Origin of the sequence: Bradyrhizobium sp. CCBAU 11357, from assembly GCF_028128865.1 — a bacterium.
Classification (GTDB): domain Bacteria; phylum Pseudomonadota; class Alphaproteobacteria; order Rhizobiales; family Xanthobacteraceae; genus Bradyrhizobium.
On record NZ_LBJW01000093.1, the window covers coordinates 1 to 113,212 of the forward strand.

Genomic DNA, 113,212 nt, shown 5'->3' on the forward strand with positions numbered 1-113,212 from the left:
GGCGGAGTGCACCAACTACTTCAAAAACTCAGGCTATGTTTCCGTGTAAATACATCATGCTCTAGATCAACCGCACATGCTTGATCTGCCCGATCTGAAATCCAGCCCCGAGGCTTCGCACCGTCTGCTCGCAGCGCCAGCCGGCATTGTCCTTCTCGATGGTGAACAGATTGTACGCCGCCGCAGGATAGCGTCCGTGCGCGAGCGCGGAGGCCGAGGGCACGCCGAGCGCGGGAATGTTGCCGTTCGGACCCTCGAACCACATCGTCGAATGAATGTGATCGTGCCCGTGCAGGACCAGCTCGACGCCGTGGCGCTTCAACAGCGCCAGCAGCTCCGGCGCGTCCGTCATCCGCTTCGCCCGCGCGCTGGATTTCAGCGGATGATGCACCAGCAGCACGCGGAAGACGTCTTCCGCCGCGAGCTGCTCGAGCACCTCCGCAAGGGCGGCGAGCTGATCGCGCCCGAGCGTGCCGGTCGCCATCAGCGGCAGGGTCGGCACCGCCGTGGACAGGCTGATCAGCGCCAGCGGCCCGCGCCGGCGCACCGCGGGGAAGGCTGCACCGCCGGGTGTGTCCGCGGCGATGTAGTGCAGGAACGTCTCGCCGAAGCGATGCCGCGTCGCGCTGACATAGGCGTCGTGATTGCCGGGAATCGCGGTCACGCGGTCGGGTGGGCCGACGCTTTCGAGCCAGGCCAGCGCCGGCGCGAACTCCGCCTCCAGCGCCAGGTTGACGAGATCGCCCGTCACTGCGATGTGGTCGGGCGCCTGCGCCTTCATGTCGGCAACGAGCGCATCGAGCACCTCGCGGCGCTGGTACTTGTGGCGGTTGCGGGTCCAGTTGACATAGCCGAGCGCGCGCTTGCCCGCGAGCTCGATCAGCCGCGGCTTCGGCATAGGCGCCAGATGCGGATCGGACAGATGGGCGAGCGTGAAGGGAGTCATGGCGCGCGAATGCCTCGCTATTGCTCTGCTGTAATGGCAAGGTCGCGCGCGTCGCGCAAGCAGGGCCCGAACAGGGGCGTCGAGGAAGCCTGATGGGAGAACGTCTGAACCGAGCCCGACGGAAAGCCGAGCCGCTGCTGCGGCGGGTCTTCCACGTCTATTTCCTGCTCGTCCGCGGCATGACGCTGGGCGTCCGCGCCGTGGTGCTGGATGCCGACAATCGCGTCTTCCTGGTCAGGCACAGCTACGTCAGCGGCTGGTATTTGCCTGGCGGCGGCGTCGATTTCGGCGAGACCATGGAAGAGGCGCTGCGGCGCGAACTCAAGGAGGAGGGCGACATCGATCTGACCGGCGAGGCGATCCTGCACGGCGTCTTCCTCAACAGCCACGTCTCCCGCCGCGACCATGTCGTGGTCTACGTGGTCAGGCAGTTCAGGCAGGACCGCGTCCCTGAGCCCAACCGCGAGATCGTCGAATGCGGGTTCTTCGACAATGCCGCGTTGCCCGAGGGCACCACGCCCGGCACGCGGCTGCGAATCGCCGAGGTGCTCGGTGGCAAGCCGTTGATTGCGACGTGGCGCTGAGGGCGGCCTGTGCTAGTAACCCGCTTGACGCGCGCCACGGAAGACCGGATGAAAATTGCCAAGCTCGCCTTCGGCCTGATCTGTCTTGCGATCCTCGCCAGCAACATCGTCACGATGTCACGCTGGAGCGAGGCGCGCGGGGTCTATGACGACATCTGCTATCTCCGCCAGGCGCATCTGTTCCAGCGTCTCGGCCTCGGTGGGCTCAACACCAATGCCCACCTGGACTACGACCATTATTTCGAAGGCAAGCTGAAGCAGATCGCGTTCGCCGAATGGCAGGACCCGCTGCGCTGGCCGTGCCACAACCCGATGCCGAGCGGCAAGGTCGTGATGCAATATCCGCCGGGCACCGGCTTCCTGCTGGCGCTGTTTCCGGAAGGCAACCAGGTGGTGCCGCTGTACATCGCCGCCAGCCTGATCGTCTGCGGCCTTGCGCTGACGGGCATTGCCATGGCACGCACGCTGCCTGCGATCGTCGGCGCCGGCCTGTTCGGCGCGCTTGCCGTCTATCTCATGATCAACCCGGCCAAGGCGAGCTATTCGATCGCGCCGACCATGGCGCTCTGCGCGGCCGCGGGATTCCTGACCGCGTTGTGGCTGACCAGGGAGAAATGCAGCGTGCTGCTGATTGCGCTGGTCGGCCTCCTGCTCGGTGCCTCCGTCAATTTCAGATTGCCGAATGCGCTGCTCGCGGCCGGCTATGCCTTCTATCTGGCCCTTGCGTTCCTGCGGACGCGGACGCTGTCAGGCTTCGCGCAGGGGCTCGGCTTCGGCGTCGCTGTCCTCGTCGGCATGGCCCCGACCCTGGTTGCGCAGGCCATCAATGCCGGCAGCCCGTTGGCCACGACCTATGGCAGTGCCGACGTGGTCGCGCCGGCCTTCGACCTTGCCGTGCTCGGCCGTTATCTGCGCGACATGCAATTCGTGCTGATCGTGCTGGCGATCGGCACCACGGCCTTTCTGTTGCGGGTGGGCGAGGGCAGCGTGCGGCAGGTGGCCCTCGTCGCCGCCGGCAATCTCGTCGTCAATCTCGGCTTCTTCCTGAGCCATCCGATCTTCACGCCCTACTACATCGTGCCGATTGCGATGCTCTCGCTGTGGAGCGTCGCGTTCGCCTGGCTGATGCAGCCGGAGCAGGCACGGCAGGCCACGCCGCTCGGGCGCGAGCCGACAAGCCTCGGAGTGCCGTCGCGATGACCGCAGCGCAGCTTCGCATCGCCGTGCTGGTGCCCTGCTACAACGAGGAGGCCGCGATCACGACCGTCGTGGCCGATTTCCGCAAGGCGCTGCCCTCGGCGCAGATCTACGTCTACGACAACAATTCGCGCGACCGGACCGCCGAGGTCGCGCGCGAAGCCGGTGCGATCGTGCGCAGCGAGCGCCGGCAGGGCAAGGGCCACGTCGTTCGCCGCATGTTCGCGGACGTCGAGGCCGACGTCTATGTGCTGGTCGACGGCGATGCGACCTACGATGCGCCGAGCGCGCCGCGCATGATCGACAGGCTGCTCGACGATCGTCTCGACATGGTGGTCGGCCTTCGCGTCGATCAGGTCCAGGCCGCCTATCGGCTCGGCCACCGCACCGGCAACCGCATGCTGACCGGCTTTTTGTCCTCGACCTTCGGCCACGCTTTCAAGGACATCCTGTCCGGCTACCGGGTGTTCTCGCGCCGCTTTGTCAAATCTTTCCCCGTCCTCTCCGACGGTTTCGAGATCGAGACCGAGCTTGCGGTCTATGCGCTGGAATTGTCGCTGCCGGTCGCGGAGGTCGAGACGCCCTATTACGCGCGCCCCGAAGGCTCGTTCTCCAAGCTCAACACCTGGCGCGACGGCTTTCGCATCCTCGGCACCATGCTGAAGCTCTACCGGTCCGAACGGCCGTTGCGCTTCTTCACGGTGATCGGAATCCTGCTGGCGCTGGCCTCGATCATCCTCGCGATCCCGATCGTGATCACCTTCATCGAAACCGGTCTCGTGCCGCGCCTGCCCACGGCCGTGCTGTCGATGGGCCTGATGATCATGGCCCTGCTGTCGGTGTCATCAGGGCTCGTGCTCGACACGGTGACGCGAGGCCGGCGGGAGATGAAGATGCTGGCCTATTTGTCCCAGCCGGCGTCGAATCGGGACGCAGGCTGAGCCAGGCCTGCAGTTCACGCCGCTGGGAAGAGGCGAGGCCCGGCACCGACACCGCCCATGGACCTTCGCAGGCGCAAGTGCTACTCCGCGAATTGACATGAACGATCTCTCACTGACCATCCTTCCCGAAGCCGCCGGCGACGCCCAGGCCATCGAGCGGCTGCACGAACGCACCTTCGGCCCCGGCCGCTTCGTGCTGAGCGCCTACCGGATCCGCGAGCACGTCGACCATCTGCTCGATCTGTCCTTCACGGCCCGCATCGGCACGCTCCTGGTTGGCTCCGTCCGGCAATTGCCGATCCTGATCGGCGACACGCCGGCGCTGCTGCTCGGGCCGCTCACCGTCGAGCCGCCGTTCCGCGACCGCGGCATCGGCCGTCAGTTGATGGAGCGCGCGGTGAAGGACGCCAAGGCGAAAGGTCACCGCCTGGTGCTGCTGGTCGGCGACGAGCCCTATTACAGCCGCGTCGGCTTCAAGCAGGTCCCCAAGGGCCGCGTCACCATGCCGGGTCCCGTCGATGCCGCCCGCATCCTGGTGTTCGAGCTCGTCGACGGCGCCTTCGAGGGCGTGTCGGGCGCGGTCGGCCCTGACTGGAGCAAGGCGCGGAAGTAGGAGCGGCACGTAGCCCGGATGGAGCGCAGCGCAAATCGCTTTAGGTTGAATCGATTGCCACGGGCTCGGTGCAACCTCTCCCGCTTGCGGGAGAGGTCGCGCCGAAGGCGCGGGTGAGGGCTTTCTCCTCTAGGGGATTGTCCCATCGCGGAAACACCCTCTCCCCAGCCCTCTCCCGCAAGCGGGAGAGGGAGTGCACCGCCCTTGTAGCGATCGAACTGATCTCACGCTCTACCTCTCGATCAGAACTTGAAATTCGCGAATGCCCGCACGCCGATGCCCGGCATCAAAACCTCGTCCTTGGTGTAGGACACATGGTTGCGGATGTTCTCGTTGAGGAGATTGTTGCCGACGATGCCGGCCATCATCTCGCGCGCGCCGAACCAGTTGCGGTCGAGCTTGGTCTTGTAGCTGACCTCGGCCTTCAAGAGATTGTAGCCCGCCGTCGGCGTCTCCGCGATCACGGCGACGTTGTTCTGCGCGAAGGCGTGCAACAGGTTGACGCGCATCAGCCAATTGTCGTCGCGCCAGAACACGCCGCCGCCCATGCGCACCGGCGGAATCCGCGGCACGTTGGTGCCGTCGGAGAAGGTGGCACGGACCACGTCGAGCTGGTTCTCGATGCCCCAGATGCCGCCCTGGAACGCGCCGATGTCGAGCTGCGACTGGAATTCGCCGCCGCGGAAATTGGCATTGCGCTGCGAGTAGACCGCCTGGTTCAGCTCGCCATCCGGAGCGCCGCAGGACGCGAAGTCGTCGTCGCACATCACGCCGGTGAGGCGGCGATAGATGAAATTGTCGAAATGCGTGTAGTAGACCGTCGCCTCGAACCGGAACGGCCCCGTCGCCTTGCGCACGCCGAGCTCGACGGATTTCGCGGTCTCGATCGTGAGGTTCGGATTGCCGATGTCGAAAGTCGCAGTCGCATCATGGCCACCGCGGGAGAACAGCTCGGCTGCCTTCGGCGCGCGCTCGACATATTGCGCGGTGATGCTGCCGACCATTCCGCCCGGCAAATCCTGCAGCAGGCCGATGCTGCCGCTCTTCGGCGTGAAGGACGGGTTGCGCGCGATCGCCGCCTGCGGCGTGCCGTCTGGCAGGTAATCCGCCGGGAAGTTCGGCGTCGTGCCGTGCAGCTCGACATGCTCGATCCGGCCGGCGATCTGCGCCCGCGTCGCTTCCGAGAACTTGAACTCGTTGAAGGCGTAAGCCGCGACACGCGTGTTGGTGTTGGGATCCCACAGCCCGTTGAACAGCGTGCCGGGATTGTCGGGGCTCGGCGCGCTCAATTCCTGGTGCCCGACCTGGACGCCCAGCGCCGTCGTCACCTCGGCGAAGCGCGCGTTGAACGGCATCAGCTGCACCTCGGTGCGGACCTCCTGCTCCTTGTTGGTGAAAGTCTGCCGGATGCCGTCGCTGTTGAGGTCGGCGGGATCGGCAAGGCCAATCTCGTTGTGCCGGTAGTCGGTCGCGCCGGCCCAGAACCGGATCGTATCGATCGCAGCCGCGTCGGGGCGGTACTCGCCCTTGACGTTGATCTTGGTCTGGTGAGCGTCGATCCTCGTCTTGTGGTCGGCGCCGTCGATGCCGGGGATGTGGTAGAGCGAATCGTTCTGCGTGATCGATGCGCCGATGTAACCGCCCTGGAAGAAGTACGAGCCGCCGATCGATGCGCCGTCCGAGCGCGTCGCCGAGTTCGGCTGGCGGCCGTTCACGGGGCGCGACTGGTCGGTGAGATAGGGATAGCTCGGGATGTAATAGTCCGAGGTGGTGCGGCCATAGGCGTCGGCATGGAAGGCAAAATTGCCGCCGCCGGCGTCGAGCAGCACGCCGCTCTCGATGCCGCGGTCGACCGAGCTAAACGCGGTGCGCATCTCCGCGGTGACGCAGGGCGACGTCGCAGCGTTCGCGAGCGGGGCCTTGGTCGGCAGGCCGTAGGCCTGGAACGACGGCGCGCAGGCAGGCATCGCATCCGGAATCCGGTTATTGGTGGCGCTGACCACGCCGCCGATCGAGGTCGAGCCGTAGCGCAGCGCCGCCGGCCCGCGCACCACCTCGACCTGGTTGGTCGCGAGCGGGTCGATCGGGACGAAATGATCCTCGCCGAGGTCGGATGCGCCGCCGCCATTGGTGCCGTTCTCGACGATGCCGACGCGGTTGACGTCGAGACCCCTGATGATCGGCCGGCTGGAGGCGCCGGGCGCGAAGCTCGATCCGGTGATGCCGGGCTTGGAGAACAGGAGATCGCCGAGCTGGCCGCCGCCCTCGCGGCGGATCTCCTCGTTCGGCACCACGGTGACGGTGGCGAACTGGTTGGTCACGACAGGTAGCACGCCCTGCTGAGGCGCGGCGGGCACGGGCGCTGCCGGCGCCGCTTCCGCCGTCTGCTGGCGGCTGCGCACCCGCGCGGTCCGCGTGCCGCGGCCTGCGTTGCGCGACGGCACCACCGCTCGACGCACGATCGGGCTCGGCGCGGTCACGGTGACGGCGGGAAGCTCGGTCGACGATTTGTCCTGTGCCGGCTGTTGCGCCGAGTCTTGGGCGAACGCGGATGTAGCGGCGGCGCCGAGCAGGAGCAGGCTTGCTCCGCCAAGGCGCTGCGCGCGTCGCAATTGAAATGACATTGTCCTGATTCCACTCAGGCGCCGTCCGGATGATGCTCTGCTGATCGGAGGCGGCCTGCCGTCGCGGCGCGACGGAATTCGACTTCAACTTCTCCCAGGCACTTGCCGATGCACGGCGAGGCTGGGCGTGATCAAGCGTTGGAGATCAGGACGCAGGAGGGGCGCGCGGCTGGAACGCCGTGCCGGCCGATGTCAGATGAGCGAACTCGGCGTCGAGGGTGCGCTGGAGCAGCTCGATCGCCTGCGGCAGCAGCAGCACAGGCGGCGTCGCCGACACGATTGTGCCCGCCATCGCGATGATGGCGCAGATGGCACAATTGTCGTCGCCCGAATGCTCGCGGTCAGGGCCGGGCGGCGACTGCTTCTGCACCGCGGCGCGGTCGATCGCAGCAACGCTCTTGGTGCTGTCGGTCTGCTCGGCTGAGGATTGAGCAAGCGGCGCGGCCTGCGCGAACCAATGGCTGTGGCCGAATGTCAGCGCGAGCTGCACCAGCATCGCGAACAACGCGAGCCGGGCGCCGTGCCTGCTATTCGACCGGAACCACTTCATCTGGAAACGCCACCCCCACACCGGGGCGTCAATCCCAGGACGCCGCGATGTTATAGTATAACATCGCCCGATCGGGCGGTGGATGTCAACGGCAGCGGGATTGGCGCATGCAGTCCGCCCAGCCGATGTGTCGTTCGGGCAACTAGCGGCCCTCGCGCACCCAGGTCGCCGCAAACGCGCCGAGCAGCAGCAGAAGACCGATCAGGCCGGAGAAGATCGGCAGCACGCCGACGCCCTTGACCACGCTGGCATCGCGCATCCGCACGCCCATCCAGCCGTCGCCGTGGAACATGCCGACCGAGCGCACCGGCAGGATGCGCGGCAGCTCGACGCTCAAGCCAGCGGCCACCCGCACGGCATCGCCGCCCGTCGCCTGTGTCAGCGGCTTCAACGTATCGACCGTGGAGGTGACTTCCGAAAACTCCTTCGGATTGGTCGGGCCGACATTGATCAGCGCCTTCAGCGTGCCGTCGGTGGCCTGCCACAGGCCGAGCTCGTTGGCCGGCAGGCGCGCGCGCCACTCGCCGGGATCGCCGGCGGAGAGCGTCAGATCCTGCGACACGCCCGACGGCGAGGTCACGCTGACGGGCTGGACGCTGTCCGCCATGGTCTGACGCACCACGACGAGGTCCTTGCCCTGCACCTGGAGGCGCAGCGCTTCTTCGTCGAGATCAGGCTGCTTCATCAGCCAGTGCGACATCCGCCGGAGCAGGTCGAGATGCGGGCCGCCGCCCTCATAGCCGCGCGCCCACAGCCAGATGTGATCGGACAACAGGAGCGCGACGCGGCCCTCGCCGAAGCGCGACAGGAACAGCAGCGGCTTGCCGTCGACGCCGGTCATGACGGGCGGGTTGACCGCATTGCGGGTATCGACGGTGCGGAAGAACCGGCTCCAGCGCGGCGGCTCGCTGGCGGAGCCTTCCAGCCCGCGCGTGACGGGATGACGTTTGCCGATGTCGGACAGATGCGCATAGAACGGCTTCTCGGTGACGCCGACGGGTTCGGCCGGCAGCACCGAATCGAGCGGCGTGCGCCAGATGCTGCTGTTCGAGGCGTAGTCGGGGCCGGCCGAGACCAGCACAGCGCCGCCTGCGCGCACATAGCGCGCCATGTTCTCGAAATAAGGGATCGGCAGCACGCCCTGGCGGGCATAGCGGTCGAAGATGATCAGCTGGAATTCGTTGATCTTCTGCTGGAACAGCTCGCGGGTCGGAAACGCGATCAGCGACAATTCGTTGATCGGCGTGCCGTCCTGCTTCTCCGGCGGGCGCAGAATGGTGAAATGGACGAGGTCGACGCTGGCGTCGGACTTGAGCAGATTGCGCCAGGTGCGCTCGCCCGAATGCGGCTCGCCCGACACCAGCAGCACGCGCAGCTTGTCGCGCACGCCGTCGATGGCCACCACGGCGCGGTTGTTCACCGGCGTCAATTCGCGCTCGAGCGGCGAAGCCTCGATCTCGACGATGTTCGGCCCGGCATGCTTGATGTCGACGTCGACGCTCGCGGCCTGGCCGCTCGACAGCGTGCGCTCGTTGATGACCTCGCCGTCGCGGCGGACCGTGACCCTGGCACGCTCGCCGGTGACACCCTGGTCGTCGAGGCGGTAGGAGATGGTCTGGGCCTGCCCGACGATGCCGAAGCGCGGTGCGGCGGTGATCGCGATGCGGCGGTCGCGCTCGTCCTTCTGGCCGGTGACCAGCGCGTGCACCGGCGCCTGGAAGCCGAGCGCTGTGGCGTTCGCCGGAATATCGTGGACGCGGCCGTCGGTGATCAGGAACGCGCCGGCGACGCGGTCGACCGGGACGTCCGCCAAGGCCGAAGCCAGTGCGCCGAACAGTTTCGTGCCGTCGGTCTCGCCGTCGGCCTGTCCGGCATCGACGACGCGGACCTCGAGGCCCTTGATCTTCTTCAGGCTGTCGACCAGCGCCTCCTGCGCTTGCGCAGCTTCACGATTGCGGCTGCCGAAGTTCTGGCTCGGGCTCTTGTCGACGACGATGGCGGCGACCGAGGTGAGCGGATCGCGGTCCTCGCGTGTAAAGGAGGGATTGGCGAGCGCCAGCAGGAACAGCGCCAGCGCGGCCACGCGCACTGCGGCGCCGCGCGCACGCGCCAGCAGCAACACAAGCGCAATGACGACGATCGCGGCAAGCGCGAGCCACAGCACGATCGAGGGGACAAGCGGCGTGAACGCGATGCCGTAGTTCATGAGATGAGCCTATCAACGTCATTCCGGGGCGATGCGCAGCATCGAACCCGGAATCTCGAGATTCCGGGTTCGGCTCTTCGAGCCGCCCCGGAATGACGGAGTGTGTGAATCAAGCGCAACACCCGCATCATTGCCCCAGCCGTTCGATCAGCGCCGGAGCGTGCACCTGGTCGGCCTTGTAGTTGCCGGTCAGCGTGTACATCACGATGTTGGCGCCGGCGCGGTAGGCGAATTCGCGCTGGCGGGGGTCGCCGCCGGTCACCGGCAGCATGGCCTGTCCGTCGGGCCGCACCGCCCAGGCGCCGGCCAGGTCGTTCGAGGTGATGATGATCGGCGAGACGCCGTCGCCGCCGCGCGCCGGCCGCTGCGCGCTCTCATCGTCCTCTTCGCGCGGCAAGGTCTCGACCCAGGTCTGGCCGGCGGTGAAGCGGCCCGGGAAGTCGCGCAGCAGGTAGAAGGTCTTGGTCAGCACGTGCTCGCGCGGCACGGGCTCGAGCTCGGGCACGTCGAGCGAGGACAGGATCTCGCGCAGCGTCTGCATGGCCGGGGTCTGCGCCGCGCCGTTCGCGCCGGGCGGTGCCTCGATCGCATCGCGGGTGTCGAACAGCACGGTGCCGCCCTGCTTCATGTAGGCGTCGATCTTGTTGATGGCGTCCTGTGGCGGCTTCGGCGCGCCCGGCACGATCGGCCAGTAGATCAGCGGGAAGAAGGCGAGCTCGTCGCGCGCGGGATCGACGCCGACGGGATCGCCGGCCTCGAGCGCAGTGCGCTGGGCCAGGAACAGCGTCAGCCCGTTCATCCCGGCCTTGACGATGGAATCGACGTCGGCATTGCCTGTCACGACATAGGCGAGGCGGGTCTGCGATACCGACTTCATCGCGAACTCGTCCGTGACGCCGTCGGCGCGCGACGGCGCCGGCGAGAGCGCCGCGAATCCCGCGAGCAGGGCGAGCACGATCGTCGCGGGCGCAGCGCGACGGCGCAGCAGCGCGGCAATCCCGCCGCCGAGCACCGCGACGATGATGGCGTCGATCAGGAACAGCGCGAGCGCCGTCGACAGCAGCCAGCCGCGCAGGTCGCGCGGCTCGGCATTGGTGTAGGTGGCGTGCCGGGCGCGCAGGCTCGCGGTGTTCAGTGCGGCGATGCGGTCGGCGCTGGCAAGCGTGTTCACGGCGAGCGGTCCTTCTGCCGGACCGTAGAAGCCGGGCGGATGATCTGATGTGGCGCGGTCGCGATAGTCCGCGGGCAGCGGCTTGGCAGTCGCGGGCGGCGGACCGAACGCGCCAAATCCGTCGAGGATGTGCAGCGGCGCCACCGTCTCAGTGGTCGCTTCGCTGGCAACGCCGGCGCCGGGCTTCGCCGTATAGCCGGACATGTCGACGACCCGCCGCAGCATTTCGACGAAGGTGCCCGACATCGGCAGATCCGACCAGCGCATGTCGGCGCTGACGTGGAACAGGCTGACGAGGCCCTTGCCGCGATGCTCGCCGGTGACGAGCGGCGTGCCGTCTTCCAGCGAGGCCCAGCTCTTGGTGGCGAGCACGGCGTCGGGCTCGGCCAGCACCTGGCGGCTCACGGTGACGTCCTTGGGGACCGCGACGCCGGCAAACGGGCCGTCGCCCGCGAAAGAGGCGAGATGCTGCGGCTTCTCCCAGGTCAGGCTGCCGCCGAGCGTGCGGCCGCCCTTGCGCAGCTTGACCGGCACGAGGTCGTCCTCCGCCTGTGCCAGCCGGGGCCCAGCGAACCGCACCAGCACGCCGCCCTGGTCGACCCAGGCATTGAGGCGTTCGCGCAGCTCGGGGGCGATGGTGCCGACATCGGCGAGGATGATCATCGGCAGCTTCTGGTCCAGAAACTGCGTGATGCCCTGCTGCGGCGAGCCCTTGTCGGCGAGCCTGACGTCGGCGAACGGCGCCAGCGCGCGGGTGAGATAGAAGGTCGGCGCCAGCAGCGGCTGCGCGGTCTCGCTGGTCGCGCCCGAGACGATGCCGATGGCGCGGCGGCGCCAGCGCTTGTCGAGCAGCTGCACCGCGCCGGCCGAGCGTTCGCCGGAGATCTCGAGCCGCGTGATGTCGTTGCGCAGCTCGACCGGCAGGTCGAACGCCGCTTCGGTTTCCTTGTCCTGCGGACCGAACGAATAGCGCGCTTCGCCGATCGGGGATGCCTTCTGGTCCAGCGCGCGCACCGTGCCGACCGCAATCCCGCCATCGGTGCGCAGCACCTTCACCGTCATCTTCGCCGCGGCGTTCTCCGCGGCGACCAGGGCCAGCGGCGAGGAGGCGCCGCCTTCGAACACGGTCAGGCTGCGATCGCCGATGGTCTTGCCGAGGCCGGCCACGAAGTCCTCGCCGCGGCCGGTGTCGACGCCGTCGGAGAGCCAGGCGATCTCGCAGTCGCCGGTGACCTTGAGGAAACGGTCGACCGCGGCCAGCGTCTCGACGCGGTCGATCGAATAGGGCTTTGGCGCGAGCTGGCGCAGCGCGACGCGCGCCGCCCCCGCCGGCATCAGGGTGATGTCGCGGTTCGGCTCGGACAGCGGCACCAGCGCGATGCCGCGGCCGTCATTGTCGGCATTGGCGATCAGCTCGTCCGCGGTTCTGATCCTGACGTCCCAGTGCGATGCGGCGCTCCAGCCGTCGTCGAACATGATCATCAGCGGCGCCTTGCTGCCGGCGAGGCCCGTTTGCGGATTCCAGATCGGGCCGGCGGCGGCGAAGATCACCAGCGCGGCGGCGAGCAGGCGGAGGGCGGTCAGCCACCACGGCGTCCGCGAGGGCGTCTCTTCCCGCGGCGTGATGTCGAACAACAGCCGCGTCGGTGGAAACTCGATGCGGCGCGGCCGCGGCGGCATCACGCGCAGCAGCCACCACAGCACGGGCAGGCTGATCAGGCCGATCAGGAGCAGCGGTTGCGTGAAGGCGAGCGGCAATCCCATCATGCGGCCGGCCCCGCCTTGATCGTCGTGGTGCGCACGCCCGACTTGCTCACCTGCATGCCGGCATGCAGGAACAGCAAGAGCTCGGCGGCGGAACGGTCGGTGGCGTGCGTCGTGAACAGCCAGTCGAGCTTGCCCGTCTCGGCGCGGATCTGGTCGCGGTGCAGCGCGAGGCGCGCGGTGTAGTCCTGCGCCCAGCTCTCGGCGCGGCCGGCGGTGATCACGCCAAAACCTTCCGGCTCGACGAACTCGACGCGGCCGGAATAGGGAAACGATTCCTCGGCGGGATCGACGACCTGCACCATCGTGCCATGGGCGCCCGAGCCGGAGAGGCCGGCGAGCGTCGTCCTGATCTCGGAGATCGGCGACCAGAAATCCGACAGCACGATGATCTCGGCCAGCGCGGCCGGAACGAAGGACGGCGGCAGGCTGAGGCGGTCGGCATCGTCATGCAGCATCGCCTGCGCCATCTTGTCGATGACGCTGCGGCTTGCGGTCGGTGCCATCAGTCCGGGAATGCCGACGCGCTCGCCGCCGGCGACGAGCAGCTCGGCCAGCGCGAAGGCGACGATCAGCGTCCGCTCGAGCTTGGACTCGCGCGCGGTCTTGGAGGCGAACGCCATCGAGGGCGAGCGGTCCGGCCAGATCCAGACCGTGTGCGAGGCTTCCCATTCCAGCTCGCGCACGTAGAGATGGTCGTCGCGCGCCGAGCGGCGCCAGTCGACGTTCTGTGCCGGTTCGCCCGAGACGAAGCGGCGGTACTGCCAGAAATTTTCGCCGGAGCCGGCGCGGCGCCGTCCATGCAGGCCGTGGATGACGTTGGCGGCGATGCGGCGGGCCTCGAGCACCAGGCGCGGCAACGAAGCGGCGAGCGTGCGGCTTTCGCCATCGGCACGTCGGATCGCCAGTATCTCCTTCGCTGCCCGCCCGTTCTCTGCTGCCATCAACCGATCCGTGTCTTCAATTGCCGGATAACGTCCGGAATCGTGCGGCCTTCGGCGCGCGCCTGGAAGGTCAGCGCCATGCGGTGCTTCAGCACGGGCTCGGCAAGGTCGAGCACGTCGTCGATCGAGGGCGCCAGGCGCCCGTCGATCAGCGCACGCGCGCGCACCGCCAGCATCAGCGATTGGCTGGCGCGCGGGCCGGGGCCCCAGGCAATGAACTTGCCGGCTTCGCCGGCGTCCGGACCCGGGCGGGCCGAGCGCACCAGCGACAGGATCGCCTCCACCACGGAATCGCCGACCGGCAGGCGCCGGATCAGCCGCTGCGCGGTGATCAGCGCATCGGGCGTCATCGCGCCCTTGGCCAGCGTCTCCTCCGCGCCCGTGGTCTCGAACAGGATGCGGCGCTCGGCATCGCGGTCGGGATAGTCGACGTCGATCTCCATCAGGAAGCGGTCGAGCTGCGCCTCGGGCAGCGGATAGGTGCCTTCCTGCTCCAGCGGGTTTTGCGTCGCGAGCACGTGGAAAGGCTTCGGCAGATCATGGCGCGCACCGGCAACGGTGATGTGCTGCTCCTGCATCGCCTGCAACAGCGCCGATTGCGTGCGCGGTGAGGCGCGGTTGATCTCGTCGGCCATCAGGAGCTGCGCGAACACCGGACCGGCAATGAAGCGGAAGGCGCGCCTTCCCGCGGTGCTCTCGTCCAGCACTTCGGCGCCGAGAATGTCCGAGGGCATCAGATCGGGCGTGAACTGGATGCGCTTGGCGTCGAGACCGAGCGTGACGCCGAGCGTCTCGACCAGCTTGGTCTTGGCAAGGCCCGGCACGCCGATCAGGAGCGCATGGCCGCCGGAGAGGATGGTGACCAGCGTGTTCTCGATCACGCGATCCTGACCGAAGATGACGGAGGCGATCGCGTCCTTGGCCGCGCGAACCTGGCTCGACACCTGCTCGGCCGAACGGACGATCCCGTCCTCGAGTTTCTCGACACTCTCCGCCATTCGCTTGCTCCTTCAGCCTGCCACGCGGCTTGCTTGCATCGTGAGCCTGTCGCGTCAGGTCATCACGCCAGATCATCACGCCAGATCATGGGCCCCATGCTAGACTTGCAGGAAGGCCATGTATTCGTTGAATTAACCTATCCCCACCTTATCGGCTTCGGGGTATGTACGGCATCACGAAGTGGCGACCTCCACACCGGACTAATCCGGGTGGAACCGAGCGCCAATCGACAACGTAGACCTGCACCAATCGTGCCAAATGACAAAGTCAGGGCAAACCATGGCGAACCAAGGGCAGAGCGCCGATCGCGGTCTTGAAGGGCTGACTGCCGCCGCCAAAGGCGCTGCCAATGCCGAAGGCGCCAAGAAGGGCCTCCCTCCGGTCCATCTGTGGAATCCGCCGTTTTGCGGCGATCTCGACATCCGAATCGCCTCCGATGGTACTTGGTTCTATCTGGGCACGCCAATCGGGCGTCTTGCCTTGGTGCGGCTGTTCTCGACCATTCTCAAGCGCGAGGGCGACAAGCATTTCCTGGTCACGCCAGTGGAGAAGGTCGGCATCCGCGTCGATGATGCGCCGTTCATGGCGGTCGAGATGCAGAAGGACGGCGAGGACAGCCATCGCGTGCTGCGCTTCCGCACCAATGTCGACGACTGGGTCACCTGCGATGCCGCGCACCGGCTGCGCTTCGAGCAGGCGGCGGACGGCGGACTGACGCCCTATCTGCATGTTCGCGCCGACCTCTGGGCCAAGGTCACGCGCGCGCTCTATTACGATCTGGTTGACATGGGCGAGGAGCGGATGGTCGATGGCCAGCCGATGTTCGGTGTCGAGTCGGCCGGCGAATTCTTCGCCATGGCCGATGCGGAGCAGGTGAGGGCGGCGCTTTGAACTTGAACAACCCTATCCTGACGAACGAGCCCGTCGCGCTTGGCGCTGCGGATTTCTTCGCCCGCTCCCGGGCGAGGCTCGGATTCGACGTGCCGCCCGGCCTCTACGATCCCAACATCATCCCCGCCTCGGGCGATCCCGGCACCGACAAGATGCTCGAGATCATCGCGCGCGAGCAGCCGGTGCGCCCGGCAGCGGTCCTGATCGCGGTGGTCGATCATCCCGAGCCCACCATCCTCCTGACGCAGCGCTCGGCGCATCTCAACGACCATGCCGGCCAGATCGCCTTTCCCGGCGGCAAGATCGACGCCACCGATGCCTCGCCGCTGGATGCGGCGCTGCGCGAGGCCGAGGAGGAGGTCGGGCTGTCGCGCGACTTCGTCGAGCCGCTCGGCTATCTCGATCTCTACGGCACCGCCTTCGGCTTCCGCATCCTGCCGACGGTCGCGAAGGTCAGGCCGGGCTTTTCGCTCAGCATCAACCATTCCGAGGTTGATGATGCGTTCGAGGTGCCGCTATCCTTCCTGATGAATCCGGTGAACCACCAGGTGCACAGCAAGGAATTCCGCGGCACGCCGCGGTCCTATTACGCGATGCCGTTTGCGGAACGCTACATCTGGGGTGCGACGGCCGGAATGCTGCGTGTGCTGTATGAGCGGATCTATTCATCATGATCCGGACGGTTCTGACCGAGATCGGAATCTTCCTCATCCCGTTTGCCGTCTATGCGCTGTTCCTCGCCGCCACGCGCTCCGGCCTGTTCGCGCGCTCGTCCTGGCCGGTCGCGATCGTCGCGCGCCTTGCGCTGGCGGCGATCGTGCTGGTCATCGCCGGCCTGATCGGGCTTGCGCATTTCTCCGGCGCGCCGCCGGATTCGACCTACGTCCCCGCCCATATCGAGAACGGCAAGCTCGTGCCGGGTGTGGAAAAATAGGGGCCGGCCCATGAGCGCGGAGCCTTTACTCGCCGATGCGCCCTGGCTGACCGCAGGCGGGACCGCGCGTGTCCTGGCGCTGCTCGGCACCGATGGCGAGGAGGCGCGGGTGGTCGGCGGCGCCGTGCGCAACGCGCTGCTCGGTCTTGCGCCGGGCGACATCGACATCGCGACCACGGCGTTGCCGGACGAGGTGATGCGGCGTGCCAAGGCTGCCGGCATCAAGAGCGTGCCGACCGGCATCGACCACGGCACCGTCACGCTGGTGATCGATGCCCACCCCTATGAAGTCACGACGCTGCGCGAGGACACCGAGACCTTCGGCCGCAAGGCCAAGGTCGCGTTCGGCCGCGACTGGGTGAAGGATGCCGAGCGGCGCGACTTCACCATGAATGGCCTGTCGGTCGATGCGCGCGGCGTCGTCTACGATTATGTCGGCGGCATCGCTGATGCCAAAGCGCGGCGCGTGCGCTTCATCGGCAATCCCGACCAGCGCATCGCCGAGGATTATCTGCGCATCCTGCGCTTCTTCCGCATCCACGCCGCCTTCGGCGCCGGCGAGCCCGACCGCGACGGCTATCTCGCCTGCATCCGGGGACGCGCGGGCCTGGCGAACCTGTCGGCCGAGCGCGTGCGCATGGAGATGCTCAAGCTGCTGGTGGCCGGCGGCGCCTCCGCGGCAGCGCTCGGCATGGCCGAGGGCGGATTGCTGCAAACGCTGATCGGCGGCGTCGTCTATACGGGCCCCCTGGAGGCGATGATCGCGATCGAGCGCGAGCTCGGCCTTTCCGCCAGCAGCACGCGGCGCCTCGCCGCGCTCTCGGTCGCCGTCACCGAAGACGCCAAGCGCCTCGCCTTGCGCCTGCGGCTCTCCAATGCCGAGGCCAAGGCGCTGGATTCGATGGGGCACCGCTGGTGGCGCTTCGCCACCAAGGACGAAGCCAATGCACGGCGCTTGCTGTACCGGCTCGGGCCCGAGCGCTATCACGATCGCGTATTGCTGGGCTGGGCCCGCGCTGCCGCTGACGTGCAGTCGCCGCGCTGGCGCGCGCTCGCCGAGTTGCCGCAGCGCTGGACTGCGCCGAAATTTCCGCTGAAGGCCGCCGACTTCATTGCGCGCGGCCTCGCCGAAGGACCCGCGCTCGGACATGTGTTGACGCTCGCCGAGGACGCTTGGCTCGCGGCGGATTTCCCATTAGAGGAAGCCGCACTCGCTGCCATCGCCGATCAAGCCGTCGCCCGCGTCAAGCGCGACCAGAAGGATTGACCATCTTCTCAGGCTTCGCCGATATCTCGCTTCTGCAGCTTCTGCTGGTCGCAGCGATGGCGTTGTTTGCTTCCATCATCGGCGGTCTCGCCGGCTACGGCACCGGCGCGCTGATGCCCTTGGTGCTGGTGCCGATGGTCGGTGCCGAGCCCGTCGTGCCGATCATCGCGATCTCCGCGATGCTGACCAATGCGAGCCGCGCGCTTGCCTATGTCCGCTATGCCGACCGCCGCCGGGTGCTGATCGTGCTGGCCTGCGCAGCGCTCACCACCGCGCTCGGCGCCTATGGCTACACCCGCCTCACCAATGCCGGCGCCGCGCTGGTGATCGGCACCATGCTGATCGTGAGCGTGCCGCTGCGCCGCGTGCTCCGCCGCCGCGCAGTGAAGATCGGCGACACCGGCCTTGCCGCCGGCTCGGTAGGCTACGGTGTCCTGGTCGGCGGCACCTCGGGCTCCGGCGTGATCTTGCTCTCGCTGTTGATGGCCGCAGGGCTCGAAGGCGCCGCCGTGATCGCGACCGATGCGATGATCTCGCTCGGCACCGGCCTCATCAAGATCTCGGTGTTCGGCCTCGCCGGCGCCGTCACCGCGCAAGTGCTCGCCTTGGCGCTGCTGATCGGCGGCATGGCCGTGCCCGGCGCGTTCCTCGCAAAGGCCTTCGTCGAACGGATGCCGGTGCATATTCACACCGCGATCCTCGATGCCGCCGTGATCACCGGGGGACTGGTGATGATCGCGGCGGCGGCGAGGCAGCTCATGGCGTAGACGACGCCGGCTGAAATGGCGTTCTTGGCGTCTTAGGAGCAATTGACGTCGCGACAATCTGAGCTGCGTCGCGTCAGGCGAACTTCGCGCGCTACGCTGTGTTCCCGATGCTACAGCCGCAATGCAAGATCACCTCTATAACTCGGCTCAAGCGGACGGCCGGTCATCGGCGGTTTGACGAGTGCTCACGCGGCAAGGCGCCGCCTTGTCACGCGCACAACGTTGAGGGAAGTTATGAAGTCCATCGTCTCTGCTGCCCTTCTGGCCTCGGCTCTGTGTCTGTCCCAGGGCGCCGTCGCGGCCGACCTCGGCAGGGCTTACACCAAGGCGCCGCCCGCGCCGGTCGCATTCAGCTGGACCGGATTTTATGCCGGCGTGCATGGCGGTTATGGCTGGAGCGATCCGACCGCGACCTTCGATCCGGGCGCGCTCGCAACCGGGACGGTCCCCGGCTATGTCGTCACGGGTGGCACCGGGCCGTTCTCCCTGGATGTGAGTCCCAAGGGTGGATTCGGCGGCGGCCAAATCGGCTATAACTGGCAGTCCGGCACGTTTGTGTACGGTCTGGAGGCGGATGTCAGCGGCGCAGCCATCAAGGAGACGGCGAGCCGCCCCTTCAGCGTCACTGGAACGATCGGCGGCGACAATGGCGCCTTCACCGGCGTATTCTATCTCAGGCAGGAAATCGATGTCTTCGGCACGGTCCGCGGACGTCTCGGATACGCGGCGAACAATCTCTTGATCTACGGTACCGGTGGCTTCGCCTGGGGCCACGTCAAGAACAGCATCTTCACCTCCAATCTCGCCACGCCGAATATTGCCAATTTCAACGGCTTCTTCCCGGCCCTGACGCGAAGCGCGTCCTCGTCGGAGGTCCAGGTGGGTTTCTCCGCGGGTGGCGGCCTTGAATGGGCTTTCGACCCGCGCTGGACGCTCAAGGCCGAGTACATCTACATCAATCTCGGAAAGTCGAACGGCAATGCTCTTGCGTTCCCCGGGGCGTCCTTCACGGACACCGAGGTTGAGCTTCATACCGCCAAGGCCGGCATCAACTATCGGTTCTGATCCGACCGACATCAGCTCGTAGCAAGGATGGTTTTGCTTGCGAAACTCATCGCTTGAGTTGCTGTGACATCCAGCGATGATGTCCGCTATCGCTCCGTCTTGGCAGGGAAGCGGACATCGAGCGAGCCGGAGCCGAGCGCTCGGCTCTCAGGAGAATGCAGCTCGTAAGGATGGGCAGAGGTCGTAGGATGGGTAGAGCGCCAGCGAAACCCATCGACTTCGCCGCCTGAGGCGGGGCCCGATGGGTTTCGCAGGGGCTCTAACCATCCTACCCGCGGGTCGCCTAGATCCACATTCTACCGCGACGCAGTCGCGTGCTCCCAGACTGGGGCGTGCTATCCCTTCCAGGAGGGTAGCCGGTCACCATATTCGGCTGGAAGTCGTCACCTGAGGAAACGCGATGAAAGCACCCGCAAATCTCGCCGAGAAGCTCGCAACGTTCACCGATCGCTTCTCTCCGCGCACGGTCGCGACCTATAACGACAACGACATCATGGTGGCCAAGCTCGAAGGGCCATTTCATTGGCACAAGCACGAGGACACGGACGACTTCTTTCTCGTGCTCAGCGGGACGCTCGACATCGAGTTGCGGGACCGCACGGTCACCCTCAACCCCGGCGAGGTTTTTGTCGTGCCGAAGGGCGTTGAGCACCGGCCGGTGGCGCATGGGGAAGTGCACATCCTCTTGATCGAACCGACGGGGACACCGAATTCGGGAGACAAAGCCACGGCGGCGCCTCGTATCCTCGTCTGATCAACCCGCGCCCGTCATCAGGGCAAGAGCGCGGCTCTCACGAGAATGCGGTCCGAGAAGTGCCTACTCCTCGTCATCATCTTCGTCTTCGTCGTCCTCGTCGTCCTCTTCCACCTGCACGAGCACGGCGAGCGGCAGCGTCTCGCGGAACAGGTCGCCTTCCATGCCCATCCACAGGCACAGCACCTCGTTGTCCTTCACCTCCGCGACGGTCAGCGGCTGACCGCCGGATTTCAGCATCACGACATCGCCGGCCTTCAGATCCATGGATTGTCCTTTCGGGTTGATCGACAGGGCCGACGCTAACAGGCCGTCATGACAGGCCGATCACGCCGGCTGCCGGTGCCGAAAAGTATCCGCCGGTGTCCTCGCGGTACGCCTCAGCTGCGCTCGCTCGTAGCCGGCTGGTTCGGCAGGCACTGGTTGCTGAAATAGCCTATGGCATCGCGCGCGAAAGGAACATGGCAGAAGAAGCCGGTGGGACGGTATCGCACCCTGATGCGGTCCAGCTGCGCCATGGTCAGCGTCATGAACGCGTCCAGCCGGCGGGCCTGAAGCTGCAGCCTGTGCTCGTTGCTGTCGCGCGGCTTATCGAGCTTGCGATCATTGGGGCCGTCGTTGCCGGAGGCCGGAGCTTGCAACGCATTCGGCCCACCGCGGAGCACCTCGAAGCAATGGTGCATCACCAGGACGTGGTGCTTGGCGCTCCACCAGTTGATGGTCACGACCTTCTGCAACGCATCGATCTCGCCATCTGGCCGCCTGGCACAGAGGTTGACGTAGGACTTCAGCCCATTGGCCGTCGGGTCGTTGCACAATTCGTCGCTGGGGCGTCCGGGATCGGCGCCATTGTAGATCGCGCCTCGGAACTGAGGGAGATTGGCTTCTGAATCGCAATCGAAATTATACTTGGTGAGCAGCGTTGCCGTCAGGGGATCCTGGTCCAGCGTGTGCTCCGCGGCCGGATCGCGCCCGAGGTCGCTCGGCCAGTCGATGTAGATCTCCGCCTTGCGCGCGAAGATGGCGCCGTTCCGCCGCAGCGACGTGCGCGCCTTCCAATAGTCCGAGAGCGAGTCGAATGTCTTGGCGTCCACCGGGATGAAAGCGGGGGTTGCCTGCGCCTTCAGCGAGCCGAACTGCTCGCGCAGCATGGTCTCCTGCTGGATCTGCACGTCGGCGAAGGCATTGGAGATCTCGAGGAAGGTGTCTGTCGCCTTCTGCATGTCCGCCTTGGCCTGCTCGCCGACCTTCTGCTCATAGGAATTCAGATACTGGAAATATCCGCCCAGGAAGCCGGTCAGCAGGGTCACGGCCGTCAGTCCCTTGGTGACCGAGAGGCGGCTGTCCCAGGATTGAATTCTCTGCCAAAAGCCCGGCTCGCTTTCGGCCTGCGTGCGCGCTGCTTGGTCCGGAAGGTCCTGCTTCATTGTCGCCTCCAACTCACCACGCCCCGTGGCACGAGGCTACCGCAATCCCGGATTGCGGCTTGTGAAGCATTTCACTTCAAGTGAGGCAGGCGGGCTGCCGGATGTCGGGCGTCGGCAGCTCGTCGAGCGAGCGAGGAGGGTGTCTGGACCACCTCCCACGCGATGCGTCCGCGCGGAACGTCGCCTTGAATTCGCGGTTGGCATGACCTAGTTTTTCGACGTGCTGCACGGTGTCCTCCACCATCTTCGTCAACTCGCCAGAACGGCCATGTTCGTGGCGATATCTGCGTTCGTGCTTCAGGTCTCCCTGATTTCGGTCTCGCAGGTGAAGGCGGCTGTCGGCGACATGCCGATGCCGTCCGTCATGCTCAGCGGTTCCCTGCATTTCCACGATCAGCTGGCAGGCCACGTGCATTCCCATGCCGGTGACGACGCCGAAGGCCACGTCCATGACGGGCCGGATCACGACGACGACGGCGCTCCAGGCGTGGCCTGGGACATGTTTGGCACCTCGATCGCCTCAGCGCAGGTCATTCACCTGCTCAGTTCCTTCGAAGTGCTCGGCGCCATGGACCTGCCGCTCGCGCGGGCCATTGTCGGGGTGCGCCCCGAGGGACTCGTCCGGCCACCAAGTACCTTCAGCATCGCGTAGTCCCGGCGGCGTTTCGGCCGCCGCCTTTTCGCATGTCTGAAGGATCTTTCGATGTTCATGAATCAGCGCTGCCCGAAAGGGCGGCTCACAAGTCTTGGGCTGGCCGGCGCTGTCTGGTTGGCGAGCCTGTTCTTGGGTGTCTCGGGGGCCTTTGCCCATGAAGGGCACGATCACGGCGACGCCGAGAAGACGGCGGTCGTGTCCTCGGCATATCCAAGACTTGCCGCGCGCTCCGAGCTCTACGAAGTCGTCGGCATCCTGAAAGACGGCAAGCTGTCGATCTTCGTTGATGATGCAGTGACGAACGAGCCGGTTTCGGACGCCGCCTTGCAAGTCACGATCGGCGATTCCGCCCCGATCGACGCATCAAGCCGGGAGGATGGCGTCTACACCGCTCCAATTCCGAACGGCATACCGCCCGGATCGGTCGAGGTGAACTTCTCGATCAGCGCCGGCAGGGGAAATGATCTGCTGGTCGATTCGTTCACACCGCGTGCAGAGGTTCGGCCCGCGGCGCAGAAGCACGAGCACGGCTGGCTGCTCTCGAACCGAGCGGCCATCGCGGCCTCCATGCTCGCCGCCTTGGGGTTCGGCCTTCTCTTCGCCTATTGGAAGCGGCGTGGCCGCGGCATGGCGGCCTCCATGTCCGCCGTGGTGGCAGGGGCCTTCGTCATTCTCGCGGCCATCATGTTCGGCGAGGGCCGGACGAATGCAACGCAACCAAATCCGCCGGATGCTCCCGCATTGAGCGATGCCCCGCGGCGCCTGCAAGACGGCACCGTCTTCGCGGCCAAGCCGACGCAGCGTCTGCTCGAGGTACGCTCTGCTGCAGCCGAGCCGCAGACGATTCATCCCGCCGTCACCCTGATCGGCCGTGTCATGGCCGACCCCAACCGCAGCAGCATCGTGCAGAGCATCTACGGGGGCCGCGTGGTTCCGGTCGATGACGGCATCCCTCGCATTGGGCAAACCGTCCGCAAGGGCGATCTGCTCATTCGGATCGAGCCGCATCTGCCGATCGCTGATCGCACGACGATCCTCGAGAAGGTCGGCGAGATCGAGCAACTGGTGGCGGTCACGGAGAACAAGCTGCGGCGTCTCCGGCCGCTGGCCGAACGCGGCGCGGTGCCGCAAGGCCAGGTGAATGACCTCGAAAGCGAATTAGAGGGCCTGCGGGCGCGCCGCGAAACCGTTCGCAATTCCCGCACCGGGTTCGAGGAGCTGCGGGCATCGACCGACGGCATCATCACGTCATCCAGGGTCGCGCCGGGCCAGGTCATACAGCCGCAAGACGTGCTGTTTCAGATCGCGGACCCCCGCAGCCTTTGGGTCGAGGCGCTCGCCTATGACGAAATAGGCTTGAAGCAACCCGAAGCCGCAACGGCAATGGCCCCGAACGGGCAGCAGATTGCGCTGAGCTTCGTCGGAACGAGCCGGGCGCTGCGCCAGCATGCGTCCGTCGTTCAGTTCGCCATTCCCGAGCCACCGGCAGGTCTCAACATCGGTCAGCCGTTGAATGTGATGGTCCAGACCGGAGCGCCCGTGTCCGGCCTGGTCGTGCCGCGCAATGCCGTCGTTCGAAGCGGCAACGGCGAGGATATCGTCTGGCTGCACACCGGGCCCGAGCGCTTCGAGCCCCGGCCGGTTCGCGTGGTGCCGGTGGACGCAGCCCGCGTCATCGTGGCCGCCGGTGTCAACGAAGGCGAACACATCGTCGTTCGCGGCACCGACCTCATCAACCAGATCCGGTAGCCGACCATGTTCAAGCTCATTGTCCAGACAAGCTTGCGCAATCGCCTGTTCGTGCTGGCGGTCGCCGCCGTTCTGGTCGGCTACGGCCTGTTCGTCCTGCCGAGCGTTTCGGTCGACGTCCTGCCGGACATCAACCGTCCGACCGTCAACATCTTGACCGAGGCAGAGGGATTGGCGCCCCAGGAGGTCGAGCAGCTGGTGACGTTCCCGATCGAGACGTCGATGAACGGCATGCCCGGTGTCATCCGCGTGCGCTCGGTCTCGGGCGTTGGTCTCTCGGTCGTCTATGTCGAGTTCGACTGGGGCGTCGAAATCTACCGCGCCCGGCAATTCGTCTCGGAGCGGCTGGCGCTGATCCGCGAGCAATTGCCGGCTTCGGCCAATCCCCAGATGGGCCCGGTGACCTCGATCATGGGCGAGATCATGCTGATCGCGCTGACGAGCGATGACACGGCTTCACCCATGGATGTGCGCGGGATCGCTGACTTCGTCGTCCGGCCGCAACTCCTCGCCATTCCCGGCGTCGCCCAGGTGATACCCATCGGCGGCGAGGTCCGCCAATACCGCGTGACGCCGAACGTCGCCACCATGCAGGCGCTCGGCGTCACCCACGATCAGATCGAGCAGGCGGTCGCAAGGTTCGGCACCAATAGCGGCGGCGGCTTCGTCGACCAGCATGGCCGCGAATATCTGATCCGCAATGTCGGTCTCACCAGGCGTATCGAGGACCTCCGCAACACCGTCGTCATCACCCGCGGAGAGCAGCCGATCCTGCTGAAACAGGTTGCCTCGGTGGACTTTGCCGCGCGGACCAAGCGCGGTGACGCCGGATATAACGGCAAGCCCGCCGTCATCGTCAGCGTCATGAAGCAGCCGGCTGCGGATACTGTGGCGTTGACGCGCAATGTCGAGTCCACGCTGAAGGACCTGCAACGCACCATGCGCGGCGGGATCAACGTCACCAACGTGCAGTTCCGGCAGGCCACCTTCATCGAGACGTCGATCGGCAATGTCGAGCGCGTCCTCGCCGAGGCCGCAATCGTCGTCGCAATGGTCCTGTTCGTCTTCCTGATGAACGGTCGCGCCGCGTTCGTTTCGCTGACCGCCATTCCAATATCGATCCTGGTGACGGTCCTGGTGTTTCGCGCCTTCGGCCTCACGATCAACACCATGACGCTGGGCGGCCTTGCCATCGCGATCGGCGAGCTGGTCGACGATGCCGTGGTGGACGTCGAAAACATCCTGCGGCGCTTGCGCGAGAACGCTGCGTCGGGCACGCCGCGTCCTGTCCTCGACGTGATCTCCGGCGCGAGCCAGGAGGTTCGTTCCAGTATCGTCTATGCAACGATGATCATCGTTCTCGTCTTCGTGCCGCTGTTCGCCCTTCCGGGAATCGAAGGGCGGCTGTTCACGCCGCTTGGCGTGGCCTATGTGGTCTCGATCCTCGCTTCGCTCTTGACCTCGATCACGGTGACGCCGGTGCTGTCCTACTATCTGCTTTCGGGACGAGCTCATTCAGGTGACCGCGAGAGCTTTGTCGTCACCAAGCTGAAGCAGGCCAATCGGCGGGTGCTCGGCTGGGCCTTCGAGCGGCAGGGCCTGGTGCTGGTCTTCGTCGCCGCTGCGGTCGCGGTGGCGGGCTATGCGGCGAGCCAGATGCCGCGCAGCTTTCTTCCTCCCTTCAACGAGGGGACGCTGGTCCTGTCGCTGCAGTACAATCCAGGCATTTCGCTCGCGGAATCGAACCGTCTTGGCCTATTGGCGGAGCAGTTGCTCGCAAAGGTGCCCGAGGTGAAGTCGGTCGGGCGCCGCACCGGCCGTGCCGAGCTCGATGAGCACGCCGAAGGTGTGCACTTCAGCGAGATCGATGTCGATCTCACACCGTCCAAGCGCCTGAAGGCGGACATCTATGCGAGCATCCGGGAAGCGCTGTCCGCGCTGCCGGCGTCGGTGGCCATCGGACAGCCGATCAGCCATCGCCTCGATCATCTCCAGTCGGGTATTCGTGCCCAGATCGTGCTCAAGATCTTCGGGCAGGATATCGAGATGTTGCGGCGGCTGTCCGAAACGGTGCGCCAGCGTCTGTCGACGATCCCGGGTCTGGTCGATCTCCAGGTCGAGAAGCAGGTGCTGATTCCGCAAGTGCGGGTTCAAATCGATCATGCCCGCGCCGCTCTTCACGGCCTGACGCCGGCTGCGGTCACCCAGGCACTCGACGCGCTGTCCAATGGCCGGAAGGTCTCCCAGATCGTCGACGGCAATCGCCGTTTCGATGTCGTGATGCGCCTGTCGGAGCAAGACCGTTCGACAACGGGACTGCACAATTTGCTCATCCCGACCGGCTCGGAGTTCGTCCCGCTGAGTGCTTTGGCCGACATCGTCGAGACAGACGGGCCGAACCAGATTCAGCGTGAGGGGACCCAGCGCAGGATCGTCGTCTACGGCAACGGGGACGGACGCCGCGACATCGCCGATATCGCTGCCGACATACAAAAGTCGGTTAGCGAGCTCGATTTTCCGCCAGGCTACACGACCAGCCTCGAAGGCGCGTTCCAGGCCCAGCAGGAGGCGTCCTGGCGCATCGGCATTCTGTCGCTGGCGTCGCTGGCGATGATCTTCGTCGTCCTCTACAGCCGCTACCGGTCGATCGCACTGGCGCTGATCATCATGGGAGGTATTCCGCTCGCCCTGATCGGCAGCGTCGCCGCGCTAGAGATCTCCGGGCAGCCCTTGTCGGTGGCCTCGATGATCGGCTTCATCACCCTGGCCGGCATCTCGGCGCGCAACGGGATCTTGAAGATCTCGCACTACATCAATCTCGCCATCCACGAAGGCGAGCGTTTGGGGGCCGGGCTGGTCATTCGAGGCAGCATGGAGCGCCTCAGTCCGGTTCTGATGACGGCGCTTTGCGCCGGATTGGCGCTCACGCCGCTCTTGATCGGCGCGGACGAGCCGGGCCGGGAAATCCTGCACCCCGTGGCCGCGACGATCTTCGGCGGCCTGCTCAGCGCCACGGTCCTCGACACAATCGTGACCCCGATTCTGTTTCTGATGTTCGGCAAGCAGCCGCTGCAGCGGCTGGTGGCCGGACACGCTGCAACGTTCACCCCCGCGGAAGCCTATTGATGCGCGCGGAAAACCAAAGAGGAGCCTGCAATGAGAACATATATCGGCCTCGCCATGACCGCTGTGATGGTCGCGACGCTGGATGTTGCCGCGGCGCAGACCAAGGGCAGCAACGGCGGCCCCGTCGTCAAATCGCAAGGGCATCCGATCGAATTCGTCAGCAAGGGGACGGACATCGTCTTTTACGTCGGCGACGACGATGGATCGCCGCTTTCGACGAAGGATATGCGCGGACGCGCAACGATTCAGGATGGCGGCAAGACGGTCACCGTTTCGCTTGCGCCGGCCAATCCCAACATGATGACGGGAAAGCTGCAGGCCGAGTTGTCGCCAAAGGCGATCGTGGTGTTCTCCGGCAGCTTGCACGGTCATTCGCTGACCGCGAGATACGCTGCGCAATGATGGGCGTGTGAAGGGCGAGCCGGGCGGCGGCGGAACGGATCGTCTGCCATGCCCATCGAGAGGCAGAGCGGCGCCTCCGCCTCTGCCCGCGGAAACCGTGAGCGGTCGAAGGCCGCTTACAAGCGCACCGCCGGAGATCGCAACGATGACATTATGCCCCTGTTTTGCCCGACGGATCAAACAGATTTCGTAAAATCCGTAAGCCCTTGATTTTGCAGCAGCCGGCTACTGTGCATGGGGTTGTTTTCGCAGTTCTTGTTTTGGGCCCTCGATCATGCCCGGTCGGGCAGCAGCTCACCGAGCGAGCGGATGATGCGGTCGGGCTTGACCGTCGAGCCCTCCGGCAGGCCCTCGCCATGCACGTCCATCCAGATCGCATAGATGCCGAGGCGCTGCGGCGTCACGACCTCCCATTCCAGATTGTCGCCGATCATCCAGGTATCTCCGGCGGTGACGCCGAGCGCCTGCATCGCGTGCAGATAGGCGCGCTCCTCGGGCTTGCCGAAGCCGTGCTCGCCTTCGATCTGGATGTGGTCGAAGCGATGCGCCAGCTCGAAGCGCTCGACCTTGGCGCGCTGCATGTCGGCGGCGCCGTTGGTGACCAGCGCGAGCTTGATGCCGAGCGCCTTGAACTGGTCGATCGCCTCGTGCGCGCCGGGAAAGATGAACATCTCCTCCTCGCGGTAGGCGGTGAAGCGGTCGGCGAGGCGAATGGCGAGGTCGTCGGGCAGGGCGCGGTGGCCTGCGGCCGCGAGCGCGGCGAAGCCGCCCTTCACCGTCAGGTGCCGCGCCTCGGCGAGCTTCATCCGCCACGCTGCTTCCGCATTGGCCCAGAAGTTTCGCGCGAATGCCAGCACCGCGGTTGCGACCATCGGCGGCGGCAGCGGGGCGAGTTCTTCGGCGAATTCGGCGGTGATCGTGTTCCAGGCGATCTCGGGCCGGCCATAGGCCGACAGGATGGTGTCGTCCATGTCGATCAGCATGGCGCGGGGCAGCGGCGGCAGCACGGCGTTCATGGCCACTTCACCTCCGGCGGCAGCGACGACAGGATCGAGTCCACATTGCCGCCGGTCTTCAGTCCGAAGATGGTGCCGCGGTCGTAGAGCAGGTTGAACTCGACATAGCGGCCGCGGCGGATCAGTTGCTCCTCGCGGTCCGCAGCCGTCCAGGCGCTTGCGAAGTTGCGCCGCACGATCTCGGGATAGACCTTCAGGAAGGCGCGGCCGACGTCCTGGGTGAAGGCGAGGTCGGCGTCCCAGTCGCCGCTGTCGTGCCAGTCGTAGAAGATGCCGCCGATGCCGCGCGCCTCTTTGCGGTGCGGCAGGTAGAAATACTCGTCGCACCACTTCTTGTACTTGTCGTAGTCGGCAACGCCGCTCGGCTGCGTGCAGGCCTCTCTCATCGCGGCGTGGAAGGCGATGCTGTCGGGATCGTCCTGCGTCCGCCTTCGCTCCAGCACCGGGGTCAGGTCGGCGCCGCCGCCGAACCAGGCCTTCGTGGTGACGACGAAGCGCGTGTTCATGTGCACGGCGGGGACGTTCGGATTGCGCATGTGCGCGATCAGCGAGATGCCGGAAGCCCAGAATTTTGGATCCTCCGCAGCGCCGGGGATCTGGGCCCGGAATTCGGGTGCGAACTCGCCGTGCACCGTCGAGCAATGCACGCCGACCTTCTCGAACAGCCGGCCGTGCATCATCGACATCACGCCGCCGCCGCCGGCCGCGCCAGAGTGGTCGGTGCGCTGCCAGGGCGTGCGCTTGAAGCGGCCGGCTTCGCCCGGATGGAGGCTTTGCGGTGCGTCGTCCTCGAGCCGCTCGAAGCTCGCGCAGATGTCGTCGCGCAGGGCTTCGAACCAGCCGCGGGCGCGGGCCTTGCGGTCTTCGATCGTCGTGTCGTCCATCTGCATTCCCGGTCGCTTACCACGTGGAGTGTGCCGTAGGGTGGGCAAAGGCGCCCTTGCGCCGTGCCCACGTCTCTTACCGTCATCTTGAATCGTGGGCACGCTCCGCTTTGCCCACCCTACAAAATCTGTTCCTATCTGATGCCGAGCGATTTGTGGGTCTGCACGCTGAGCCGCCATTGCGGATGGTGCAGGCAATAGTCGATCGCGCGCGCGGTGTTCTCGATGACTTCTGGCCCGTCCATCGGCTGCAGCGAGAAGCGTTCGAAGGCGAGATCCTCGAATGCGTCGGGCATCGCCAACGCCTGGGGATAGACCAGCTTCAGTTCGTGGCCGCGCCGCAGCACAAGCTCGCTGCCGCCCTTGGGGCTGACACAGATCCAGTCGAGCCCATCAGGAGCTGCGATCGTGCCGTTGGTCTCCACGCCGATCTCGAAGTCTCGTTCGTGCAGCGCGTCGATCAGCGCAGCGTCGACCTGGAGCAGCGGCTCGCCGCCGGTCAGCACCACGTAGCGGTTGGCGGCAGCCGCTGTCCATTGCGCGGCGATGGTGTCGGCGAGTTCCGCGGCCGAGCCGTAGCGGCCGCCGAGCGTGCCGTCGGTGCCGACGAAATCGGTGTCGCAGAATTTGCAGGTCGCATCCCCGCGATCGGCCTCGCGGCCGCTCCAGAGGTTGCAGCCGGCAAAGCGGCAGAACACCGACGCGCGCCCGGCGTGGGCGCCTTCGCCTTGCAGGGTCAGGAAGATTTCCTTGACCGCGTAACTCAAGCCTCTCTCCTCAATCTTTCAAACTTGCGGGTTCCGGGTCTGCCGCAGCGCCTCGCCGGCGGCCATGGCCACGCTCATGGCCACATTGAGCGACCGCAGCCCCGCGTTGATCGGGATCACCAGGCGCGCATCGGCGGCCTCGACGACCGCGTCGGTGACGCCGGCGCTCTCGCGCCCGAATAGCAGGATGTCCGAGCTCTGGTAATGAAAATCGCGGTAATCGGTGGCAGCCTTGGTGGTGAACAGCAGCAGCCGCTGGCCCTGACCTGCGCGCCAGTCCTCGAATGTCGCCCAGGAGACGTGGCGGGTCAGCCTGACATGGTCGAGGTAGTCCATTCCCGCCCGGCGGAACAGACGGTCGGACACGGGGAAGCCCGCGGGTTCGATGATATGGGCATCGAGCCCCAAGCAGGCACAGAGGCGAAGAATCGTGCCGGTGTTCTGGGGGATGTCAGGCTGGAAAAGCGCGATCTGCATGGGCGGCGGCGAGTTGGCTTGCGGGCGCAAAATGTCTCAATAAAACATCGCCCGCCCGGGAATTCGTGCATTGCACGCTCCCACGCCGTTAGCGGGCTTGCGCTCGCCCGGCAAGGGTGCCAATAGAACGATTCTGGACTGCTGTTTCACCCGTTTAGAGGTGAACAAGCCAAGTTCTGCCGCCGCGGGGGGCCGCGGGCGCCGGCAGCCTTTCCGGGGAGCTCGTGGGCGCCTCCTGGAGCGGTTCCACCGGTCGCATAAGAAGAAAGGGTTGGAATCGTGACGACAGCGTCTTCGGCGGACCATCCGACACGCCGTGATTTCTTATTCGTTGCAACGGGGGCAGCTGCAGCAGTAGGGGGCGCGGCCGCGCTCTGGCCCTTCATCTCCCAAATGAATCCGGATGCCTCGACCATCGCCGCCGGTGCGCCGATCGAGGTCGATCTCAGCCCGATCGCGGAAGGCCAGGACATCAAGGTGTTCTGGCGCGGCAAGCCGATCTACATCAGCCACCGCACCAAGAAGCAGATCGACGAAGCGCGCGCCGTCAACGTGGCGAGCCTGCCCGATCCGCAGTCCGACGAGGCCCGCGTCAAGTCTGGTCACGAGCAGTGGCTGGTCGTGATCGGCATCTGCACCCATCTCGGCTGTATCCCGATCGCTCATGAAGGCAGCTACGACGGGTTCTTCTGCCCCTGCCATGGTTCGCAGTACGATTCGTCCGGCCGCATCCGCCAGGGGCCTGCGCCCTCGAATCTGCCGGTGCCGCCGTACCAGTTCGTTTCCGACACCAAAATCCAGATCGGCTGAGCTTCGGATCTTCGTCCGAAGCTTCGCGCCGTCTCGTCGTACTATTTCCTCAGGATCGCATCATGAGCGGACCATCCGACTACCAGCCGAGCAATCCGGCCCTGCAATGGATCGAGCGGCGTCTGCCGATCTTTGGTCTCATCCACTCCTCCTTCGTCGCCTATCCCACCCCGCGCAACCTGAACTATTGGTGGACCTTCGGCGCCATCCTCTCCTTCATGCTCGGGATGCAGATCCTGACCGGCGTGATCCTGGCGATGCACTACACGCCGAACGCCGATCTCGCCTTCAAGTCGGTCGAGCTGATCGTCCGTGACGTGAACTACGGCTGGCTGCTGCGCAACATGCACGCGGTCGGCGCCTCGATGTTCTTCGTCGCCGTCTACGTCCACATGTTCCGCGGCCTGTACTACGGGTCGTACAAGGAGCCGCGCGAGGTGCTGTGGATCCTCGGCGTCATCATCTACCTCCTGATGATGGCGACCGGCTTCATGGGCTACGTGCTGCCGTGGGGCCAGATGAGCTTCTGGGGCGCTACCGTCATCACCAACCTGTTCTCCGCCATTCCCTATGTCGGCGAGAGCATCGTGACGCTGCTGTGGGGCGGCTATGCGGTCGGCAACCCGACGCTGAACCGCTTCTTCTCGCTGCACTATCTCTTGCCGTTCGTGATCGCGGGCGTCGTCGTGCTGCACGTCTGGGCGCTGCACGTGGCCGGCCAGAACAACCCTGATGGCGTCGAGCCGAAGACGGAAAAGGACACGGTGCCGTTCACGCCGCATGCCACCATCAAGGACATGTTCGGCGTCACCTGCTTCATGCTGCTGTACGCCTGGTTCATCTTCTACATGCCGAACTATCTCGGCGACGCCGACAACTACATTCCGGCGAACCCGGGCGTGACGCCGCCGCACATCGTGCCGGAATGGTATTACCTGCCGTTCTACGCGATCCTGCGCTCGATCCCGAACAAGCTCGCGGGCGTCATCGCGATGTTCGGAGCGATCATCATCCTGTGCTTCCTGCCCTGGCTCGATGCCGCCAAGACGAAGTCGTCGAAGTACCGTCCGCTCGCCAAGCAGTTCTTCTGGATCTTCGTCGTGGTCTGCATTCTGCTCGGCTATCTCGGTGCGCAACCGCCGGAGGGCATCTACGTGGTCGCCGGCCGCGTTCTGACGGTCTGCTACTTCGCCTACTTCCTGATCGTGCTGCCGCTGCTCTCGCGCATCGAGAAGCCGCGGCCGGTGCCGAACTCGATCTCGGATGCCGTGCTGGCCAAGACCGGCAGCCGATCGACGCCGATGGTCTCGACCGCGATCGTGCTGGCGCTCGCCGGTTCGCTGTTCGCGGGCTCGATCGACAGTGCGAAGGCGTCCGAAGGCAGCGACACGCCCCCCGGCAACAAATGGTCGTTCTCGGGCCCTTTCGGTAAGTTCGATCGCGGCGCGCTGCAGCGCGGCCTGAAGGTCTACAAGGAGGTCTGCGCCAGCTGCCACGGCCTGTCCTACATCGCCTTCCGCAACCTCGCCGAGCCCGGCGGGCCGAGCTATTCCGTGGCGCAGGCGGCGGCCTTCGCCTCCGAGTACAAGGTCAAGGACGGTCCGAACGATGCCGGCGACATGTTCGAGCGGCCGGGCCGGCCGGCGGACTATTTCCCCTCGCCGTTCCCGAACGAGCAGGCCGCGCGTGCGGCGAACGGCGGCGCGGCGCCGCCCGACCTGTCCCTGATTACCAAGGCGCGCTCCTATAAGCGCGGCTTCCCCTGGTTCATCTTCGACGTCTTCACCCAGTACCAGGAGCAGGGGCCCGACTATGTCGCCGCGGTGCTCCAGGGCTATGAGGAGAAGGTGCCGGAGGGCGTCACCATCCCGGAGGGCTCGTACTACAACAAGTACTTCCCCGGCCACGCCATCAAGATGCCGAAGCCGCTCAGCGACGGCCAGGTGACCTTTGACGACGGCGCGCCGACCACGGTCGCGCAGTACGCCAAGGACGTCACCACCTTCCTGATGTGGACCGCCGAGCCGCACATGGAAGCGCGCAAGCGCCTCGGCTTCCAGGTCTTCGTGTTCCTGATCATCTTCGCGGGCCTGATGTACTTCACCAAGAAGAAGGTCTGGGCCGACTCGCACTGAGCGGCTTGGCGCGAAACGAGAATGAAGAAGCCCCCGCAAGGGGGCTTTTTTGTTGAGCCGTCATTCCGGGGCGATGCGTAGCATCGAACCCGGAATCCATTCATCCACCAGCTCCGCGGCCCAATGGATTCCGGGCTCGCGCTATCGCGCGCCCCGGAATGACGAGAGTGTGGATTGCGTCACACCCCCGCACCCGCCAAAATACCCCCAACCGATCCCCCAGAAACTCACCGGAGGACACCATGGGAACCAGCATCGCCTTCAAGCGCCCGGACGGCAAGGACGCCTCGGGCTATCTCGCCAACGCCGCGCGCGGCAATGCGCCGGGCGTGGTCGTGATCCAGGAATGGTGGGGCCTGTCCGACCAGATCAAGGGGCTGTGCGACCGCTTCGCGCTGGCCGGCTTCGACGCGCTGGCGCCCGATCTCTACAAGGGCAAGGTGGTGCCGTATCACGACACGGACAGCGCCAACAAGGAGATGAACTCGCTCGACTTCATGGACGCCACCACGCAGACCGTGCGCGGCGCCGCGCAATATCTGTCGCGCAACGGCGCCAAGGTCGGGCTGACCGGCTTCTGCCTCGGCGGCGCCGTGACCATCATCGGCGCGACCAAGATCCCGGAGCTCGCGGCCGGCGTCGTGTTCTACGGCATCCCGCCCGAGCAGGCCGCCAAGCCCGCCGACGTCAAGATCCCGCTCCAGGCCCATTTCGCCAACAAGGACGATTGGTGCACGCCGGAGCTGGTCAATGGTTTTGAGAAGGCCATGAAGGCCGCCGGCAAGTTGCTGGAGCTGTTCCGCTATGACGCCGAGCACGCCTTCGTCAACGAGCAGCGCCAGGCCGTGCACGACCGCGAAGCCGCCGAGCTCGCCTGGGGCCGGGCGACGGAGTTTTTCAGGAAGCATCTGGGGTAGGGGCACCGACCCAACGCCGCCCCGCTGCGTCACGATTGCGATTGCTTTGTGCAATCGCAGCGTGTAGCTGCATGCCGTTTCGCATAAGGAGCGGAGGTGCACGATGATTGAAGGTGGCCGGCTGGCAACGGTTGTCGTGAAGCGCGATGCACTAGATGCGGCTCGGGATTCCAAGAACGCCGAGTATCTGACCGGCGCGGTGGTCGAATTCGTCAACGAAATCCAACGCGTCGGCGTCTATTCGGGACGTGAATTGCCCGCGGTGGCCATGCAGGCGTATCATGCGGACTATTATCTCGCTCAGGTCTACAACGGCGGTCACAGTCAATTCATCAGGAATACGGGCATCAAGATGCTGCCCACGACATCCGGTGATGCGCTCGCTGGACTGAAGGCCATGGGCGCGAGCGCCCAACATCAGATCTTGCAAGAGATGATCGCCTGGGTGGAGGCACACCCCGGCGAAGCCGCACTGCAGAACATAATCGAGAATCGCCCGCGGCTCTCAAGGCGCTTGATAATCGCTTCTATGAGGCGGAACGACAGCAGCCAATGACACGACTCGCGGCGCAATGGATTGCAGGCTGGCCCGAGCTTAACCCTGTGGCGAAGGAGCAATACGCTTCCGAAATCGAGCGGGTTGCGCAAATGAATCCATATTTGTCGCAGCGCCGGATTTGGCGAAGCGTTCATGGAATCCGTTTCCAGATGATCGACAGCGTGCAGATTACCGTTGCCGCGGCATGCGGGGCCACGACGCCTGATCCGGAGCTCAAGGTCATGGTTCTCTCAGGATTCGACATTGATGTGGAGGGGGAGGAATGCAAGGCATTCGGCGTCAAAACCGACAAGGGCTCGCGGCTATGCGTCGTTGAAGAAGCGGGTGGACGACTATATGAAGTGGCCGCAGTTAGTCCGATAGTGGGCGCGCGGCTATCGGTTGTGGGAGCAGACACAATCGCGAACTTCGCGAGAGTTGCCCAGCAAAACCTGGCTGCCGAAGCGATCGATCTGCTGTTGCGAAAGTTGAATCTGGATCCGGCCGCGATGATCACGGCGCTGCGCGTGAGCGACGATCGTGCCACATGGTGTGCGGTTACAGGAAGGACCGGTGTTTTGGTTGAAACCTTGGCGGACCGTGGCAACGTCATCGGATCCGACGGTGAACTCCTGCTCACGGTAACACGAGCCGAAATCGAGCATCATGCCGCGGACGCGGCCGCGGGGCAGGACAGTCTGCAGATCCCGGCCTAAGCGCAACCGGGCCGTCGCCATTTGGGTGATCGGGGCCGCCGGGCCGCCCTTGACGCCGCCCCCGGGCCATGGTGAGTATCCGCCCCATGAGCACCGCAGCCCGCCCAGCCCGTCTTTGGTGGCGCACCTCCTGACGAGGTGGCCGGTGCGATTTCTTTCCCCAAAATCGCTAGAGGTCGCCACGCAGTGCGGCGGCCTGATCGTTTGTCCTGTGTGGCGTTCCCTCGGCAAGTTTCGTAAGAGGACGACATGAACAGGACAGTCTTTGCCCTCCCGGCTCGAAGCGACTATTTGACCCGCGCGGGTCTTGCGATCACGCGCGTGGCCGAGCAATTCACCGGCGGCGCCAGCCGGCTCGACGACCTCGTCAGCCTGCTCGACCGCCGCCGCGGCGTGGTGCTGTCCTCGGGCACGACCGTGCCCGGCCGCTACGAGAGCTTCGACCTCGGCTTCTCCGATCCGCCGCTCGAGCTCGAGACATCAGGCGTCGATTTCAAGCTGGAAGCGCTGAACGCACGCGGAGAGGTGCTGATCGCCTTCCTCGGCGACGTCCTGCGCGAACCCTGCGTCGTCATCTCCGAGAAGAGCGCGACGCGGCTTGCCGGCCACATCATCCGCGGCGATGCCCCGGTCGAGGAGGACCAGCGCACGCGGCGCGCCAGCGTGATGTCGCTGGTGCGCGATCTCGTCGCTGCCTTCTCCGCTGGCGATGACGGCCTGCTCGGCCTGTTCGGCGCCTTCGCCTACGACCTCGTGTTCCAGATCGAGGACCTCGTGCAGAAGCGCCCGCGCGAGGCCGACCAGCGCGACATCGTGCTCTACGTGCCTGATCGTCTGCTCGCCTATGACCGCGCTACCGGCCGCGGCGTGGTGCTCACTTACGATTTTGCCTGGAAGGGGAAATCGACGGAGGGGTTGCCGCGCGAGACCGCCGACAGCCCATACCTGAAGACGCCGCGCCAGGGCTTTGCCGATCACGCGCCCGGTGAATATCAGGCCACCGTCGAGACGGCGCGCGCCGCCTTCGCCCGCGGCGATCTGTTCGAGGCGGTGCCGGGCCAGCTGTTCGCCGAGCCCTGCGACCGCTCGCCGGCCGAAGTATTCCAGCGGCTCTGCGTCATCAACCCGTCGCCCTATGGTGCGCTGATGAATCTCGGCGAGGGCGAGTTTCTCGTCTCGGCTTCGCCGGAAATGTTCGTGCGCTCGGATGGCCGCCGCGTCGAGACCTGCCCGATCTCGGGCACGATTGCGCGCGGCCTTGATGCGATCGGCGACGCCGAGCAGATCCGCCAGCTCCTGAACTCGGAGAAGGACGAGTTCGAGCTCAACATGTGCACCGACGTCGACCGCAACGACAAAGCGCGCGTCTGCGTGCCCGGCACCATCAAGGTGCTGGCACGTCGCCAGATCGAGACGTACTCAAAACTGTTCCATACCGTCGACCATGTCGAGGGCATGCTGCGTCCCGGGTTCGACGCGCTCGATGCCTTCCTCACCCATGCCTGGGCGGTCACCGTCACGGGTGCGCCAAAACTCTGGGCGATGCAATTCGTCGAGGATCACGAGCGCTCGCCGCGGCGCTGGTATGCCGGTGCGATCGGCGCGGTGAATTTCGACGGCAGCATCAACACCGGCCTCACCATCCGCACCATCCGCATGAAGGAAGGCCTCGCCGAAGTGCGCGTCGGCGCCACTTGTTTGTTCGATTCAGACCCCGCCGCAGAAGACCGCGAGTGCCAGGTCAAGGCGGCCGCGCTGTTCCAGGCGCTGCGCGGCGATCCGCCAAAACCGCTCTCGACCTTCGCGCCTGATGCCACCGGCTCGGGCAAGCAGGTGCTGCTGATCGACCACGACGACAGCTTCGTGCACATGCTCGCCGATTATTTCCGCCAGGTCGGTGCCAGCGTCACCGTGGTCCGCTATGTGCATGCGCTCGACATGCTCAAGCAGAAGAGGTGGGACTTGCTGGTGCTGTCGCCTGGCCCCGGGCGCCCTGAGGATTTCGGGATCAAGAAGACGATTGATGCTGCGCTGGAGAAGAAGCTGCCGGTGTTCGGCGTCTGCCTCGGCGTGCAGGCGATCGGCGAATATTTCGGCGGCGAGCTCGGCCAGCTCACCCATCCCGCGCACGGCCGGCCCTCACGGGTGCAGGTGCGCGGCGGCCGCCTGATGCGCAACCTGCCGAACGAGATCGTCATCGGCCGCTATCACTCGCTCTTCGTCGAGCGCGACAGCATCCCGGAGGTGCTTGATGTCACCGCCAGCACCGAGGACGGCGTTGCCATGGCGCTGGAGCACAAGACCCTGCCGGTCGCAGGCGTGCAATTCCACCCGGAATCGCTGATGTCGCTCGGCGGCGAGGTGGGACTACGTATCGTTGAGAATGCGTTCCGGCTGGGTGCTGGGGCGAGTTGAGTAAGGGCCGTCATTGCGAGGAGCGAAGCGACGAAGCAATCCAGACTGCTGCCGCGGAAGAACTGGATTGCTTCGCTTTGCTCGCAATGACGGTGGAAAAGCCAGAGCGAGATAACCATGACCTTTGACCACGATCTGAAGGCGAGCGTCCGCACCATTCCCGACTATCCCAAGCCGGGGATCATGTTCCGCGACATCACCACCCTGCTCGCGGACGCGCGCGCATTCCGCCGCGCGGTGGACGAGCTCGTCAATCCCTGGGCCGGCAACAAGATCGACAAGGTCGCCGGCATGGAGGCGCGCGGCTTCATCATCGGCGGCGCCGTCGCGCACCAGCTCTCGGCCGGCTTCGTGCCGATCCGCAAGAAGGGCAAGCTGCCGCACGCCACGGTGCGCATTGCCTACTCGCTCGAATACGGCATCGACGAGATGGAGATGCATGTCGACGCGATTCAGCCCGGCGAGCGCGGCATCCTGGTCGACGACCTCATCGCCACCGGCGGCACCGCGGAAGGCGCGGTGAAGCTGCTGCGCCAGATCGGCGCCAACGTCGTTGCCGCCTGCTTCATCATCGACCTGCCCGAGCTCGGCGGCGCCGCCAAGCTGCGTGCGATGGACGTCCCGGTGCGCACGCTGATGACGTTCGAGGGGCATTGAGCGTGCTCGCCGCTGCGGCGAGACCCCGCGGCAAGCGCAGACCTGGCTAGGGCGGCGGCAAGCCGAAGGCCGGAAATAGCTCGGGCCCGAGCGGCCCCAGATAGACCGTCAGCGAGGCGATCCCGCCGTCCATAGGCTCGATGACATGCAGCGAATGGGCGCGCCATGCCGGATCTTGATGGGTGCGCGCGTAGACACCGACAGCCGGCTGGCCGTTGGCGCCGATGGCGACCGCTCGGAAGCCGGCAAACCTAGTCCAGATGGTCTCGAAGAAAGCCCGAATGGCCGCTCGCCCCTGATACCACTCCCGCCATGGCGGCATGCTAAAGGTGGCGTCCTCCCGCAAGAGTTCTATGAAGCCGTCGAGATTGGCGGCCTGCCAGGTCTGCATGTAGCGCTCGAGCAGCAGTCCCTCCTCTCGGCTGGTCTGCGATCGACGGCGGGGACGTCCCTCGGGATATCGCGCCGCGAGCGTTGCGCGAGCCCGCTGCAATGCGCTGTTGATCGAGGCCGTCGAGCCGCCCAACAATCGCGCCGTTTCGACAGCCGACCATCCCAGGACGTCGGAAAGCAGCAGCGCGGCCCGCTGCCTGGGCGGCAGATCCTGGATGGCCGCGACGAAGGCGAGCTGCACGGCTTCGCGGGTCTCGTATCGTGCTTCCGGACCGGGCGTGTCGTCGGCGACGGCGGGAAGCTCCGCATCCGGGTAAGGGTCCAGCCAGGCAAGCTCGGCTGCGGGCCCGCCCGTGGCCGGCCCCTGCGAGGGAGGCCGTCCGGGCTGCTGGAGAAAGCGATGCGCCCTGGTCCTCGCCTTGAGAGCGTTGAGGCAGCTGTTGGTGGCGATCGTGTAGAGCCAGCCGCGGACCGAGCCTCGCCCGTCGAACTCCGACCGCGCGCGCCAAGCTCGCAGAAAGGTCTCCTGTACGAGGTCGTCCGCCTCATGCAGCGAGCCCATCATGCGGTAGCAGTGGAGCTTGATCTCGCGACGGTGGGCCGCCGTGAAATGCTCGAAAGCCAGTCGATCGAGGAACGGCTGGCCTGGCTGGCCCAATGGCTCGAAAGGGCCAGGAGGGCCTGTCATGTCGGGCCTGCAGTGCTGAATTCGATCTGCATTCTGTGTGCCTCAGGCCGCCGGCGCAAGTCCGCTCCCGCTCACCATGAAGGAACTGCCCTCCGATGTCCCGGTGGCCAGGGCAACCACCGCCCTTCCCACATCGGCCGGCGTTTGCATGTCGGTCATGCCCGCGAGAACGTCCGCGGGCTGGATGCCCAGATAGCCGGCATAGCCGTCGATGCCACCCTTGCCCACGCGGGTGCCGGGCATGATACGCATGGGGGCCAGGTCCATGAAGCGCAGGCCCAGTCCGAGCCGATCCGACTCCTTCTGGCAATGACCGGCCAGGAAGATCTGCGCGCGCTTTGCTCCCGCATAACCGCCGGCAAATGGCGGTCCCCCGCTGAAGGCCGCGCCACTGGAGATCTGGACGATCCGTGTTCCCGGCTTGAGCGGACCTCGCAGCGCCGCCCCGCAAAACAGGAACGACGCCTTGACGTCCGTTTCCCAGTTGGCGGAGAAGGCCTCCCAGGTCACGTCCTGTATGGGCGCGCTGGGGGCAAGTGAGCCCGCGCAGATCACCAGGACGTCCGGCGCCAGCGCGGCGAAAACCTGACCCGGCGCTGTATCCTGCGTCGCGTCGGCCGCAAGGGTTCTCAACCTCGGCGTATCGTTCGCCAGCTGGGTCAGGGCTGCTGCTTCGCGGGCGACGGCCAGGACCGTCGCTCCCTCGCCGAGGGCGGCTTCCGCGATTGCGCGGCCGACGCCGCGGCTGCCTCCGACGACGACGACATTTTGACCTTGCAACGATCCCATGGATCACCTCTCTGTCCGGGCCACCCGGATCATTCCGGCGCGCCTATGGATCAGGACAGCGCAGGCGGGCCAAAATCATCGGTGCGCCAAAGAAAATGTCAGGCGATCGACACGGCCCGTGAAAAGCCCCGATAGGGTGCGCGGCTGGTAGTGAACGTGGCCAACTAGATCGCTTCGGCGTTGAGGTCCGACCGCCAATGCAGCATGCGGTCCTTCAGGAGCGCATCGCGGATGTAGCTCGTTTCCTCCTCGTCCAGCCGCTCGCACTCGGCGAATGTCAGGCCAGCGGCGCCATGCGCGTTCCACGCCGCTTGAAGGGCGCGGCAGGGATGCCCGCCCTGGCGCAGCGTGAACCAGATCCGGTTGGCGACCTTCTCGAGATCAAACGCCTGGCCGACCCAGGCTTCGCCTGTCGCCACGCAGCGGACGACGTAGATGCCGACGGTGGTCTTGCGCTCCTTGTAGGCGGCAATCGCGGCCTTTCGGTCGATGCTCATGGGCTTGGTCTCGCGAGGAAGGGTGTCACGCGAGGTCATACAAGCCGCCGGGCGGTCGGTCAATATTGCCCGGGTAAAATAAATCAGGACCGTTGCAGGATCAGGCTGAGCTCAAGCTCGCGGAAGGCGAGATAGTTGCGCCGGATCCACTGATGCAGCTCGGTCGAAGAGTCCTTCTCCTGCCGCAGATAGCCGGTGAAGGAGAAATTCAGCCGGTCGATATACGTCTTCAGGAAACCCGGCAGCGCCGGCAGGCGGAACAGCCGGCCACCTCCCATCGCCGGCGGCAGTTCGCCGCGAACGACATATTCGTTGTCCACCGTGACCAGGTTCATCCGCGGGATCTGCCCGCGCAACATCTCGTGGGCGCGGGCCGAGACGCGGTCGGTGTCGGCGACGAACAGGATCTGTGGTGCCACATGCCGGCGCGCCGCCTCCTTCAACAGGCCGATCTCGTCGGTCATCTTGAAGAACTCGTCGAAGGCGTGGAAGCCGAGGTCGATCACCTTGGCAATACCGTCATCGACGATGACGCGGTCCATCAGCTGCATCTTGCCGTAGGTGTCGATCACGTCGGCGGTCTCGGTCACCTTCGGCAGGTAATCGAGCAGCGACGGCTCCTTCAGGTTGACGTCGAAGGCCGCGACGTTGCCGTTCTTGAGCAGCAGGAATTCTGTCAGCAGCCGCGCCAGCAAGGTCTTGCCGACCTGCGGGCGAGGCGAGCAGATGATGTAGACGGGCGTTGCGGGCATCGACAGCTATTATCTGGGCCAACTCACCGCCCAATCCAGCCGTATCCACCCGGCTTGCGCAACTATTTTTCGCTGTTGCGGGTCGCCGGCTTCGAACCGACGATGTCGGTCAGGCGGATGCGGTCGAACTCGCTCCAGACATTGGCCAGCCAGTGCCGGACATAGCCGCGCAGCACGAACGAATAGTTCGCGGCCTCGTCGCTGATGCCCTTGTTGGCGACGAATTTCAGGAACGGGACGGAAGACACCTCGACCTGCTCGTAGGCCATTTCGTTGAGCTTGGGGATGGTCAGTTCGGTCGCATCCTTGATGCGGTGGAAGTAGGAATTGTAGGTCGCCTGGTCCCATTGGAAGAACTGGGTGTCGTTGATGAAGTTCTTCACCAGGAAGTACTTCGCGCCGGTCATGAAGCCCGCGGTCTCCGCGATCTCCTCCAGCGAGGCGATCGAGGGTCCGAGGATGTGGAACACGGCGAAGGTGATCTGGCCGGCCTTGGCGGCGTCGAGGAAGCCGATGTCGCGCAGCGAAGCCAGCGCCGGCGAGAGCAGGCCGGCGCGGACGTCGATGACGGTGACCGAAGGGCTGACAGCGTTGAGCGTGTCGAAGATCTTCATCTGGTCGGCCGTCGTCGTCATGTCGACGATCTCGGTGATGTCGGGGTGGAAGCGCTTCAGGGTTCCGCGCGGCGACTCCGTGTCGAACGCCCGCGTCGGCACGTTGTTGGCCGAGAAATAATCGAGCAGGGTGCGCGATACCGTGGTCTTGCCGACCCCGCCCTTGTCCGCGCCCACCACAACCACTGCCGGCTTTGCCATTGCTGTCCCCTAACGCGCGCCCCCGATCGCGAGGTCGCAATCGGCCGGGCCCCAAATCGATGTCCGAAAAGACGTCCCGAGTCTGCTGTTGGGCGCGAACATGGCAGAAACAAGGGAGAATTCAATTCCTTGCGCTCCAGTCACGGCAATTCCCGAGGATATTCCCGATTGCCTGGAAACCTGCCGCATGAAGCGGCAAATCACGTCGTCAGTGACGGCCCCACGGTCCCATCGGATTGGATGCCGGGGCTCCAGAGGGGCTGGGCGCGGGAACGGGCGGCGGGTTGGCGGGACCGGCTGCATCGCTCCACGGCCCCTGCGAGAGCGGCGGCGGCCCGTCCTGCGTCTCGGCCGGTTCGGTCTCGGGCCGTTCCGTCTCTTCGGTGGGGTCCGGCAGCGGACCGGGGTCATGGCCGCCGGCGAACTTGACCAGCGCGTCGACCCGGGACTGCACGGACGGGTGGGTCGCGAACAGATCGGCAAAGCCCTCGCGCGGATTGTCGACGCAGAGCTCCATCACCGCCGAGGTCGCGCCCGGCAGCTCGCCGCGGCCCTCGATCTTGCGCAACGCCGAGATCATCGCGTCGGGGTCTTTCGTCAGCTCGACCGAGCCGGCATCAGCGAGGTATTCGCGCGACCGCGACAGCGCGAGCTTCACCACCTGCGACAGCAGCCAGGCCAGCACGATCAGCACGATTGCGATGATGATGACGATGATCGCACCGCCCCCGGAGCTCTTGCTGTCGCTCGAGGACGAGGACGACCGCGAGGACGAGGAGGAGCCCGACGACCAGGAGCCGCCGGAGCCCGAGCTCCAGTTCAGATTCGTGAACAGGCGGAAGAACAATTCGCCGAAGAAGCCGACCACGCCGGCGATGATGACGGCGACCACCATGAGCTGGACGTCGCCGTTCTTGATGTGGGTCAGCTCGTGGCCCAGCACCGCCTCGATCTCCTTGTCGTTGAGCGCCTCGAGGAGACCCGTGGTGACCGTGATGGAATATTGCCGCGGATTGAGACCGGTCGCGAACGCATTCAGCGCCGGGCTCTCCATGATCTTCAGCTTCGGCATGGTGATGCCGCGCGAGATGCAGAGGTTTTCCAGCAGATTATAGAGCCGAGGCTCCTCCTGCCGGGTGACGTCGTGGCCGCCGGTCACGGCGTCGATCATCGACTGGTGGAAGAAATAGGCGATCGCGACCCAGGCGACCGCCGCAACGGTCGCGAAGGGCGCGGCCTTCAGCAGGTCGGCGAAGGCCCGGGTCAGATAATAGGCGACCGTGCCGTTGCCGTTGATGACGACCTCGGCCACCAGCGCGCCGGCATAGACCAGCACGTAGACCAGCGCGAAGAGACCGGCGAGCAGCAGCATCGAACGAAACTTGTTCGAGGCGATGTGCGTGTAGAGACCATACGCGGCCATGACGCGATGCCCTGCCGGCCTATCGGCTCAAATCAGAACTTCACCTGCGGCGCAGCCTCGACCTCGGTGCGGCTGGCGCCGAGATCGAAGAAGTCCTTCCTGGTAAAGCCGAACATGCCGGCGAACAGTGCTGCGGGCATCTGCTGGATGCCGGTGTTGTATTCCTGGACTGCGTTGTTGAAGAAGCGGCGGCTGGCTGCGATCTTGTTCTCGAGGTCGGAGAGCTCGGATGCGAGCTGCTGGAAATTGGCGTTGGCCTTGAGGTCCGGATAGGCCTCCGACAGCGCGATCAGCCGGCCGAGCGCACCGGAGAGCTGGGTTTCGGCCGCGGACACCTGCGCCGGGCCCTGGGCCGACATCGCCGAATTGCGCGCCTTGATGACGTCGTCGAGCGTGCCGCGCTCATGCGAGGCATAGCCCTTCACGGTCTCGACCAGGTTGGGGACCAAGTCATGGCGCTGCTTGAGCTGCACGTCGATGTCGGCAAAGGCCTGGCCGACGCGCTGGCTCAGCGCCACCAGGCGGTTGTAGGCGCTGAAGGCGAACAGCACGAGGACGACGATGACGCCGAGAACGATCCAGCCGGTCGACATGAAGAACTCCTGAAGAGGGAAGAAGGCGGGCGCTAGGGTAGACCAAATTGACGCGAAGCGAGAGCCCGGCGCGGAGGGGAGGTAGGATTTGGTCGAGTGGGGAGCCGCCCGAGTTCAAGGGAAAAGCGGCTAACGGGGTTAACTTTCGGACAGGATGGCGTCGCCCCAGCGCCAACGCCTAGCACTTGCATAGGCCGCCTTGTCGCGCCGCGGCACTTTCGTTGATGCGACACCTTCCTCCGTGCAAAGCTTGGCCGTGATCTCCGCCTTGCCGATGTTCGGCGGCGCCAGCACGCGCGCGGCGCGGCTCGCGGGCGGGGTCCGGGTCAGTGCGACGTAGATGAATCGCTCGTCCTCGAACGGCACCTCGGCGCCCTTGATCTGGCGATGCGCCTGCGAGCGCGGCAGGCGCTGGCTGAAATGGCACCAGTCGGGCGCGATGAGCGGGCAGGGCCTCTCGTGCGGGCAGGGCGCGGCGACGAAGGCGCCAGCTGCGATCAGCTGCTGCCGCAGGGCGAGGATGCGCGCATAGCCGGCCGGCGTGCCGGGCTCGATCACCACCAGCGCGTGGCGCGCTTTGGCCCACATCGCTTGCGCGAGCTTGCGCTGATCATCCTCGCCGAGCTCATTGATGACGTAGCTGGCGATGACGAGATCGGCTTGCGAGACTTCAGCGAGATTGCCGTTGGCATCGCCGGGCAGATAGCGGCAGTCCGCGAGGCGGGTGCTGTCGCGTGCCAGTTCGAGCGCGAGCCGGCTCAGCGTGGCGTTGGCGTCGAGCAGCGTGAAATCCTGCAGCGATGGAAACGCCTCCGCGGCCGCCCAGCTTGCCGTTCCAGGGCCTGCGCCGACGTCGAGCAATGTCTCGGGGGCGAGATCAGGCGCGATCTCGGTGAGCGCATTGAGGCTGGCCGCCACCGCCGCGTAGGTCGCGGGCATGCGCGCCAGCGCGTAAGCGAGCGCATCGGCTTCGGACTTGATCGTGCCGGAGCCGCCACTGGCGCGATAGGCGGTCGAGATTTTCTGCGAGCGCTGTGCCGCGTCGGTGCGGGAGAAACCCTGGAGCTTGCCGTCGAGGGCGGCGTTCAGTTCGGCGGGGAGGGTGGGGGCGATCATCATCCGCGGTCATGCCCCGCGCAGGCGGGGCATCCAGTACTCCGAGACAGTGCCGTCAACCGAGAAGCCGCGGCGTACTGGATCAGTCCGCTCCAGTGCGCAATTTGACGTCAATGGGTGTGGCGCGAGCGTAAGCTCACGCCACGTTCTGGTCGAGAATGTCCACCGCCTCGGCGAGGCTCACCGACACCAGTTGCGAGACGCCGCGCTCGGCCATGGTGACGCCGAACAGCCGGTTCATCCGCGCCATCGTGATCGGGTTGTGCGTGATGATGATGAAGCGCGTGTCGGTCGAGCCGGTCATCTCGTGCAAAAGGTTGCAGTAGCGTTCGACATTGTGGTCGTCGAGCGGCGCGTCGACTTCGTCCAGCACGCAGATCGGCGAAGGGTTGGTCAAGAACACCGCGAAGATCAGCGCCATCGCGGTCAGCGCCTGCTCGCCGCCCGACAGCAGCGACAGCGTCTGCGGCTTCTTGCCCGGCGGCTTGGCGATGATTTCGAGGCCGGCTTCCAGCGGGTCGTCGCTCTCGATCAGGTGCAGCGCGGCCTCGCCGCCGCCGAACAGCTCGACGAACAGGCGCTTGAAGTGGTTGTTGACGACGTCGAACGAGGTCAGGAGCCGCTCGCGGGCTTCCTTGTTGAGGCTCTGGATGCCCTGGCGCAGCCGCTTGATGGCTTCCACCAGGTCGTCGCGCTCGGTGACGAGGCCGGTGTGCTGGGTCTCGACCTCGCGCAGCTCTTCCTCGGCGCGCAGGTTGACGGCACCGAGCCGCTCGCGGTCGCGGCGCATCTTTTCGAGGTCTTCCTCGATCTCGTGCAGCGGCGGCAGCTCGGCGCCGGGCTCGATCTCGGCAAGGCCGGCGACGGCCTGCGGCTCGACCTCGAGCATGTCGCGGATCTCGCGCTCGATGTCCTCCAGCCGGCGGCGAGCGCCTTCCATGCGCTCCTCGGCGCGGGCGGTGGCCTCGCGGGCACTCGACAAGGCCTCGAGCGTCAGCTTGGCGACACGGTCGGTCTCGGCCATTGCGGTTTCCGCAGTGGCGAGCGCGTCGGCGGCCATGCGGCGGTCGTTCTCGGCGTATTCGATCTCGGTGATCAGCGCGCTGCGCTTCTCGGCGAACACGGCGGGGGCGTTCTCGAGCTCGCTGCGCTCGATGGTGAGCTCGGCGATACGGGCCTGGATGGTGTCGATGTGGGAGGCCGCGCTCTCCTTGCGGTTCTGCCACTCGGTGCGTTCGGCGAGGATCGCCTGCACGCGGCGGTCGGCGAGCTCGGCTTCGCGTGCCAGCGCCTGCGCCTCGGCGCGAACCTGGGCGGCCATGCGGCGATGGCCTTCGATGTCGCTGCGGACGGCGGCGAGCTGGGTCTCGGTGTCCTCGCTCGACGGCAGCTCGCCGATGCCGGCCTGGGCGTATTCGTAGGCGGCCTCGGCCTCGGCGCGGTCGGCGGCGAGGCGGCTGTGCGCTTCCGACAGCGTCGCCTTGCGCGCGGCATGGCGGCTGATCTCGCGCTCGGCATTGGCGTGACGCTCGCGCGCGACGTTCAGCTCGCGCTGCGCGGCCCGCCAGGCTTCGCGGCCGGCACCTTCGGTGCTCGCCGCCATCTGCAGCTCGGACTCGGCGTTCTCAAGCGCCTGACGCTTGATCTGCGCGTCGATGCGAGCCTGCTCCAGCTCGTTCTCGATGTCGACGAGACGGGCACGCTCGGCAAGGCGTCGTGCAGCGCCGGTCGGCGCATGCGCGGCGGCGACGAAGCCGTCCCAGCGCCAGACGTCGCCCTCAGGCGAGACCAGCCGCTGGCCGGTTTTGAGCTGCGACACCAGTTCGGCACCGCGCTCGCGCGGGACGACGCCGATCTGCGCCAGGCGGCGCGCCAGCTCGGCCGGCGCCTGCACATGGTTGGAGAGCGGAACGGCGCCTTCGGGCAGCTCCGGATCGCCCTCGGCGTGTCCGACATTGGTCCAGCGCATCGGCGCCGACGGGTCGATCGGCGCATCGAGGTCGTCGCCGAGCGCAGCGCCGATCGCTTTTTCAAAGCCCTTGTCGACGGTGATGCCGTCGATGATCGGCGGCCACAGATTCTTGGTCTCGCCGTTGACGATCTTGGAGATCGTGCGGGCCTCGGTCTCGAGCCGCTGCACGCGCTTGTCCGCTTCGACCAGCGGCGAGCGTGAGGATTCCAGCGTCTGGCGTGCCGCCACATGCGCAGCTTCGCTGGCCTGCGCCGCGGCTTCGGACGCAGCCAGCGTCTGCTCCGCGGTCTCGACCAGCGCGGTCAGCTCGTCGAGATCGCCGAAGCCGCCGGTCTCGGCGGCAAGCTTCTGCTCTTCCGCGGTGACGTTGGCGATCTCCTGGTCGAGCCGGGCGAGCTTGTCGCGGTGGGTGCGGACGTTGGCCTCGAGCTGGTTGCGCTTGGCGGTGAGGTCGGCGAGCGCGGTGGTGAGCTCGGCGAAGCGCTGCTCGGTTTCGGTCAGCACCGCCTCGGCTTCGGCGACGCGCTCGTCGACGCCGGAGCGCTTCTCGACGCGGGACTTGATCTCTTCCTTCAGCTCGGCGTCTTCCGCATCGAGCCGCTGCAGCGCGACGTCGGCGTCCATGGTCTGCTGCTGGGCGCGCGAGATGTCGCCCTCGAACTGCGCGAGGCGGCGCTCGAGCTCGGCGACGCGCTCCTTGGCGCGCTCTTCCTCACGGTCGAGCTGCTCGCGGGCATTGGTCAGGCGCTGCAGCCCGGCCGCGGCGCGCGCTTCAGCGTCGCGCAGCGCCGGCATTTCGGCGGCGCGGATCGCCTGGATGCGGGCGGCCTCGGCCTGGTGCTGGGTGCGCTCGGCCATCTCGCGCACGGCGAGGTCGTGGGTCTGGCCGGATTCGTTGACGTCGGCGTGGGCGCCGATCCAGCGCAGATGGAACAGCGTGGCTTCGGCCTTGCGGACCTTGGCCGCGACCTCGCGGTAGCGCACGGCCTGGCGGGCCTGCTTCTTCAGGCCTTCCATCTGGCCGGAGAGCTGGCCGATGACGTCCTCGACGCGGGTGAGATTGGTTTCGGCGGCCTTCAGCCGCAGCTCGGCCTCGTGGCGGCGGGCATGCAGGCCGGCGACGCCGGCGGCGTCTTCCAGCACGCGGCGGCGCTGCTCGGGCTTGGCCTGGATGATCTCGCCGATCTTGCCCTGGTGGACGAGGGCGGGCGAGCGCGCGCCGGTGGCGGCGTCGGCGAACAGGATCTGCACGTCGCGGGCGCGCACGTCGCGGCCGTTGATGCGGTAGACCGAGCCGGCCTCGCGCTCGATGCGGCGGGAGATTTCGAGGATCTGGCTGTCGTTCATCGCCGCCGGCGCGGTGCGGTCGGCATTGTCGATCGTCATCGTCACTTCGGCATGGTTGCGCGCCGGACGGTTGCCGGAGCCGGCGAAGATCACCGCGTCCATGTCGGCGGCGCGCAGCGACTTGTAGGAGGTCTCGCCCATCGCCCAGCGCAGCGCTTCGACGAGATTGGACTTGCCGCAGCCGTTGGGGCCGACCACGCCGGTCAGGCCGGGCTCGATGACGAAGTCCGTGGGCTCAACGAAGGACTTGAAGCCGTGAAGTCGCAGGCGGGTGATTTTCATAAGCACGCATCTCTGTTGGCAGGCGCGAATCCCCCTGCCGGGACAATACCATGGAAGGCAATGTCGCTATCCGGGCGAGTCGCGCGAGGCGCCTCATGCGGCTGGACAATGGCCGCGGTGCGCCGCGAGGGCAACCGGCGAAAGCCGCTTTTCCCAAGGGATTTATGCCGGGAAAGATACGGCTTTCGAGATGCGAATCAGGATCTTGACGAGCGAATCAGCTCTTCAGAAGCGGGTTGATCTTCTTGGCGAACTCCTCGAACGAGGCTTCGCCCTTGATCTTCTCGCCGTTGATGAAGAAGGTCGGCGTCGAATCCACCTTGAGCACGTCGCTGGCGTATTTCTGGTCGGCGGCGATCTTGTCGAGCAGCGCCTGATCCTTCAGACAGGCTTCGACCTGCTGCTGGGTAAGGCCGGCCTGCTTGCCGATCCGCGTCAAGGTCTCGGTGGTGTTCTTCGTCACCCAGTCGTTCTGCTGGCGAAACAGCATGTCGGTGACCGCGAAGTATTTCGGCGCGTCGTCCTTGGCGATGCAGCGCGACAGCATCGAGCCAGCGGCGGCTTTGATGTCCAGCGGGAACTCGCGGAAGATGTAACGCACCTTGCCGGTGTCGATGTATTCCTTCTTGATCTTCGGGAACACCTGCTCGTTGAAGGCGGCGCAATGCGGGCAGGTCATCGAGGCGTATTCGGTGATGGTGACGGCGGCGTCCTTCGGGCCGAGCGCCATGTCGGGCAGCGACACCGGCTTGGCCACATCGGCGGCCGACTGCGCCATCGCGTCCGAGATGAACCGCAGCGGCGAGAGCCCGGCGAACGCGGCAAGCCCGGTCAGCGACAGCATCGTGGTGAAGGCGCGGCGGGTGATGATCAAGGTCGGCTCCCGGGATTGGCAAGGTTCGCCCGAGGTTCCGGCTCGGACGGCCTGTCGCTAGCTTGAAACGTCGTTTGAGGCAATGGCGGGCGCTGCGGACAGGTCCAGTTTGGCCGCGGAATGAGGCTCAATTTCGCTTGATGGCGGCCCCGAGGCGCGCCAGCGCCGTCTTCAGTTCTTCATCATCGATGTCGGTCAGGGTCTCCGCCACCTTGGCGACGGCCTTGGGGTCCGGCGGGCCGGGCCGCTTCCGGGCCTGCGGCCGCGACAGCGGCGCCTGGCGGAAGGCGAGCTTGCCGACCGCGCTCCAGCCGAAGAAGCGGTTGACCCGCTCCAGGATCACGTCGGCCGAGTGCTGGATCTCCAGCGCCATCGGACCCTCGACCCGCAGCACCAGCGTCGCCGGCTCCTGCGGCTGCCCCTCCACCGGCCGCGGCCATTGCATCTTGAGCGGCTCGGCATGGGCCGCGATCTCGGGACCTGCAATCTGCGCCCACCGCGTCACCAGCTCGCGCGCCGCAAAGCCCTGCTTGGCATAGGCCTCGGCGAAGACGTCGTCGAGCAGGATCCCGAGCGGTTTGGCGCTGATGGGACCGGGCTTGAAGATGGGACCGGACTTGGACATGGGGCCTTATAGCACTTTGGACGTCGGGCCACAGACCCCCCGAGGCCCGTCATGGCCGGGCTTGTCCTGGCTTGTCCCGGCCATCCACGTTCTTGCTGCGAAGAAAGACGTGGATGCCCGCGACCAGCGCGGGCATGACGTGGAGAGGCCAGTGCATTGCCGCTACAGTGAGGAATGAGCCCCAGATCCGTACGCAAGCCGAAGTCGGAACCTTCTCAGCCGAAGACCTCATCGCGCCCGGTCGCGCTCCTGCAATGGTACGACCGTCACCGGCGCCGACTGCCCTGGCGCGCCGCGCCGGGCGAGGCGTCCGATCCCTATCGCGTGTGGCTGTCCGAGATCATGCTCCAGCAGACCACGGTGAAGGCGGTCGGCCCCTATTTCGAAAAGTTCGTCGCGCGCTGGCCAGACGTCACCGCGCTGGGACGCGCCTCGCAGGACGACGTGCTGCGGATGTGGGCGGGGCTCGGCTATTATTCGCGCGCACGCAACCTCCATGCCTGCGCGGTCGCGGTGACGCGCGAGCATCGCGGCGTGTTTCCGGATACCGAGGAGGGGCTGCGCGCGCTGCCGGGGATCGGGCCCTATACGGCGGCGGCGATTGCGGCGATCGCGTTCGACCGCCACACCATGCCGGTCGACGGCAATATCGAGCGCGTGGTGTCACGGCTGTTCGCCGTCGAGGAGGAGCTGCCGCAAGCCAAGCCGCTCATCCAGCAACTCGCCGCGACGCTGCTGGCGGATTCTCGCGCCGGCGACAGTGCGCAGGCGCTGATGGATCTCGGCGCCTCGATCTGCACGCCGAAGAAGCCGGCCTGCTCGCTGTGTCCGTTGAACGAAGACTGCACGGCGCGCGCGCAAGGCACCCAGGAGACGTTCCCACGCAAGGCACCGAAGAAGAGCGGGACGCTCAGGCGCGGCGCCGCTTTCGTGGTCACGGGCGGCGACGAGCTGCTCGTCCGCTCGCGGCCCGAAAAGGGCCTGCTCGGCGGCATGACGGAGGTGCCGGGCTCGGACTGGCTCGCCGGCCAGGACGATGCAGCGGCGAAGCAGCAGGCGCCGGAGCTGAAGGGGGTGTCGCGCTGGCAGCGCAAGGTGGGCGTCGTCACCCACGTCTTCACACATTTTCCGCTGGAGTTGGTGGTCTATACCGCGAAGGTGGAAGCCGGCACCCGTGCTCCCAAGGGCATGCGGTGGGTGCCGATCGCAACCCTGGCAGGCGAAGCGCTGCCGAACGTCATGCGCAAGGTCATCGCGCATGGTTTGGGTCTCCAGGATCCATCCTGCTGACAGCAGGCTGTCAGCAGCCTTGCGCTAACAGGGAGCAAAGGAGATATCGCATGGTCAAGACCGCGCTCGATAACTTCCGTAGGCCCCCATGTGCCGAGCTGCTCGGCTGGCGCCTGCTCGATGCGCGTCCCGAGGAGGGCTGGATCAAGCTCGGTTTCGAAGGCAAGCCGGAATTCTGCAACCCGGCGGGTTTCATCCAGGGCGGCATGCTCTCGGCCATGCTCGACGACACCATGGGTCCGGCGGTGCTGGTGATGAGCGAGGGCCAGCTCTACACCACCACGATCAGCATGACCGTGAATTTTCTCAGCCCCGCAAAGCCCGGCCCGATCATCGGCGAAGCCAGGGTGACGCAGCTCGGCAAGACCATCGCCTTCGTCGAAGCCAGGCTGATGACGGAGGACGGCACCGTGCTGGCGACGGCAAGCGCCAGCGAGCGCCTGCTGGAGGCGGCGAGGGTGGTGAAGTGAGGCGGCACCGCTCCCTCGCCCCGTTCTTACGGGGAGAGGTGAAGTGGACCGCGCGGCTCGATGATCAGCTAGCTCATGCCTTCAGGCGTGCGTCCTTGCTCACGATCGGCGGCTTCGCATTCAGCGCCTCGACCTGGAATCCGGCAACGCGCTTGTAGTTGGCGGCGATGTCCTCCAGCTCCTGCTGCGACAACACGTCGGTGACGACCTTGTAGCCATCAGGCGCGCGCTCCTCGACCAGCTGCATCACCTGCTCGGGGCCGTTCTTGCGGTTGAGCAGGACGAGGTCGGTGGTCGCGGGCCGCCGCTCGGCCTCATAGGCGAGCAGCGCCGCCTGCGTCGGGCCATGCGCCAGGATCTCGCGGGTGATGACGCGCGCGTCGAGGATCGCCTGCGAGGCGCCGTTCGAGCCGATCGGGTACATCGGATGCGCGGCATCGCCCATCAGCGTGACCTTGCCGAAGGTCCATTGCGCCACCGGATCGCGGTCCACCAGCGGATATTCATAGGCGTGCGGGCAGTTCCTGATCAGGGCGGGCACGTCGAGCCAGTCGAACGTCCAGCTTTCGAACCAGGGCAGGAACTCTTCCAGCCGCGCGGTGCGGTTATAGTCCTCGCGCCGCCACTGATAGGTCGGGGGCATGTGCCGCTCGGCCACCCAGTTGATGAGGTGGTTGCCCGCCGCATCCGGTTCTTTCGAGACCGGATAGCAGACGAATTTCAGGATCTCGTGGCCGGCCATGATCATGGTGCGGCCGGTGAGGAAGGCCTTTGCCGGCGTGACGCCGCGCCAGAGGATGCGGCCGTTCCAGATCGGCGGCCCTTCGTTCGGATAGAGCTTTTCGCGCGCGGCGGAATGGATGCCGTCGGCGGCGATCAGGATCGTGCCCTCGTAAGTGCCGGCGGCCTTGCCGGTCGCCCTGTCGATGAAGTCGGCGCGCACGCCGCCCGCCGTCTCGCTCCAGCCGGTCAGATGATGGCTGGTGAGGATGTTGTCACGGCCGAGCCGCTCGACCGCGGTGTCGAGCAGGATCTGCTGGAGCGTGCCGCGATGAATCGAAAATTGCGGCCATTTGTATCCGGCCTCGAGGCCGCGCGGCTCGCTCCAGATCGGCTTGCCGTGCTTGGAGAAATAGGCGAGCTCGCGCGTCCGCACGCCGCTGGCGTCCAGCTTGTCCAGCAGGCCGAGCTCGATCAGCTCGCGCACCGCATGCGGCAGCACATTGATGCCGACGCCGAGCGGCTTCAGTTCCGCGACGCTCTCGAACACTTTCACGGGAACGCCGATTTGATGCAGGCTGAGCGCAAGCGTGAGCCCGCCGATGCCGCCACCGGCGATGAGTACGGTCATGACAAATCCCCCTCCGATTGACGGCGTCTTCGCACAGCCAGGCGGCCGTGGGCAACTGCGAACAGGCCGCCTATGGACGGCGCGGCGGTGGACCGTTAACCTCCGGTTTTCCCCATGAGGTCCGACATGCTCAAGCTCTACTACGCCACCGGCACCTGCGCGCTCGCCACCTACATTACCCTGGAAGAGGCCGGCGCCGACTACACCGCCGAACGGCTGAGCTTCAAGGACAACCAGCAGAACAGCCCGGACTATCTCGCCATCAACCCGAAGGGCCGGGTGCCGGCGCTGGTCACCGACCGCGGCGTGCTGACCGAAACGCCGGCGATGCTGGCCTATCTCGCGCAAACCTTCTCCAAGGCGAAGCTCGCGCCGCTCGACGATCCCTTCGACTTCGCGCAGGTGCAGTCGTTCAACTCCTATCTCTGCTCGACCGTTCACATCAACCACGCCCACAAGATGCGCGGCGCGCGCTGGGCGACGGAGGAGAGCTCGTTCGCCGACATGAAGGCGATGGTGCCGAAGACCATGGCCGCCTGCTTCAAGCTGATCGAGCAGAAGATGTTTCGGGGCCCCTGGGTGATGGGCGATCAATACACGGTCTGCGATCCCTATCTCTACACGCTCTCGACCTGGCTCGAAGGCGACGGCGTCGACATCAATGCGACGCCGAAGATCGCCGATCACTTCAAGCGCATGACCGATCGTCCCGCGGTGAGCAAGGTGATGGCGGCGCAGAAGGCGTAAGGCCGCGCGGCTGTCGTAGCTATTGTAGGGTGGGCAAAGGCGCAGAGCGCCGTGCCCACCATCTTTCCGAGATTGCAACAGAAGTGGTGGGCACGCTTCGCTTTGCCCACCCTACGAGAGCTTGCGCCTGTCTTGCTCCAGCTCCCGCCCCGTCTCCAGCATCAGCCGCCGCAGCCAGATCGAGCCCGGGTCCATCTGCGCGCGCGTCGGGTGGAACATGAACTGCTCGTCAGTCCCAGGATCGAGCGGCGGCGTCACCGCGACGACGCCGAGCTGCTGCGACAGCGTCGCGATCAGCCGGCGCGGCACGAAGGCGACGAGATCGGTGCGCGCGGCGACGTGCAAGGCTTCGAGATAGCCCGACACGACCAGCGAGACATGTCGCTCGACGCCTTTGCTGCGCAGCCAGGTGTCGATGAGATCCTCGGCATTGCCGCGGATGATCACGCCGACATGGCGGGCGGCCAGGAACGCCTCGCGCCGCTTCAGCTTCGCTCCGACGGGATGGCCGCGCCGCACCGCCAGCGCATCGCTGTCGGTGTAGAGCAGCTGGCGATGAAAGCCCTTGAAGGCATTGCCGATCGAGATCACGAGGTCGATGGTGCGGGCGAACTCGGCGTGGAAAATTGCCGGTCCCCGCCACGGCACCACGTCGATGCGGACATTGGGGGCAAGGCGCGTGACTTTCGCCATCAACGGCGGCATCAACAGCTCGACCGCGAGATCCGGCATCATCAGACGGAATTGCCGCTCGCTGCGCGCGGCATCGAAGTCGTCAGGCACGAACAGCCCGCGCACCTGATCGAGCGCCTGCGCCAGCGGTGCGCGCAGGGCCTGGGCCCGCGGCGTCAGCTCCATCCGTACGCCGGTGCGCACCAGCAGCGGGTCGCTGAAGATGTCGCGCAGGCGCTGCAAGGCGTGGCTCGTCGCGGGCTGTGACAGGCCGATCCTCATGGCCGCGCGGCTGACATTGGCCTCGCGCAGCAATGCGTCGAGCGCGGTCAACAGGTTGAGGTCGAGCGAATTCAAATTCATCAGGTGAATAGATATCATATTTCATATCGATTTGAAGAATGCTGTCGGCCCGGCGATGATCTCCGCGTTGTCACCACGAGGAGATGCCGCCATGAATGCGAGCGCCAACAAGAAACTGCTGCAGGATATCTTTGCCGCGGCCGCCAATCCCGATCCCGCCGCGCGCGACCGCGCCCTGTTCACCGCAAGTCTCGCCGACGACGCCAAATGGGTCGTGACCGGGCAATATTCCTGGTCGCGCACTTTTTCGGGCAAGCAGTCGATCCTGAACGACCTGCACGGCTATGTCCGCACCCGCCTGCGCGACCGCACGCGCACGATCGCGCACCGCTTCATCGCCGACGGCGACATCGTGGTGGTCGAAGCCAAGGGCGACAACGTCACGCCCGAGGGCGCACGCTACGACAACGACTATTGCCTGGTGTTTCGCCTGGAGGACGGCAAGATCAAGGAGATCCGCGAGTACTGCGACTCGGTGCTGACCGAGAAGGCGCTCGGCCCGTTTCCGCACTCGGTCGCGGGGGCCGCGAGCTAGCAGCCTCCGACCACCGGCGTCGACGCCGATGGTCCGGAAGCATCCCTGACGAACGGCATGCATCGGTCTGCATGACCCGGCGCATTCGCATGCGGCTTTGCATAGCTGCCGACAAAATCAGCAGATTTGCCGTCGGCCGAGACCGGGCGCGCGAGGAATTTGAAGGTTCAATTAAGAAGTGTCCCCCATTGTGTCGCGGTGCAGCGTAGGCCGCCAGTGGCGCGGCGTGCGGCTGTCGGAGTGGCCGTGACGATCGCCGGAGTTGTTCGGTCCCTCGAATTCACATGCATCTGGGTGGACAGTGGGAATGCCGAAATTTCGTTTGCGGATCAGGGGACGCCTGTACGCAGGCTTCATGGCCCTGGTGGCGGTCGGTCTCGTGATGGCAGTGGTTGCCGTCTGGAATTTGCGGGACGTGCAGGATCAGGTCGCAAGACAATCCGCCCTCTCGGACAGCACGGCGCGGGTGCTGGAAATATCGGCCCATCTGCAGGCGATTCAGCGGGCCAATTTGCGCTACGTCTACGACGCCAACGAGCCCGCGATGAAGGAGGCGCAGGAGCGGGAGACCGCGGCAACCGAGCTGCTGCGGGTCGGCGCGCAGGGGACGCTGTCCGAGGAGCGGCGCGCGCTCTACAACGGCCTGATCGACGACATCGCCAAAATGCGACGCCTGCGTGACAATCTCGGCGACGCCGTCAACGAGACGAGAACGGGCAAGGCGACGCTGCTTCCGAGCGGCGAGGAGCTGGCCACCAAGACGGGCAAGCTCGTCGACGTAGCGCGCGCCGCCGTCGATGAAGATACCGCTTCCCTCGTCGCCGATCTCGAATCCCGCATCCTGCTCGTGCGGATCGCAAACTGGCGTTTTCTGGCGCTGCGCGATACCCAGGGACCTGCGACCTTCAGGGCGAGCGTCGACCGGGCCGCGCAACGGCTCGCGGCGCTCGAAAAGAGCCCGCAGGCGGCGGAGCTGCGAGCTGCGCTCGCGCCGGTGAAGACTTCGCTCGGGCTCTACAAGTCGGCGTTCGAGGCGACGTCGGCCGCGATGCTTCAGGCCGACGAGATCTACCACAAGAACCTCGCGCCCCTCATCGTCGACAGCATCGGCAAGCTCAAGACCGCGGAAACCACGCTGAAGAAGGACTATCGGGACTCGCGCAATAATGCCGAAGCCGTGCTTGCGGGAACGACGACCGTTCAGGAGATCGCAGGCATCCTCGCCATCCTGTTCGGCGGCATCGTCGCCGTCCTGATCGCACGCAGCATCGTCGGTCCGCTGACCTCGATGACGCAGGCGATGGGGCGGCTTGCCGGCGGCAATCTCGAGGTCGAGATTCCCGGCCGCGGCAAGGCCGACGAGATCGGCGACATGGCCAAGGCGATCCAGGTGTTCAAGGACAACATGATCGAGACCGAGAGCATGCGCGCCGAGCAGGCCGCGCTCGAGGCGCGGCAGGCCGAGAGCCGCAAGAAAGACATGGCCAGGCTCGCCGATCAGTTCGAGCAGGCGGTCGGCGAGATCGTCAACACGGTGACGTCGGCATCGAGCGAGCTCGAAGCCTCCGCAGGCACGTTGACCACGACCGCCGCGCGGGCCCAGGACCTCTCGACGGAGGTCGCCAGCGCCTCGCAAGAGGCCTCGGCCAATGTGCAGGCGGTCGCCTCGGCGACCGAGGAGCTTTCCTCCTCGGTCTCCGAGATCGCCCGCCAGGTGCAGGAATCCGCCCGCATCGCCACCGAGGCTGTCGGTCAGGCGAGTCGGACCAACGAGCGCGTCGGCGCCCTCTCCAAGGCCGCCGCGCGGATCGGTGACGTCGTCGAGCTGATCAGCACCATCGCCGGCCAGACCAACCTCTTGGCGCTGAACGCCACGATCGAGGCGGCGCGAGCGGGCGAAGCCGGCCGCGGCTTCGCGGTGGTCGCGACCGAGGTCAAGGCGCTCGCCGAGCAGACGGCCAAGGCCACCGGCGAGATCGCCCAGCAGGTTTCCGGCATCCAGGCCGCGACCGAGGAATCGGTCGGCTCGATCAGGGAGATCAGCGGCACCATCGAGCGGCTGTCGGAGATCTCGTCGACGGTCGCCGCCGCCGTGGAGCAGCAGGGCGCGGCGACGCAGGAGATCTCCCGCAACGTCCAGCAGGCGGCCCAGGGCACGCAGCTCGTCTCGTCCAACATCGGCGACGTGCAGCGCGGCGCGTCCGAGACCGGGTCGGCCTCCTCGCAGGTGCTCTCGGCGGCGCGCTCGCTCTCGGCCGACAGCAACCGGTTGAAGCAGGAAGTCGCCAAGTTCCTGAGCTCGGTCCACGCCGCCTGAAGTCTCGAACGCAAAAGGCCACGCGCATGCGCGTGGCCTTGAAGCGGCGCGATCAGGCCACCTTGGTCGTCATGTGCTTGAACATGTTGGCGCGCGCTTCGTCGTCCATCTCGGCCTTGAAGGTGAACTTGTCCTTCAGGGCGATGGCGCGCGCCGCCGCCGGGCGCGCCGAGATCTCGTCGAACAGCCGCTTCACGTTCGGGTAACGCGCAAAGGCGTCGTCGCCGAGCTTGAACGGCACCATCCGCGCCCAGCCCCACAGCGCCATGTCGACGATCGAATAGCTGTCGCCGACCATGTAGCGGCGGCCTTCGAGGCGGCTGTCGAGAACCTTGTAGTGACGGTCGGTCTCGTACTGATAGCGGTTGTGGGCGTAGTCGTGGTTCTGGTCCTTCGGCGCAAAATGCTTGAAGTGCACGGCCTGTCCGGAAAAGGGACCGACGCCGCTCGCGACGAACATCAGCCACGACAGCAATTCGGCGCGGTTGGAGGGGAGGAATTTGCCGGTCTTCTCGGCGAGATAGAGCAGGATGGCGTTCGAATCGAACACGATGGTGCCGCCATCGTCGATCGCCGGCACCTTGCCGTTCGGATTGATCTTGAGGAATTCCGGCGTGAACTGCTCGCCTTTGCGGGTGTCGATCTTCACCGGCTCGAAGGGCAGGCCGGATTCTTCGAGATAGAGCGCGACCTTGGTCGGGTTCGGTGATCCATTGAAATAGAACTTGAGCATCAAGCATCTCCCCGGTGTCTATGGCCGCGCGAAGGACGCGGCGTCGTTGGGCGAGCCTGTCTTGCCTGAACCTCGTCGGAGAGAGCAACCGGCGAGTTTGCCGGGCGGTGTCTGCACGGTACGCAGATCAGGCGGCGTAACAGAGGCCGATTGCCGCCGCGATGACCATGGCCGCACCCACGGCCTCCAGCCGCAGGCCGAGCCGGGCGGCGAGATGCATGTCGGAGGCCCGCGCCGCGCGCTCCGAACCGCGCGCATAGCCATGAACGATGACGTCGTGGTTGAAATTGTCGTGCGCCTCGTTGCTGCTGGCGAGCCCGACGCAGATCACGAGCACGCCGAACAGCGCCAGGCCGAAAAACCCGAGCAGCGCGATCAGGAACATCGGAAACATGCCAATCAGGAAGATCGGCAGCAGTGGCACCAGCAGCAATGTCTCGGACTGTCGTCGCATGGGAGCCGGACCGTCAGGACGGAGGCTGATGGAGTGAATCTAGTCCCGTCTGGCGCGGCTTTCAACTCACGGCCCTGTCATTCCGGGGCGCGCCTCTTGGCGCGAGCCCGGAATCCATCGGGCGGCATGGGACGCGGTTGGATGGATTCCGGGCTCGCGCGCTTCGCACGCGCCCCGGAATGACGGCGAGGGAAAACTACCCCGCCGCCATGCCGGCGCGGATCTCGGCGCGGAGCTCGTCGATCAGCTTGAGGCCCTTCTTGGTCTCGACGTGCCAGAAGGTCCAGCCGTTGCAGGCCTGCGCGCCTTGTGCCACCGCGCCGATGCGGTGGATCGAGCCGACCTTGTCGCCGAGCATGATGGCGCCGTCGGCGCGCACCAGCGCCCCCAGCTTCTTCTTGGCGTCGAACAACTTGGTGCCGGGCATGATCATGCCGCGCTCGATCAGCTCGGAGAACGCAACGCGCGGTGCCTCGCGCGCGGTCATGAACGGGGCAAGGCTCTCTTCCGGCAGCGGCTCGACCTTGGCGATCCGTGCCTCGGCGGCCTTGGCGTAGGTCTTGTCGCGCTCGAAGCCGATATAGGAGCGGCCGAGGCGCTTGGCGACCGCACCGGTGGTGCCGGTGCCGTTGAAGGGATCGATCACGAGATCGCCGGGCTTGGACGAGGACAGCAGCACGCGCGCCAGCAGGCCTTCCGGCTTCTGCGTCGGATGCACTTTCTTGCCGTCGGCGCCCTTGAGGCGCTCGTCGCCGGTGCAGAGCGGGATCAGCCAGTCGGACCGCGCCTGCACGTCCTCGTTGGCCGCCTTCAGCGCCTCGTAGTTGAACGTGTAGCCCTTGGCTTTTTCGTCACGCGCGGCCCAGATCATGGTCTCGTGCGCGTTGGTGAAGCGGCGGCCGCGGAAATTCGGCATCGGATTGGTCTTGCGCCAGACGATGTCGTTCAGCAGCCAGAAGCCGAGGTCCTGCATGATGGCGCCGACGCGGAAGATGTTGTGATAGGAGCCGATCACCCAGATCGTCGCCGACGGCTTCATGGCGCGGCGTGCGGCGAGCAGCCAGGCGCGGGTGAAATCGTCATAGGCGGCAAACGAATCGAACTTGTCCCAGTCGTCGTTGACGGCATCGACATGGGATTCGTCGGGGCGCTTGAGATCGCCCTTGAGCTGCAGATTGTAGGGCGGGTCGGCGAACACCAGGTCGACACTGCCTGCCTGGAGCTTCGACATCTCGGCGACGCAATCGCCGACGATGATGCGATGCGACGGGGACTCAAAATTTGTGCGGGGCGCCCTTGCAGACGCCCCGCGACGCGACTCTACCATGACTCAAGAACTCTGACTCAGGCGACGCTGTCGGCGACGCGGGACCAAACAACCGACTGGCCGTTACATTGAAGGGGCAAAGTAAAAATCGACTTAACCCGCCGCTTTCGTGAGCAGTCCTCGCATCATCGTTCGAGCCTGCGTTGTCGTGCGCGTTCGCCTTGTTTTACAGTGTATTTCGCGCTCGCGCGGCTCGCGGGATCGATCGTGGCGGCAAAAAGGCCGTAAATTTCTCTCGGAAAAAACTGCTCGGCCCTCGGAAAAATTTGCTGGCGTCGACAGGCTGTCGCACTAGGCAATTTTTGCCGGCCACGATATTGATAAAAGCAACGGAAATTTTACGTATGTGGCGCGTTGAGCTTTCGCGTTTCCGTGCGCCGTCGAAACTTAAATCAGGGACCCCAGAGGAAAGGCCGCCATGCGCTACGATGACTTCCGCCGCAGCGACGACATCGAGGATCGTCGCGACGAAGGTGGCGGCTTTGGCGGCGGGGGAGGCGGGTTCGGCCTGCCGATGGGTGGCGGCGGGCTCGGCATCGGCACCATCATCATCCTCGGCCTGGTCGGCTACGCCTTCGGCATCGATCCCCGCATCCTGATCGGCGGCGCCGAGATCCTCACTGGCGGCGGCCATGCGCCGAGCTACCAGACCGATCGCCAGGCCTCCTCCGGCAAGCGCGGCGCGCCGACCGACGAGATGGGCAGCATGATCTCCGGCATCCTCGGCGAGATCGACGATCGCTGGACCGAGATCTTCCAGGCCAGCGGCCAGACCTATACCGGTCCGAAGATCGTGCTGTTCCGCAACGCCACCAATGGCGGGCGCTGCGGCATGGCGCAGTCGGCGATGGGGCCGTTCTATTGTCCGCCCGACCGGACCATCTTCCTCGACACCGGCTTCTTCCGCGAGGTCGAGACGCGCTTCCGCGGCTGCTCCGGCAAGTCGGCGTGCAATTTCACCACGGCCTACATCATCGCGCATGAAGCCGGCCATCACATCCAGAACCTGCTCGGCATCATTCCGCGCGTGACGCGGCTGCAGCAGCAGGTCGGCTCGAAGGCCGAGGCCAATGCGCTCCAGGTCAAGGTGGAGTTGCAGGCCGACTGCCTGTCCGGCGTCTGGGTCAACCGCGAAGCGAAGAAGCGTCCGAACTTCCTCGAGCCCGGCGACATCGAGGCCGCGCTGAGCACGGCGAGCGCGATCGGCGACGACACGCTGCAGCGCCAGGCCACCGGCCGCGTCGTGCCCGACTCCTTCACCCACGGCTCGGCGGCGCAACGCAAGCAATGGTTCATGACCGGCTACCAGCAGGGCACGGTCCAGGCCTGCAACACGTTTGGTAGCGGCGGGCCGTAGACACAGGTGCTCGTGCCCCGGACGCAGCGCAGCGCTCTTGCGGTGCGCTGCAGAGCCGGGGCCCACCTTGCAGGTCGCGCCAGTTTAGAAATGAGTCCCGGCTCTGCGCTGCACCGCTTCGCGCTGCATCGCGTCCGGGACACGAGAGGATGTAGCAATGGCCTCCATCGACGAATCCAAACAATTCATCCCGCTCAACATCGCGGTGCTCACGGTGTCCGACACGCGCGCGCTTGCGGATGACAAGTCCGGCCAGACCCTCGCCGACCGTGTCACCGCCGCGGGCCATCATCTCGCCGCGCGCGAGATCGTCACCGACGACGTCGAGGCGATCCGCGCCGTGATCCGCCGCTGGATTGCCGATAGCGGCGTCGACGTCGTCATCACCACCGGCGGCACCGGCTTTACCGGGCGCGACGTCACGCCGGAGGCGATCGAGCCGCTGTTCGAGAAGCGCATGGACGGCTTCTCCATCGCCTTCCACATGCTGAGCCACGCCAAGATCGGGGCCTCGACGATCCAGAGCCGCGCCACCGCGGGCGTGGCGGGCGCGACCTACATCTTCTGCCTGCCCGGCTCGCCCGGCGCCTGCCGCGACGGCTGGGACGGCATCCTGGCGGCCCAGCTGGACTACCGCACGCGCCCCTGCAACTTCGTCGAGATCATGCCGCGGCTGGACGAGCATCTGCGCAGGCCGAAGGCGCAGGGCGCGACGGTGTGAGCGCGCGCTGGTACGCGTGCATCATTCGTAAGCCAAGCACAAGGTCTCGTAGGGTGGGCAAAGCGAAGCGTGCCCACGACTTCTGTCGCAATGCTGGGATCGGTGGGCACGGCGCAAGTGCGCCTTTGCCCACCCTACGACACCTGATTGGCGGAGACATAGCTCGCACAGTCACATGCGTCGCGCCCGCACCGAGATCAGAGATCCAGCTCCCACGTCTCTCCGACCAGATCGGCGCCGAAGCTGTGATGCTTCTCTTCCTTCACCAGCCTGAATCCCGTACTCTTGTAGATCCCGCGTGCGGCAACGAGGATGCTCTGCGTCCACAGCGTCATCTTGCTGTAGCCGCGTTCGCGGGCGCCCTGGATGCATTGCTCGACGAGTGCGCGGCCGACACCGAGGCCCCGTGCTTTCTTCTCCACCTGCAACAGGCGGAGCTTTGCGATCTCGTCCGCGGCCTTGACCAGGAACACCGAGCCGACCGGCTCGCCGCCGACCTCCGCGATCCAGCAGTGCTCGCGCGCGGCGTCGTAATTCCTGATGAACTGCGCGCAGATCTCGGCGACCAGCGCCTCGTAGCTGATGTCCCAGTTGTAGTCCGCGGCGTAGGCGGCAGCCTGGCGGGAGACGACCCAGCCCATGTCGCCGACGCGATGGCTGCGCAGCATGAAGGACGCGGGCTGGCTTCGGCGTTGCTCCAGCACGGCCTCGATGGTCGCCATGGCCTGTGTGAGCCGCGTGGCATCGCCGGGCGAGAGCTGAGCCAGCATCGCGGCGACCTCGTTTTGCGAGCTCAGGTTCAGCTTGGCGAAGGCCTGCCGGCCCTTGGCGGTGAGGCTGAGCTGGTATTGCCTGCGGTCCGCGGGCAGGGGCTTTCGCGTGATCAGCCCCTTTTCGTCGAAGCTCTGGACGATGCGGCTGAGATAGCCGGGATCGAGACCGAGCTCGCTGCCGATCTCTTTTGCCGCAAGGTCGTCGCGATGGGCGAGTTCGTAGAGCACCCGCGCCTCGCTGAGCGAGAACGGGCTCTTGCCGAGGTGCTGGTCGAGCACACCGAGCTTGCGGGTGTAGAAGCGGTTGAAGGCGCGGACCGCCGCGACATGGTCGCCCGTGACCTGTTCGGCCACGGCGCTTGAGGGCGAAGCTTTCGACAGCATGGGATCACCTCGATATTTGCCATTGTCAATTAATTATTTGACGTTGGCAAGTATCTCGGCGCTTCAGGCGACCATGACGATCCGGCTGCGCAGCATGATCCGGGACGACCGGCCGAGCCGCCGGAGCAGCCGCGCCTCGGAATGGCGGGCGTGGGGCGGGTAGCCGCCGATCCGGTCGTAATGATCACGCGCAATCAAAAGTCCCTGATCGCCCAGCGGACCGACGAGCTTTCGCGCCACGGCCCAGAGGACGTCGCGCAACGCGGTATTCCCGTAAGGCGAGCGCGCATAGCGGAACACCGCCGCACGATCCCGGCCACTGGTGGCGACGGCCTGGATGAACTGGGTGGTCTCCTCGATCCAGCCGGTTTCCAGCACGGCACCGGCAGGCAGGAACATCAGCCACTGCGATCGGGCCTGGAGCGCGCCGGCGGCGAGCGCAGCGCCTTGCGAATGTCCCTCGAAACCGATGAAACGGCAACCTGCGACGTCGGCAACGCGTTCGATGACGCCGTTGCGCGTGCCGTCGACCAGAAGCACTTCCCGGATCACGCCGGCGGCGGCGCCGGGGACCAGCGCGGCGAGGGTTGCGACCGCCGTCTGCTCGACGCCTTCGGTCGGGATGATGACGCTCAGCATGATTGAGGCTTCAGTGTCTGCACTTCGGGAGAAGCGTAGCGTTGCATGATGTTGTCATAAACCCGTCGCGCTGCCGAGTGCAACTTTCGGACGGCGCTTCGGCGTGCGATGGTAAACTGCCGCCAGTTCATTGCAGCCAAATGTGTCCGGCGCGGGCTGGCAATATTGCCGAATGTTTCGGCACGAGCCGATCCTGACGGTATTAACCCGGAGCTTCATGGCGGCATTCGCCGCGCGGCCGTCGGTTTCCTCGGACGAGGCGGCAGCTTGGGGGAAGGTCGAACGAAATGCGTGATCTCGGTGCCGGGAGAGACCTTGTATGAACGCCGATCAACTCGCCGTTAACGCGGCGCCGACGTCGCCGAAGCAGGAGGCCGCGCCGACCTTGCGGATCCGGGCGCTGATGCTGGGCGACCGCATCAATGCATCTGGCCTCGAGATCGGCACGCTGGTGTCCTCGACGCCGGCCGCCTTCCGCGTCCATGCCGGCCTTGCCGTGATCTTTCGCTACGGTGTCGTCGTGCTGATCGGGCTGTTGCCGTCGGAGGAGAAAGTCCTCGTCGATAATCTGAAATCCCGCGTGACGGGAGAGCTCAGCCCGTACGAGGAGGAGATCGCGCAGGCGCAGCTCTGCAACGAGGAGGCCGCCGAGACGATCCAGCCGGGCGGGCCGATCTGCCTCGCCAAATTCTCGGACGACCGGCTGCTGCTGGTCGCGGATGCGCTCGCCAAGAGCACGTCGCTGGCGCGCGACGAGCGCCGCGTCGCCGCGGTGTTCGACGTCATCGAACCGTTTGCACGGGAGCTCGCCGAGCACGGCCGCACGCCGCGCCGGCGCAAGGGCATTCTGCAATTGATCGGCAACGCACTGCTGGTGCAGCAGCGCGTCGCCGGCCGCGTCGCGGTGGCGGAGAAACCCGACGTGCTCTGGGAGAAGCCCGAGCTCGACCGGCTTTATTCGCGTCTCGAGGACGAGTACGAGCTGAAGGAGCGCCTCGACACGCTCGAGCGCAAGCTCGCCGCGGTGTCGGAGACCGCCAACGCGTTGACCGACATCATCGACACCCAGCGCTCGCTGCGCCTCGAGATCGCGGTCGTGGTGCTGATTTTGATCGAGGTCGCGATGGGGTGTTTTCAGATATGGTCGGGGACGCACTGATAGCGGAATCTATTGCCGGCATGATAGGACAGTACGATTGATCTGCGCGGCCGCCGCATTCTTCGTCATTGCGAGCGAAGCGAAGCAATCCAGAATCCCGCCGCAGAACCAGTCTGGATTGCTTCGCTTCGCTCGCAATGACGGCTTGGCTGATATCATCGGCTAGCCGGATGAGCGATCATCGTCCGCAGCACCGCAGAATCGTAGGGTGGGCAAAGGCGCGCTTGCGCCGTGCCCACCGCCCATCGGTGGGCACGCTTCCGCCTTCGCTCTTCGAGCTACGGCGGACAAGTCGCTTTGCCCACCTTACGACACTCCCTTTCGGCTGGAGCTCACATCGCTCGCAGCACCGCAGCGCAATGGCGCGCGATCATCATCTCTTCGTTGGTGGGAATGACGAAGACCGCGACGGTGCTGTCGTTGTCGTTGATGCGCTCACGCGCAGCGTCGTTGCTCGCGGCATCGATGCGCACGCCCAACCAGGCGAGACGCTCACCGATCGCGCCGCGGATCTCCTTTGCATGCTCGCCGATGCCGCCGGTGAAGATCAGGCAGTCCAGGCCGCCGAGCGTGGTCGCCATCATCGCGACCTGCTGCGCGGCACGGAAGGTGAAGAGATCGACGGCCTCATGCGCCGCAGCCTCGGGGCTTGCCAGCAGCGTGCGCATGTCCGCAGAGATGCCGGAGACGCCGATGAGCCCGGACTCGTGATAGAGCAGGTGCTGGACCTCTGCGACCGACATGTTCTCGTGCTGTTGCAGGTAGAGCAACACGCCCGGATCGATCGCACCGCAACGCGTGCCCATCACGAGGCCGTCGAGCGGCGTGAGCCCCATCGTGGTGTCGATGCTGCGGCCATTGCGCAAGGCGCAGAGGCTGGCGCCATTGCCGAGATGTGCGATGATTGTGCGCTTTGCGACGAGCTCCGGCGCGATCTCGGCCAGGCGTCCCGCGACATATTCGAACGAGAGGCCGTGAAAGCCGTAGCGCCTGACCCCACGCGCCTCGAATTGCCGGGGAATGGCGAAGCGGCTCGCCGGCGGTGCGAGGCCGTGGTGGAAGGCGGTGTCGAAACACGCGATCTGCGTCAGCCCGGGCCGGATCGCCGCGAGCCTGCGCACAGGCGCGAGGCAGCGCGGCTGGTGCAGCGGCGCGAGCGGCGTCAAGGCCTCCAGCTTCGCTATGATGTCGTCGGTCAGGACCACCGGGCCTGAATGATCCGGCCCGCCGTGAACGATGCGGTGGCCGACGGCCCGCAGGCTGCGTCCACCGAACCGGTCCTCAATGAAGGGGAGCACGTCGGCGAACAGATGGCCGCCGGCTGCCTCCGGCGCCCCCTTCCTTGTCTCGAACAGGTCTTCGCCCGTGGGGCCCTTCACCACCAACCGGGGTTTGGCTTCGTGCTCGTCCAGCAGGCCCTTGCAGAGCAGGGCAGGCTCGGCCGCCGCGACATCGAACAGGCCGAACTTGATGCTCGACGATCCCGAGTTGAGAACGAGGATCGCGTCCGTCATCGCTAGTCGCCGGCCTCGGTCGGCGTGTTGCCGCCGGCGCTGTTTTGCCAGACCCAGTCACGAATCTCAGGCATGTCCTCGCCATGCTCGCGGACATAACGGGAGTGTTCGATCAGTCTGTCGCGGAATTGCTGCTTCACCTGCGCGGCCTTCGTCGCCAGTCCCGGCACGCGTTCGATGGCCTCGATCGCGAGATGGTAGCGGTCGAGCTCGTTGAGCACGACCATGTCGAAGGGCGTCGTCGTGGTGCCTTCCTCGGCAAAGCCGCGCACATGCATGCCGGCATGGTTGGTGCGGTTATAGGTCAGCCGGTGGATGAGGTAGGGATAGCCGTGATAGGCAAAGATCACAGGCTTGTCGCGCGTGAACAGGCTGTCGAAGTCGCGGTCGGACAGGCCGTGCGGATGCTGCTCGCGCGGCTGCAGCGTCATGAGATCGACGACGTTGACGACGCGGATGCTCAAATCCGGCAGCGCCTTGCGCAAGAGGTCGACGGCGGCGAGCGTCTCCAGCGTCGGCACGTCGCCGGCGCAGGCCATCACCACGTCGGGCTCGCCCTTTCCGTCCTCCGTTCCCGCCCAGGTCCAGATGCCGATGCCGGCAGCGCAATGCGTCGCGGCGTCCTGCATCGAGAGCCATTGCGGCGCCGGCTGCTTGCCGGCGACGATCACGTTGACGCGGTTGTAGGTGCGCAAGGCATGATCGGCGATCCACAACAGCGTGTTGGCGTCCGGCGGGAAGTAGATGCGGACGATGTCCGCCTTCTTGTTGGCGACGAGATCGACGAAACCGGGGTCCTGATGGCTGAAGCCGTTATGGTCCTGGCGCCAGACATGCGAGGTCAGAAGATAATTGAGCGAGGCGATCGGACGCCGCCACGGCAGCTCCCGCGTCACCTTCAGCCATTTGGCATGCTGGTTGAACATGGAATCCACGATGTGGATGAAGGCCTCGTAGCAGGAGAAGAAGCCGTGCCGTCCCGTGAGCAGGTAGCCCTCCAGCCAGCCCTGGCAGAGATGCTCGCTCAGCACCTCCATCACGCGGCCGTCCTGCGCGAGGTGCACGTCGTAAGGCTCGGTCGGCTCCATCCAGACGCGCTCGGTGGCTTCGAACACCGCGTCGAGCCGGTTCGACGCCGTCTCGTCCGGGCCCATGATGCGGAAGTTTCGATGCTGGGCGTTGAGGCGAACGACGTCGCGCAGGAATTTGCCGAGCTCGCGCGTCGCTTCCGCCACGACCTCGCCGGGTTGCGGCACCTCGATCGCGAAGCTGCGGAAGTCCGGCAGCTTCAGCTCCTTCTTCAACACGCCGCCATTGGCATGTGGATTGGCGCCCATCCGCCTCGTGCCTTCCGGCGCGAGCGCCTGAAGCTCGGCAATGAGCGCACCGCCTTCGTCGAACAGTTTTTCCGGCTCGTAGCTGCGCATCCAGTCTTCGAGCACCTTGAGATGCGCCGGGTTCTCGCGGCAGCCTGCGACCGGCACCTGATGGGCGCGCCAAAAACCCTCGACCTTCTTGCCGTCGACCTCCTTCGGGCCGGTCCAGCCCTTCGGGCTGCGCAGCACGATCATCGGCCAGCGCGGCCGCTCGACGCGCGTGCGGCCGTCGCGGGCATGTTGCTGGATCGAGCGGATGCTGGCGAACGCGACGTCCAGCGCATCGGCCATGGCCCGGTGCATCAATTTGGGATCGTCGCCGCTGACGAACAGCGGCTCGTGGCCGAACCCGCGGAAGAGGTCGCGGATCTCCGCGTCTTGCATCCGTCCGAGCACGGTGGGGCCCGCGATCTTGTAGCCGTTGAGATGCAGGATCGGCAGCACTGCGCCGTCATGGGCTGGGTTCAGAAACTTGTTGGAGTGCCAGGATGCCGCGAGCGGCCCGGTTTCGGCCTCGCCGTCGCCGACCACGCAGGCGGCGATCAAGTCCGGGTTGTCGAATGCCGCGCCATAGGCGTGCACAAGCGCATAGCCGAGCTCGCCGCCTTCGTGGATGGAGCCCGGCGTTTCCGGCGCGGCGTGGCTCGGGATGCCGCCGGGGAAGGAGAACTGTCTGAACAGCTTGCGCAATCCGTCCGCATCGCGCGCGATGCCGGGATAGATCTCGCTGTAGCTGCCTTCGAGATAGGTGTTGGCGACCATGCCCGGGCCGCCATGGCCGGGACCGCAGACATAGATCACGCTGACATCGAGCGCGCGGATGACGCGGTTGACATGGGCATAGATGAAGTTCAGGCCCGGTGTCGTGCCCCAATGTCCCAGCAGACGCGGCTTGATGTGCTCGGGCCGCAGCGGCTCGCGCAGCAGCGGATTGTCGAGCAGGTAGATTTGCCCGACCGAGAGGTAGTTGGCGGCGCGCCAATAGCGATCGAGCAGATCGAGGTCGCTGCTCGCTTCGGCCGTTTTTTGTTGGATTGTCATGTTCCTGCCGACCTTCACTTCGCGATCGTCACCAACCCGGTTCCGCGGTGATCGATCCGTCGGTCATGAAACGGGATGGCCGCGACGGCCGTGTTGCGTGAGGTCAAAGGCGGACGCGCGAAGTTTGGGCAGCTCTACTGTGCATGGGGTTGTTTTCACGTTTTTTGTTTGTGTTCTTGATTTGTTCCTGTGTCGTGCTATCTTGGCTGCATGAGTCCAGCATCCTCTCGTGCTCTCAAGCACCCGCCGGTCACGGCGCCCTCCGAGCCGGCGGGTGCGCCTTCGGATTTCCCCGAGCTTGGCGTCGCCATCGACCGGGCGCGCAGACGAGGGCGGGGCGCTCAATCCAACGCCAGCGGCCGCTTTGAGGCCGAGGCGCGCGTCGCTTTCGATGACGGCTGGCAGAGCCTGGACGAGCTGCCGCCGTTCAAGACGACGGTCGCCGTCGACACCTCGCGCAAGGTGATCACCCGCAACGATTCCCCCGACATCGGCTTCGACCGATCGATCAATCCGTATCGCGGCTGCGAGCACGGCTGCGTCTATTGCTTCGCGCGGCCGACCCACGCCTATCTCGGCCTGTCACCCGGGCTCGACTTCGAGTCGAAGCTGTTCGCCAAGCCCGATGCGCCTTTGCTGCTCGAGCGGGAACTCGCCGCCCCCGGCTACGAGCCGCGGATGATCGCAATCGGCACCAACACCGATCCCTACCAGCCGATCGAGCGCGAGCGCAAAATCATGCGCGCCATTTTGGAAGTGCTGGAGGGCGCCGGGCATCCCGTCGGCATCGTCACCAAGTCGGCGCTGGTGCTCCGCGACATCGACATTCTCCAGCGGATGGCCAAGCGCAACCTCGCCAAGGTCGCGATCTCGGTCACCTCGCTCGATCCGAAGCTGGCGCGCACCATGGAGCCGCGGGCCTCGACGCCGCCGAAGCGGCTGGAGGCGCTCAAGCAGCTCTCGGAAGCCGGCATCCCCACCACGGTGATGGTCGCGCCCGTGATCCCCGCCCTGAACGATTCCGAGATCGAGCGCATCCTCGATGCCGCCGCCCATGCCGGCGTCAAGGAAGCCGCCTATGTGCTGCTGCGGCTGCCGCTGGAGGTGCGCGATCTCTTCCGCGAATGGCTGATGGCGAACTATCCGGACCGCTATCGCCACGTCTTCACCCTGATCCGCGACATGCGGGGCGGGCGCGACTACGACGCCAAATGGGGCGAACGGATGAAGGGCACGGGACCGATGGCCTGGACCATCGGCCGCCGTTTCGAGATCGCCTGCGACAGGCTCGGCCTGAACAAGCGGCGCTCCAAGCTGACGACGGACCACTTTGCGCGGCCGAAGCGGAACGGTGATCAGCTCAGCCTGTTCTGATTGGCGGTGGGCGTAGGGCGGCCGGCCTGAATAACGGGAATATCCTGGGTTCCCGGTTGCGCTGGCGAAGCCCCCTGGCGCACGATCCCGGCCATGATTCGGGACAAGTCCGCCAAGACCCCAGCCAAAGACGCGTCCAAAAAGCAGGCCGCGACCAAGGCTGCGCCTGACAAGGCGGCGAAAGCGCCTGCGGCGAAGATGTCTGCAGTCACAGCGGCGAAGGTTGCTGCCGGCAAGAAAGGCGTCATCGCTGTCGCTCCCCCCAGCTTCCGCCGCGAGCGCGCGCTGATCAAGCGCGGCGTCTGGCCGGTCGCGGGCTGTGACGAGGCCGGCCGCGGCCCGCTGGCAGGTCCCGTGGTGGCCGCCGCGGTGATTCTCGATCCCGACCGCATTCCGCGCGGCATCGACGATTCCAAGCGCCTGACCGCCGAGGAGCGCGAAAAGCTGTTCGACAAGATCTGCGCCACCGCGCAGGTCTCGGTCGCCGTCGCGTCGCCGGCGCGAATCGACCGCGACAACATCCTGCGCGCCTCGCTGTGGGCGCTGAAGCGTGCCGTGGTGGCCCTGCCCGAGGCGCCCAGGCACGTCTTCGTCGACGGCCGCGACCGGCTCGACACCGCATGCGATTGCGAGGCGGTGATCGGCGGCGACGGTATCGTGCTGTCGATCGCCGCGGCCTCCATCGTCGCCAAGGTCACCCGGGACCGGCTGATGTGCGCGCTGGCGCAGGACTGCCCCGGCTACGGCTTCGAGCAGCACAAGGGCTACGCCGTCCCCGAGCATCTCGACGCGCTCGATCGCCTCGGCCCCTCCATCCACCACCGCAGCTTCTTCGCCCCCGTCGCCGCCGCCCGCGCCAAGCACAAGCCCTGGACCGTCGAGCCGGTGCAGGACCTGTTCTCGGTCACCGAGGTCGAGGTGCAGGTCGAAGCGAGCGTCCAGATCGACGCCTCCGTAAATCTCTAGCTGATCCTCCCACGGGCATCCGCGCGTCATGGCCGCGCAGGCGGGACAAGCCCGGGCATGACGATCCGCGGCGGTTGCCACAACCCGTGACGCCCTTTATCAAAACAGACGTGAGCGAATAGGGCCGGCTGGACGGGTTGGCTGCACCTTCGGACGTTGCATGCGGTTTACCTCCCTGGTCATCGAGCTCATTCGCGCCCGGCCGCGGCTGATCGTTTGGATTGCCGTGCTGCTGCAGGCCGCCATGTGGCTGTTCGTGGCGCTGGTGTTCTACCGCAGCCCGCCCGGCACCCTCGCGACCCTCTTGGCTTTCGGCAGGGAATACCAGGTCGGCACCGATCTCGGCCCGCCGCTGCCGGTCTGGCTCGCCGACATCGCCTATCGCGCCGCCGGCGGCCACATGTTCGGTGTCTATGTGCTCGCCGAGCTCTGCGAGATCGCGACCTTCATCGCGCTCTATCATCTCTCCCGCGCCGTGGTCGGCTCGCAGCAGGCGGTGCTCGCCGTGCTCCTGACCATGACGGTGTTGGCGTTCTCCTCCTCGGCGCTGGACTTCGGCCCGCTGATCCTGGCGCGGCCGCTCTGGGCGCTCTTGCTGCTGCACTCCTGGCAGATCATCGGCCAGCGCCGCGGCAATGCCTGGTTCGCCTGGTCGATCGAAGCCGGCCTCCTGCTGCTGACGACCCCCGCCGCGATCTTCCTGCTGCTGCTGATCGTCGTCTTTGCGGTCTCGACCGCCGGCGGTCGCCGGACGCTGCGCGGGCTCGATCCTCTGTTCGCGCTGATCGTTGTCGCCGTGCTGGCGCTGCCCTATGCGGTCTGGCTGATGCGCGCCGAGACGCTGACGCTGCCGGCCTTGCCGCAACTCGCCGAGCTCAACGTCCGCGCGCTGCATGCGGCCTGGCTGTTCGGCGGACTGGTGCTCGGGGCGGCAGCGATCCCGGCGCTGACCTTTCTCAACACCGGGGTGGTCGCCGGCAAGGGCGAGGAGCCGCCGATCATCTACCGCCCGCCGGTCGAGCCGCTCGCGCGCAACTTCGTCTATTTCTTCGCGTTCGCTCTGCCGCTCGGCGCGGTGCTGATCTCCGGCGTGCTGGGGCTCGAGTCCGTGGTCGGCGGCCCCGGCGTCGTGCTGATCATGTCGGGGCTTGCCGTGGTCGTCGCGGCCGGCGATCTCATCGCGATGCGTCGCGCGCGCATGCTGCGCATGGTCTGGGCCGCCGCCGTCGCCGCGCCCGCCGCCGGCGTGGTGCTCGCCATCCTGTTCCTGCCCTGGACGGGCGCCAACGAAATTGCGACCTCGATGCCGGCGCGCGCGATCTCTGATTTCTTCGACGAGAGCTTCGCCCGCCGCACCAACCATCGCCTGCGGGCTGTCGCCGGCGAGACCCAGCTCGCCAGCCTGATCACGCTGCATTCCGGCCGGCCGCATCTGTTCATCGACGCCGACCCCGCGCGTACGCCGTGGATGAACCCGACCAAGTTCAGCGAGACCGGCGGCGTCGTGGTCTGGCGCGCCTCCGACACCGCCGGCACGCCGCCGCCGGAGATCCTCAAGCGCTTCCCCGGCATCGTGCCGGAAGTGCCGCGCGCCTTCGAATGGCTGGTGACCGGCCGCCAGCAGCTCCTGCGCATCGGCTGGGCCATCGTGCGGCCGAAGGGGGCGTGACGCCCGCGCGCGCTCCCTCCGTTGTCATTGCGAGCGAAGGAAGCAATCCAGAATCTTTCCGCAGAGGGATTCTGGATTGCTTCGTCGCTTCGCTCCTCGCAATGACGGGGAGGGAGCGGTCCGCCCCTCACGCCCCCGCCAGCGCCTTCGCGATCGATCGCAGGTCCTGCCAGGCCAGCCGCTTGTAGGCCGGCGAGCGCAAGAGATAGGCCGGGTGGAACGTCGGCAGCGCGCGGATCAGCCGCTGGCCGGTGTCGTAGTCGAACCAGCGCCCGCGCGTGCGCATGATGCCTTCGCGCGTTCCCAGCAGCGTCTGCGTCGAGGGATTGCCGAGCGTCACCAGCACGTCGGGGTTCACCACCTCGATCTGGCGCTGGATGAAGGGCAGGCAGATTTGCGTCTCTTGCGGCGTCGGCGTGCGGTTGCCGGGCGGCCGCCAGGGAATGACGTTGGCGATGTACGCGGTGGTGCGGTTGAGTCCGATGGCTCCGATCATCAGATCGAGCAGCTTGCCACTGCGCCCGACGAAGGGCAGTCCCTCGATGTCCTCGTCGCGGCCGGGCGCCTCGCCGACGAACATGATGCGCGCCTGCGGGTTGCCGTCGGCGAACACCAGCCGCGTCGCCGTGTGCTTCAACGCGCAGCCCTCGAAATTCTGCATCAGCTCGCGCAGCGCCTCCAGGGTCGGCGCGGTGCGCGCGGCCTCGCGTGCCGAGGCGATGGCGACCTCCGGTGCAGGCGCAGCTTCCCCGCGCATGACCGCGGGCGCAGCGACCGGGCGCGGCGCCTCGGCTTGCGGGGCCGCGCGCGGACTGGGTGGCGGCGTAACGATTTCCGCCAGGCGGTCTATCGGCTCCTCCGCAAGCGCGCAGTCGACACCGGCCTCCAGATAGAAGGCGAGCAGCTCTCGGACGGTGGGTGCGGGTTCGGGGATCATGGGAAAGTCTGACTTTTATATCACCTTGGGCGGCCTTGCATCCCGGCGGAACGCGATTCCGAGGTTGTCCTACCCGGAAAAATCGGAAACAAGGGGGCGCAAACGACCGAGGACCGTCTCAAGGGCTGAGATCAGATGAGCACCCAAGAACTTCCCCCGCGCGAATCCATGGAATTCGACGTCGTCATCGTCGGCGCCGGCCCCTCCGGTCTGGCGGCCGCGATCCGGTTGAAGCAGCTCAATGCTGATGTCAATGTGGTCGTGGTGGAGAAGGGCTCCGAGGTTGGTGCGCACATCCTCTCGGGCGCCGTCATTGATCCCGCGGGCCTCGACAAGCTGATCCCGGACTGGCGCGAGGATGCCGACTGCCCGCTGAAGACGCAGGTCAAGGACGACCGCTTCTACTGGATGACCGGCGGCGGCGCGATCAAGCTGCCGAATTTCATGATGCCGCCGCTGATGGACAATCATCACTGCTACATCGGCTCGCTCGGCAATGTCTGCCGCTGGCTGGCGCGCAAGGCCGAAGCGCTCGGTGTCGAGATCTATCCGGGCTTTGCCGCGGCCGAAGTGCTCTACGACGAGGAGGGCAAGGTCAAGGGCATCGCCACCGGCGACATGGGCATCGGCCGCGACGGCAAGCCGAAGGACTCCTTCACCCGCGGCATGGAATTGCTCGGCAAGTACACGCTGTTCGCCGAAGGTGCCCGCGGCAGCCTGACCAAGCAGCTCATCAACAAATTCGCCCTCGACGCCAAGAGCGAGCCGCCGAAGTTCGGCATCGGCCTCAAGGAGGTCTGGCAGATCGATCCCGCCAAGCACCAGAAGGGCTTGATCCAGCATTCATTCGGCTGGCCGCTCGACCTCAAGACCGGTGGCGGCTCGTTCCTTTATCACTACGACGACAATCTCGTCGCCGTCGGCTTCGTCGTGCATCTGAACTACGACGATCCCTATCTATCCCCGTTCGACGAATTCCAGCGCTTCAAGACCCATCCCTCGATCCGCGGCATTTTCGAGGGCGCCAAACGGCTCGCCTACGGCGCGCGTGCGATCACCGAGGGCGGCTATCAGTCGGTGCCGAAGCTGAGCTTCCCCGGCGGCGCGCTGATCGGCTGCGCGGCCGGCTTCGTCAACGTGCCGCGCATCAAGGGCGTGCACAATGCGATGGGCACCGGCATGCTGGCTGCCGAACATGTCGCGGCCGCGCTCGCCGCCGACCGCGCCAATGACGAGCTCGTCGAATACGAGAACGCCTGGCGCTCCTCATCGGTCGGCAAGGACCTGTTCGTGGTCCGCAACGTCAAGCCATTGTGGTCGAAATTCGGCACCGTGCTCGGCGTCGCGCTGGGCGGCTTCGACATGTGGTGCAATACGCTGTTCGGCGCCTCGCTGTTTGGCACGCAGTCGCACGTCAAGCCCGACCGCGCCACGCTCGATCCGGCCAAGAGCCACGCGCCCAGGACCTACCCGAAGCCTGACGGCAAGATCACGTTCGACAAGCTGTCCTCGGTGTTCCTGTCCAACACCAATCACGAGGAGGACCAGCCGATCCATCTGAAGGTCACCGACATGAACCTCCAGAAGACCTCCGAGCACGACGTCTACGCCGGCCCCTCGAATCGCTATTGCCCGGCTGGCGTCTATGAATGGATCGAGGAGGGCTCCGGTCCTCGCTTCCAGATCAACGCCCAGAACTGCGTCCACTGCAAGACCTGCGACGTGAAGGATCCCAACGGCAACATCACCTGGGTTCCCCCGGAGGGCGGCGGCGGCCCGAATTACGAGGCGATGTGAGGGCGCATCGCACGGGTGACAAGGGCGCACGTTCCCGTGAGGACGAGGCTGCGGCGACCCGCCGCGGCCACGATAAGGCCATAGTGGCGGCGTCTTGGGGCGCTCGCGCGGCTTCATTGGGCCGGTTTGGGCGCGATCTTCCCGGTCCGAATCCTTGCGGCGAAGCGCCAAAAGCGGCATTGTCGGCCTGACGGTTCCGGGTCCGAATGTCACCGGCCGCATTCGCATGCGATACGGCCTTCTGCTGCAAACCCAGGCACCACCAACTCAAGGCGAGCCCTGATGTTTTCAAATCGTTTCAACCGCTGGACTGCTGCCGCCATCGCCCTCATGGGCACTGCGATCGCGACGGTCCCCGGCGCGGTCCTGGCGCAGACGCCGGATCATCCGGAGAACACGGCGGCGCAGTTTCCGACGCGAAACGATCTGAAGTCGCTCACCGGCGCCGGCAGCTATCTCGCCGCCCGCCACGCCAGCGTCGAGCGCGACGCGGCCTCGGCCGCCGCATTCTACCGTTCGGCGCTCCGCACCGATCCCAAGAACAACGAGCTGCTCGACCGTGCCTTCATCTCGTCGGTCGCCGACGGCGACATCGACGAGGCGGTCAAGCTCGCCGAGCGCATCCTCACCATCGACAAGACCAATCGCGTCGCGCGCCTCGTCGTCGGCGTGCATGATCTCAAGGTGAAGAAGTACGCGGCCGCGCAGACCAACATCAACCAGTCGATCCGCGGTCCCATCACCGATCTCGTCGCCACGCTGTTGTCGGGCTGGGCCGCCTATGGTGCGGGCGATGCCAAGGGCGGTGTCGCGAACATCGACAAGTTGGCAGGTCCGGAATGGTATCCGCTGTTCAAGGACCTCCACACCGGCATGATCCTGGAGCTCTCCGGCAAGGAAAAGGACGCCGGCACCCGCTTCGAGCGCGCCTACAAGCTCGACGATTCCATGCTGCGCGTGACCGAGGCCTATGCGCGCTGGCTGTCGCGCAACAAGGATTCTGCCGCGGCCACCAATGTCTACCAGGCCTTCGACAAGAAGCTGGCACGCCATCCGCTGATCCAGGAAGGCCTGCGCGACACCAAGGCCGGCAAGAAGATGGCGCCGCTGGTCGATTCCGCGCAGGCTGGCGCTGCCGAAGCGCTCTACGGCATCGGCGCGACGCTGACCCGCCGCGGCGGCGAGGACCTGGCGCTGGTCTATCTCCAGCTCTCGCTCTACCTGCAGCCGAGCCATCCACTGGCGCTGCTCTCGCTCGCCGATCTCTACGAATCGGTGAAGCGGCCGCAGATGGCGATCAAGGTCTATGAGCGCGTGCCCGCGAACTCGCCGCTCAAGCGCAACGCGCAGATCCAGCTCGCCATCGATCTCGATTCCGCCGACCGCACCGACGACGCGATCAAGATCCTCAAGGGCGTCACAACGGAGGATGCCAAGGACCTCGAAGCCATCATGGCGCTCGGCAATATCGAGCGCGGCCGCAAGCGCTTTGGCGAGTGCGGCGCGACCTATTCGAAAGGCATCGACGTGCTGCCGGCCGGAAACGACAAGGCCAACAGCGTCTGGTACTATTATCGCGGCATCTGCGAGGAGCGCTCCAAGCAATGGGCCAAGGCCGAGGCCGACATGAAGAAGGCGCTGGAGCTGCAGCCCGACCAGCCGCACGTCCTCAACTATCTCGGCTATTCCTGGATCGACCAGGGCGTGAATCTCGACGAAGGCATGAAGATGATCAAGCGTGCCGTCGAGCAGCGTCCCGACGACGGCTACATCGTCGACTCCCTCGGCTGGGCCTATTACCGCATCGGCAACTACGAGGAGGCGGTGAAGAACCTCGAGCGCGCGATCGATCTCAAGCCTGAGGATCCCACCATCAACGACCATCTCGGCGATGCCTATTGGCGCGTCGGCCGCACGCTGGAGGCCAAATTCCAGTGGTCGCATGCGCGCGATCTCAAGCCCGAGCCGGAAGAGCTGCCGAAGATCGAGGCCAAGATCGCTGGTGGCCTTCCCGACGACAATTCGAACTCTTCTGCGGCGCAGGCCGAGAAGAAGAAGGATGACGGCAAGGGCGGCTAAGAGAGCGCATGATCCGGAAAAGTGTGTAGCGGTTTTCCGATCAGATCATGCGCAAACAAGTGAGTCTTTGGGGGCTGATCGCCAATGTCGGCGTTGATTGAAGAGGGGCGGGCGAAGGTCAATTTGAGCCTTCGCGTCGTCGGCCGTCGGGCCGATGGCTATCATGATCTCGAAAGCGTGGTCGCGTTCGCCGACTGCGCCGACCGGCTGACGCTGGAGCCGGGCGGCGAGCTGAAGCTGACCACGACGGGGCCGCTGGCTGCCGCCTGCGGCGATACCGCCGACAATTTGGTGCTCAAGGCGGCCAAGCTGCTGGCCGAAGCCGTCCCTGGGCTGAAGCTGGGCGCCTTCGCGCTCGACAAGGTGCTCCCCGTTGCGGCCGGTATCGGCGGCGGCTCGGCCGATGCCGCGGCCGCGCTGCGGCTCCTGGCGCGTCTCAACGATCTGTCGCTTGACGATCCCCGCATTCAGAAGGTCGCGCTCGCGACCGGCGCCGACGTGCCGGTGTGCCTGCTCTCGCGCGCCTGCGACATGACCGGCGTCGGCGAGCAGCTGCTGCCGCTCGCGCTGCCGAGTATGCCCTGCGTCATGGTCAATCCGCGCGTGCCTGTTGCCACCAAGGACGTGTTCCAGACGCTGGGCTTGCGCAACGGCGAGCTTCTGGTTGGCGTCACCGACGTCATCCGCGCGCCGGCCTGGCCGGAGGAGGGCGGCTCGATTTCCGATTGGGTCGAGGTTCTCGACACCGTCGCCAACGACCTCGAGGCGCCTGCGCTGCGGATTGAGCCTGTGATCGGCGAGGTGCTGGACGCCTTGCGCGATTCCGCCAGCGTCAAGCTCGCCCGCATGTCCGGCTCGGGCGCGACGTGCTTTGCGATCTACGGCGCGCCTGCGGAGGCGCATGCCGCGGCCGAAAAGATCCGGCGCGATCACCCCGGCTGGTGGGTGCATGCGGGCACGTTGAGCTAGCTCTATCCGTCATTGCGAGCGCAGCGAAGCAATCCAGAATCCCTCCGGGTGGCAGCCTGGATTGCTTCGCTACGCTCGCAATGACGTGGATGTAGCTGCGTGATGCGTGCACACTGCCGTAGGGTGGGCAAAGCGCAGCGTGCCCACCAATCCATTCGCGCAATCTGGATGCATGGTGGGCACGGCGCCGTTGCGCCTTTGCCTACCCTACGGCAGCGAGCTAGTGGCCGCTTTCCTCAGCCAATCCCAGAAACCGCCGAATCTCGCCCAACACCTCCTGCGGCTTGTCGTGCTGCAGCCAGTGTCCCGCCCCGGCGATAGTCTCGACGCGCGCGTTCTGGAAATAGCGCTCCAGGCCCGCGGCCTTGGCGCCAGCCAGAAAGCTTTCGCCGGCATTGAGCAGCAGCGTCGGGCAGGCGATGCGCGACCACAGCTCGATGTGATCGTCGGGCCAGAGCCGGTGCGGCGCAGAGGCGCGCTGGTAGGGATCGAACTTCCAGCTATAGCTGCCGTCCTCATTCCGCCGCGCGCCATGCGTGGCGAGATGCAGCGCGAGGTCGCGGGCGAGGCGCCTGTTATGCAGCATCATCTGCGCGGCGGCGTCCTCGAGCGTCGCATAGCGGCGCGGGGTGCGGTCGTGCAGCCTGTCGAGCTGGCCGACCCATTTGCCGATGCGCTCATGCGCCGGCGGCTTTGCTGTATCCGGCAACATGGTCACGCCGTCGAGGACGACGAGCTTGTTGACCCGTTCGGGGAATGCGCCCGAAAAGATCAGGCTCACCATGCCGCCCATCGAATGGCCGATCAGAGTGACCTGAGGCGCTGCGATGCTGCGAACCAGCTGCGCGAGATCGTAGACATATTCTGTCAGTGCGTAGCTGCCGCCTTTCGTCCAGTCGGAATCGCCATGGCCACGCAGGTCGGGCGCGACGACGTGGAAATGCGATTGCAGCGAGCGCGCGATGTGATCCCAGCTGCGGCAATGATCGCGACCGCCGTGCACCAGGATGGCGACGGGTGCGCCCTCGTTGCCCCAGTCGGCGTAATGCAGCCGCAGGCCGTGCGATTCATAGAAGCGGTCTTGCGGGGCGCTAGCCATTTGCCGGCCGCCGCGCCAGGGCGAGCGAGAGGCCGAGGCTCGCGATGAAAACGCCGGAGCCCTGCGTGAGGCGACGCATCAGAAGCGGTCGCCCGATCAACTGCGCGCGCGTCGCCGAGGCCATCAGCACCACCACGACATCCGCGAGCGTGTTCAGTGCCACCGAGATCGCACCCAGCTGGATGAATTGCAGCGTCGGGTTCGATCCAGCGGGATCGAGAAACTGCGGAATGAAGGCCAGAAAGAACGCCGCGGTCTTCGGATTGAGCGCCTCGACCAGCACGCCGTCGCGGAACGCGCGCTTGTCGCCGATCGGCTCGCTCCCAAGCGACAGGTTGCCGCCGGCGCTGCGAAACGTCTTGATGCCGAGCCAGACCAGATAGAGCGCGCCGACGAATTTCACGGCGGCAAACAGCTCTGCGCTGGCCAGGATGATGGCGGAGATGCCGAGGCTGCCCGCGACCACATGAACCAATCCGCCCAGCGCCGTGCCCGCGGTCGAGGCAAAGCCGCTGGCACGCCCCTCCGACAAGGTTCGTGCCGCGACGTAAAAAATGCCTGGGCCTGGAATTGCGGCAATGAGGAGAGCTGCGGCCAGGAACAGCCCAAAATTCGTTTCGATCATCCCGTTTTCGTAGCGGAGCGGGCGGCGATTGCAAGGCCTCTCGCTCAGCCGATCCGGCGGAAGATCACGCTGGCATTCACCCCGCCGAAGCCGAACCCGTTGGAGATGGCGTGCTGCATCGGCATCGGCCGTGCGCTACCTGCGACAATGTCGATGCCTTCAGCGCCCGCATCGGGGTTTTCGAGATTGAGCGTGGGCGGCGCGATCTGGTCGCGCAACGCAAGCACGGTGAAGATCGCTTCCAGCCCGCCGGCGGCGCCCAGCAGGTGACCCGTGGCCGATTTGGTCGCGCTCACGGCAATGCCGCGGTTACGGCCGAACAGCGCGGCGATGGCGCCAAGCTCGCTCTCGTCGCCGGCCGGTGTCGAGGTCGCATGCGCGTTCAAGTGCTGCACATCGCCAGGCGCAAGGCTCGCTTGCCGGAGCGCGATCTCCATGGCGCGGCGGGCACCGTCGCCATCCGGCGGCCCCGACGTCATGTGATAGGCGTCCGCGGTCGTGCCGTAGCCGACGATCTCGGCGATCGGCGTCGCGCCGCGGGCCTGCGCATGTTCCAGCGCCTCGATCACCAGGATGCCGGCGCCTTCGCCCATGACAAAACCGTCGCGGTTGCGATCGAACGGACGCGAGGCGCGCGCGGGCTCGTCGTTGAAGCCGCTCGACAGTGCACGCGCTGCCGCAAAGCCGCCGAGGCTGACGATGTCGATGCAGGCCTCCGCGCCGCCGCAGATCGCGACGTCTGCTTCGCCTGATCGGATCATGCGCGCGGCATCGCCGATCGCCTGCACGCCGGCCGCGCACGCCGTGACGGGCGTGCCCAGCGCGCCCTTGTAGCCGTATTTGATCGAGACGTGGCCGGCGGCGAGATTGGCGAGGAACGAAGGGATCGTGAACGGCGACAGCCGGCGCGCGCCACGCTGCTCGGTGATGCGGACCGCCTCCGCCATGGCCGGAAAGCCGCCGACGCCGGAGGCGATGATCGTCGCGGTGCGCTCCAGCGCGCTCGCGTCCTGCGGCGTCCATTTGGCCTGCGCGACGGCTTCCGCCGTGGCGAGCAGCGCGAACAGGATGAAGCGGTCCATCTTGCGCTGGTCTTTTGACGCGGCGGCCTGCGCGGGATCGAAACCGCCTTCGGCATCATTGGCCTTGTCGGGCACGAGACCTGCGATGCGCGCCGGCAGCGCCTGTGCCCATTCCGGCAACGGGCGCAGCCCGCTTTGCCCCGCGAGCAACCGACGCCACGTCAGTTCGACGCCGCATCCAAGCGGCGACACCGCGCCCATTCCCGTCACGACGATACGAGGCATGTCAGTCTCCAGCCGGCGTGACGGCCGGGTTCATGGCCTTGAGCGAAGCGAGCCGCGCGCGCATGCCGCGACTGGCGCGGGGACCGGCGACGACGACCGCATTGGCGAGCGTGATCGGGCGCTTGTCGACGGCATCGACCACGACCGGCTCGAACGGGCGGACGTCGCCCCGGTTCGCCAGCAGGATGGATGCGCCCTTCGGCGCGAGATGCTTGTTGCCCCAGGCCAGCAATGTTGCGATCACGGGGAAGAAATCCCGCGCCTTGTCGGTCAGCACATATTCGTAGCGCGGCGGGCGCTCCTGATAGCGGCGACGCACGAACATGCCGCTTTCGGTCAGATGCGCGAGCCGCCGCGACAGGATGTTCGGCGCAATGCCGAGGCTTTGCGAGAACTCGTCGAACTTCGTCGCACCCTGAAACGCATCGCGCAGGATCAGGATGCTCCACCATTCGCCGACCGTCTCCACCGCGCGGCCGACCGGGCATTCCAGCATGGAAGGGGATTTGGGCTGCATGGCGGGGAAGGTAGGTGGCTTACTTGCAAAATGCAAGTGACTAGGCGCGCGAAGCGTGGAGAGCGAACTGCAGCGCGTCCGGGACATGAGAGCGAGCGGTGCCGGTCACGCCACCCTCCGTCATTGCGAGCGCAGCGAAGCAATCCAGACCGTTTCCGCGGCGGGACTCTGGATTGCTTCGCTGCGCTCGCAATGACGGTGCGAGAGCAGCGCGCACTTATCCGTCACCGGCACCTGAGGTGCTCGCCTCTTCGGCGAGCCTCGAGCGACAACGGCTTCGCCGTTGCGCGGGGACGACGGAGTCGGCAACAATGCGAAAATCGGAAAGGACGTCAGCGCCGGTCGCCTAATGCGACCGTGCCAAGCAAAACGCCACGACCTGCTCCAGCGCGCTCTTCATCGGCGAGGGCGGAAACAGCGCCAGCGCATCCACGGCCATGGCGCCGTAGTGCTGGGCGCGGCTCAGCGTATCCTCGAGCGCGCGGTGCTTGTTCATCAGGCCGAGGGCGTGATCGAGATCGGAATCGCCGATCTCGCCGCGCTCCAGCGCACGGATCCAGAAGGCGCGCTCGGTGTCGTTGCCGCGGCGGAAGGCGAGCACGACGGGCAGCGTGATCTTGCCTTCGCGGAAATCGTCGCCGGTGTTCTTGCCGAGCTTGGCGCTCTTGCCGCCGTAGTCGAGCACGTCATCGACGAGCTGGAAGGCGATGCCGAGATTCATGCCGACCGAGCGGCACGCGGTCTGCTCCGCCTTCGGGCGGTTGGCGATGACCGGGCCGACCTCGCAGGCGGCGGCGAACAATTCGGCCGTCTTGCCGCGGATCACCGCGAGATATTCGTCCTCGGTGGTCGCGGTGTTCTTGGCAGCCGCGAGCTGCATCACCTCGCCCTCGGCGATGGTGGCGGCGGCCGCGGAGAGGATGTCGAGCGCGCGCAGCGAGCCGACCTCGACCATCATGCGAAAGGCTTGGCCGAGCAGGAAGTCGCCGACCAGCACGCTCGCCTCGTTGCCCCAAAGCATGCGCGCCGAGAGCTTGCCGCGGCGCATCTCGCTCTCGTCGACGACGTCGTCGTGCAGGAGCGTCGCGGTGTGCATGAACTCGACAGAGGCGGCTAACTTGATATGGCCATCGCCGTTGTAGCCGGCGAGATTGGCCATCGCGAGCGTCAGCATCGGCCGCAGCCGCTTGCCCCCGGAGGAGATCAGGTGGTTGGCCACTTCCGGGATCATGGTTACGTCGGAGCCAGTCCGCGACAGGATCGTGGCATTGACGCGCTCCATATCGGGGGCGACAAGGGCAACCAGCTCTTCGATCGACGCGCCGGGAGTTTCGAAAGGTACGATGACGGCCACGCCGGTCTCCAATATTTGCCCCGGAAGGGCTATTCTGATGGAAATACAATAGAAACTGGCGGCGAATGCGGCAAGGCCCGCGGAACCATTGACATTTGCCGCGTTAGCCACTTTCAGGCAGGAGATCTGCGTTTTGCGTGAACTGGTTCGGACCAACGATGTGGTGCTGGTGTCGGCGATCGGCGCGCTGCTCGACGGCGCCAACATCCACCATCTGGTGCTCGACCAGAACATGAGCATCATCGAAGGCTCCCTCGGCATATTGCCGCGGCGGATCCTGGTTCATGAGGACGACGCCGAGGAGGCCAGGGCGCTCCTCACCGAAGCCGGCCTCAGCCACGAATTGCGCGGCGATGATTGAGGCCGCGGATATTACCGAGGACGCCTTTCTCGGCGGGCAGTTGCGCTTGATGCAGAAGCGGTCCGGCCATCGCGCCGGGCACGACGCCGTCCTGCTCGCAGCGGCGATCGACGCTAAGGCGGGGGACCGTGTGGTCGACCTTGGCGCCGGCATCGGTACGGCGGGGCTCGCGCTCGCGTGCCGCGTCGCGGGGATCAGGCTCAGCCTGGTCGAGATCGATCCGGAACTGGCGGAGCTCGCGCGGGCCAACGCCGCGGCGAACGCGATCGCCGCCGAGGTCATCGTGCTCGACGTCACCGCCGATGCGCAGGCGTTTGCAGCGAACGGACTTCTGCCCGACAGCGCCGACGCCGTGCTGATGAACCCGCCCTTCAACGATCCCGCACGCCATCGCGGCTCACCGGATCAGGCGCGTCACATCGCGCATGTGGCGACAGAGGAGACGCTGCATGCGTGGGTGCATGCGGCCCGGCGTATTCTCCGTTCGAGCGGTGTGCTGACTCTGATCTGGCGCGCGGACGGAATCGGCGACGTCATGGCAGCGCTGTCACGCGGCTTCGGCAGCCTTGCGATCCTGCCGGTTCATGGCGAAGCGGGAAAGCCCGCGATCCGCGTGCTGGTGCGCGCACTCAAAGGCGGCCGGGCACCGACGCGATTGCTGCCCGGGCTCATGCTTAACGAGGAGTCAAACGTGCCTAAAAAAGAGGTGCGGGATATTCTGGAGGGGAGGGCGGCGTTGCCGCTGGCGGAGCCGTGACGGCTTACTGCGGAAGCGATTCCGTCTGCTGCTCTTGCGGGGACGTAAAGCGAATCGCCGTGAAAAGCGCACCGATCAGCAGCAACAGCAGATAGATCTTCATGGCGTTTCCTCCGCTGCCTATTGCAGCTTCCCAACGGGGATTCTGCAAAACACGTTCCAGGCACTTTCAATGACACTCGCGTGATAAGAAATGGTTAATCAGAGGTAAGGCCATGGACGAACAATTGAACGATCGTGAGAGTTCCGGCCTGGCCGACAAGCTCATGCAATATCTGCCGGCGCGCTTTCGTCCCGGCACGGCGGTCGTGCCGGTGGTGCGGCTGTCGGGTGTGATCGGTGCGGTGACGCCGCTGCGTCCGGGCCTGACGCTTGCCGGCGTCGCGCGGGTGCTCGAGCGCGCGTTTTCCTATCGTCACGCCAAGGCGGTGGCGCTGGTGATCAACTCGCCCGGCGGCTCGCCGGTGCAGTCGCGCCAGATCTTCTTGCGCATCAAGCAGCTTGCCGCGGAGAAGAAGCTGCCGGTGCTCGTGTTCGTCGAGGACGTCGCGGCCTCCGGCGGCTACATGATCGCCTGCGCCGGCGACGAGATCATCTGCGATCCCTCCTCGATCCTCGGCTCCATCGGCGTGGTCGGCGGCAGTTTCGGTTTTCAGGAGGCGATCAGGCGGCTCGGCATCGAGCGGCGCCTCTACACGTCAGGCGAGCACAAGGCGATGCTCGACCCGTTCCTTCCGGAAAACCCCGACGACGTCATGAGACTGAAGGCGATCCAGCGCGAGATCCACCAGATCTTCATCTCGCTGGTCAAGGAGAGCCGCGGCGCCCGGCTGAAGGGAGCCGACGACACGCTGTTCACGGGCGAATACTGGGCGGGCGAAAGCGCGATCGCGCTGGGGCTCGCCGACGGCATCGGCGATCTCCGCTCAACTCTTCGTGCCCGCTATGGCGAGAAGGTTCTCACCCCCGTGATCGCGCAGCCGACCGGGCTGCTCTCCGGCTTTTTGGGGCGGAAATCGCCCGGTGCGGGGCAGCTTTCAGCCCTGGAATCGATAAGCGGGCTGCCGGACGAACTGATCTCGGCGGTCGAAACGCGGGCGATTTGGGCGAAATTCGGGTTCTAGAGCTCGCGCTCCCGCGCCATTTCGCCCGGGCAGCACCAATTGCGGCGCAGGTCCATCTGCGCAACAATGCGTGTGGGGGCTGAGCATGAGACGAGGATCGACCGATGCCGCCGTTCGTCGCTTTCGCGGGCGTCCTGGGCGGGCTTGCCGTGGTCCGCTGGGCCTACAAGACCGCTGTCCGGATCAACCAGGAACTGGAGGAGATGCGCCTGTCGCGCGTCGCTGAAGCCGCCCGCATGGGGGATATCCCGACGCTGAAGCGTGACCCCGTGACCGGAGCTTACCGGCCGGGATAGGGACCTTCCGCTCGATCGTCATTCCGGGGCTCGCCACCGGGTCCGCGCGAAGCGCGGCCCGATGACAGGCTACGCGAGAACCCGGAATCCATCGAACCACAGAGCGAGCGGCGCAATGGATTCCGGGCTCGCCCTGCGGGCGCCCCGGAATGACGGCCATTTCCACCCCCTTCGCCTTGATTCCCATCCCCGCCGTCGATACGGTCCCGCGCGATTCAAAACCCCCCGCGAGAGCCTGATCTGACGATGGACGCCTCATTGCCCGCCCATATGCGCCCGGAACGCTCGTTCCAGGGCTTCATCCTCGCGCTCCAGCGGTTCTGGGCCGAGCAGGGCTGCGTGATCCTGCAGCCCTACGACATGGAAATGGGCGCGGGCACCTTCCATCCGGCGACCACGCTACGCGCGCTCGGGCCAAAGCCCTGGAACGCCGCCTATGTGCAGCCCTCGCGCCGGCCCAAGGACGGCCGCTACGGCGAGAACCCGAACCGGATGCAGCACTATTACCAGTTCCAGGTGATCATGAAGCCGTCGCCGCCGAACCTTCAGGAGCTGTACCTGAAGTCGCTCGCCGCGATCGGCATCGATTCCGCCGTGCACGACATCCGCTTCGTCGAGGACGATTGGGAGAGCCCGACCCTGGGCGCCTGGGGTCTCGGGTGGGAATGCTGGTGCGATGGCATGGAAGTCAGCCAGTTCACTTACTTTCAGCAGGTCGCGGGCTTCGAATGCGCCCCCGTCGCGGGCGAGCTCACCTACGGGCTCGAGCGCCTCGCGATGTATGTGCAGGGCGTCGACCGCGTCTACGACCTCAACTTCAACGGCCGCGAGGGCGATGCCAAGGTTACCTATGGCGACGTGTTCCTGCAGGCCGAGCGCGAATATTCGAAGCACAACTTCGAAGTCGCCGACACCGCGATGCTGTTCGAGCAGTTCAAGATGGCGGAAGCGGCCTGCAAAAAATATCTCGACGCCGGCTGGCGCGACGGCAGCAGCCGGAAACAGCATCTGATGGCGCTGCCCGCCTACGACCAGTGCATCAAGGCGAGCCACGTCTTCAACCTGCTCGACGCCCGCGGCGTGATCTCGGTGACCGAGCGGCAGAGCTACATTCTGCGCGTGCGCGAGCTGGCCAAGGCATGCGGCGAGGCCTGGATCCACACTGAAGCGGGCGGAGCGGCCTGATGCCCGAACTTTTGCTTGAACTGTTCTCGGAAGAAATCCCCGCGCGCATGCAAGGAAAGGCGGCCGACGATCTCCGCCGCATGGTCACCGACAAGCTGGTTGCCGAAGGCCTGGTCTACGAGGGCGCGAAGGCGTTTGCGACGCCGCGGCGCCTTGCGCTCACCGTGCACGGCATCCCTGCGCGCCAGCCTGATCTGAAGACCGAGCGGCGCGGCCCGAAAGTCGGCGCGCCTGAGGCAGCCGTGCAGGGCTTCCTCAAAGCGACGGGATTGAAGTCGCTGGAGGAAGCAAAAATCCAGCGCGACCCCAAGGGTGATTTCTACATCGGCTTGATCGAGAAGCCCGGCCGCGACGCGAACGACGTGCTCGCGGAAATCCTGCCCGTCATCATCCGCACCTTTCCCTGGCCGAAATCGATGCGCTGGGGCGCGCGCTCGGGCAAACCCGGCTCGCTGAACTGGGTGCGTCCGCTGCACGCGATCACCGCGACCTTCGGGCTGGAGACCGAAGAGCCCGATGTCGTGAAGTTCGAGGTCGATGGCATTGAGAGCGGCCAGACCACTTACGGCCACCGCTTCCTCGCGCCGGCGCCAGTCCAGGTGCGCCGCTTCGAGGACTACGAGGCCAAGCTTCTTGCCGCGAAAGTCGTGCTCGACCCCGAGCGCCGCAAAGACGCCATCCTCACCGACGCCAAGCAGCTCGCCTTCGCGCAAGGTTTTGAGCTGGTCGAGGACCAGAACCTGCTCGACGAGGTCGCCGGCCTCGTCGAATGGCCGGTCGTGCTGATGGGCTCGTTCGAGCCGGAGTTCTTGAAGACTCCCGACGAAGTCATCCGCGCCACCATCCGCAACAACCAGAAGTGCTTCGTGGTGCGCGACCCCAAGACGGGCAAGCTCGCGAGCAAGTTCATCCTGGTCGCCAATATCGAGGCAACCGATGGTGGTGCGACCATCATCGCCGGCAACGAGCGCGTCATCCGCGCTCGGCTGAGCGATGCGAAGTTCTTCTACGAGACGGATCTGAGGACCAAGCTCGAGGACCGGCTGCCGAAGTTCGAGCAGATCGTGTTTCACGAGAAGCTCGGCACGCAGGCGGAGCGGATCAAGCGCATCGAGCGCCTGGCCGCGGAGATCGCGCCGCTGGTCGGCGCCGATGTTGGCACGGCGACGCGTGCCGCGCATCTGTCGAAGGCGGATCTGCTGACTGAAGTCGTCGGCGAATTCCCGGAGGTCCAGGGCCTGATGGGCAAGTACTACGCGCTGGCGCAGGGCGAGGACGCCTCCGTCGCCGCGGCCTGCGAGGAGCACTACAAGCCGCAGGGCCCCGCCGATCGCGTGCCGACCGATCCGGTTAGTGTTGCCGTGGCGCTTGCGGACAAGATCGATACCTTGGTCGGGTTCTGGGCGATCGACGAGAAGCCGACGGGCAGCAAGGACCCCTATGCGTTGCGTCGCGCAGCGCTCGGTGTGATCCGGCTGATCGCCGAAAACGCGTTGCGTCTGTCGCTGATGAAGATGGCGGGATCCGCGCTCGCGGGCTTGTCGGTGGAGCCAGCCGATACCTCGAAGCTTCCGAGCGATCTTCTCGCCTTCTTCGCCGACCGCCTCAAAGTCCAGCTCCGCGAGCAGGGCGCACGCCACGATCTCGTCGACGCCGTGTTCGCGCTCGGCGGCCAGGACGATCTCCTGATGATCGTCCGCCGCGTCGAGGCGCTCGGCAAATTCCTCGACTCTGACGACGGCAAGAATCTGCTCGCCGGCACCAAGCGTGCCAGCAACATCCTTGCGATCGAGGAGAAGAAGGACAAGCGCAGCTTCGACGGCGCGCCCGATGCCGCGCTCTACAGCCTCGCGGAGGAGAAGGCGCTGGCCAAAGCGATCGGTGAGGTCAAGGCGGAAGCCAGCGCTGCGGTGGCCAAGGAAGACTTCGCCGCAGCGATGAGCGCGATGGCAAAGCTGCGTCCGCCGGTGGATGCCTTCTTCGACAAGGTGCGCGTCAACGACGACGATCCGAAGGTGCGCGAAAACCGCCTGAAGCTCCTCAACGAGATCCGCAGCGCCACGCGTGCGGTGGCGGATTTCTCGAAGATCCAGGATTGAGGCGCGGCCGCGGCGCAAACACCGCTGTCATTCCGGGGCGCGCGTAGCGCGAGCCCGGAATCCATCGTGCCGCGCATTATGCTGACAAATGGATTCCGGGCTCGCGCCAAGTGGCGCGCCCGGAATGACAGAACAAAAAAGCCCCGCCCGGCGGGGGGAGGACCGGGCGGGGCCTGATGTCCGATCTAACACTGCTCGCGCCAGCCTGTGATGTGACGCGCCGGACATCGAACGGAGCGGCAGCGTTGTTAGTCCAGCACCTCGACGATGCGGCGCGAGCGCGGTTCGACCAGCACGGTTTCGCCGTTCACGACGGTGTAGCGATAGGTCGTGGCGCCGAAACGTTGCGGCACGTCATAATAAGTGACGCCTGCCTCGGGTAACGTGGTGCCGACCACCACGCGATCCGGAATGCGGAAGGGCGGCACACGTTGTTCGACGACATATTCGCGGAAGGCGGGCCGCTGTTCGACCGCAATCGTCGGCGCGCTGTCGACCACGGCGGGCGCGCGTCCGATCGTGACATCGCTTTGCGCCTGCGCGGCAAGGGGCGCACTGGTCGCGGCGGCCGCAAGCGCTGCGAGAGCAAGAATCCTGTTCCGCATGGACAACTCCTTCGACGTGATTCTTCGGCGCGCCAGCGGCGCGACCGGTTGCCAATGCGTGCCTAAAGCCAATGTTCCGGGAAAAGGCCTGCCGCATTCGCGGCAATTTCGGGCAGTTTTCGTGAGGCCGGGAACTCGCAAGCTCGCTTGCGCATCTCTACTCCCGGAACCCAGCCGGGTATCATCCGCGCGATTCGCCTCACCTCACAGAAAGATAGTTCATGCACATCACCGTCGCCCACATTTCGCCGATCCTGTCGTTGATTGCGGGCGTGCTCATCCTGATCATGCCGCGGCTTCTCAACCTCATCGTCGCGATCTTCCTCATCGTCAACGGCGCGATCGGGCTCGGGCTCCTGAAGTGGCTCCGCTTCTAGGCGTTCACTTTTCGGAACTGTCCGTCTTGCGCGGGCCCGCCCAAAGTGGTGTAAGGCCCGCGATTTCCCATTCCTCTCGCAGGTTGTGTGCAAGCTATGGCCAAAGCCGCCTCGAAGCCCAAGAAAATCCCAGCGAAAATCCCAGCGAAATCAAAGCCCTCCGCCGCCGCGAAGGCAGCGCCGCCAGCCCGCAAGGCGCTGGCCAAGAGCGCGCGGAAGCCGGTCGCCAAAGCCGCTGCCAAGCCCACTGCAAAGCCTGCGGTGAAGGCGGTCACCAAGGCCGCTCCGCCGAAGGTCGCCGCGAAGCCCGCGCCGAAGAAGGCTGCGCCCGCCAAGGCGGCGCCGGCAGCGGCCAAGGCCGGCAAATGGGTGTTCACATTCGGTGACGGCAAGGCCGAGGGCCGCTCGGAGATGCGCGACCTGCTCGGCGGCAAGGGCGCCAACCTCGCCGAGATGGCCAATCTCGGCCTGCCGGTGCCTCCCGGCTTCACCATCCCGACCTCGGTCTGCACCTACTTCTACGATCACGACAAGACCTACCCGAAGGAACTGAAGCCGCAGGTTGAGAAGGCGCTGGACTATGTCGGCAAGTTGACCGGCAAGGTGTTCGGCGACATCAAGAACCCGCTGCTCGTCTCGGTGCGCTCCGGCGCGCGCGCCTCGATGCCGGGCATGATGGACACCGTGCTCAATCTCGGCCTCAACGACCAGACCGTGGAAGCGCTGGCCGAGCTGTCGGGCGACCGTCGCTTCGCCTATGACAGCTATCGCCGCTTCATCACGATGTATTCCGACGTGGTGCTCGGCTTCGAGCATCATCACTTCGAGGAAATTCTCGACACCTTCAAGGACAGCCAGGGCTACACGCTCGACACCGATCTGTCCGCAGAGGACTGGGTCGAGCTGGTCGGCAAGTACAAGGATGCGGTCGCACGCGAGACCGGCAAGGAATTCCCACAGGATCCGCACGACCAGCTCTGGGGCGCGATCGGCGCGGTGTTCTCATCCTGGATGAACGCGCGCGCGGTGACCTACCGCAAGCTGCACGACATTCCGGAATCCTGGGGCACCGCGGTCAACGTGCAGGCCATGGTGTTCGGCAACATGGGCGAAACCTCGGCCACCGGCGTTGCCTTCACCCGCAACCCCTCGACCGGCGAGAGCAAGCTCTACGGCGAGTTCCTGATCAACGCGCAAGGCGAGGACGTGGTGGCGGGCATCCGCACGCCGCAGGACATCACCGAGGAGGCGCGCAAGGAGTCCGGCTCCGACAAGGCGTCGATGGAAGCGGCGATGCCGGAAGCGTTCAAGGAGCTGACGCGGATCTACACGCTGCTCGAGAAGCACTACCGCGACATGCAGGACATGGAGTTCACGGTCGAGCAGGGCAAGCTCTGGATGCTCCAGACCCGCGGCGGCAAGCGCACCGCCAAGGCGGCGCTGCGCATCGCGGTCGAGCTCGCCAATGAGGGCCTGATCTCGAAGAAGGAAGCGGTGACGCGGATCGATCCGGCCTCGCTCGATCAGCTGCTGCATCCGACCATCGATCCCAACGCCAAGCGCGACGTGATCGCCACCGGCCTGCCGGCCTCGCCGGGCGCGGCCTCCGGCGAGATCGTGTTCTCCTCGGATGAAGCTGCCAAGCTTCAGGGCGACGGGCGTAAAGTGATTTTGGTCCGCATCGAGACCAGCCCGGAAGACATCCACGGCATGCACGCCGCCGAAGGCATTTTGACCACCCGCGGCGGCATGACCTCGCACGCGGCGGTGGTCGCGCGCGGCATGGGCAAGCCCTGCGTCTCCGGCTGCGGCACCATCCGCGTCGATTACGGCCGCGGCACCATGAGCATCGGATCGCGCACCTTCAAGACCGGCGACGTCATCACCATCGACGGCTCGCTCGGCCAGGTGCTCGCCGGCCGCATGCCGATGATCGAGCCGGAGCTCTCCGGCGAGTTCGGCACGCTGATGAACTGGGCCGACCAGGTTCGCAAGATCGGCGTCCGCGTCAACGGCGACACGCCGGACGACGCGCGCACCGCGATCAAGTTCGGCGCCGAAGGCATCGGCCTCTGCCGCACCGAGCACATGTTCTTCGAGGAGACGCGCATCCGCACGGTGCGCGAGATGATTCTCTCCGAGGACGAGCAGTCGCGCCGGGCCGCGCTCGCAAAACTGCTGCCGATGCAGCGCGCCGACTTCGTGGAGCTGTTCGAGATCATGAAGGGCCTGCCCGTCACGATCCGTCTGCTCGACCCGCCGCTGCACGAGTTCCTGCCGCACACCCATGCCGAGGTCGAGGAAGTGGCGCGCGCCATGAACACCGACCCGCGGCGCCTCGCCGACCGCGCCCGCGAGCTCTCGGAGTTCAACCCGATGCTCGGCTTCCGCGGCTGCCGCATCGCGATCGCCTATCCCGAGATCGCCGAGATGCAGGCCCGCGCAATCTTCGAGGCGGCGGTCGAGGCGCAGAAGCGCACCGGCAAGGCCGTCGGCCTGGAGGTGATGGTGCCGCTGATCGCGACCAAGACCGAGCTCGATCTGGTCAAGGCGCGCATCGATGCCACCGCACAGGCCGTGATGCGCGAGACCAACACCAAGCTCGGCTATCAGGTCGGCACCATGATCGAGCTGCCGCGCGCCTGCCTGCTCGCGGGCGAGATCGCGCAGTCGGCCGAGTTCTTCTCGTTCGGCACCAACGACCTGACGCAGACGACCTACGGCATCAGCCGCGACGACGCGGCGAGCTTCCTCGGTCCCTACGTCGCGAAGGGCATCCTCTCGGTCGATCCCTTCATCTCGCTCGATCAGGAAGGCGTCGGCGAGCTGGTGAAGATCGGCGTCGCCCGCGGCCGCAAGACCCGCGCCTCGCTCAAGGTTGGCATCTGCGGCGAGCACGGCGGCGATCCCGCCTCCGTCGCCTTCTGCCACCATATCGGTCTCGACTACGTCTCCTGCTCGCCCTACCGCGTGCCGATCGCGCGGCTTGCAGCGGCGCAGGCAGCGCTCGGCAAGGCGATCGCGAGCCAGGCGTAGGCCAAAGCGCAGATTTGAGTTGAGAGAGGCGGGGCCCAGCCCCGCCTCTCATTTTTCGAACTGCTCTCTCCGCGTCGTCATTGCGAGCGCAGCGACTTGTCCGCCGAAGCCTCGGAAGGCGGAAGCAATCCAGAATCCTTCCGCAGAGGCACTCTACACGGCGCCCCTCACATCATACCCGTCTCGTCCTCCTCGGCCTGCTCGATCAGCGCCTCGCTCGGCACTATCTCGCGGCGGGGCACGACGAACATCATCACGCCGGCGCAGAGCAGGGAAATCGCCAGAACCGCTGATGTCAGCGGCAGCGTCGTTGCGGAGTGGCCGCCGAGATAGGCGCCGAATTGCGACATCAGCGCGCCAATGCCTTGCTGCAGGAAGCCCATCGCGCCCGAGGCGGTGCCGGCCGCTTCGGGGCGGATGCTGATGGCGCCTGCGGCGGAATTCGCCATCACGAAGGCGTTGCCGGCCATCACGATCATCTGGGTGCCGAACAGCCAGGCGGGCGCCTCGTTCCAGCCGACGAAGCTCCAGAAGAGGTTCGCAAGGCTGCCGCAGAGCTGCAGGGCGAGCCCGAACCAGATCAGCTTCTCCAGGGAATGGCGCGGCGCAAAGCGCACGCAGAGCAGATTGCCGACCAGAAACGCAAAGCCCGTTGTCGCGAACCAGGCGCCGTATTCGGCGCTGCTGCGGCCCATCTGCGTCACCACGATGTAGGGCCCGCCGCCGGCGAAGGTGAAGATGATCTGGGACGCGAGCACCTGGCACATCACATAGCCGACGAAGGCGCGGCTCCGGATCAGCGTGCCGATATCGCCGCGGAAGCCGCTGCCGGCGCTGCGGCTGCGGCGGGTCTCGGGCAGCGCGAAGGCGATACCGACGGCCACGGCGATGGCGGCGATGGTGATGGCGTAGAAGATCGCGCGCCAGCCGAACGCGGTCTCGATCAGGCCGCCGGTGAGCGGCGAGACCATCTGCCCGATCATCAGCGCCGCGACCACGAGGCTGATCATCGAGGCGACGCGGTCGCGCTCGTAGATGTCGCGGATGATGGCCCGGCTGATCACCATGCCGGATGCGCCGCCGAGCGCCTGGAAGAAGCGTGCGGCGATCAATTGCGGCAGGGTCTCGGCAAAAATACAGCCGATGCTGGCAACCACCATCAGCGCCAGCCCTCCCAGCAGCACAGGGCGCCGCCCGAACCGGTCGGACAGCGGCCCCATGATCAGCTGCGACAGCGCGATGCCGACCATGTAGAGCGACACCGTCATCTGCGCGATCGAGATGTCGCTGCCGAAATTCGTCGCCAGCACCGGCAGTGCCGGAACCAGGATGTAGAGCGAAATCGGCGCGACCCCGGTCATCACGACCAGCAGCAGCAACACCACGCGCGAGGTCGCGATGTTTTTCGTCGCCGCGCCTGGCGGCCCGCTGATCATGCCGTGCATATGTCGTCCGTCGTCCGAATTCGAATCGACTGTAGCGTGCCCATGCAAGACCGATATCGGCGATTCGGAATGCGGCTATTCGGATTTTGGGACGGTTATGATGAGGGCACGATGGCGACCGATTGGGCGCTTCGCTCGTGCTGAAAGTTCGGTGTCATTCCCCGCGAAGGCGGGGAATCCAGTATTCCAGAGACGGTAATGATTGATCGAGGGGCTGCGGCGTACTGGATGCCCGCCTTCGCGGGCATGACACCTATCGTGTCGTAACAGCCTTGCACAATCCGCGTGGCGCTATGCGCACTACGCCTTCAGCTCGGCCGTGGCCTGATCGAGCCAGGCCTTCGTCGCCTCGTCCAGCGCCGGCCGCACGTCGTCCCTCACGCGGGCATGATAGGCGTTCAGCCACTCGAGCTCGTCGCGGCTCAGCATCGCGACATCGATCAGGCGGCGGTCGATCGGCGCCAGGGTCAGCGTCTCGAACGCGTTCATCGGCTTCTCGGCGCCCTTGACCTCGGCGGCGACGACCAGCTCGAGGTTTTCGATACGGATGCCGAAGCCGTCGGTCTTGTAGTAGCCGGGCTCGTTGGACAGGATCATGCCGCGCTTCAGCGGCGTCGTGCCGAGCTTCGAAATTCGCGCCGGTCCTTCGTGCACCGAGAGGTAGCTGCCGACACCGTGGCCGGTGCCGTGCTCGAAATCGAGCCCGGCGGCCCAGAGATATTGCCGCGCCAGCGTGTCGAGTTGCGCGCCCGTGGTGCCGTCCGGGAAGACGGCGCGCGCGATCGCGATGTGGCCGCGCAGCACGCGGGTGAAGCGGTCGCGCATCTCGTCCGTCGGCTCGCCCACCGCCATGGTGCGCGTGACGTCGGTGGTGCCGTCTTCATATTGTGCGCCGGAATCGATCAGCAGGAGATCGCCGGACGCGATCCGCCGGTTGCTCTTGCGGGTGACGCGGTAATGCACGATGGCGCCGTTCGGGCCGGTGCCGGAGATGGTGGGAAACGAGACGTCCTTGAGCGCGCCGGTGTCGCGGCGGAAGGTTTCCAGCGCCTCGACCGCGTCGATCTCGGTGAGCTTACCGCTTGGCGCCTCGCGATCGATCCATGCGAGGAAGCGCGCCAGCGCCACGGCGTCGCGCAAATGAGCCGTCTTGGTGCCCTTGATCTCGGTCGCGTTCTTGACCGCCTTGAGCAGTGCAACCGGATCGCTGCCGCGCACCGGCTTGCCGCCGGCGCCCGTGATCAGCCGGCTGAGTGCGTCGGCCGCGGTGGCATTGTCGAGCGCGATCGATCCACCACTCTTGGCCAGCGCCATCAGCGTCGGCGCCATGGCGTCCGGTTCGCGCACGTCGGCGGACTGCTCGAGATGGTCGCGTGTGAGGTTGGAGAGCTTGCGGTGGTCGATGAAGATGGTGGGACGGCCGTCTTTCGGCACCAAGGCGTAGGACAGCGGCAGCGGGGTATGGGCGACGTCGGCGCCGCGGATGTTGAAGGTCCAGGCCACTGCGTGGCTGTCCGACAGCACCAGCGCATCGGTGCCGAGCTTGGCGATCTCGGCCCTGATCTGCGTCAGCTTCTCCGCTTCAGGGACACCGGCATACTGGAGGCTGTGCACGGCGACGGGGGCAAGCGGCGGCTGCGGCCGGTCCTGCCAGACTACGTCGATCGGGTTGCTGTCCACGGCGACCAGCTCGGCGCCGGCCTTGGCGCAGGCTGCGGACAATCGTTCGGCTGCCGAAAAAGTGTGCAGCCACGGATCAAATCCGAGGCGGTCGCCGGCTTTCAGATGCGCCGCCACCCAGCTCTCCGGCGGCGGGTCGATCAGCGATTCCACCACCCACGCCTTGGCGTCGACCTGCTTGGCGGCCTGCAGCGTGTAGCGGCCGTCGACGAACAGTGCTGCCTCATGCGGCAGAACCACTGCTAGCCCCGCCGAGCCCGTGAAGCCGGTCAGCCAGGCGAGCCGCTCTTCCGATGGCGGCACATATTCGTTCTGCTGCTGATCGGCACGTGGCACGACGAAGCCGGTCAGCTTGCGACGGGCGAGCTCTTCGCGAAGTGCGGCCAGCCGTGCCGCCAACGCGACGCCGGCCTCCGGCTCCTCGAATGTCTGGAAGTGCGCTTCGAACATGGTGGATCACTTTAGGATCATGGGGATCAGTCCGCAATGTAGACGCATTTGCGGCGCATCTGGCATGGACTGTGCTTGAATAGTTCCATTCGAGTTGAGTGGAGTAAAGGATGCGGCAGTTGCGCTTCGTCCGGATGACAGGGAAATTCGAGCAGGTGGTTCATCTCAACGGCGAGGGGACACACGATGCCAGCGTTCACCTTTGAGAAGATTTCGCCGCCGGCGCGCCGCGCCCCGACAACTCCGACACCGAAGAAGCCGCGCGGCCTCATCAGCCAGATGATCGACCGTTTCGCCGAGCGCCGCGCGAGGCGTGCCTTGCAGGGGCAACGCGCGTCACGCCGCGACGAGAAGCCCGCGGAGTAGCGCGAGATTTTGTAGGGTGGCCAAAGGCGCAGAGCGCCGTGCCCACCGTCATTCCGCGATTGTAAAATGATGCGATTGTAGAAAGAATGGTGGGCAAGCTTCCGCCTTCGCTCTTCGAGCTACGGCGGGCAAGTCGCATTGCCGGCCCTACGAGAGCTTCCGCAGCAACAGACTGCTCCATCCCTCGATCCTGAGATGCTTCACCGGCACGAGGCCGCGCGCGCGGTAGGCGGCGATCACGGCGGGCGCCTGGTGCGTCAAGAGGCCGGAGAGGATGACGCGGGCGCCAGGCGCAAGGTGCCGCACCATCGGGCTCGCCAATTGCCGCAACGGATTGGCAAGGATATTGGCGAGCACCAGGTCGAACGGCCCCGCACGCGCAAAATCCGGCGCGGCAAAGCCGGTGGCGCGGATCACCCGCACATGGTTGCCAACTTCGTTCAGCGTGGCGTTCTCAGCCGCCACCCGCACCGAGGGCGGGTCGATGTCGGAGGCCAGCACCGCGCGATGCAGCGCCTTTGCGGCTGCGATCGCCAGCACGCCTGTGCCGGTGCCGAGGTCGAGCAGGTTCCTCGGGCGGGAACTCTTCAGGACATGGTCAAGCAGAAGTAAACAGCCGCGCGTCGTGCCATGGTGACCGGTGCCGAAGGCGAGCGCCGCCTCGATCTCGATGGCGAGCTTGTTCGGCGCCACACGGTCGCGATCGTGGCTGCCGTGTACCACGAAGCGCCCGGCCGGCACCGGGACGAGATCTTCAAGGCTGGCCTTGACCCAGTCCTTGGCTTCGACGGTGTCGAAGACGAGCGTCGCCGCAATCTCATTTCCTGCTGAAGTTGCAACGAGTTCGGCTAGCCATGTCTGATCCGGCGCATCGGCGAAATGCAGCGTCACGTCCCATTGTCCGTCGGGCCGTTCGAAGGCGGCGACCGCCGCATCGCCGTCGAAAAACACCTCGGTGAGCACATCGACGACGCGCTTGGCGTCGGCTTCGCTGCCGATCGAAAAACTGGCGCGATGGGTGGGGGAAGGCTGCATTCAGGGTTCCGTTGAGTTCAATTTTTAGAACTTTTGCGGGTGAATTTCCGGACAAGTTGCACTTCGCAGGTTAACCCGCCCGTAGCGTGGGTTCCGTATATTTCCGGATGTGTCAGCAAGCCAACACAGCTTGGAATTGAAACGGAGGCGACTCTTGAAGCGCATGATTCAGAAGTTCTGGTCGGATGAGTCCGGTGCAACCGCGATCGAATACGGCCTGATCGCCGCGGGCATCGCCCTGGCGATCATTACCGTGGTGAACGGCCTGGGCACCACCATGAACGAGAAGTTCACTTCGATTAGCACCTCCTTGAAGTAATTTCCGCCGCCATTTCAAAGCGGGGGCTATTTTCTTCAAAGGCTATTCCTGATCACCGCCCGCTAGGGGTTTCCCCCTGGTGGGCGAGGTCTTTTGGGGTTCGCGGTTTCCCAAGCGGCTTCACAGCTTATCCGCGTGGTTGTCCGGACCCTGTCCACCACTTTTTCCGTGATTGCCCGCCGATTTTCCACAGGCTTTCCGCAGGATCGCCCCCGACCGTCTCGCCCGGACATCCTCTGGCCGGTCCCAGACCTTTCGACAGCCTGTCCACAACCCATCCACAGGCCTATCCACGGCTTCCGAACAGCGAGCGGTGATCCCGCAGGACCGCCTGCGCCGCGTTGTGGCCGGGCGCGCCGGTGACGCCACCGCCGGGATGGGCGCCGGAGCCGCAATGGTAGAGGCCTCTCAGCGGCCCGCGATAATCGGCGTGGCCCAGCATCGGCCGCGCCGAGAACAGCTGGTTCAACGTCAGCGCGCCGTGGAAAATGTCGCCGCCGAGCAGCCCGAACTGCCGCTCGAGATCGAGCGGAGACAGGATCTGGCGGCCGAGCACGCTCGCCGCAAAACCCGGGGCATATTTGTCCACCGTCGCGATCATGAGATCGGCGACCTCTTCGCGATGGTCGTCCCAGGACCTGCCATCGGGAAGCCTTGGTGCGACATGCTGGCAGAACAGGCTCGCGACATGCTTGCCGGCCGGAGCCAGCGTGTCGTCGAGCGTCGACGGGATCAGCATCTCCACCACGGGCTCGCGGCTCCAGCCTTGGGCGCGCGCGTCGAGCCAGGCGCGATCCATATAGCCGAGACTCGGCGCCAGGATGATGCCGGAGGTGAGGTGATCGCCCTCGCCCGATAGCGCCGTGAAGGAGGGCAGGCGATCCAGCGCCACGTTCATGCGGAACGTGCCGGAGCCGTTCTTCCAGTGCCGGATGCGGGCGAGGAAGTCCGCCGGGAGAGCCTCGGCCGCGATCAGGCGCGTGTAGAGCAGCTTTGGATTGACATTGGCCGCGACATATTTCGCGCGGATCGCAGAGCCGTTCTCCAGCACGACGCCGACGGCGCGGTCGCGCTCGACGATGACCTCGCGGACGCCGGCATCCGTGTCGATCACGACGCCGCGGTCGCGTGCCACGCGTGCCATGGCCTGCGTGATCGCGCCCATGCCGCCGATGGCGTGGCCCCAGACGCCCTTCTTGCCGTTCACCTCGCCGAAGGCGTGATGCAGCATCACATAAGCCGAGCCGGCGGCGTAGGGGCTGGCATAGTTGCCGACGATGGCGTCGAAGCCGAACAGCGCCTTGACCAGATCGTGCTCGAAACGTTCGTCCAGCATCTCGCCGGCCGAGCGCGTGAACAGATCGAGCAGGCTGCGGCTTTGTTCCAGCGTCAGGCCGCGCAGAATGTTGGCGCTCTGCAATGCATTCACCGCTTCGCGGATCGCGTTGGTGCCGAAGCCGTCGAGCAGGTTCGGCGGCGCGCGCAGCACGAACCGCCTGAGCACGTCGGCAATGTCTTCCAGCTCGCGCGTGAAGCCGTCGAGGGCTTCCGCATCACGCGCGCTGAGCCGCGCCACCGAGGCTTTCGTCCGCCCCTCGCCGGTGAGGAGATAGCTGCCATCCGGCGCGGGCAGAAAATTCTGCGCACGCCGCTCGACGATGCGCAGGCCTTGCTCGGCGAGCCTGAGATCACGGATCACCTGCGGGTTGAGCAGGCTCACGGTGTAGGCCGCGACCGAATTGCGAAAGCCGGGGTGAAACTCCTCCGTCACCGCCGCACCGCCGACCACTTTGCGCCGCTCGACCACGCGCACGCGCAGACCCGCCATCGCGAGATAGGCCGCGCAGGTGAGGCCGTTATGGCCTGCGCCGATGATGACGACGTCGGTTTCGGTCATGAGGGATTCGAATCGTTCTGCCTACGGTCATTCCGGGCCGCGCGAAGCGCGAACTATGGTGCGGGCTCCGCACCGGAGAATCTCGAGGTTCCGGGGTCGCCTCTCCGAGGCGCCCCGGAATGACATCTCTATATCAAGCATTCCTTGCTGCAACATCACGCCACACTTTATTGCCCGTTCAGGCGCCTTGTGCTCCATTGCGCGCGGTCCGGCGCCCGCCGGGTTTGAGCCGGAGCATTCATGGATTCGATCGTGCAACCCGCCGCCACGGAGCAGCCGTCGTCGTCGCGCAACCGGCTGCTGCTGACGGTCTACACCGCTGCGATCTTCGTCAGCGCGTTGCTGCTGTTCTCGGTGCAGCCGCTGTTCACCAAGATGGTACTGCCGCGGCTCGGCGGCTCGCCGGCGGTGTGGTCGGTGGCCATGGTGTTCTTCCAGTCGCTGCTGCTGGCCGGTTATGCCTATGCGCATCTGTTGATGCAGGCACGGAACCGGATCGTCCCAGTGGCGGTGCATCTGCTGCTGCTGCTCGCCGCCTTCGCCACGCTGCCGCTCGGCATCGCCTCTGCCTATGGCGAGCCGCCGGCTTCGGGCTACGCGATCTGGCTGCTCGGCCTGTTCGCGGTCTCGATCGGGCTGCCGTTCTTCGCGCTCGCCGCCAACAATCCGCTGCTGCAGGCCTGGTTCGTCCGCACCGGCCATCCGGCCGGCCATGATCCCTATTTCCTCTACGCCTCCTCCAATATCGGCAGCTTCCTCGCACTGTTGTCCTATCCGTTCCTGCTGGAGCCGATGTTCACGCTGCAGATGCAGAACCGGTTCTGGACCGGTGGGTATGGCCTGCTGATCCTCCTCATCGGCGCCTGCGGCGTGCTGTTGTTGCGTTCGCCGAAGCTGGCCGTGGCCGACGCGCGGGCCGAGGACGTGAATGAACCCGCGCCAGGCCTCTTGACACGGCTGCGCTGGATCTTCCTCGCCGCCGTGCCCTCGGGCCTGCTCATCGCCGTCACCGCGCACATCTCGACCGACGTCGCAGCGGCGCCGCTTTTGTGGGTGCTGCCGCTCTCGCTGTACCTGCTGACCTGGGTCGTCGTGTTCCAGTCGCGGCCGCTGCTGCCGCACAAATGGATGCTGATGCTCCAGCCCGTCGCGATCGCCGGCGTCGTCGTCCTGTTGGCTTTCGGCGGCGAGCAGAACCTGCTGCTGACGCTCGGCGGGCATCAACTCTGCTTCTTCGTCATAGCCATGGCCTGCCACGGCGAGCTGGCGCGGACGCGGCCTGCCGCCAGATATCTCACCGGCTTCTATGTTGCGCTGTCGTTCGGCGGCATGGTCGGTGGCTTGTTCGCGGGGCTCGTTGCGCCCTTCACCTTCTCGTGGATCGCCGAATATCCGATCCTGATCGCGCTTGCCGCGCTGTGCCGTCCGTCCGCGAACGAGCGGCTGGGTGGCGTCGTCAAATGGTACTGGCTGGCGCTCGCCGCGCTCGCACTGGCGCTCATCGCGCCGTCATACACGGCGGGCGGCCTCTCGACCTGGTTCGAGGATCATCGCGTCTGGGTCGCCGGCGCCGTCGGCGTGCTCGCCGCGCTGCTCGCGCTGATCCTCAATGCCGGGCGCTGGAAGATCTTTGCCACCGTCGCGCTGGCGCTGGCGTTGATCCGCGTTTATCCCGCAGACGAGGGCCGCGTCACGACCGTGCGCAGCTTCTTCGGCGTGCACAAGATCGTGGTGACGCCGGGCGGCTATTTCCATGTGCTGATGCACGGCACCACCATTCATGGCGCCGAGCGCTTCCGCAACAATGACGGCACGCCGGTCGCAGGCAAGCCCGAGCCGATCACCTATTATCACAAGGACGGTGGCATCGGTCAGGCCGTCAGCGCGATCCGCGAGCGCAAGGGCGCGCCGCTGAAGGTCGCCGCGATCGGCGTCGGCTCCGGCACGCTCGCCTGCGCCGCCGAGCCAGGGGAGAACTGGACCTTTTTCGAGATCGACCAGTCCATGGTCGACGCGGCGCGTGACCCCAGGAATTTCCGTTACATCTCGAGCTGCATGCCGGACATGAAGCCCGTCATCGGCGATGCGCGCCTCACCTTCGCCAAGGAGCCCGATGGCGCCTATGATCTCATCATCGTCGATGCCTATTCGTCCGATGCGATCCCGATCCATCTTGCGACCGAAGAGGCGATGAAGATCTACAAGGACAAGCTCGCGCCGCACGGTGCCGTGGTGATGCACGTCTCCAACCGGCATCTGGATCTGGAGACCGTCGTGGTCGGCATTGCGGATGCCAACGATCTCAAGAGCTGGGTCTTCAACGAGGATTCGGGGCGCGATGGTGACTACATCTTCTCCACCGACGTCGTCATCTCCGCGCGCGAGGAGGCCGATGTCGGCAGGCTCGCGTCCTCCAAGCAATGGGAGCAGACCGAAGCCGACGACAGGGCGCGGGTCTGGACCGACGATTATTCCAACATCCTGGGCGCGCTATATCGGCGTTGGAAGGACGGGGAGTAGGGGGCGCCACGAGTGGTCTGGTGCCCCGGACGCAGCGCAGGCTTCCCCGGCGATGGGAAGCATCGTCCGGTGCGGTGCGCTGCAGAGCCGGGGCCCATCGCGCGGCTTGCTGGGTCCCGGCTCTGCGCCGCACCGCTACGCGCTGCGCCGCGTCCGGGACACGAGATCTACGGCGCCACCGGCGTCCCCGCCGGCAACGCGATCCCCTTCTCGCCGGCGACTTGCCGCAGCAGGTCCGGCCTGTCCGAGATGATGCCGTCGACGCCGATCTCGATCATCCGCGCCATGTCCTCACGCTTGTTCACCGTCCAGACCACGACGCGAAGTCCCTGTGCATGGGCCTCGGAAACCAGCGCCGCGGTCACGTCGCCGAAATTGGGCGACCAGATCGCGCCGCCGGCGGCCTTGATCGTCCGCGGCAGCGAGCCGCCGTGGTCGGCCGGCCTGAACCCCGCCATCCAGTTCGTCGCCTTGTCGAGCGCCACCGTCGGAGCCGAGCCGCGCTGGAGCGTCAGGTACACGGTCGGGATCTTCGGCGCTTGCTGCTGGACGAGAAGCAGAGTCCGCCAGTCGAACGACTGGATCATGACGCGATCGGAGAATCCTTCGGTCTCGATTACCCCGAGCAGCTTCGCGACGAAGGCTTGCGGATCCAGCGTTTCGTCCGGATGGTTCGGATCGATCTTGGTCTCGATGTTGAAGCGCACCTGCGTGTTGGCGGACTTGCGCACCAGCGCGAACAGCTCGGGCAAGGTGGGAATGCGCGTTCCCGGCAGCGCACGCTGGTCGGGGAATTGTCGTGAATAGGCGCTGTCGGGGCGGATCTGGCCGACGTCATGGGTCCTGATCTCCTCGAGCCGCAGCTTGACGAAAGGCGGGCCGGGCGGAGCGATGTAGGTCCCGTCGGGCCGCCGTGCGAGATCGGGATTGAGCCCGCGCTCATGCGAGACGATCACTTCGCCGTCCGCGGTGACGCCGACGTCGAGCTCCAGCGTGTCCACGCCCATCGTGAGCGAATGAGCGAAGGCGGGCAGGGTGTTTTCCGGTAACAGCGCCCGCCCGCCGCGATGCGCCTCGAGGTCGAAGGCCAGATCGGATCCCACGGCCTGTCCCGCTATCACAATCGAGATCACAGTCAGAATGGTTGTAACAGGTGACGGCATGGGGCCTCGAGGGGCAAGCGGAAAGGACCGGATTCGAACGCATTTTGCGTCGCTCGCCTATTCTATGGGCTTTCGCGGCTGTTGAAACCCTGGGTGCCGCGGCTTGGGTTGCGCCCGCCAGGCTTGTATGTAGTCATATGAGCCGACCTGGAAGCCCGACCGTGCAACAGAAACGCGATCACCGCATCATCCGCAGCCGGCACTTCCACAGGATGCAGCGGCGGCATTTCATCATTTTCGACGTGCTGCCGTTCATCGGCACGCTGGTTGCGCCGGGCCTGTTGTTGGTCCGTCCGATTGGCGCGATGGAGCTCGGCCTGTTGTTCGGCTTCTGGCTGATCACGGGCCTCGGCCTCACCGTCGGCTATCACCGCCTGTTCACGCACCGCGCCTTCGCGACCTCCACGACGATGAGCGCGATCCTGATCGTCATGGGCTCGATGGCCGGCCGCGGCCCCATGCTGTCCTGGGCCGCGATGCACCGGCGGCATCACGAGCTGTCCGATCATGATGGCGACCTGCACTCGCCGCGACTGCATGGCGAGGGTGTGCTCGGCCGCCTGCGCGGTTTCCTGCACGCGCACCTGACCTGGATGATCGCGCATGATTATCCCAACGTGGCCCACTACGTGCCGGACCTGATGGCGGACCGCAGGCTGGTTGCGGTCAACAGCCATTACTACACCTGGGTCGGCCTCGGCCTGCTGCTGCCCGCGTTGATCGGCGGCTTGGCGACGATGAGCCTGTGGGGTGCGCTGACCGGCTTTCTCTGGGGCGGCGTGGTGCGGATGTTCGTGGTCGAGCAAACCATGTCTGCCATCAACTCGGTCATGCACAGCTTCGGCGCACAGCCCTTCGTCACCCGCGACGACAACAGCCGCAATCTCGGCGTGATGGCCTGGCTCGCCTGGGGCGAGGGCTGGCACAACAACCATCACGCCTTCCCGTATTCGGCGGCCTTCGGCCTGCGCTGGTTCGAGTTCGATCCCGGCTTCATCTTCATCCGCGCGCTGGAAGCGCTCGGGCTCGCCTGGGACGTCAAGGTGCCGAGCGAGGAGAAGATCGCTCGGCGCATGCAGCGGCAGCCGGGCGATGCCGCACCCGATCTGGAGGCGGGCTGAGCATCACCGGCCGGCGCGAGGGCCGGTGATGGCGCAGCTTTGATCCGATGCTCTTCAACGACTATCCCTTTCTCCTGGTCTTCCTGCCTGCGGCCTTGCTGATCTACCGCCTGGCAGACCCTTATCCGCATCTGCGGATCGGCGTGCAGGTCGCGCTGTCGCTCGCCTTCTATGCCTGGGGCAGCCCATCGTTCATCCTGCTCCTGATCGCCTCCATCACGATCAACTGGCTCGCTTCGGTGGCCTACGGACGGGTGAAATGGCCGGCGGTGCTGACGCTGGTGATGGTGCTCGATCTCGCGGTGCTGGCGCTGTTCAAATACGCCAATTTCCTGCTCGCCAATCTTGCACTCGTGCTGGATACGAAGTTCGCGGCGCTCGACATCGGGCTGCCGCTCGGGATCTCGTTCTTCACTTTTCACCACATCATGTATCTGGTCGATCTGAAGCGCGGCAAGGCGCCGCTCTATGCGCTCGACCGTTACGCGCTCTACATCGCCTTCTTCCCGCAGGCGATCGCGGGCCCGCTGGCGCGATGGTCTGAGGTGATGCATCAGTTCGGCCGGCAGGTCTACGTGCGGGGCTGGCAGCGGCAATTCTGCATCGCCATGTGCTTCATCGCGTTCGGCTTGTTCGAGAAGGTCGTCATCGCCGACGGCCTCGCGCATCTGCTCGATCCCATCTATGCGCAGGCGGCAAGCGGACCGTTGCGAAGCGGCGACGCCTGGCTGGCCTTCTGCTTTTCGTTCCAGATCCTGTTCGATTTCTCCGGCTATTCCGACATCGCGATCGGCCTCGGCCTCTTGTTCGGCGTGCAGCTGCCCTACAATTTCAATGCGCCGTTGCGCTCGACCAATATCCAGGACTTCTGGCAGCGCTGGCACATCACGCTGATGTTGTTCCTGCGCGACTATGTCTTCTATCCCCTGGTCAATCTGCGCCTGTTGCCGCGCCGCTTCTTGCCGGTCCAGTTCTTCGGCGCGATGATGATCACGATGGCGCTGTGCGGCCTCTGGCACGGCGCGAGCTGGACCTTCGTGCTGTGGGGCGTGCTGCATGGCTTCGCGCTGGTGGCCTGCGCGCTGTGGCGCCGCTATGGGCCGGAATTTCCGTCGTGGCTCGGCTGGGCGCTCACCGTATTGTTCGTGCTGGCGACCGGCGTGATCTTTCGCGCCGGATCGTTGGAGGCGGCCTGGCATGTCTTTTCGGGACTGATCTCACCGCTGCCGCTCGAGCGCGGCAAGCATCTATGGCCGCTGATCGCAGCGCCGCTGTTCGCTTTCCTGCTGCCGGCGAGCCAGGACATCGTCGCGCTGCTCACGCGGCGTCCCAAACCGTGGCTCGCCGGTCTGCTCGGCATCGGATTGTTCGCATTGCTGCTCCACATGGGTGGTCGGGATCTGCATGAATTCGTCTACTTCAAGTTCTGAGACCGACCCCGGCTGGGGACGGAGCCTGCTGGCGTGCCTCGGCACGCTCTCGGGCGCCGCCTTGTTGGTGGTCGCACTGATGGTCGTGGTCGATCCCTATGACAGCGGCAAGCTCGGCCTGCTGGGCATCGAAGGGGTCGACAATCGTCTGACGCAAATCACGGCAGCGAGCCGCGCACGCGATGCGAGCTTCGACTCCGTCATCCTCGGCAATTCGACCGGGCAATTGATCCAGCCGGCGGAATTGTCCCGCGCGAGCGGGTTCCGTTTCGTCCAGCTCTACATGACCGGTGCGAGCCCACGCGAGCAGCTCGCCGTGCTCGATTTCTTCCTGCGCAATCACCGGAAGGTCGGCGCGCTGGTCATCGCCGCCGATCCCGGCTGGTGCGTGCATGCCCGGCCGAAGGAGGAGGGCGCTCCGTTCCCCTACTGGCTGTATGACGCAAGCGTGGTCACCTATGCGGTGCGGCTGATCTCCTGGCAGGCGATCGAGCAGGTCTTCCAGCGCATCGGCATTGGGCTCGGCCTGCGGCCGCGCATGAACCGTGACGGCTTTGTCAGCTACGAGGACATCTGGCCGCCCGGCCAATTCAAGGAGACCAATGCTCCCAGGGACCCCGCGCCCGTGGCTTCTGCCGAGGCGCGAGCGGTGTTCCCCGAGATCGCGGCCCTCAAGGACGTCGTCCGCAAATTGCCGGTCGACGTGCCCGTCGTCATCATCGTGCCGCCGACCTTCGCTGCCACCGTGGCAAAGCCCGGCACGCAAGCTGAACTGGAGCGCAACGCCTGCGATGCCGCGCTCGCACAGGTCGTGGCCGGGCGGCCGCGCAGCAAATTCGTCAGCTATCGCGTCGACAACGAGCTCACGCGCGATCGCGCCAGTTTCGTGGACTATATCCACTACCGCCCGGTGCTGGCGCGCAAGATCGAGCAGGGGATTGTCGCGAGCCTGCGCGACGGCGAGCACGCGAGAATCGATTTCTGAGCAGGTCAGCCGATTTCGTCGAAGACCGCATCGAGCCAGAGCTTGCGCGCAAGCCTGCGCTGGATCTTGCCGCTGGTGGTTTTCGGCAGTGCACCGGGCCGGATCAGCGCAATGTGGCGCGCGGACAACTCGTGGCAATCGGCAACGGCCTCGCGGATCCGGCCCTTGATCTCGTCGCCGTCGATCTTGTGACGCGCCGTGCGCTCGACCTCCTGCACGATGACGAGCGTTTCTTCAGCGCCCTCGTCCGGCACCGAGAATGCTGCGCCGCAGTTTTCGCGCAAGCCCTCGTCCAGCGACTGCACCGTGCGCTCGATGTCCTGCGGATAATGGTTGATGCCGCGGATGATGATGAGGTCCTTGATCCGGCCGCTGACGAACAACTCGCCGCCGGCATCGAGGAAGCCGAGATCGCCGGTGCGCAGCCATGCGCCGGGCTCGCCGGCGATCTCTGCGTTGAGTTGCTCGCGCGTCGCATCATCGTTGCGCCAATAGGCGCGGGCGATGTTGGCGCCGCTGACCCAGATCTCGCCGACGCAGTCGGGGGGCAGGCGTGTGCATTTACCGGGATCGACGATGGCGATCTGCTCACCCTCGAGCGCGCGCCCGCAGCCGACCACGATCTGCGCATCGTCCCAGTCCGAGGCGGTCGCTGCTCTGTCTGTCTGAAGCGCCGCACGACTGATGCGACGCGTCAGATGACCGCCGCCGCGCGTTCCCCCTGAAATGAGCAGCGTCGCTTCCGCCATGCCGTAGGCCGGATACATCGCGCGCGGATCGAAGCCGTGCGGTGCGAAGGTCGCGGCGAACCGGTCGATGGTTTCCGCGCGCACCGGCTCGGCGCCGTTCAGGGCGATCCTCAGCGACGACAGGTCGATGCCGTCCATCTGGTCGGCGCGGTAGCGGCTGACGCAGAGGTCGAAGCCGAAATTGGGGCTGCACGCCACTTCCGCGCGATAGTGCGAGATCGCGCGCAGCCATCCGAGCGGCCGCTGCATGAACGCGTTCGGCGCCATCAGCACGCAGGTCGCCCCGACATAGAGCGTCTGCAGCGCGTTCAGGATCAGCCCCATATCGTGGTAGAGCGGCACCCAATTGACGTAGGTCGATTGCCTGGTGTTGCCGAGCGCGATGCGGATCATCTCGAGATTTGCGAGCAGATTGGCGTGGCTGACCATCACCCCCTTCGGCTCGGAGGTCGAGCCGGAGGTGTATTGCAGGAAGGCGATGTCATCCGCCGCCGGATCCGCCAGGGCGACCGGTGCCAGGGTCGCCGGACCGAGATCGACCTCGATCCATCGGATGTTCTCGTGTGCGAAGCGCGTTTGCAGATCGCCGCGAAGCGAGAGGGCCGAACTGGTCAGCGCCACCGCTGGCGTGCAGTTGGCGAGAATTGCGGCGCTGGCATCGCGCGCACCGTTTCGCCGCGGCATCATCATCGGCACGGCGATGATGCCGGACATCAGGCAGCCGAAGAACGCCACCAGAAATTCAAGGCCGGGTGGAAACACCAGGATGGCGCGGTCGCCGGGGCGCGCGACCGCGGCCAGACGCGCCGCGAGCGCACTTGCGCAATCGCTCAACTGGCGGAAGGTGAGGGCAGCTTCTTCAGTCCCGCGGTCGGAGACGAAGACATAGGCGCGGTCAGCCTGCTCCGCCGCGCGCCGGGCCAGGAGCGCCACGAGCGAGCGAGGAGTGTCCATCGGATTGCGCCGGTTCAGACCGCGTCAGGCGGCTGGTCGGATCGCGCGCTTGTCGGCAAGAAACCGGGACAAGGCCTCGACGGTCGGATGGTCGTAGAAGTCGTCGGTCGACATTTCGATGTCCAGCTTCTCCTCGAGTTCCATCATGAGGTAGACCAACATCGCCGAATCGAGACCGAGGCGGTTGAATTTGGTGCCGGTGTCGACCCGGTCCGTGGAGATGCGCAGGATGTTGGCCAGCGCGGTAACGCAGAAATCCGAAATCTGCTCGCGTGTCATGTCATTTCCCAGAAGCAATGGGAACGACAATACGGGCGACCCCTAGCTTGTCAATTTGGCCGGGGCGCCGCGGCGATGAAGGTTGGGGACTGTTGCCTTCCTGCGTCGGTGAGCTGCTCGATTCCTACCCAGGCCGGCCTGAATCTGTGCGGCCGCCGCGGTGCCGGCGCGTCAGCACGATCCGATTCGCTGCCGCGCCCGGCGTCGCGTTCAGGCTGCGTCAGTTCTGATAATAATAGCTGCGCGGCTGATAAAATTGAGGGGGCTGCGGCTGATGATAGTAGCCCTGCTGGCCGTAGCCCTGGTCGTATGTTGGTTGCGGCAGCTGTTGATAGGCCTGCGTGCCATAGGGGCGGGTGATCGGGCGCGGCGCCGGGTAGCGCGCGCCGGTGTCGCTGCCGTCGGCCGGGTAGATGTAGTTGTCGTCCTGCGGCATGTAGCGCCGCGCGGGCTGCGCCGGCGGCGTCAGGTTCACCGGGGCGCCAGTGGTGGCGTATTGCTCCTCAGCGGGCTGCGGGGCGCGGGCCACCGCATTGGCATTGCGGCCGCGCGGATTGCGCGCCAGCGCCACCTGTGCCGAGCCGGTCAGCGCCACCGTGGTGTTGAGCACGCCCTGCTGCTGCACCAGCGCATAGAGCGTCGAGGCGTTCTGGCGCGACAGGCGCACGCAGCCATGGGATGCCGGCGAGCCGAGCCGGCCGACCGAGTCCGTGCCGTGGATGGCGTGCCCGACCTTGGTGAAGAAGATCGCGTGCGGCATCGGCGCGTCGTCGAATTCCTTGGAATAGTGGTCCTCTTCCATCCGGAAGGCGCGGAAGGCGCCATTCGGCGTCTCGCGCGAGGGGATGCCGGTCGACACCGGCCAGCGGTAGCGCGCGACCCCGTCGACGGCGACGGTCATCTGCTGATTGTCCTTGTCGACGGTGATCTCGACCTTGGCCTGCGCGGTGCTTACGCTCAAAAGCATCAGGGATGTAAAAGCAATGAAAAACGAACGCATCTGACTTCTGGCCTCCGGCCTGTTCTGCTCGCGCCGCGGCTCTCCGTCCCCCGGCGTGCATTATGCCTGCAGCCCGGCATTGGTTCCAGCGGCCTGCCTGTCCATCGTTAACGGGGTGCCAGGCGTAAGCAAGGCCGCTTTGTGCCGCGCCGGCTGGCGGCGCTGACATTTTCGCGAGCACCGCGAGGTCAGTTCTTGAGCCGGTATCCAGTTCGGAAAATCCACCAGATCACGACCAGGCAGATCACCAGGAAGGCCAGCGTCATGCCGATGCTGACGGATACGCTGACGTCGGCGATCTCGTAAAAGCTCCAGCGGAAGCCCGAGATCAGATAGACGACCGGGTTGAGCAGCGCCACCGTGCGCCAGGTAGGCGGCAGCATGTCGATGGAATAGAAGCTGCCGCCTAGGAAGGTCAGCGGCGTCACCACCAGCATCGGGATCATCTGCAGCTTCTCGAAGCCGTCGGCCCAGATGCCGATGATGAAGCCGAACAGGCTGAACGTCACCGCGGTCAGCACCAGGAAGGCCAGCATCCAGATCGGATGGTGGATGTGCAGCGGCACGAACAGGCCGGCGGTCGCCAGGATGATCAGGCCGAGGATGATCGACTTGGTCGCGGCGGCGCCGACATAGCCGAGCACGATCTCGAAATAGGAGATCGGCGCCGACAGGATCTCGTAGATCGTGCCGGTGAATTTCGGGAAGTAGATGCCGAACGAGGCGTTGGCGATGCTCTGCGTCAGCACCGAGAGCATGATCAGGCCCGGGACGATGAAGGTGCCGTAGCTGACGCCCTCGACCTGGCTGATGCGCGAGCCGATCGCGGCGCCGAACACCACGAAATAGAGCGAGGTCGAGACCACCGGCGAGACGATGCTTTGCAGCAGCGTTCGCCAGGTGCGCGCCATTTCGAACAGATAGATGGCGCGAATGGCGCGGTGGTTCATGACGTCCTCACGAGGTCGACGAAGATGTCCTCGAGCGAC

The 113,212-nt window shown here is 65.9% G+C and carries 100 protein-coding genes (1 of these 100 cut by a window edge); 50 read left to right on the top strand and 50 right to left on the bottom strand.

Annotation, left to right across the window (positions count from 1 at the left end):
• Nucleotides 1-61: 61 nt before the first annotated feature.
• Entirely contained in the window at nt 62-946 is an 885-nt protein-coding gene (locus XI05_RS13080; RefSeq protein WP_271502073.1) for a metallophosphoesterase family protein, read from the bottom strand.
• Between the two features lie 92 nt (nt 947-1,038).
• Between XI05_RS13080 and XI05_RS13085 the strand changes: the two genes are divergently transcribed.
• The 4 genes from XI05_RS13085 to XI05_RS13100 all read left to right on the top strand — a co-directional run bounded on the left by XI05_RS13085 (nt 1,039) and on the right by XI05_RS13100 (nt 4,281).
• Nucleotides 1,039-1,530 (top strand): NUDIX domain-containing protein, encoded by a 492-nt coding sequence (locus XI05_RS13085; protein WP_271502075.1) that lies wholly within the window; start codon nt 1,039-1,041, stop codon nt 1,528-1,530.
• A 48-nt stretch (nt 1,531-1,578) separates the two neighbouring features.
• Nucleotides 1,579-2,730 carry a hypothetical protein gene (locus XI05_RS13090; RefSeq protein WP_271502077.1) on the top strand — a complete coding sequence of 384 codons (1,152 nt, stop codon included), beginning with the start codon at nt 1,579-1,581 and terminating at the stop codon, nt 2,728-2,730.
• A complete protein-coding gene (locus tag XI05_RS13095) occupies nt 2,727-3,668 on the top strand; it encodes a glycosyltransferase family 2 protein (RefSeq protein WP_271502078.1) in 942 nt (313 codons plus the stop codon). Before XI05_RS13090 ends, XI05_RS13095 begins: the two co-directional genes overlap by 4 nt.
• 97 nt (nt 3,669-3,765) lie before the next feature.
• Nucleotides 3,766-4,281: a GNAT family N-acetyltransferase gene (locus XI05_RS13100; protein WP_271502079.1), complete on the top strand. Its 516-nt coding sequence runs from the start codon at nt 3,766-3,768 to the stop codon at nt 4,279-4,281.
• A 242-nt stretch (nt 4,282-4,523) separates the two neighbouring features.
• Here the strand turns inward: XI05_RS13100 and XI05_RS13105 are convergent, their stop codons facing one another.
• The 6 genes from XI05_RS13105 to XI05_RS13130 all read right to left on the bottom strand — a co-directional run bounded on the left by XI05_RS13105 (nt 4,524) and on the right by XI05_RS13130 (nt 14,538).
• Nucleotides 4,524-6,905, bottom strand: a complete 2,382-nt coding sequence (locus XI05_RS13105) for a TonB-dependent receptor (RefSeq protein WP_271502080.1) — start codon at nt 6,903-6,905, stop codon at nt 4,524-4,526.
• A gap of 145 nt (nt 6,906-7,050) precedes the next feature.
• Nucleotides 7,051-7,455 (bottom strand): DUF2946 family protein, encoded by a 405-nt coding sequence (locus XI05_RS13110; RefSeq protein ID WP_271502082.1) that lies wholly within the window; start codon nt 7,453-7,455, stop codon nt 7,051-7,053.
• Between the two features lie 142 nt (nt 7,456-7,597).
• Nucleotides 7,598-9,661 carry a hypothetical protein gene (locus XI05_RS13115; RefSeq protein WP_271502084.1) on the bottom strand — a complete coding sequence of 688 codons (2,064 nt, stop codon included), beginning with the start codon at nt 9,659-9,661 and terminating at the stop codon, nt 7,598-7,600.
• Between the two features lie 127 nt (nt 9,662-9,788).
• The gene (locus XI05_RS13120) at nt 9,789-12,599 is read right to left on the bottom strand and encodes a DUF4159 domain-containing protein (protein ID WP_271502086.1); all 2,811 of its coding nucleotides are present in this window, start codon (nt 12,597-12,599) and stop codon (nt 9,789-9,791) included.
• Nucleotides 12,596-13,540: a DUF58 domain-containing protein gene (locus XI05_RS13125; protein WP_271502087.1), complete on the bottom strand. Its 945-nt coding sequence runs from the start codon at nt 13,538-13,540 to the stop codon at nt 12,596-12,598. The genes XI05_RS13120 and XI05_RS13125 overlap by 4 nt, the downstream gene beginning before the upstream one ends.
• Nucleotides 13,540-14,538, bottom strand: coding sequence for an AAA family ATPase (locus XI05_RS13130; RefSeq protein WP_025038173.1), 999 nt, complete (start codon nt 14,536-14,538; stop codon nt 13,540-13,542). Before XI05_RS13130 ends, XI05_RS13125 begins: the two co-directional genes overlap by 1 nt.
• Before the next feature lie 280 nt (nt 14,539-14,818).
• Here XI05_RS13130 and XI05_RS13135 point away from each other — a divergent pair, with 280 nt between their 5' ends.
• The 7 genes from XI05_RS13135 to XI05_RS13165 all read left to right on the top strand — a co-directional run bounded on the left by XI05_RS13135 (nt 14,819) and on the right by XI05_RS13165 (nt 20,217).
• Complete coding sequence (locus XI05_RS13135) at nt 14,819-15,430, top strand: DUF1285 domain-containing protein (protein WP_271502088.1); 612 nt, start codon at nt 14,819-14,821, stop codon at nt 15,428-15,430.
• Between the two features lie 2 nt (nt 15,431-15,432).
• Nucleotides 15,433-16,104, top strand: coding sequence for a CoA pyrophosphatase (locus tag XI05_RS13140; RefSeq protein ID WP_260376360.1), 672 nt, complete (start codon nt 15,433-15,435; stop codon nt 16,102-16,104).
• Entirely contained in the window at nt 16,101-16,364 is a 264-nt protein-coding gene (locus tag XI05_RS13145; protein ID WP_172785901.1) for a DUF6111 family protein, read from the top strand. Before XI05_RS13140 ends, XI05_RS13145 begins: the two co-directional genes overlap by 4 nt.
• Before the next feature lie 10 nt (nt 16,365-16,374).
• Nucleotides 16,375-17,631 (top strand): CCA tRNA nucleotidyltransferase, encoded by a 1,257-nt coding sequence (locus XI05_RS13150; RefSeq protein ID WP_271502089.1) that lies wholly within the window; start codon nt 16,375-16,377, stop codon nt 17,629-17,631.
• Nucleotides 17,628-18,398 (top strand): sulfite exporter TauE/SafE family protein, encoded by a 771-nt coding sequence (locus XI05_RS13155; RefSeq protein WP_271502090.1) that lies wholly within the window; start codon nt 17,628-17,630, stop codon nt 18,396-18,398. The genes XI05_RS13150 and XI05_RS13155 overlap by 4 nt, the downstream gene beginning before the upstream one ends.
• 234 nt (nt 18,399-18,632) lie before the next feature.
• Nucleotides 18,633-19,463: an outer membrane protein gene (locus tag XI05_RS13160; protein WP_271502091.1), complete on the top strand. Its 831-nt coding sequence runs from the start codon at nt 18,633-18,635 to the stop codon at nt 19,461-19,463.
• A gap of 400 nt (nt 19,464-19,863) precedes the next feature.
• Complete coding sequence (locus XI05_RS13165) at nt 19,864-20,217, top strand: cupin domain-containing protein (protein WP_025038166.1); 354 nt, start codon at nt 19,864-19,866, stop codon at nt 20,215-20,217.
• Nucleotides 20,218-20,280: 63 nt separating this feature from the next.
• Here the strand turns inward: XI05_RS13165 and XI05_RS13170 are convergent, their stop codons facing one another.
• Nucleotides 20,281-20,484 (bottom strand): YodC family protein, encoded by a 204-nt coding sequence (locus tag XI05_RS13170; RefSeq protein ID WP_172785906.1) that lies wholly within the window; start codon nt 20,482-20,484, stop codon nt 20,281-20,283.
• Between the two features lie 113 nt (nt 20,485-20,597).
• A complete protein-coding gene (locus XI05_RS13175) occupies nt 20,598-21,644 on the bottom strand; it encodes a hypothetical protein (RefSeq protein WP_271502092.1) in 1,047 nt (348 codons plus the stop codon).
• A gap of 268 nt (nt 21,645-21,912) precedes the next feature.
• Here XI05_RS13175 and XI05_RS13180 point away from each other — a divergent pair, with 268 nt between their 5' ends.
• The 4 genes from XI05_RS13180 to XI05_RS13195 are packed head-to-tail and all read left to right on the top strand — an operon-like array spanning nt 21,913 to nt 27,576.
• A complete protein-coding gene (locus XI05_RS13180) occupies nt 21,913-22,296 on the top strand; it encodes a hypothetical protein (protein WP_271502094.1) in 384 nt (127 codons plus the stop codon).
• A 51-nt stretch (nt 22,297-22,347) separates the two neighbouring features.
• Nucleotides 22,348-24,048: an efflux RND transporter periplasmic adaptor subunit gene (locus XI05_RS13185; protein WP_271502096.1), complete on the top strand. Its 1,701-nt coding sequence runs from the start codon at nt 22,348-22,350 to the stop codon at nt 24,046-24,048.
• 6 nt (nt 24,049-24,054) lie between these two features.
• Nucleotides 24,055-27,174, top strand: coding sequence for an efflux RND transporter permease subunit (locus XI05_RS13190; protein ID WP_271502098.1), 3,120 nt, complete (start codon nt 24,055-24,057; stop codon nt 27,172-27,174).
• 30 nt (nt 27,175-27,204) lie between these two features.
• Nucleotides 27,205-27,576, top strand: a complete 372-nt coding sequence (locus XI05_RS13195) for a hypothetical protein (protein WP_271502100.1) — start codon at nt 27,205-27,207, stop codon at nt 27,574-27,576.
• A gap of 272 nt (nt 27,577-27,848) precedes the next feature.
• Here XI05_RS13195 and XI05_RS13200 read toward each other — a convergent pair whose 3' ends face one another.
• The 4 genes from XI05_RS13200 to XI05_RS13215 all read right to left on the bottom strand — a co-directional run bounded on the left by XI05_RS13200 (nt 27,849) and on the right by XI05_RS13215 (nt 30,720).
• On the bottom strand, nt 27,849-28,592 hold the full coding sequence (locus XI05_RS13200) for an HAD family hydrolase (protein ID WP_271502102.1): 744 nt from the start codon (nt 28,590-28,592) through the stop codon (nt 27,849-27,851).
• The gene (gene hemF / locus XI05_RS13205; RefSeq protein ID WP_271502103.1) at nt 28,589-29,476 is read right to left on the bottom strand and encodes an oxygen-dependent coproporphyrinogen oxidase; all 888 of its coding nucleotides are present in this window, start codon (nt 29,474-29,476) and stop codon (nt 28,589-28,591) included. The genes XI05_RS13200 and hemF overlap by 4 nt, the downstream gene beginning before the upstream one ends.
• Nucleotides 29,477-29,610: 134 nt before the next feature.
• Complete coding sequence (gene queE, locus XI05_RS13210; protein ID WP_271502104.1) at nt 29,611-30,243, bottom strand: 7-carboxy-7-deazaguanine synthase; 633 nt, start codon at nt 30,241-30,243, stop codon at nt 29,611-29,613.
• A gap of 18 nt (nt 30,244-30,261) precedes the next feature.
• The gene (locus XI05_RS13215; RefSeq protein WP_172785912.1) at nt 30,262-30,720 is read right to left on the bottom strand and encodes a tRNA (cytidine(34)-2'-O)-methyltransferase; all 459 of its coding nucleotides are present in this window, start codon (nt 30,718-30,720) and stop codon (nt 30,262-30,264) included.
• A gap of 279 nt (nt 30,721-30,999) precedes the next feature.
• On the opposite strand from XI05_RS13215, the gene petA reads away from it, so the two are divergent.
• The 7 genes from petA to XI05_RS13250 all read left to right on the top strand — a co-directional run bounded on the left by petA (nt 31,000) and on the right by XI05_RS13250 (nt 38,908).
• Nucleotides 31,000-31,530, top strand: a complete 531-nt coding sequence (gene petA, locus XI05_RS13220; protein WP_172785913.1) for a ubiquinol-cytochrome c reductase iron-sulfur subunit — start codon at nt 31,000-31,002, stop codon at nt 31,528-31,530.
• A 62-nt stretch (nt 31,531-31,592) separates the two neighbouring features.
• Nucleotides 31,593-33,665, top strand: coding sequence for a cytochrome b/c1 (gene fbcH, locus XI05_RS13225; RefSeq protein WP_172785914.1), 2,073 nt, complete (start codon nt 31,593-31,595; stop codon nt 33,663-33,665).
• 242 nt (nt 33,666-33,907) lie between these two features.
• On the top strand, nt 33,908-34,582 hold the full coding sequence (locus tag XI05_RS13230; RefSeq protein WP_271502105.1) for a dienelactone hydrolase family protein: 675 nt from the start codon (nt 33,908-33,910) through the stop codon (nt 34,580-34,582).
• 103 nt (nt 34,583-34,685) lie between these two features.
• Nucleotides 34,686-35,138, top strand: coding sequence for a DMP19 family protein (locus XI05_RS13235; RefSeq protein WP_271502106.1), 453 nt, complete (start codon nt 34,686-34,688; stop codon nt 35,136-35,138).
• Nucleotides 35,135-35,836 carry a hypothetical protein gene (locus XI05_RS13240; RefSeq protein WP_271502107.1) on the top strand — a complete coding sequence of 234 codons (702 nt, stop codon included), beginning with the start codon at nt 35,135-35,137 and terminating at the stop codon, nt 35,834-35,836. The genes XI05_RS13235 and XI05_RS13240 overlap by 4 nt, the downstream gene beginning before the upstream one ends.
• 249 nt (nt 35,837-36,085) lie before the next feature.
• Nucleotides 36,086-38,251 carry an anthranilate synthase component I gene (locus XI05_RS13245; protein ID WP_271502108.1) on the top strand — a complete coding sequence of 722 codons (2,166 nt, stop codon included), beginning with the start codon at nt 36,086-36,088 and terminating at the stop codon, nt 38,249-38,251.
• A gap of 117 nt (nt 38,252-38,368) precedes the next feature.
• Nucleotides 38,369-38,908: an adenine phosphoribosyltransferase gene (locus XI05_RS13250; protein ID WP_271502110.1), complete on the top strand. Its 540-nt coding sequence runs from the start codon at nt 38,369-38,371 to the stop codon at nt 38,906-38,908.
• Nucleotides 38,909-38,954: 46 nt separating this feature from the next.
• Here the strand turns inward: XI05_RS13250 and XI05_RS13255 are convergent, their stop codons facing one another.
• The 11 genes from XI05_RS13255 to XI05_RS13305 form a co-directional block, all read right to left on the bottom strand.
• Nucleotides 38,955-39,989 (bottom strand): RNA polymerase subunit sigma-70, encoded by a 1,035-nt coding sequence (locus XI05_RS13255; RefSeq protein ID WP_271502113.1) that lies wholly within the window; start codon nt 39,987-39,989, stop codon nt 38,955-38,957.
• Nucleotides 39,990-40,031: 42 nt separating this feature from the next.
• A complete protein-coding gene (locus XI05_RS13260; protein ID WP_271502115.1) occupies nt 40,032-40,778 on the bottom strand; it encodes an SDR family oxidoreductase in 747 nt (248 codons plus the stop codon).
• Between the two features lie 164 nt (nt 40,779-40,942).
• Nucleotides 40,943-41,275 carry a GIY-YIG nuclease family protein gene (locus tag XI05_RS13265; protein ID WP_271502117.1) on the bottom strand — a complete coding sequence of 111 codons (333 nt, stop codon included), beginning with the start codon at nt 41,273-41,275 and terminating at the stop codon, nt 40,943-40,945.
• 83 nt (nt 41,276-41,358) lie between these two features.
• Nucleotides 41,359-42,027: a hypothetical protein gene (locus XI05_RS13270; protein WP_271502119.1), complete on the bottom strand. Its 669-nt coding sequence runs from the start codon at nt 42,025-42,027 to the stop codon at nt 41,359-41,361.
• 62 nt (nt 42,028-42,089) lie between these two features.
• The gene (locus tag XI05_RS13275; protein ID WP_183244267.1) at nt 42,090-42,842 is read right to left on the bottom strand and encodes a hypothetical protein; all 753 of its coding nucleotides are present in this window, start codon (nt 42,840-42,842) and stop codon (nt 42,090-42,092) included.
• Nucleotides 42,843-43,050: 208 nt separating this feature from the next.
• Complete coding sequence (locus tag XI05_RS13280; protein WP_271502120.1) at nt 43,051-44,265, bottom strand: M48 family metallopeptidase; 1,215 nt, start codon at nt 44,263-44,265, stop codon at nt 43,051-43,053.
• Nucleotides 44,266-44,297: 32 nt separating this feature from the next.
• Nucleotides 44,298-44,858 (bottom strand): LemA family protein, encoded by a 561-nt coding sequence (locus tag XI05_RS13285; RefSeq protein ID WP_212259065.1) that lies wholly within the window; start codon nt 44,856-44,858, stop codon nt 44,298-44,300.
• A 138-nt stretch (nt 44,859-44,996) separates the two neighbouring features.
• Nucleotides 44,997-45,977 carry a small ribosomal subunit Rsm22 family protein gene (locus tag XI05_RS13290; RefSeq protein WP_271502122.1) on the bottom strand — a complete coding sequence of 327 codons (981 nt, stop codon included), beginning with the start codon at nt 45,975-45,977 and terminating at the stop codon, nt 44,997-44,999.
• 133 nt (nt 45,978-46,110) lie between these two features.
• Nucleotides 46,111-49,575 carry a chromosome segregation protein SMC gene (gene smc, locus XI05_RS13295; RefSeq protein ID WP_271502124.1) on the bottom strand — a complete coding sequence of 1,155 codons (3,465 nt, stop codon included), beginning with the start codon at nt 49,573-49,575 and terminating at the stop codon, nt 46,111-46,113.
• Between the two features lie 217 nt (nt 49,576-49,792).
• The gene (locus XI05_RS13300) at nt 49,793-50,449 is read right to left on the bottom strand and encodes a DsbA family protein (RefSeq protein ID WP_212259068.1); all 657 of its coding nucleotides are present in this window, start codon (nt 50,447-50,449) and stop codon (nt 49,793-49,795) included.
• Between the two features lie 127 nt (nt 50,450-50,576).
• A complete protein-coding gene (locus XI05_RS13305) occupies nt 50,577-51,074 on the bottom strand; it encodes a DUF721 domain-containing protein (RefSeq protein WP_212259069.1) in 498 nt (165 codons plus the stop codon).
• A 174-nt stretch (nt 51,075-51,248) separates the two neighbouring features.
• Between XI05_RS13305 and mutY the strand changes: the two genes are divergently transcribed.
• Together mutY and XI05_RS13315 are read left to right on the top strand one after the other, a co-directional pair.
• Nucleotides 51,249-52,364 (top strand): A/G-specific adenine glycosylase, encoded by a 1,116-nt coding sequence (gene mutY / locus XI05_RS13310; RefSeq protein WP_271502126.1) that lies wholly within the window; start codon nt 51,249-51,251, stop codon nt 52,362-52,364.
• Nucleotides 52,365-52,414: 50 nt separating this feature from the next.
• Nucleotides 52,415-52,834: a PaaI family thioesterase gene (locus XI05_RS13315; protein WP_271502128.1), complete on the top strand. Its 420-nt coding sequence runs from the start codon at nt 52,415-52,417 to the stop codon at nt 52,832-52,834.
• Nucleotides 52,835-52,907: 73 nt separating this feature from the next.
• On the opposite strand, the gene XI05_RS13320 is transcribed toward XI05_RS13315, so the two are convergent.
• Complete coding sequence (locus XI05_RS13320) at nt 52,908-54,185, bottom strand: flavin-dependent oxidoreductase (RefSeq protein ID WP_271502130.1); 1,278 nt, start codon at nt 54,183-54,185, stop codon at nt 52,908-52,910.
• 126 nt (nt 54,186-54,311) lie between these two features.
• Between XI05_RS13320 and XI05_RS13325 the strand changes: the two genes are divergently transcribed.
• Entirely contained in the window at nt 54,312-54,932 is a 621-nt protein-coding gene (locus XI05_RS13325) for a glutathione S-transferase family protein (protein ID WP_271502259.1), read from the top strand.
• A 111-nt stretch (nt 54,933-55,043) separates the two neighbouring features.
• On the opposite strand, the gene XI05_RS13330 is transcribed toward XI05_RS13325, so the two are convergent.
• Complete coding sequence (locus XI05_RS13330; RefSeq protein WP_271502131.1) at nt 55,044-55,967, bottom strand: LysR family transcriptional regulator; 924 nt, start codon at nt 55,965-55,967, stop codon at nt 55,044-55,046.
• Nucleotides 55,968-56,058: 91 nt separating this feature from the next.
• Here XI05_RS13330 and XI05_RS13335 point away from each other — a divergent pair, with 91 nt between their 5' ends.
• Nucleotides 56,059-56,502: a nuclear transport factor 2 family protein gene (locus tag XI05_RS13335; protein ID WP_271502132.1), complete on the top strand. Its 444-nt coding sequence runs from the start codon at nt 56,059-56,061 to the stop codon at nt 56,500-56,502.
• Between the two features lie 307 nt (nt 56,503-56,809).
• The gene (locus XI05_RS13340; RefSeq protein WP_271502133.1) at nt 56,810-58,819 is read left to right on the top strand and encodes a HAMP domain-containing methyl-accepting chemotaxis protein; all 2,010 of its coding nucleotides are present in this window, start codon (nt 56,810-56,812) and stop codon (nt 58,817-58,819) included.
• A 52-nt stretch (nt 58,820-58,871) separates the two neighbouring features.
• Here the strand turns inward: XI05_RS13340 and XI05_RS13345 are convergent, their stop codons facing one another.
• The 3 genes from XI05_RS13345 to XI05_RS13355 form a co-directional block, all read right to left on the bottom strand.
• Nucleotides 58,872-59,552 (bottom strand): glutathione S-transferase family protein, encoded by a 681-nt coding sequence (locus XI05_RS13345; protein WP_271502134.1) that lies wholly within the window; start codon nt 59,550-59,552, stop codon nt 58,872-58,874.
• Nucleotides 59,553-59,679: 127 nt separating this feature from the next.
• Complete coding sequence (locus tag XI05_RS13350; RefSeq protein WP_271502136.1) at nt 59,680-60,006, bottom strand: hypothetical protein; 327 nt, start codon at nt 60,004-60,006, stop codon at nt 59,680-59,682.
• A gap of 196 nt (nt 60,007-60,202) precedes the next feature.
• Nucleotides 60,203-61,333 (bottom strand): site-specific DNA-methyltransferase, encoded by a 1,131-nt coding sequence (locus XI05_RS13355; protein ID WP_271502138.1) that lies wholly within the window; start codon nt 61,331-61,333, stop codon nt 60,203-60,205.
• A 418-nt stretch (nt 61,334-61,751) separates the two neighbouring features.
• On the opposite strand from XI05_RS13355, the gene ypfJ reads away from it, so the two are divergent.
• Both ypfJ and moaB read left to right on the top strand, forming a co-directional pair.
• Complete coding sequence (gene ypfJ, locus XI05_RS13360) at nt 61,752-62,690, top strand: KPN_02809 family neutral zinc metallopeptidase (protein ID WP_271502140.1); 939 nt, start codon at nt 61,752-61,754, stop codon at nt 62,688-62,690.
• A 157-nt stretch (nt 62,691-62,847) separates the two neighbouring features.
• Complete coding sequence (moaB, locus tag XI05_RS13365) at nt 62,848-63,411, top strand: molybdenum cofactor biosynthesis protein B (protein WP_271502141.1); 564 nt, start codon at nt 62,848-62,850, stop codon at nt 63,409-63,411.
• 197 nt (nt 63,412-63,608) lie between these two features.
• Here the strand turns inward: moaB and XI05_RS13370 are convergent, their stop codons facing one another.
• Together XI05_RS13370 and XI05_RS13375 are read right to left on the bottom strand one after the other, a co-directional pair.
• Nucleotides 63,609-64,568, bottom strand: coding sequence for a bifunctional helix-turn-helix transcriptional regulator/GNAT family N-acetyltransferase (locus XI05_RS13370; RefSeq protein WP_271502143.1), 960 nt, complete (start codon nt 64,566-64,568; stop codon nt 63,609-63,611).
• Nucleotides 64,569-64,631: 63 nt separating this feature from the next.
• Complete coding sequence (locus tag XI05_RS13375; protein ID WP_271502146.1) at nt 64,632-65,207, bottom strand: glycosyl transferase; 576 nt, start codon at nt 65,205-65,207, stop codon at nt 64,632-64,634.
• A gap of 319 nt (nt 65,208-65,526) precedes the next feature.
• Here XI05_RS13375 and XI05_RS13380 point away from each other — a divergent pair, with 319 nt between their 5' ends.
• Nucleotides 65,527-66,366, top strand: coding sequence for an RMD1 family protein (locus XI05_RS13380; RefSeq protein ID WP_271502148.1), 840 nt, complete (start codon nt 65,527-65,529; stop codon nt 66,364-66,366).
• A gap of 332 nt (nt 66,367-66,698) precedes the next feature.
• Here XI05_RS13380 and XI05_RS13385 read toward each other — a convergent pair whose 3' ends face one another.
• Together XI05_RS13385 and XI05_RS13390 are read right to left on the bottom strand one after the other, a co-directional pair.
• Nucleotides 66,699-67,880 (bottom strand): acetate/propionate family kinase, encoded by a 1,182-nt coding sequence (locus XI05_RS13385; protein ID WP_271502151.1) that lies wholly within the window; start codon nt 67,878-67,880, stop codon nt 66,699-66,701.
• A gap of 2 nt (nt 67,881-67,882) precedes the next feature.
• Complete coding sequence (locus tag XI05_RS13390) at nt 67,883-70,297, bottom strand: phosphoketolase family protein (RefSeq protein ID WP_271502153.1); 2,415 nt, start codon at nt 70,295-70,297, stop codon at nt 67,883-67,885.
• Nucleotides 70,298-70,507: 210 nt separating this feature from the next.
• On the opposite strand from XI05_RS13390, the gene XI05_RS13395 reads away from it, so the two are divergent.
• From XI05_RS13395 to XI05_RS13405, 3 genes are all read left to right on the top strand, one after another.
• A complete protein-coding gene (locus XI05_RS13395) occupies nt 70,508-71,671 on the top strand; it encodes a PA0069 family radical SAM protein (protein ID WP_271502155.1) in 1,164 nt (387 codons plus the stop codon).
• Between the two features lie 93 nt (nt 71,672-71,764).
• Nucleotides 71,765-72,637, top strand: a complete 873-nt coding sequence (locus XI05_RS13400) for a ribonuclease HII (RefSeq protein WP_271502159.1) — start codon at nt 71,765-71,767, stop codon at nt 72,635-72,637.
• Nucleotides 72,638-72,797: 160 nt separating this feature from the next.
• Nucleotides 72,798-74,306, top strand: coding sequence for a glycosyltransferase family 39 protein (locus tag XI05_RS13405; RefSeq protein ID WP_271502162.1), 1,509 nt, complete (start codon nt 72,798-72,800; stop codon nt 74,304-74,306).
• A 127-nt stretch (nt 74,307-74,433) separates the two neighbouring features.
• On the opposite strand, the gene XI05_RS13410 is transcribed toward XI05_RS13405, so the two are convergent.
• The gene (locus XI05_RS13410; RefSeq protein ID WP_271502165.1) at nt 74,434-75,243 is read right to left on the bottom strand and encodes a uracil-DNA glycosylase; all 810 of its coding nucleotides are present in this window, start codon (nt 75,241-75,243) and stop codon (nt 74,434-74,436) included.
• Between the two features lie 135 nt (nt 75,244-75,378).
• Here XI05_RS13410 and XI05_RS13415 point away from each other — a divergent pair, with 135 nt between their 5' ends.
• The 3 genes from XI05_RS13415 (at nt 75,379) to XI05_RS13425 (ending at nt 80,088) form a co-directional block, all read left to right on the top strand.
• Nucleotides 75,379-77,040: an electron transfer flavoprotein-ubiquinone oxidoreductase gene (locus tag XI05_RS13415; RefSeq protein ID WP_271502168.1), complete on the top strand. Its 1,662-nt coding sequence runs from the start codon at nt 75,379-75,381 to the stop codon at nt 77,038-77,040.
• Nucleotides 77,041-77,322: 282 nt separating this feature from the next.
• Entirely contained in the window at nt 77,323-79,119 is a 1,797-nt protein-coding gene (locus tag XI05_RS13420; protein WP_271502173.1) for a tetratricopeptide repeat protein, read from the top strand.
• An 84-nt stretch (nt 79,120-79,203) separates the two neighbouring features.
• Complete coding sequence (locus XI05_RS13425) at nt 79,204-80,088, top strand: 4-(cytidine 5'-diphospho)-2-C-methyl-D-erythritol kinase (RefSeq protein WP_271502176.1); 885 nt, start codon at nt 79,204-79,206, stop codon at nt 80,086-80,088.
• 220 nt (nt 80,089-80,308) lie between these two features.
• On the opposite strand, the gene XI05_RS13430 is transcribed toward XI05_RS13425, so the two are convergent.
• From XI05_RS13430 to XI05_RS13450, 5 genes are all read right to left on the bottom strand, one after another.
• On the bottom strand, nt 80,309-81,187 hold the full coding sequence (locus tag XI05_RS13430; RefSeq protein WP_271502179.1) for an alpha/beta fold hydrolase: 879 nt from the start codon (nt 81,185-81,187) through the stop codon (nt 80,309-80,311).
• Complete coding sequence (locus XI05_RS13435) at nt 81,180-81,812, bottom strand: LysE family translocator (RefSeq protein WP_271502182.1); 633 nt, start codon at nt 81,810-81,812, stop codon at nt 81,180-81,182. Before XI05_RS13435 ends, XI05_RS13430 begins: the two co-directional genes overlap by 8 nt.
• Before the next feature lie 44 nt (nt 81,813-81,856).
• Nucleotides 81,857-83,119, bottom strand: a complete 1,263-nt coding sequence (fabF, locus tag XI05_RS13440) for a beta-ketoacyl-ACP synthase II (RefSeq protein ID WP_271502185.1) — start codon at nt 83,117-83,119, stop codon at nt 81,857-81,859.
• A gap of 1 nt (nt 83,120) precedes the next feature.
• The gene (locus XI05_RS13445) at nt 83,121-83,636 is read right to left on the bottom strand and encodes a winged helix-turn-helix transcriptional regulator (protein ID WP_271502188.1); all 516 of its coding nucleotides are present in this window, start codon (nt 83,634-83,636) and stop codon (nt 83,121-83,123) included.
• A 346-nt stretch (nt 83,637-83,982) separates the two neighbouring features.
• Nucleotides 83,983-84,990 carry a polyprenyl synthetase family protein gene (locus XI05_RS13450; RefSeq protein WP_172787508.1) on the bottom strand — a complete coding sequence of 336 codons (1,008 nt, stop codon included), beginning with the start codon at nt 84,988-84,990 and terminating at the stop codon, nt 83,983-83,985.
• 133 nt (nt 84,991-85,123) lie between these two features.
• Between XI05_RS13450 and XI05_RS13455 the strand changes: the two genes are divergently transcribed.
• The 6 genes from XI05_RS13455 to glyS all read left to right on the top strand — a co-directional run bounded on the left by XI05_RS13455 (nt 85,124) and on the right by glyS (nt 90,812).
• On the top strand, nt 85,124-85,351 hold the full coding sequence (locus tag XI05_RS13455) for a putative signal transducing protein (protein WP_271502191.1): 228 nt from the start codon (nt 85,124-85,126) through the stop codon (nt 85,349-85,351).
• Nucleotides 85,344-86,108 carry a tRNA1(Val) (adenine(37)-N6)-methyltransferase gene (locus tag XI05_RS13460; RefSeq protein WP_271502194.1) on the top strand — a complete coding sequence of 255 codons (765 nt, stop codon included), beginning with the start codon at nt 85,344-85,346 and terminating at the stop codon, nt 86,106-86,108. The genes XI05_RS13455 and XI05_RS13460 overlap by 8 nt, the downstream gene beginning before the upstream one ends.
• A 215-nt stretch (nt 86,109-86,323) precedes the next feature.
• Nucleotides 86,324-87,232: a S49 family peptidase gene (locus tag XI05_RS13465; RefSeq protein WP_271502196.1), complete on the top strand. Its 909-nt coding sequence runs from the start codon at nt 86,324-86,326 to the stop codon at nt 87,230-87,232.
• Nucleotides 87,233-87,336: 104 nt separating this feature from the next.
• A complete protein-coding gene (locus XI05_RS13470) occupies nt 87,337-87,528 on the top strand; it encodes a hypothetical protein (RefSeq protein WP_271502199.1) in 192 nt (63 codons plus the stop codon).
• Nucleotides 87,529-87,774: 246 nt separating this feature from the next.
• On the top strand, nt 87,775-88,713 hold the full coding sequence (locus XI05_RS13475) for a glycine--tRNA ligase subunit alpha (protein WP_271502202.1): 939 nt from the start codon (nt 87,775-87,777) through the stop codon (nt 88,711-88,713).
• A complete protein-coding gene (glyS, locus tag XI05_RS13480; protein WP_271502205.1) occupies nt 88,713-90,812 on the top strand; it encodes a glycine--tRNA ligase subunit beta in 2,100 nt (699 codons plus the stop codon). Before XI05_RS13475 ends, glyS begins: the two co-directional genes overlap by 1 nt.
• A gap of 248 nt (nt 90,813-91,060) precedes the next feature.
• Here glyS and XI05_RS13485 read toward each other — a convergent pair whose 3' ends face one another.
• Complete coding sequence (locus XI05_RS13485; protein ID WP_271502208.1) at nt 91,061-91,417, bottom strand: DUF1236 domain-containing protein; 357 nt, start codon at nt 91,415-91,417, stop codon at nt 91,061-91,063.
• 221 nt (nt 91,418-91,638) lie between these two features.
• Here XI05_RS13485 and XI05_RS13490 point away from each other — a divergent pair, with 221 nt between their 5' ends.
• Nucleotides 91,639-91,794, top strand: a complete 156-nt coding sequence (locus XI05_RS13490; protein ID WP_008562090.1) for a DUF3096 domain-containing protein — start codon at nt 91,639-91,641, stop codon at nt 91,792-91,794.
• A gap of 96 nt (nt 91,795-91,890) precedes the next feature.
• On the top strand, nt 91,891-94,830 hold the full coding sequence (ppdK, locus tag XI05_RS13495; RefSeq protein WP_271502212.1) for a pyruvate, phosphate dikinase: 2,940 nt from the start codon (nt 91,891-91,893) through the stop codon (nt 94,828-94,830).
• Between the two features lie 167 nt (nt 94,831-94,997).
• Here ppdK and XI05_RS13500 read toward each other — a convergent pair whose 3' ends face one another.
• Nucleotides 94,998-96,275 (bottom strand): multidrug effflux MFS transporter, encoded by a 1,278-nt coding sequence (locus tag XI05_RS13500; protein WP_271502215.1) that lies wholly within the window; start codon nt 96,273-96,275, stop codon nt 94,998-95,000.
• 300 nt (nt 96,276-96,575) lie between these two features.
• A complete protein-coding gene (locus tag XI05_RS13505) occupies nt 96,576-98,405 on the bottom strand; it encodes an aminopeptidase P family protein (RefSeq protein WP_271502218.1) in 1,830 nt (609 codons plus the stop codon).
• A gap of 186 nt (nt 98,406-98,591) precedes the next feature.
• Here XI05_RS13505 and XI05_RS13510 point away from each other — a divergent pair, with 186 nt between their 5' ends.
• Nucleotides 98,592-98,771, top strand: a complete 180-nt coding sequence (locus tag XI05_RS13510) for a hypothetical protein (protein ID WP_172787499.1) — start codon at nt 98,592-98,594, stop codon at nt 98,769-98,771.
• A 147-nt stretch (nt 98,772-98,918) separates the two neighbouring features.
• Here the strand turns inward: XI05_RS13510 and XI05_RS13515 are convergent, their stop codons facing one another.
• The gene (locus tag XI05_RS13515) at nt 98,919-99,806 is read right to left on the bottom strand and encodes a 50S ribosomal protein L11 methyltransferase (RefSeq protein ID WP_271502224.1); all 888 of its coding nucleotides are present in this window, start codon (nt 99,804-99,806) and stop codon (nt 98,919-98,921) included.
• A 163-nt stretch (nt 99,807-99,969) separates the two neighbouring features.
• On the opposite strand from XI05_RS13515, the gene XI05_RS13520 reads away from it, so the two are divergent.
• Entirely contained in the window at nt 99,970-100,125 is a 156-nt protein-coding gene (locus XI05_RS13520; RefSeq protein WP_085968950.1) for a Flp family type IVb pilin, read from the top strand.
• Between the two features lie 286 nt (nt 100,126-100,411).
• On the opposite strand, the gene XI05_RS13525 is transcribed toward XI05_RS13520, so the two are convergent.
• Nucleotides 100,412-102,022: a phytoene desaturase family protein gene (locus XI05_RS13525; protein ID WP_271502228.1), complete on the bottom strand. Its 1,611-nt coding sequence runs from the start codon at nt 102,020-102,022 to the stop codon at nt 100,412-100,414.
• A 240-nt stretch (nt 102,023-102,262) separates the two neighbouring features.
• Between XI05_RS13525 and XI05_RS13530 the strand changes: the two genes are divergently transcribed.
• Entirely contained in the window at nt 102,263-104,542 is a 2,280-nt protein-coding gene (locus XI05_RS13530) for a spermidine synthase (RefSeq protein ID WP_271502230.1), read from the top strand.
• A 167-nt stretch (nt 104,543-104,709) separates the two neighbouring features.
• On the opposite strand, the gene XI05_RS13535 is transcribed toward XI05_RS13530, so the two are convergent.
• Nucleotides 104,710-105,705 (bottom strand): glycerophosphodiester phosphodiesterase, encoded by a 996-nt coding sequence (locus XI05_RS13535; protein ID WP_271502231.1) that lies wholly within the window; start codon nt 105,703-105,705, stop codon nt 104,710-104,712.
• 161 nt (nt 105,706-105,866) lie between these two features.
• Here XI05_RS13535 and XI05_RS13540 point away from each other — a divergent pair, with 161 nt between their 5' ends.
• The 3 genes from XI05_RS13540 to XI05_RS13550 are packed head-to-tail and all read left to right on the top strand — an operon-like array spanning nt 105,867 to nt 109,241.
• On the top strand, nt 105,867-106,826 hold the full coding sequence (locus tag XI05_RS13540; RefSeq protein WP_271502233.1) for an acyl-CoA desaturase: 960 nt from the start codon (nt 105,867-105,869) through the stop codon (nt 106,824-106,826).
• Between the two features lie 47 nt (nt 106,827-106,873).
• The gene (locus XI05_RS13545; RefSeq protein ID WP_271502235.1) at nt 106,874-108,256 is read left to right on the top strand and encodes an MBOAT family O-acyltransferase; all 1,383 of its coding nucleotides are present in this window, start codon (nt 106,874-106,876) and stop codon (nt 108,254-108,256) included.
• Nucleotides 108,231-109,241, top strand: coding sequence for a hypothetical protein (locus XI05_RS13550; protein ID WP_271502237.1), 1,011 nt, complete (start codon nt 108,231-108,233; stop codon nt 109,239-109,241). The genes XI05_RS13545 and XI05_RS13550 overlap by 26 nt, the downstream gene beginning before the upstream one ends.
• 5 nt (nt 109,242-109,246) lie before the next feature.
• On the opposite strand, the gene XI05_RS13555 is transcribed toward XI05_RS13550, so the two are convergent.
• From XI05_RS13555 to XI05_RS13575, 5 genes are all read right to left on the bottom strand, one after another.
• Nucleotides 109,247-110,944 (bottom strand): fatty acyl-AMP ligase, encoded by a 1,698-nt coding sequence (locus XI05_RS13555; RefSeq protein WP_271502239.1) that lies wholly within the window; start codon nt 110,942-110,944, stop codon nt 109,247-109,249.
• A 24-nt stretch (nt 110,945-110,968) separates the two neighbouring features.
• A complete protein-coding gene (locus XI05_RS13560) occupies nt 110,969-111,223 on the bottom strand; it encodes an acyl carrier protein (RefSeq protein WP_271502242.1) in 255 nt (84 codons plus the stop codon).
• A gap of 220 nt (nt 111,224-111,443) precedes the next feature.
• A complete protein-coding gene (locus XI05_RS13565) occupies nt 111,444-112,223 on the bottom strand; it encodes a L,D-transpeptidase (RefSeq protein WP_271502247.1) in 780 nt (259 codons plus the stop codon).
• 188 nt (nt 112,224-112,411) lie between these two features.
• Nucleotides 112,412-113,173 carry an ABC transporter permease gene (locus XI05_RS13570; protein WP_271502249.1) on the bottom strand — a complete coding sequence of 254 codons (762 nt, stop codon included), beginning with the start codon at nt 113,171-113,173 and terminating at the stop codon, nt 112,412-112,414.
• Nucleotides 113,170-113,212 carry the 3' end of an ABC transporter ATP-binding protein gene (locus XI05_RS13575; RefSeq protein ID WP_271502255.1) on the bottom strand. It continues 881 nt past the right edge of the window, so 43 of the gene's 924 nt are visible here — the last part of the coding sequence; its start codon lies beyond the right edge, outside the window — the gene reads right to left on this strand; its stop codon occupies nt 113,170-113,172. Before XI05_RS13575 ends, XI05_RS13570 begins: the two co-directional genes overlap by 4 nt.

What these genes read in the sequence shown, in the direction of transcription:
- hemF (WP_271502103.1), bottom strand. Translation starts at nt 29,476, where the DNA reads ATGGACGACACGACGATCGAAGACCGCAAGGCCCGCGCCCGCGGCTGG.
- mutY (WP_271502126.1), top strand. Translation starts at nt 51,249, where the DNA reads ATGAGCCCCAGATCCGTACGCAAGCCGAAGTCGGAACCTTCTCAGCCG.
- fbcH (WP_172785914.1), top strand. Translation starts at nt 31,593, where the DNA reads ATGAGCGGACCATCCGACTACCAGCCGAGCAATCCGGCCCTGCAATGG.
- XI05_RS13425 (WP_271502176.1), top strand. Translation starts at nt 79,204, where the DNA reads ATGTCGGCGTTGATTGAAGAGGGGCGGGCGAAGGTCAATTTGAGCCTT.
- XI05_RS13500 (WP_271502215.1), bottom strand. Translation starts at nt 96,275, where the DNA reads ATGCACGGCATGATCAGCGGGCCGCCAGGCGCGGCGACGAAAAACATC.
- XI05_RS13190 (WP_271502098.1), top strand. Translation starts at nt 24,055, where the DNA reads ATGTTCAAGCTCATTGTCCAGACAAGCTTGCGCAATCGCCTGTTCGTG.
- XI05_RS13545 (WP_271502235.1), top strand. Translation starts at nt 106,874, where the DNA reads ATGCTCTTCAACGACTATCCCTTTCTCCTGGTCTTCCTGCCTGCGGCC.
- ppdK (WP_271502212.1), top strand. Translation starts at nt 91,891, where the DNA reads ATGGCCAAAGCCGCCTCGAAGCCCAAGAAAATCCCAGCGAAAATCCCA.
- XI05_RS13490 (WP_008562090.1), top strand. Translation starts at nt 91,639, where the DNA reads ATGCACATCACCGTCGCCCACATTTCGCCGATCCTGTCGTTGATTGCG.
- XI05_RS13570 (WP_271502249.1), bottom strand. Translation starts at nt 113,173, where the DNA reads ATGAACCACCGCGCCATTCGCGCCATCTATCTGTTCGAAATGGCGCGC.
- XI05_RS13395 (WP_271502155.1), top strand. Translation starts at nt 70,508, where the DNA reads ATGAGTCCAGCATCCTCTCGTGCTCTCAAGCACCCGCCGGTCACGGCG.
- XI05_RS13420 (WP_271502173.1), top strand. Translation starts at nt 77,323, where the DNA reads ATGTTTTCAAATCGTTTCAACCGCTGGACTGCTGCCGCCATCGCCCTC.
- XI05_RS13330 (WP_271502131.1), bottom strand. Translation starts at nt 55,967, where the DNA reads ATGAATTTGAATTCGCTCGACCTCAACCTGTTGACCGCGCTCGACGCA.
- XI05_RS13115 (WP_271502084.1), bottom strand. Translation starts at nt 9,661, where the DNA reads ATGAACTACGGCATCGCGTTCACGCCGCTTGTCCCCTCGATCGTGCTG.
- XI05_RS13410 (WP_271502165.1), bottom strand. Translation starts at nt 75,243, where the DNA reads ATGATCCCCGAACCCGCACCCACCGTCCGAGAGCTGCTCGCCTTCTAT.
- XI05_RS13370 (WP_271502143.1), bottom strand. Translation starts at nt 64,568, where the DNA reads ATGCTGTCGAAAGCTTCGCCCTCAAGCGCCGTGGCCGAACAGGTCACG.
- glyS (WP_271502205.1), top strand. Translation starts at nt 88,713, where the DNA reads ATGCCCGAACTTTTGCTTGAACTGTTCTCGGAAGAAATCCCCGCGCGC.
- XI05_RS13230 (WP_271502105.1), top strand. Translation starts at nt 33,908, where the DNA reads ATGGGAACCAGCATCGCCTTCAAGCGCCCGGACGGCAAGGACGCCTCG.
- XI05_RS13350 (WP_271502136.1), bottom strand. Translation starts at nt 60,006, where the DNA reads ATGCGACGACAGTCCGAGACATTGCTGCTGGTGCCACTGCTGCCGATC.
- XI05_RS13265 (WP_271502117.1), bottom strand. Translation starts at nt 41,275, where the DNA reads ATGAGCATCGACCGAAAGGCCGCGATTGCCGCCTACAAGGAGCGCAAG.
- XI05_RS13345 (WP_271502134.1), bottom strand. Translation starts at nt 59,552, where the DNA reads ATGCTCAAGTTCTATTTCAATGGATCACCGAACCCGACCAAGGTCGCG.
- XI05_RS13235 (WP_271502106.1), top strand. Translation starts at nt 34,686, where the DNA reads ATGATTGAAGGTGGCCGGCTGGCAACGGTTGTCGTGAAGCGCGATGCA.
- XI05_RS13285 (WP_212259065.1), bottom strand. Translation starts at nt 44,858, where the DNA reads ATGTCGACCGGCTGGATCGTTCTCGGCGTCATCGTCGTCCTCGTGCTG.
- XI05_RS13255 (WP_271502113.1), bottom strand. Translation starts at nt 39,989, where the DNA reads ATGACAGGCCCTCCTGGCCCTTTCGAGCCATTGGGCCAGCCAGGCCAG.
- XI05_RS13390 (WP_271502153.1), bottom strand. Translation starts at nt 70,297, where the DNA reads ATGACAATCCAACAAAAAACGGCCGAAGCGAGCAGCGACCTCGATCTG.
- XI05_RS13145 (WP_172785901.1), top strand. Translation starts at nt 16,101, where the DNA reads ATGATCCGGACGGTTCTGACCGAGATCGGAATCTTCCTCATCCCGTTT.
- moaB (WP_271502141.1), top strand. Translation starts at nt 62,848, where the DNA reads ATGGCCTCCATCGACGAATCCAAACAATTCATCCCGCTCAACATCGCG.
- XI05_RS13260 (WP_271502115.1), bottom strand. Translation starts at nt 40,778, where the DNA reads ATGGGATCGTTGCAAGGTCAAAATGTCGTCGTCGTCGGAGGCAGCCGC.
- XI05_RS13560 (WP_271502242.1), bottom strand. Translation starts at nt 111,223, where the DNA reads ATGACACGCGAGCAGATTTCGGATTTCTGCGTTACCGCGCTGGCCAAC.
- XI05_RS13445 (WP_271502188.1), bottom strand. Translation starts at nt 83,636, where the DNA reads ATGCAGCCCAAATCCCCTTCCATGCTGGAATGCCCGGTCGGCCGCGCG.
- XI05_RS13435 (WP_271502182.1), bottom strand. Translation starts at nt 81,812, where the DNA reads ATGATCGAAACGAATTTTGGGCTGTTCCTGGCCGCAGCTCTCCTCATT.
- XI05_RS13555 (WP_271502239.1), bottom strand. Translation starts at nt 110,944, where the DNA reads ATGGACACTCCTCGCTCGCTCGTGGCGCTCCTGGCCCGGCGCGCGGCG.
- XI05_RS13335 (WP_271502132.1), top strand. Translation starts at nt 56,059, where the DNA reads ATGAATGCGAGCGCCAACAAGAAACTGCTGCAGGATATCTTTGCCGCG.
- XI05_RS13565 (WP_271502247.1), bottom strand. Translation starts at nt 112,223, where the DNA reads ATGCGTTCGTTTTTCATTGCTTTTACATCCCTGATGCTTTTGAGCGTA.
- XI05_RS13415 (WP_271502168.1), top strand. Translation starts at nt 75,379, where the DNA reads ATGAGCACCCAAGAACTTCCCCCGCGCGAATCCATGGAATTCGACGTC.
- XI05_RS13470 (WP_271502199.1), top strand. Translation starts at nt 87,337, where the DNA reads ATGCCGCCGTTCGTCGCTTTCGCGGGCGTCCTGGGCGGGCTTGCCGTG.
- XI05_RS13100 (WP_271502079.1), top strand. Translation starts at nt 3,766, where the DNA reads ATGAACGATCTCTCACTGACCATCCTTCCCGAAGCCGCCGGCGACGCC.
- smc (WP_271502124.1), bottom strand. Translation starts at nt 49,575, where the DNA reads ATGAAAATCACCCGCCTGCGACTTCACGGCTTCAAGTCCTTCGTTGAG.
- XI05_RS13125 (WP_271502087.1), bottom strand. Translation starts at nt 13,540, where the DNA reads ATGGCAGCAGAGAACGGGCGGGCAGCGAAGGAGATACTGGCGATCCGA.
- XI05_RS13510 (WP_172787499.1), top strand. Translation starts at nt 98,592, where the DNA reads ATGCCAGCGTTCACCTTTGAGAAGATTTCGCCGCCGGCGCGCCGCGCC.
- XI05_RS13110 (WP_271502082.1), bottom strand. Translation starts at nt 7,455, where the DNA reads ATGAAGTGGTTCCGGTCGAATAGCAGGCACGGCGCCCGGCTCGCGTTG.
- XI05_RS13505 (WP_271502218.1), bottom strand. Translation starts at nt 98,405, where the DNA reads ATGTTCGAAGCGCACTTCCAGACATTCGAGGAGCCGGAGGCCGGCGTC.
- XI05_RS13525 (WP_271502228.1), bottom strand. Translation starts at nt 102,022, where the DNA reads ATGACCGAAACCGACGTCGTCATCATCGGCGCAGGCCATAACGGCCTC.
- XI05_RS13375 (WP_271502146.1), bottom strand. Translation starts at nt 65,207, where the DNA reads ATGCTGAGCGTCATCATCCCGACCGAAGGCGTCGAGCAGACGGCGGTC.
- XI05_RS13095 (WP_271502078.1), top strand. Translation starts at nt 2,727, where the DNA reads ATGACCGCAGCGCAGCTTCGCATCGCCGTGCTGGTGCCCTGCTACAAC.
- XI05_RS13315 (WP_271502128.1), top strand. Translation starts at nt 52,415, where the DNA reads ATGGTCAAGACCGCGCTCGATAACTTCCGTAGGCCCCCATGTGCCGAG.
- XI05_RS13175 (WP_271502092.1), bottom strand. Translation starts at nt 21,644, where the DNA reads ATGAAGCAGGACCTTCCGGACCAAGCAGCGCGCACGCAGGCCGAAAGC.
- XI05_RS13550 (WP_271502237.1), top strand. Translation starts at nt 108,231, where the DNA reads ATGAATTCGTCTACTTCAAGTTCTGAGACCGACCCCGGCTGGGGACGG.
- XI05_RS13270 (WP_271502119.1), bottom strand. Translation starts at nt 42,027, where the DNA reads ATGCCCGCAACGCCCGTCTACATCATCTGCTCGCCTCGCCCGCAGGTC.
- XI05_RS13085 (WP_271502075.1), top strand. Translation starts at nt 1,039, where the DNA reads ATGGGAGAACGTCTGAACCGAGCCCGACGGAAAGCCGAGCCGCTGCTG.
- XI05_RS13460 (WP_271502194.1), top strand. Translation starts at nt 85,344, where the DNA reads ATGATTGAGGCCGCGGATATTACCGAGGACGCCTTTCTCGGCGGGCAG.
- XI05_RS13530 (WP_271502230.1), top strand. Translation starts at nt 102,263, where the DNA reads ATGGATTCGATCGTGCAACCCGCCGCCACGGAGCAGCCGTCGTCGTCG.
- XI05_RS13200 (WP_271502102.1), bottom strand. Translation starts at nt 28,592, where the DNA reads ATGAACGCCGTGCTGCCGCCGCTGCCCCGCGCCATGCTGATCGACATG.
- XI05_RS13475 (WP_271502202.1), top strand. Translation starts at nt 87,775, where the DNA reads ATGGACGCCTCATTGCCCGCCCATATGCGCCCGGAACGCTCGTTCCAG.
- XI05_RS13195 (WP_271502100.1), top strand. Translation starts at nt 27,205, where the DNA reads ATGAGAACATATATCGGCCTCGCCATGACCGCTGTGATGGTCGCGACG.
- XI05_RS13320 (WP_271502130.1), bottom strand. Translation starts at nt 54,185, where the DNA reads ATGACCGTACTCATCGCCGGTGGCGGCATCGGCGGGCTCACGCTTGCG.
- XI05_RS13090 (WP_271502077.1), top strand. Translation starts at nt 1,579, where the DNA reads ATGAAAATTGCCAAGCTCGCCTTCGGCCTGATCTGTCTTGCGATCCTC.
- XI05_RS13105 (WP_271502080.1), bottom strand. Translation starts at nt 6,905, where the DNA reads ATGTCATTTCAATTGCGACGCGCGCAGCGCCTTGGCGGAGCAAGCCTG.
- XI05_RS13535 (WP_271502231.1), bottom strand. Translation starts at nt 105,705, where the DNA reads ATGCCGTCACCTGTTACAACCATTCTGACTGTGATCTCGATTGTGATA.
- XI05_RS13185 (WP_271502096.1), top strand. Translation starts at nt 22,348, where the DNA reads ATGTTCATGAATCAGCGCTGCCCGAAAGGGCGGCTCACAAGTCTTGGG.
- XI05_RS13215 (WP_172785912.1), bottom strand. Translation starts at nt 30,720, where the DNA reads ATGCAGATCGCGCTTTTCCAGCCTGACATCCCCCAGAACACCGGCACG.
- XI05_RS13165 (WP_025038166.1), top strand. Translation starts at nt 19,864, where the DNA reads ATGAAAGCACCCGCAAATCTCGCCGAGAAGCTCGCAACGTTCACCGAT.
- XI05_RS13275 (WP_183244267.1), bottom strand. Translation starts at nt 42,842, where the DNA reads ATGGCAAAGCCGGCAGTGGTTGTGGTGGGCGCGGACAAGGGCGGGGTC.
- XI05_RS13305 (WP_212259069.1), bottom strand. Translation starts at nt 51,074, where the DNA reads ATGTCCAAGTCCGGTCCCATCTTCAAGCCCGGTCCCATCAGCGCCAAA.
- XI05_RS13280 (WP_271502120.1), bottom strand. Translation starts at nt 44,265, where the DNA reads ATGGCCGCGTATGGTCTCTACACGCACATCGCCTCGAACAAGTTTCGT.
- XI05_RS13385 (WP_271502151.1), bottom strand. Translation starts at nt 67,880, where the DNA reads ATGACGGACGCGATCCTCGTTCTCAACTCGGGATCGTCGAGCATCAAG.
- XI05_RS13245 (WP_271502108.1), top strand. Translation starts at nt 36,086, where the DNA reads ATGAACAGGACAGTCTTTGCCCTCCCGGCTCGAAGCGACTATTTGACC.
- XI05_RS13170 (WP_172785906.1), bottom strand. Translation starts at nt 20,484, where the DNA reads ATGGATCTGAAGGCCGGCGATGTCGTGATGCTGAAATCCGGCGGTCAG.
- XI05_RS13290 (WP_271502122.1), bottom strand. Translation starts at nt 45,977, where the DNA reads ATGATGATCGCCCCCACCCTCCCCGCCGAACTGAACGCCGCCCTCGAC.
- XI05_RS13400 (WP_271502159.1), top strand. Translation starts at nt 71,765, where the DNA reads ATGATTCGGGACAAGTCCGCCAAGACCCCAGCCAAAGACGCGTCCAAA.
- fabF (WP_271502185.1), bottom strand. Translation starts at nt 83,119, where the DNA reads ATGCCTCGTATCGTCGTGACGGGAATGGGCGCGGTGTCGCCGCTTGGA.
- XI05_RS13340 (WP_271502133.1), top strand. Translation starts at nt 56,810, where the DNA reads ATGCCGAAATTTCGTTTGCGGATCAGGGGACGCCTGTACGCAGGCTTC.
- XI05_RS13325 (WP_271502259.1), top strand. Translation starts at nt 54,312, where the DNA reads ATGCTCAAGCTCTACTACGCCACCGGCACCTGCGCGCTCGCCACCTAC.
- XI05_RS13135 (WP_271502088.1), top strand. Translation starts at nt 14,819, where the DNA reads ATGGCGAACCAAGGGCAGAGCGCCGATCGCGGTCTTGAAGGGCTGACT.
- XI05_RS13120 (WP_271502086.1), bottom strand. Translation starts at nt 12,599, where the DNA reads ATGATGGGATTGCCGCTCGCCTTCACGCAACCGCTGCTCCTGATCGGC.
- XI05_RS13355 (WP_271502138.1), bottom strand. Translation starts at nt 61,333, where the DNA reads ATGGTAGAGTCGCGTCGCGGGGCGTCTGCAAGGGCGCCCCGCACAAAT.
- XI05_RS13485 (WP_271502208.1), bottom strand. Translation starts at nt 91,417, where the DNA reads ATGCGGAACAGGATTCTTGCTCTCGCAGCGCTTGCGGCCGCCGCGACC.
- XI05_RS13515 (WP_271502224.1), bottom strand. Translation starts at nt 99,806, where the DNA reads ATGCAGCCTTCCCCCACCCATCGCGCCAGTTTTTCGATCGGCAGCGAA.
- XI05_RS13160 (WP_271502091.1), top strand. Translation starts at nt 18,633, where the DNA reads ATGAAGTCCATCGTCTCTGCTGCCCTTCTGGCCTCGGCTCTGTGTCTG.
- XI05_RS13250 (WP_271502110.1), top strand. Translation starts at nt 38,369, where the DNA reads ATGACCTTTGACCACGATCTGAAGGCGAGCGTCCGCACCATTCCCGAC.
- XI05_RS13430 (WP_271502179.1), bottom strand. Translation starts at nt 81,187, where the DNA reads ATGGCTAGCGCCCCGCAAGACCGCTTCTATGAATCGCACGGCCTGCGG.
- XI05_RS13520 (WP_085968950.1), top strand. Translation starts at nt 99,970, where the DNA reads ATGATTCAGAAGTTCTGGTCGGATGAGTCCGGTGCAACCGCGATCGAA.
- XI05_RS13380 (WP_271502148.1), top strand. Translation starts at nt 65,527, where the DNA reads ATGAACGCCGATCAACTCGCCGTTAACGCGGCGCCGACGTCGCCGAAG.
- XI05_RS13150 (WP_271502089.1), top strand. Translation starts at nt 16,375, where the DNA reads ATGAGCGCGGAGCCTTTACTCGCCGATGCGCCCTGGCTGACCGCAGGC.
- XI05_RS13240 (WP_271502107.1), top strand. Translation starts at nt 35,135, where the DNA reads ATGACACGACTCGCGGCGCAATGGATTGCAGGCTGGCCCGAGCTTAAC.
- XI05_RS13405 (WP_271502162.1), top strand. Translation starts at nt 72,798, where the DNA reads ATGCGGTTTACCTCCCTGGTCATCGAGCTCATTCGCGCCCGGCCGCGG.
- XI05_RS13180 (WP_271502094.1), top strand. Translation starts at nt 21,913, where the DNA reads ATGTTCGTGGCGATATCTGCGTTCGTGCTTCAGGTCTCCCTGATTTCG.
- XI05_RS13130 (WP_025038173.1), bottom strand. Translation starts at nt 14,538, where the DNA reads ATGGCGGAGAGTGTCGAGAAACTCGAGGACGGGATCGTCCGTTCGGCC.
- ypfJ (WP_271502140.1), top strand. Translation starts at nt 61,752, where the DNA reads ATGCGCTACGATGACTTCCGCCGCAGCGACGACATCGAGGATCGTCGC.
- XI05_RS13080 (WP_271502073.1), bottom strand. Translation starts at nt 946, where the DNA reads ATGACTCCCTTCACGCTCGCCCATCTGTCCGATCCGCATCTGGCGCCT.
- XI05_RS13465 (WP_271502196.1), top strand. Translation starts at nt 86,324, where the DNA reads ATGGACGAACAATTGAACGATCGTGAGAGTTCCGGCCTGGCCGACAAG.